Source organism: Pantoea alhagi, from assembly GCF_002101395.1.
Classification (GTDB): Bacteria; Pseudomonadota; Gammaproteobacteria; order Enterobacterales; family Enterobacteriaceae; genus Mixta; species Mixta alhagi.
Window position 1 is genome coordinate 630479 of the sequence record NZ_CP019706.1, and the last position, 115343, is coordinate 745821.

101 protein-coding genes and 1 pseudogene (2 of these 102 running past the window's edge) are annotated in these 115343 nt (G+C 53.7%); 41 read left to right on the top strand and 61 right to left on the bottom strand.

Translation table 11 applies throughout. The features are described 5' to 3' along the window. The 14 genes from lpxB to rpsB all read right to left on the bottom strand — a co-directional run. Window positions 1-314, bottom strand: the 5' end (the start) of a protein-coding gene (lpxB, locus tag B1H58_RS02990; RefSeq protein ID WP_085067909.1) for a lipid-A-disaccharide synthase. Its footprint begins 835 nt before the window's first position; the window shows 314 of its 1149 coding nt (coding positions 1-314); the start codon lies at window positions 312-314; the stop codon falls past the left edge of the window. Between the two features lie 3 nt (window positions 315-317). Beyond that, the gene (gene lpxA, locus B1H58_RS02995; protein ID WP_085067910.1) at window positions 318-1106 is read right to left on the bottom strand and encodes an acyl-ACP--UDP-N-acetylglucosamine O-acyltransferase; all 789 of its coding nucleotides are present in this window, start codon (window positions 1104-1106) and stop codon (window positions 318-320) included. Between the two features lie 3 nt (window positions 1107-1109). Next, window positions 1110-1565, bottom strand: a complete 456-nt coding sequence (fabZ, locus tag B1H58_RS03000; protein ID WP_038628041.1) for a 3-hydroxyacyl-ACP dehydratase FabZ — start codon at window positions 1563-1565, stop codon at window positions 1110-1112. 156 nt (window positions 1566-1721) lie between these two features. Then, on the bottom strand, window positions 1722-2747 hold the full coding sequence (lpxD, locus tag B1H58_RS03005) for a UDP-3-O-(3-hydroxymyristoyl)glucosamine N-acyltransferase (RefSeq protein ID WP_085067911.1): 1026 nt from the start codon (window positions 2745-2747) through the stop codon (window positions 1722-1724). A 3-nt stretch (window positions 2748-2750) separates the two neighbouring features. Further along, entirely contained in the window at window positions 2751-3248 is a 498-nt protein-coding gene (gene skp, locus B1H58_RS03010; RefSeq protein WP_085067912.1) for a molecular chaperone Skp, read from the bottom strand. A 125-nt stretch (window positions 3249-3373) separates the two neighbouring features. Then, the gene (gene bamA, locus B1H58_RS03015; RefSeq protein WP_085067913.1) at window positions 3374-5779 is read right to left on the bottom strand and encodes an outer membrane protein assembly factor BamA; all 2406 of its coding nucleotides are present in this window, start codon (window positions 5777-5779) and stop codon (window positions 3374-3376) included. Between the two features lie 52 nt (window positions 5780-5831). Then, complete coding sequence (rseP, locus tag B1H58_RS03020; RefSeq protein ID WP_085067914.1) at window positions 5832-7172, bottom strand: sigma E protease regulator RseP; 1341 nt, start codon at window positions 7170-7172, stop codon at window positions 5832-5834. Between the two features lie 12 nt (window positions 7173-7184). Beyond that, entirely contained in the window at window positions 7185-8042 is an 858-nt protein-coding gene (gene cdsA / locus B1H58_RS03025) for a phosphatidate cytidylyltransferase (protein WP_085067915.1), read from the bottom strand. Between the two features lie 18 nt (window positions 8043-8060). Next, window positions 8061-8813, bottom strand: coding sequence for a (2E,6E)-farnesyl-diphosphate-specific ditrans,polycis-undecaprenyl-diphosphate synthase (gene ispU, locus B1H58_RS03030; RefSeq protein ID WP_085067916.1), 753 nt, complete (start codon window positions 8811-8813; stop codon window positions 8061-8063). Window positions 8814-9001: 188 nt separating this feature from the next. Continuing rightward, on the bottom strand, window positions 9002-10204 hold the full coding sequence (gene ispC, locus B1H58_RS03035) for a 1-deoxy-D-xylulose-5-phosphate reductoisomerase (protein WP_085067917.1): 1203 nt from the start codon (window positions 10202-10204) through the stop codon (window positions 9002-9004). Window positions 10205-10344: 140 nt separating this feature from the next. Continuing rightward, the gene (gene frr, locus B1H58_RS03040; RefSeq protein ID WP_085067918.1) at window positions 10345-10902 is read right to left on the bottom strand and encodes a ribosome recycling factor; all 558 of its coding nucleotides are present in this window, start codon (window positions 10900-10902) and stop codon (window positions 10345-10347) included. Between the two features lie 140 nt (window positions 10903-11042). Further along, window positions 11043-11768 carry a UMP kinase gene (pyrH, locus tag B1H58_RS03045; RefSeq protein ID WP_085067919.1) on the bottom strand — a complete coding sequence of 242 codons (726 nt, stop codon included), beginning with the start codon at window positions 11766-11768 and terminating at the stop codon, window positions 11043-11045. Between the two features lie 156 nt (window positions 11769-11924). Beyond that, entirely contained in the window at window positions 11925-12776 is an 852-nt protein-coding gene (gene tsf, locus B1H58_RS03050; RefSeq protein WP_085067920.1) for a translation elongation factor Ts, read from the bottom strand. Between the two features lie 246 nt (window positions 12777-13022). After that, complete coding sequence (gene rpsB / locus B1H58_RS03055) at window positions 13023-13748, bottom strand: 30S ribosomal protein S2 (RefSeq protein ID WP_157130142.1); 726 nt, start codon at window positions 13746-13748, stop codon at window positions 13023-13025. Between the two features lie 365 nt (window positions 13749-14113). Here rpsB and map point away from each other — a divergent pair, with 365 nt between their 5' ends. The 4 genes from map to B1H58_RS03075 all read left to right on the top strand — a co-directional run bounded on the left by map (window position 14114) and on the right by B1H58_RS03075 (window position 19295). Next, a complete protein-coding gene (map, locus tag B1H58_RS03060) occupies window positions 14114-14908 on the top strand; it encodes a type I methionyl aminopeptidase (protein ID WP_085067922.1) in 795 nt (264 codons plus the stop codon). 84 nt (window positions 14909-14992) lie between these two features. After that, the gene (gene glnD / locus B1H58_RS03065) at window positions 14993-17647 is read left to right on the top strand and encodes a bifunctional uridylyltransferase/uridylyl-removing protein GlnD (RefSeq protein WP_085067923.1); all 2655 of its coding nucleotides are present in this window, start codon (window positions 14993-14995) and stop codon (window positions 17645-17647) included. Between the two features lie 91 nt (window positions 17648-17738). Beyond that, on the top strand, window positions 17739-18566 hold the full coding sequence (gene dapD / locus B1H58_RS03070) for a 2,3,4,5-tetrahydropyridine-2,6-dicarboxylate N-succinyltransferase (protein WP_085067924.1): 828 nt from the start codon (window positions 17739-17741) through the stop codon (window positions 18564-18566). Between the two features lie 336 nt (window positions 18567-18902). Beyond that, a complete protein-coding gene (locus B1H58_RS03075; RefSeq protein WP_085067925.1) occupies window positions 18903-19295 on the top strand; it encodes a DUF3461 family protein in 393 nt (130 codons plus the stop codon). Between the two features lie 86 nt (window positions 19296-19381). On the opposite strand, the gene B1H58_RS03080 is transcribed toward B1H58_RS03075, so the two are convergent. The 3 genes from B1H58_RS03080 to dgt form a co-directional block, all read right to left on the bottom strand. Further along, window positions 19382-20539, bottom strand: a complete 1158-nt coding sequence (locus B1H58_RS03080; RefSeq protein ID WP_085067926.1) for a CdaR family transcriptional regulator — start codon at window positions 20537-20539, stop codon at window positions 19382-19384. A gap of 190 nt (window positions 20540-20729) precedes the next feature. Continuing rightward, window positions 20730-22154, bottom strand: coding sequence for a serine endoprotease DegP (gene degP, locus B1H58_RS03085; RefSeq protein WP_085067927.1), 1425 nt, complete (start codon window positions 22152-22154; stop codon window positions 20730-20732). A 151-nt stretch (window positions 22155-22305) separates the two neighbouring features. Further along, window positions 22306-23802, bottom strand: coding sequence for a dGTPase (gene dgt, locus B1H58_RS03090; RefSeq protein WP_085067928.1), 1497 nt, complete (start codon window positions 23800-23802; stop codon window positions 22306-22308). A gap of 105 nt (window positions 23803-23907) precedes the next feature. On the opposite strand from dgt, the gene mtnN reads away from it, so the two are divergent. Continuing rightward, window positions 23908-24606, top strand: a complete 699-nt coding sequence (mtnN, locus tag B1H58_RS03095) for a 5'-methylthioadenosine/S-adenosylhomocysteine nucleosidase (protein ID WP_085067929.1) — start codon at window positions 23908-23910, stop codon at window positions 24604-24606. Next, window positions 24599-25390, top strand: a complete 792-nt coding sequence (gene btuF, locus B1H58_RS03100) for a vitamin B12 ABC transporter substrate-binding protein BtuF (RefSeq protein ID WP_085067930.1) — start codon at window positions 24599-24601, stop codon at window positions 25388-25390. The genes mtnN and btuF overlap by 8 nt, the downstream gene beginning before the upstream one ends. Before the next feature lie 91 nt (window positions 25391-25481). Here btuF and erpA read toward each other — a convergent pair whose 3' ends face one another. Further along, window positions 25482-25829 carry an iron-sulfur cluster insertion protein ErpA gene (gene erpA / locus B1H58_RS03105; protein WP_085067931.1) on the bottom strand — a complete coding sequence of 116 codons (348 nt, stop codon included), beginning with the start codon at window positions 25827-25829 and terminating at the stop codon, window positions 25482-25484. 79 nt (window positions 25830-25908) lie between these two features. After that, window positions 25909-27327 carry a H(+)/Cl(-) exchange transporter ClcA gene (gene clcA / locus B1H58_RS03110; RefSeq protein ID WP_085067932.1) on the bottom strand — a complete coding sequence of 473 codons (1419 nt, stop codon included), beginning with the start codon at window positions 27325-27327 and terminating at the stop codon, window positions 25909-25911. A gap of 161 nt (window positions 27328-27488) precedes the next feature. Here clcA and hemL point away from each other — a divergent pair, with 161 nt between their 5' ends. Next, on the top strand, window positions 27489-28769 hold the full coding sequence (gene hemL, locus B1H58_RS03115; RefSeq protein ID WP_085067933.1) for a glutamate-1-semialdehyde 2,1-aminomutase: 1281 nt from the start codon (window positions 27489-27491) through the stop codon (window positions 28767-28769). A gap of 71 nt (window positions 28770-28840) precedes the next feature. Here hemL and fhuB read toward each other — a convergent pair whose 3' ends face one another. The 7 genes from fhuB to hrpB all read right to left on the bottom strand — a co-directional run bounded on the left by fhuB (window position 28841) and on the right by hrpB (window position 42477). Further along, window positions 28841-30823 (bottom strand): Fe(3+)-hydroxamate ABC transporter permease FhuB, encoded by a 1983-nt coding sequence (fhuB, locus tag B1H58_RS03120; protein ID WP_418304146.1) that lies wholly within the window; start codon window positions 30821-30823, stop codon window positions 28841-28843. Next, on the bottom strand, window positions 30823-31698 hold the full coding sequence (gene fhuD / locus B1H58_RS03125; RefSeq protein WP_085067935.1) for a Fe(3+)-hydroxamate ABC transporter substrate-binding protein FhuD: 876 nt from the start codon (window positions 31696-31698) through the stop codon (window positions 30823-30825). Before fhuD ends, fhuB begins: the two co-directional genes overlap by 1 nt. 15 nt (window positions 31699-31713) lie before the next feature. Further along, a complete protein-coding gene (gene fhuC / locus B1H58_RS03130; RefSeq protein ID WP_085067936.1) occupies window positions 31714-32508 on the bottom strand; it encodes a Fe3+-hydroxamate ABC transporter ATP-binding protein FhuC in 795 nt (264 codons plus the stop codon). Window positions 32509-32561: 53 nt separating this feature from the next. Continuing rightward, on the bottom strand, window positions 32562-34763 hold the full coding sequence (fhuA, locus tag B1H58_RS03135) for a ferrichrome porin FhuA (protein ID WP_085067937.1): 2202 nt from the start codon (window positions 34761-34763) through the stop codon (window positions 32562-32564). A gap of 313 nt (window positions 34764-35076) precedes the next feature. Further along, window positions 35077-37014, bottom strand: a complete 1938-nt coding sequence (locus B1H58_RS03140; protein ID WP_085067938.1) for a methyl-accepting chemotaxis protein — start codon at window positions 37012-37014, stop codon at window positions 35077-35079. A 412-nt stretch (window positions 37015-37426) separates the two neighbouring features. Next, on the bottom strand, window positions 37427-39955 hold the full coding sequence (mrcB, locus tag B1H58_RS03145) for a bifunctional glycosyl transferase/transpeptidase (protein WP_085067939.1): 2529 nt from the start codon (window positions 39953-39955) through the stop codon (window positions 37427-37429). A gap of 80 nt (window positions 39956-40035) precedes the next feature. After that, window positions 40036-42477, bottom strand: a complete 2442-nt coding sequence (gene hrpB, locus B1H58_RS03150; RefSeq protein WP_085067940.1) for an ATP-dependent helicase HrpB — start codon at window positions 42475-42477, stop codon at window positions 40036-40038. A 76-nt stretch (window positions 42478-42553) separates the two neighbouring features. Here hrpB and thpR point away from each other — a divergent pair, with 76 nt between their 5' ends. The 9 genes from thpR to panD all read left to right on the top strand — a co-directional run bounded on the left by thpR (window position 42554) and on the right by panD (window position 49552). Next, a complete protein-coding gene (gene thpR / locus B1H58_RS03155; RefSeq protein WP_085067941.1) occupies window positions 42554-43087 on the top strand; it encodes an RNA 2',3'-cyclic phosphodiesterase in 534 nt (177 codons plus the stop codon). Further along, window positions 43084-43788, top strand: coding sequence for a DNA/RNA nuclease SfsA (gene sfsA, locus B1H58_RS03160; protein ID WP_085067942.1), 705 nt, complete (start codon window positions 43084-43086; stop codon window positions 43786-43788). Before thpR ends, sfsA begins: the two co-directional genes overlap by 4 nt. A 176-nt stretch (window positions 43789-43964) precedes the next feature. After that, on the top strand, window positions 43965-44420 hold the full coding sequence (dksA, locus tag B1H58_RS03165; RefSeq protein ID WP_013507920.1) for an RNA polymerase-binding protein DksA: 456 nt from the start codon (window positions 43965-43967) through the stop codon (window positions 44418-44420). 65 nt (window positions 44421-44485) lie between these two features. Further along, window positions 44486-45412 (top strand): tRNA glutamyl-Q(34) synthetase GluQRS, encoded by a 927-nt coding sequence (gene gluQRS / locus B1H58_RS03170; protein ID WP_085067943.1) that lies wholly within the window; start codon window positions 44486-44488, stop codon window positions 45410-45412. A gap of 37 nt (window positions 45413-45449) precedes the next feature. Then, window positions 45450-46856: a polynucleotide adenylyltransferase PcnB gene (pcnB, locus tag B1H58_RS03175; protein ID WP_085067944.1), complete on the top strand. Its 1407-nt coding sequence runs from the start codon at window positions 45450-45452 to the stop codon at window positions 46854-46856. Further along, on the top strand, window positions 46853-47332 hold the full coding sequence (folK, locus tag B1H58_RS03180; protein ID WP_085067945.1) for a 2-amino-4-hydroxy-6-hydroxymethyldihydropteridine diphosphokinase: 480 nt from the start codon (window positions 46853-46855) through the stop codon (window positions 47330-47332). The genes pcnB and folK overlap by 4 nt, the downstream gene beginning before the upstream one ends. 106 nt (window positions 47333-47438) lie before the next feature. Continuing rightward, window positions 47439-48233 carry a 3-methyl-2-oxobutanoate hydroxymethyltransferase gene (panB, locus tag B1H58_RS03185; RefSeq protein WP_085067946.1) on the top strand — a complete coding sequence of 265 codons (795 nt, stop codon included), beginning with the start codon at window positions 47439-47441 and terminating at the stop codon, window positions 48231-48233. A 14-nt stretch (window positions 48234-48247) separates the two neighbouring features. Continuing rightward, complete coding sequence (panC, locus tag B1H58_RS03190) at window positions 48248-49102, top strand: pantoate--beta-alanine ligase (protein WP_085067947.1); 855 nt, start codon at window positions 48248-48250, stop codon at window positions 49100-49102. A 69-nt stretch (window positions 49103-49171) separates the two neighbouring features. Then, window positions 49172-49552 carry an aspartate 1-decarboxylase gene (panD, locus tag B1H58_RS03195; RefSeq protein WP_085067948.1) on the top strand — a complete coding sequence of 127 codons (381 nt, stop codon included), beginning with the start codon at window positions 49172-49174 and terminating at the stop codon, window positions 49550-49552. 305 nt (window positions 49553-49857) lie between these two features. Here panD and B1H58_RS03200 read toward each other — a convergent pair whose 3' ends face one another. From B1H58_RS03200 to B1H58_RS03220, 5 genes are all read right to left on the bottom strand, one after another. Next, window positions 49858-50445 (bottom strand): DUF1349 domain-containing protein, encoded by a 588-nt coding sequence (locus B1H58_RS03200; RefSeq protein WP_418304136.1) that lies wholly within the window; start codon window positions 50443-50445, stop codon window positions 49858-49860. Between the two features lie 5 nt (window positions 50446-50450). Then, on the bottom strand, window positions 50451-51005 hold the full coding sequence (locus B1H58_RS03205) for a sugar O-acetyltransferase (RefSeq protein ID WP_085067950.1): 555 nt from the start codon (window positions 51003-51005) through the stop codon (window positions 50451-50453). Between the two features lie 42 nt (window positions 51006-51047). Beyond that, complete coding sequence (locus B1H58_RS03210; RefSeq protein ID WP_085067951.1) at window positions 51048-51590, bottom strand: TetR/AcrR family transcriptional regulator; 543 nt, start codon at window positions 51588-51590, stop codon at window positions 51048-51050. A 178-nt stretch (window positions 51591-51768) separates the two neighbouring features. Then, on the bottom strand, window positions 51769-52539 hold the full coding sequence (locus tag B1H58_RS03215) for an ABC transporter permease (protein ID WP_085067952.1): 771 nt from the start codon (window positions 52537-52539) through the stop codon (window positions 51769-51771). After that, window positions 52536-53462 (bottom strand): ABC transporter ATP-binding protein, encoded by a 927-nt coding sequence (locus tag B1H58_RS03220; protein WP_085067953.1) that lies wholly within the window; start codon window positions 53460-53462, stop codon window positions 52536-52538. Before B1H58_RS03220 ends, B1H58_RS03215 begins: the two co-directional genes overlap by 4 nt. A gap of 112 nt (window positions 53463-53574) precedes the next feature. Between B1H58_RS03220 and can the strand changes: the two genes are divergently transcribed. Next, window positions 53575-54237: a carbonate dehydratase gene (gene can / locus B1H58_RS03225; RefSeq protein ID WP_208615334.1), complete on the top strand. Its 663-nt coding sequence runs from the start codon at window positions 53575-53577 to the stop codon at window positions 54235-54237. A 79-nt stretch (window positions 54238-54316) separates the two neighbouring features. Here can and hpt read toward each other — a convergent pair whose 3' ends face one another. Continuing rightward, the gene (hpt, locus tag B1H58_RS03230) at window positions 54317-54853 is read right to left on the bottom strand and encodes a hypoxanthine phosphoribosyltransferase (protein ID WP_085067955.1); all 537 of its coding nucleotides are present in this window, start codon (window positions 54851-54853) and stop codon (window positions 54317-54319) included. 248 nt (window positions 54854-55101) lie between these two features. Here hpt and B1H58_RS03235 point away from each other — a divergent pair, with 248 nt between their 5' ends. Next, complete coding sequence (locus B1H58_RS03235; protein WP_085067956.1) at window positions 55102-56385, top strand: cystathionine gamma-synthase family protein; 1284 nt, start codon at window positions 55102-55104, stop codon at window positions 56383-56385. 198 nt (window positions 56386-56583) lie between these two features. On the opposite strand, the gene cueO is transcribed toward B1H58_RS03235, so the two are convergent. Next, window positions 56584-58194, bottom strand: coding sequence for a multicopper oxidase CueO (gene cueO / locus B1H58_RS03240; protein WP_085067957.1), 1611 nt, complete (start codon window positions 58192-58194; stop codon window positions 56584-56586). 461 nt (window positions 58195-58655) lie between these two features. Between cueO and B1H58_RS03245 the strand changes: the two genes are divergently transcribed. The 3 genes from B1H58_RS03245 to speD all read left to right on the top strand — a co-directional run bounded on the left by B1H58_RS03245 (window position 58656) and on the right by speD (window position 60807). After that, window positions 58656-59003 (top strand): YacC family pilotin-like protein, encoded by a 348-nt coding sequence (locus B1H58_RS03245; RefSeq protein ID WP_085067958.1) that lies wholly within the window; start codon window positions 58656-58658, stop codon window positions 59001-59003. A 107-nt stretch (window positions 59004-59110) separates the two neighbouring features. Further along, window positions 59111-59983: a polyamine aminopropyltransferase gene (speE, locus tag B1H58_RS03250; protein ID WP_085067959.1), complete on the top strand. Its 873-nt coding sequence runs from the start codon at window positions 59111-59113 to the stop codon at window positions 59981-59983. Window positions 59984-59997: 14 nt separating this feature from the next. After that, the gene (speD, locus tag B1H58_RS03255) at window positions 59998-60807 is read left to right on the top strand and encodes an adenosylmethionine decarboxylase (protein WP_085067960.1); all 810 of its coding nucleotides are present in this window, start codon (window positions 59998-60000) and stop codon (window positions 60805-60807) included. 41 nt (window positions 60808-60848) lie between these two features. Here speD and B1H58_RS03260 read toward each other — a convergent pair whose 3' ends face one another. Genes B1H58_RS03260 through dtnK form a run of 3 tightly spaced genes read right to left on the bottom strand, consistent with a single transcriptional unit; the run spans window position 60849 to window position 63864 of the window. Further along, the gene (locus B1H58_RS03260; RefSeq protein ID WP_085067961.1) at window positions 60849-61622 is read right to left on the bottom strand and encodes a DeoR/GlpR family DNA-binding transcription regulator; all 774 of its coding nucleotides are present in this window, start codon (window positions 61620-61622) and stop codon (window positions 60849-60851) included. A 6-nt stretch (window positions 61623-61628) separates the two neighbouring features. After that, window positions 61629-62585: a D-threonate 4-phosphate dehydrogenase gene (locus B1H58_RS03265; protein ID WP_237172475.1), complete on the bottom strand. Its 957-nt coding sequence runs from the start codon at window positions 62583-62585 to the stop codon at window positions 61629-61631. Window positions 62586-62601: 16 nt separating this feature from the next. Then, window positions 62602-63864, bottom strand: a complete 1263-nt coding sequence (dtnK, locus tag B1H58_RS03270) for a D-threonate kinase (RefSeq protein ID WP_085067963.1) — start codon at window positions 63862-63864, stop codon at window positions 62602-62604. A 233-nt stretch (window positions 63865-64097) separates the two neighbouring features. On the opposite strand from dtnK, the gene B1H58_RS03275 reads away from it, so the two are divergent. From B1H58_RS03275 to B1H58_RS03310, 8 genes are all read left to right on the top strand, one after another. After that, window positions 64098-65246: an iron-containing alcohol dehydrogenase gene (locus B1H58_RS03275; RefSeq protein WP_085067964.1), complete on the top strand. Its 1149-nt coding sequence runs from the start codon at window positions 64098-64100 to the stop codon at window positions 65244-65246. 14 nt (window positions 65247-65260) lie between these two features. Further along, entirely contained in the window at window positions 65261-66145 is an 885-nt protein-coding gene (locus tag B1H58_RS03280) for a dihydrodipicolinate synthase family protein (RefSeq protein ID WP_085067965.1), read from the top strand. A 49-nt stretch (window positions 66146-66194) separates the two neighbouring features. Beyond that, the gene (locus B1H58_RS03285) at window positions 66195-67145 is read left to right on the top strand and encodes a phosphoglycerate dehydrogenase (protein WP_085067966.1); all 951 of its coding nucleotides are present in this window, start codon (window positions 66195-66197) and stop codon (window positions 67143-67145) included. A gap of 84 nt (window positions 67146-67229) precedes the next feature. Next, complete coding sequence (locus B1H58_RS03290) at window positions 67230-68549, top strand: MFS transporter (RefSeq protein ID WP_085067967.1); 1320 nt, start codon at window positions 67230-67232, stop codon at window positions 68547-68549. Between the two features lie 58 nt (window positions 68550-68607). Further along, window positions 68608-70017 carry a sodium:solute symporter family protein gene (locus tag B1H58_RS03295; protein ID WP_085067968.1) on the top strand — a complete coding sequence of 470 codons (1410 nt, stop codon included), beginning with the start codon at window positions 68608-68610 and terminating at the stop codon, window positions 70015-70017. A 70-nt stretch (window positions 70018-70087) separates the two neighbouring features. Then, window positions 70088-71194 (top strand): sialidase family protein, encoded by a 1107-nt coding sequence (locus tag B1H58_RS03300; RefSeq protein WP_237172476.1) that lies wholly within the window; start codon window positions 70088-70090, stop codon window positions 71192-71194. 24 nt (window positions 71195-71218) lie between these two features. Next, a complete protein-coding gene (locus tag B1H58_RS03305) occupies window positions 71219-71695 on the top strand; it encodes a NanQ anomerase/TabA/YiaL family protein (RefSeq protein WP_085067970.1) in 477 nt (158 codons plus the stop codon). Next, the gene (locus B1H58_RS03310) at window positions 71692-72372 is read left to right on the top strand and encodes an SDR family NAD(P)-dependent oxidoreductase (RefSeq protein WP_085067971.1); all 681 of its coding nucleotides are present in this window, start codon (window positions 71692-71694) and stop codon (window positions 72370-72372) included. Before B1H58_RS03305 ends, B1H58_RS03310 begins: the two co-directional genes overlap by 4 nt. A 31-nt stretch (window positions 72373-72403) precedes the next feature. On the opposite strand, the gene yacL is transcribed toward B1H58_RS03310, so the two are convergent. The 3 genes from yacL to B1H58_RS03325 all read right to left on the bottom strand — a co-directional run bounded on the left by yacL (window position 72404) and on the right by B1H58_RS03325 (window position 76441). Next, on the bottom strand, window positions 72404-72766 hold the full coding sequence (gene yacL / locus B1H58_RS03315) for a protein YacL (protein ID WP_085067972.1): 363 nt from the start codon (window positions 72764-72766) through the stop codon (window positions 72404-72406). A 211-nt stretch (window positions 72767-72977) separates the two neighbouring features. Then, window positions 72978-75575, bottom strand: coding sequence for a bifunctional aconitate hydratase 2/2-methylisocitrate dehydratase (acnB, locus tag B1H58_RS03320; protein ID WP_157130143.1), 2598 nt, complete (start codon window positions 75573-75575; stop codon window positions 72978-72980). A gap of 362 nt (window positions 75576-75937) precedes the next feature. Further along, entirely contained in the window at window positions 75938-76441 is a 504-nt protein-coding gene (locus B1H58_RS03325; protein ID WP_085067973.1) for a phenolic acid decarboxylase, read from the bottom strand. A gap of 1045 nt (window positions 76442-77486) precedes the next feature. Between B1H58_RS03325 and B1H58_RS03330 the strand changes: the two genes are divergently transcribed. Next, window positions 77487-78080, top strand: coding sequence for a serine acetyltransferase (locus tag B1H58_RS03330; RefSeq protein WP_085067974.1), 594 nt, complete (start codon window positions 77487-77489; stop codon window positions 78078-78080). Window positions 78081-78354: 274 nt separating this feature from the next. Here the strand turns inward: B1H58_RS03330 and B1H58_RS20950 are convergent. The 8 genes and pseudogenes from B1H58_RS20950 to pdhR form a co-directional block, all read right to left on the bottom strand. Next, window positions 78355-78471 (bottom strand): annotated as a pseudogene (locus tag B1H58_RS20950) (helix-turn-helix domain-containing protein); the annotation flags it as partial. An 86-nt stretch (window positions 78472-78557) separates the two neighbouring features. After that, window positions 78558-78794, bottom strand: coding sequence for a hypothetical protein (locus B1H58_RS03340; protein ID WP_085067975.1), 237 nt, complete (start codon window positions 78792-78794; stop codon window positions 78558-78560). Window positions 78795-79405: 611 nt separating this feature from the next. Continuing rightward, the gene (locus tag B1H58_RS20955) at window positions 79406-79597 is read right to left on the bottom strand and encodes a helix-turn-helix domain-containing protein (RefSeq protein ID WP_085067976.1); all 192 of its coding nucleotides are present in this window, start codon (window positions 79595-79597) and stop codon (window positions 79406-79408) included. 239 nt (window positions 79598-79836) lie between these two features. Further along, window positions 79837-80985, bottom strand: coding sequence for an acyltransferase family protein (locus tag B1H58_RS03355; RefSeq protein ID WP_085067977.1), 1149 nt, complete (start codon window positions 80983-80985; stop codon window positions 79837-79839). A gap of 504 nt (window positions 80986-81489) precedes the next feature. Further along, window positions 81490-82914 carry a dihydrolipoyl dehydrogenase gene (lpdA, locus tag B1H58_RS03360; RefSeq protein WP_085067978.1) on the bottom strand — a complete coding sequence of 475 codons (1425 nt, stop codon included), beginning with the start codon at window positions 82912-82914 and terminating at the stop codon, window positions 81490-81492. A gap of 219 nt (window positions 82915-83133) precedes the next feature. Next, on the bottom strand, window positions 83134-85029 hold the full coding sequence (gene aceF / locus B1H58_RS03365) for a pyruvate dehydrogenase complex dihydrolipoyllysine-residue acetyltransferase (RefSeq protein WP_085067979.1): 1896 nt from the start codon (window positions 85027-85029) through the stop codon (window positions 83134-83136). Window positions 85030-85042: 13 nt separating this feature from the next. Next, window positions 85043-87706, bottom strand: a complete 2664-nt coding sequence (gene aceE / locus B1H58_RS03370) for a pyruvate dehydrogenase (acetyl-transferring), homodimeric type (RefSeq protein ID WP_085067980.1) — start codon at window positions 87704-87706, stop codon at window positions 85043-85045. A gap of 174 nt (window positions 87707-87880) precedes the next feature. Then, entirely contained in the window at window positions 87881-88645 is a 765-nt protein-coding gene (gene pdhR / locus B1H58_RS03375; RefSeq protein ID WP_085067981.1) for a pyruvate dehydrogenase complex transcriptional repressor PdhR, read from the bottom strand. A 537-nt stretch (window positions 88646-89182) separates the two neighbouring features. Here pdhR and aroP point away from each other — a divergent pair. From aroP to B1H58_RS03390, 3 genes are all read left to right on the top strand, one after another. Continuing rightward, the gene (gene aroP, locus B1H58_RS03380; RefSeq protein ID WP_085067982.1) at window positions 89183-90538 is read left to right on the top strand and encodes an aromatic amino acid transporter AroP; all 1356 of its coding nucleotides are present in this window, start codon (window positions 89183-89185) and stop codon (window positions 90536-90538) included. A 165-nt stretch (window positions 90539-90703) separates the two neighbouring features. Further along, window positions 90704-92119: a glycoside-pentoside-hexuronide (GPH):cation symporter gene (locus B1H58_RS03385; protein ID WP_085072220.1), complete on the top strand. Its 1416-nt coding sequence runs from the start codon at window positions 90704-90706 to the stop codon at window positions 92117-92119. Then, entirely contained in the window at window positions 92116-93090 is a 975-nt protein-coding gene (locus B1H58_RS03390; protein ID WP_085067983.1) for a glycoside hydrolase family 43 protein, read from the top strand. The genes B1H58_RS03385 and B1H58_RS03390 overlap by 4 nt, the downstream gene beginning before the upstream one ends. On the opposite strand, the gene ampE is transcribed toward B1H58_RS03390, so the two are convergent. The 3 genes from ampE to B1H58_RS03405 all read right to left on the bottom strand — a co-directional run bounded on the left by ampE (window position 93061) and on the right by B1H58_RS03405 (window position 95759). Further along, window positions 93061-93915, bottom strand: a complete 855-nt coding sequence (ampE, locus tag B1H58_RS03395) for a beta-lactamase regulator AmpE (protein WP_085067984.1) — start codon at window positions 93913-93915, stop codon at window positions 93061-93063. The two genes, B1H58_RS03390 and ampE, sit on opposite strands and share 30 nt — an antisense overlap. Further along, on the bottom strand, window positions 93912-94487 hold the full coding sequence (gene ampD / locus B1H58_RS03400; protein WP_085067985.1) for a 1,6-anhydro-N-acetylmuramyl-L-alanine amidase AmpD: 576 nt from the start codon (window positions 94485-94487) through the stop codon (window positions 93912-93914). Before ampD ends, ampE begins: the two co-directional genes overlap by 4 nt. Before the next feature lie 75 nt (window positions 94488-94562). After that, window positions 94563-95759 carry an amino acid deaminase gene (locus B1H58_RS03405; protein ID WP_085067986.1) on the bottom strand — a complete coding sequence of 399 codons (1197 nt, stop codon included), beginning with the start codon at window positions 95757-95759 and terminating at the stop codon, window positions 94563-94565. Window positions 95760-95936: 177 nt separating this feature from the next. Here B1H58_RS03405 and nadC point away from each other — a divergent pair, with 177 nt between their 5' ends. The 4 genes from nadC (at window position 95937) to hofC (ending at window position 100028) form a co-directional block, all read left to right on the top strand. Continuing rightward, a complete protein-coding gene (gene nadC / locus B1H58_RS03410) occupies window positions 95937-96827 on the top strand; it encodes a carboxylating nicotinate-nucleotide diphosphorylase (protein WP_085067987.1) in 891 nt (296 codons plus the stop codon). A gap of 192 nt (window positions 96828-97019) precedes the next feature. Next, window positions 97020-97460, top strand: coding sequence for a prepilin peptidase-dependent pilin (gene ppdD, locus B1H58_RS03415; RefSeq protein ID WP_085067988.1), 441 nt, complete (start codon window positions 97020-97022; stop codon window positions 97458-97460). Next, a complete protein-coding gene (gspE, locus tag B1H58_RS03420; protein WP_085067989.1) occupies window positions 97460-98836 on the top strand; it encodes a type II secretion system protein GspE in 1377 nt (458 codons plus the stop codon). The genes ppdD and gspE overlap by 1 nt, the downstream gene beginning before the upstream one ends. Then, entirely contained in the window at window positions 98829-100028 is a 1200-nt protein-coding gene (gene hofC / locus B1H58_RS03425) for a protein transport protein HofC (RefSeq protein ID WP_085067990.1), read from the top strand. The genes gspE and hofC overlap by 8 nt, the downstream gene beginning before the upstream one ends. Here hofC and B1H58_RS03430 read toward each other — a convergent pair. Continuing rightward, window positions 100025-101065, bottom strand: coding sequence for a GMP reductase (locus B1H58_RS03430; protein WP_085067991.1), 1041 nt, complete (start codon window positions 101063-101065; stop codon window positions 100025-100027). The genes hofC and B1H58_RS03430 overlap by 4 nt on opposite strands. A gap of 240 nt (window positions 101066-101305) precedes the next feature. Here B1H58_RS03430 and coaE point away from each other — a divergent pair, with 240 nt between their 5' ends. Genes coaE through yacG form a run of 3 tightly spaced genes read left to right on the top strand, consistent with a single transcriptional unit; the run spans window position 101306 to window position 102882 of the window. After that, window positions 101306-101917 (top strand): dephospho-CoA kinase, encoded by a 612-nt coding sequence (coaE, locus tag B1H58_RS03435; RefSeq protein WP_085067992.1) that lies wholly within the window; start codon window positions 101306-101308, stop codon window positions 101915-101917. Window positions 101918-101921: 4 nt separating this feature from the next. Continuing rightward, on the top strand, window positions 101922-102665 hold the full coding sequence (gene zapD / locus B1H58_RS03440; RefSeq protein WP_085067993.1) for a cell division protein ZapD: 744 nt from the start codon (window positions 101922-101924) through the stop codon (window positions 102663-102665). Window positions 102666-102675: 10 nt separating this feature from the next. Then, window positions 102676-102882 (top strand): DNA gyrase inhibitor YacG, encoded by a 207-nt coding sequence (yacG, locus tag B1H58_RS03445; RefSeq protein WP_085067994.1) that lies wholly within the window; start codon window positions 102676-102678, stop codon window positions 102880-102882. Between the two features lie 25 nt (window positions 102883-102907). Here the strand turns inward: yacG and mutT are convergent, their stop codons facing one another. Beyond that, window positions 102908-103306, bottom strand: coding sequence for an 8-oxo-dGTP diphosphatase MutT (mutT, locus tag B1H58_RS03450; protein WP_085067995.1), 399 nt, complete (start codon window positions 103304-103306; stop codon window positions 102908-102910). A gap of 439 nt (window positions 103307-103745) precedes the next feature. Here mutT and B1H58_RS03455 point away from each other — a divergent pair, with 439 nt between their 5' ends. Further along, window positions 103746-104231 (top strand): hypothetical protein, encoded by a 486-nt coding sequence (locus tag B1H58_RS03455; RefSeq protein WP_085067996.1) that lies wholly within the window; start codon window positions 103746-103748, stop codon window positions 104229-104231. A 296-nt stretch (window positions 104232-104527) separates the two neighbouring features. Here the strand turns inward: B1H58_RS03455 and B1H58_RS03465 are convergent, their stop codons facing one another. From B1H58_RS03465 to murC, 9 genes are all read right to left on the bottom strand, one after another. Then, entirely contained in the window at window positions 104528-104983 is a 456-nt protein-coding gene (locus tag B1H58_RS03465) for an Hcp family type VI secretion system effector (RefSeq protein WP_085067998.1), read from the bottom strand. Window positions 104984-105215: 232 nt separating this feature from the next. Beyond that, window positions 105216-107921, bottom strand: a complete 2706-nt coding sequence (secA, locus tag B1H58_RS03470) for a preprotein translocase subunit SecA (protein ID WP_085072221.1) — start codon at window positions 107919-107921, stop codon at window positions 105216-105218. Between the two features lie 77 nt (window positions 107922-107998). After that, window positions 107999-108508, bottom strand: a complete 510-nt coding sequence (gene secM, locus B1H58_RS03475) for a secA translation cis-regulator SecM (RefSeq protein ID WP_085067999.1) — start codon at window positions 108506-108508, stop codon at window positions 107999-108001. 285 nt (window positions 108509-108793) lie between these two features. Then, window positions 108794-109711 (bottom strand): UDP-3-O-acyl-N-acetylglucosamine deacetylase, encoded by a 918-nt coding sequence (lpxC, locus tag B1H58_RS03480; protein WP_085072222.1) that lies wholly within the window; start codon window positions 109709-109711, stop codon window positions 108794-108796. 100 nt (window positions 109712-109811) lie between these two features. Continuing rightward, window positions 109812-110969 (bottom strand): cell division protein FtsZ, encoded by a 1158-nt coding sequence (gene ftsZ / locus B1H58_RS03485; RefSeq protein ID WP_085068000.1) that lies wholly within the window; start codon window positions 110967-110969, stop codon window positions 109812-109814. Between the two features lie 72 nt (window positions 110970-111041). Next, complete coding sequence (gene ftsA, locus B1H58_RS03490; protein ID WP_038628246.1) at window positions 111042-112298, bottom strand: cell division protein FtsA; 1257 nt, start codon at window positions 112296-112298, stop codon at window positions 111042-111044. Beyond that, a complete protein-coding gene (gene ftsQ / locus B1H58_RS03495; RefSeq protein WP_085068001.1) occupies window positions 112295-113137 on the bottom strand; it encodes a cell division protein FtsQ in 843 nt (280 codons plus the stop codon). Before ftsQ ends, ftsA begins: the two co-directional genes overlap by 4 nt. A 1-nt stretch (window position 113138) precedes the next feature. Then, window positions 113139-114059 (bottom strand): D-alanine--D-alanine ligase, encoded by a 921-nt coding sequence (locus tag B1H58_RS03500; protein ID WP_085068002.1) that lies wholly within the window; start codon window positions 114057-114059, stop codon window positions 113139-113141. After that, window positions 114052-115343: the 3' portion of a UDP-N-acetylmuramate--L-alanine ligase gene (murC, locus tag B1H58_RS03505; RefSeq protein ID WP_085068003.1), read on the bottom strand. The gene runs 184 nt beyond the window's last position; 1292 of the gene's 1476 nt are visible here — the last part of the coding sequence; its start codon lies beyond the right edge, outside the window; it ends in the stop codon at window positions 114052-114054. The genes B1H58_RS03500 and murC overlap by 8 nt, the downstream gene beginning before the upstream one ends.

The following is a 115343-nucleotide window of genomic DNA, read 5'->3' on the forward strand; positions in this document are numbered from 1 at the left end:
AGGGTAATGTTAAAGTCGGGCGCATCGATACCTACAAAGACATCAGGCTTAAGCGCGGTAAAGCGGCGGGTTAAATCACGACGGATTTTTAACAGGCGCGGCAGGCGCTCCAGCACCTCAACGATGCCCATCACCGCCAGCTCCTCCATGTCGTACCAGCTCTCGCAGCCTTCCGCCAGCATGCGCGGACCAGCCACGCCAACAAAGCGGGCGTCAGGATGTTTGGCTTTGAGCGCGCGAATTAAACCGGCACCAAGAATATCGCCGGAGGTTTCTCCGGCGACAAGGGCAATCGTTAAAGGACGAGCAGCCATGGGTTAACGAATCAGACCTCGCGTTGAGCGGGCAAAGAAGTCGTAAAACGGCTTAACCTCAGCGTGCTTCTCAGCCAGCGCTTCGATTTCCGGCTTCACTTCATCCAGCGTCCTGCCGCTGCGATATAACAGCTTGTAGGCGGCACGAATCGCATGCAACGCTTCTTTATCGAAACCACGTCGTTTCAGGCCTTCAATATTGATGCCAAACGGCGTGGCATGGTTGCCCTGCGCGATAACGTAAGGCGGCACGTCCTGCGCTACGCCAGAACAACCACCCACCATAACGTGCGCGCCGATAATACAGAACTGATGCACTGCCGTCATGCCGCCAATAATGGCAAAGTCATCCACCGTAACATGTCCGCCCAGCGTGGCGTTATTGGCGAAAATACAGCGGTTGCCAATAATGCAGTCATGAGCGATATGCGCATTCACCATCAACAGGTTATCGCTGCCGATGCGAGTCACGCCGCCGCCCTGCACCGTGCCACGATGAATGGTCACACTTTCGCGGATGCTGTTACGATCGCCAATTTCAACGCGCGTTGGCTCACCAGCATATTTCAGGTCCTGGTTCACCTCACCAATAGAAGCGAACTGGGTAATAATATTGTCTTTACCGATGCGGGTATGTCCGTTCACCACCACGTGGGATTTCAGGACGGTACCTTCACCAATTTCAACATTTGCACCGATATAGCAAAAGGGGCCAATGTGGACACGGGCACCAATGATGGCACCCTCTTCGACGATAGAACTCGGATGAATTACGGCAGTAGCATCAATCACGTATTATGCCTCCCGGCTACGGGCACACATCATGGTCGCTTCACAGACAATTTTACCGTCCACGGTAGCCACGCCTTTAAAGCGCGTCAGACCACGACGGGTTTTTTCGAAAGTGACTTCCATTATCATCTGATCGCCCGGTACCACCGGACGCTTAAAGCGCGCTTCGTCAATTCCGGCAAAGTAGTACAGTTCGCCCGGCTCAAGTTTACCAACGCTTTTAAACGCCAGAATACCTGTCGCCTGCGCCATCGCCTCAAGAATCAAAACGCCTGGAAAAATCGGTTTACCAGGGAAGTGTCCCTGGAAAAACGGTTCGTTAACCGAGACGTTTTTCACCGCACGCAGATATTTATGCTCTTCGAACTCCAGGACACGATCGACCAGTAAAAACGGATAACGGTGCGGCAGTAGTTCTAAAATCTCTTCAATATTCAGAGTATGAGTTTCAGTAGTCAAAATACTCTTCCTGTCCTAAAAATTCTGATGACATCAATAACACGGCCTGCACCGATCAGACGATCGTCGGCAGGCCGCAAATTAGTTTATGTGGCGCCTGGCTTCCCTGCTTAGCATGTTTTATTTATGAAAGCCGGACAGCGGTGAAGTGTACGTTTAGTCGTCTTTGCCGACTTTGCGCTCGATGGCTTTTAAGCGCTTGCTCATTTCATCGATATTCATCACCAGCGCTGCGGTTTTACGCCAGGTTTTATTAGGTTGCAATGGAATGCCTGAAGAGTATACCCCAGGTTCAGTGATGGGGCGCATCACCATTCCCATGCCGGTTACCGTCACTTTGTCACAAATTTCCATGTGTCCATTAATGACGCTGGCCCCGCCGATCATACAGTAACGACCGATTTTCAGGCTACCCGCCATGATTACACCGCCAGCAACAGCCGTATTGTCGCCAATCACTACGTTATGTGCAATCTGACATTGGTTATCAATGATAACACCATTACCAATCTGAGTGTTATCCAGTGCACCACGATCGATGGTGGTACAGGCACCAATTTCGACGCGATCGCCAATAATCACCGAACCAAGCTGAGGGATTTTCACCCAGTTGCCGCGATCGTTGGCATAGCCGAAGCCGTCAGCGCCGATCACCGTACCCGACTGGATCAGGCACTGCTCACCAATACGGATTTCATGATAAATGGTGACGTTAGCCCACAGGCGCGTACCGGCACCGATATGCGTGTTCTTACCTACAAAGCAGCCTGCGCCGATCACCACGTTATCGCCAAGCACAACGCCTGACTCGATAACGGCATTTGCGCCAATGGAAACGTTGCTGCCCAGCGTAGCGCTGGCGTCGATCACCGCGCTTGCGGCGATATTTTGCGCCGGTTGTGGCGTGGTATCAAGCAGCTGTGCCATGCGCGCGTAGGTCAGATAAGGATTTTTAACCACCAGCGCGGCGCTGCGGCACCAGGAGAGATCTTCCTGGGTCAGTACCACGGCAGATGCCTGACATTCAGCAAGCTGCTCACGGTAACGGCTGTTGGCGAGAAAAGTGATTTGACCATCTTGGGCGGAGTGCATAGAAGCAATGCCGGAGATGACGATATCGCCATCTCCGTGCAATTCTGCATCCAACTGCTGGGCTAAATCAGCCAGTCGAATTGAAGACATTGATTATTTAACCTGTTTCAGAACGTCAGCGGTGATGTCTTTGGCATTCGCCGCATAAGCGACTGCGTTAGCATCGATAACCACATCATAGCCATCATCAGCAGCAACTTTCTTTACAGCGTCCTGAATACGGCTCAACAGCTTGTTACGCTCTTCCATCTGGCGACGGCGATTGTCCTGCTCAAAAGCCTGCGCTTTGGTAGCGAAGGTTTCACGCTGAGACATGATATCTTTTTCCATACGGCTGCGCTCGCTGGCCTTCATGGTTGAAGCATCACGTTGCAGGCGCTGCATTTTTGCCTGTAGATCGCGTTCCTGGCTTTGCAGTTCAGTAGCACGGCCTTTAAATTCGTTTTCCAGCTGCTTCGCAACAGAGGCACGTTGCGGTAACTGTTGGAAAATGCTGGACACGTTTACCACGGCAATTTTATCAGCAGCCTGAGCGCCTGCGGAAACCGCTAAAGCGAGACCCAGACCTGCGGCACACAACAACTTTTTCACTATTAACTCCTTACCATCAACGTTTGTGTCAAAGACACACTTTTGCCTGAGACGCTGGCCCGTGGTCAACCCGCAGGCCAGCGAACAGTGCGATACTTAACAGCTTTACTTCCCTGAAGCGCGCATTACCAGGTTTTACCAATGTTAAACTGGAACTGCTCCGCTTTATCTCCATCATATTTCTTAAGCGGCTGGGCGTAGGAGAACACCAACGGTCCCAGCGGCGACATCCACTGCAGCGCGATACCGCTGGAGATGCGAATATTGGCCGGATCGCTGTAATCCGGAATGCCCGCAGCACGGGTATCAGCGGTATTCTCCCAGTGGGTATCCCAAACGGTACCGGCATCCACAAACAGTGACGTACGTACTGAGTTAGAATACTTCTCGCTGATAAACGGCGTCGGCGTGATCAGCTCAAGGCTGGCCACCGCCATGGCGTTACCACCGACGGCATCATCTGATTTACACAGGTTTTGGCTACCGGAGCAGGTCGATGAGTTGTCGTTCAGGTAAGCCGCTTTCGGACCAATGTTATTGGAGCGGAAGCCGCGAACCGTGCTGGAACCACCTGCATAGAAGTTCTCATAAAACGGCAGCTCTTTATCGCTAAGCCCGTCGCCATAGCCTACGCGGCCACGTCCCAACAGTACCCAGGTATGATCGTTATCGATCGGCATGTACTGCTGCGTATCCAGCGTAACTTTGTAGAAGCTGTTATCGGAACCAGGAATGGTAACTTTACCGTTCAGGTTGGTACGGTTACCGGACGTGGGGAAGAAACCACGGTCGAGGTTGTTGTATGTCCAGCCATAGTTAAAGGTAAAGTCATCAGCAGCATATTCGCTATCGCCTGAAAGCGATGGGTTCTGTCCGACCGACTCCAGATAACGCCACATCGCCACCTGCGGCTGCATATTGGAGAGATCGTTATGCACATAGCCAAGGCCCACGCGCAGCGTGTTGTTTTCATTAACCGGGAAGCCCAGCGTGCCATCCAGACCATAACTTTTGTTGGTATAGTCAGAAAGGTCGGCATCGTCCGCTTTAAAGTCGTTATAGAAGATGCGTCCGCCGAGGCTGACCCCATCCACCGTAAAGTACGGGTCGGTCAGGGAGAATTCCGCGTAGGTCTGATAATCGTTTTTGGTGCCGCTAATGCCAACGGTATTACCGGTGCCCAGCCAGTTATCCTGGGTTACGCCAACCTGGAAGCTTACGCCGCTCTCGGTGCCGTAGCCAATACCAAAGTTAAAGGTACCGGTGTTACGCTCTTTCACCTTATAGACGACATCAACCTGATCCGGCGTGCCCGGTACGCGCTGCGTATCGACATCAACCGTTTCGAAATAGCCGGTACGGTTCAGGCGCTCTTTACCCTGCTCAACCAGGTTGCTGCCCAGCCATGCGCCTTCCATCTGACGCATTTCACGACGCAGCACGGCATCTTTAGAGGTATCGTTGCCCTCAAAGCGCACCTTACGTACGTAGTAACGGTTGCCGGCATCAACATTCACATGCAGTTTTACCGTTTTATCGGCATCGTTGATTTCCGGCTGCGTTACCACGCGTGGATAGGCATAACCATAGCGGCCTAACAGCTGCTTGATGTTGTCTTCCATTTTGGTGACTTTAGTGCCGTTATACAGCTCGCCCGGTACAACTTTCGCCAGACTTTCGATCTCTGCAGAGTGACCTGCCATGCTGCCGTTCACCACCACGCCGGAGAGTTTATACTGCTCGCCTTCGTTGATATTAATGGTGATATAGATGCCTTTTTTATCCGGCGTCAGGCTGACCTGCGTGGAATCGATATTGAAACGTGCATAGCCGCGATCCAGATAGAAGCTGCGCAGGGTTTCTAAATCGCCCGCCAGTTTCTGCTTCTGATATTTACGATCGCCGACCAGGTTCCACCACGGCACCTCATCACGCAGCTGGAAGCGCGAGATCAGCTCATCAGAGCTAAAGGCCTTGTTACCAACAACGTTAATCTGCTGGATTTTCGCCGAAACGCCTTCGGTAAATACCAGTTTGAGATCGACACGGTTACGCGGCAGCGGGGTCACGACAGCTTTTACGCTGGCGCTATATTTACCTACGCTGTAGTAGAAATCTTCCAGCCCCTTCTCGATGCTGGAAATGGTGGTGCGATCCAGCGCCTCGCCGACGCGCACGCCGGAAGCTTCCAGATTCTGTTTGAGCATCTCTTCTTTCACCGCTTTGTTACCGGAGAAAGTGATGCTGGCAATGGTGGGACGCTCTTTCACCTGAACGATCAGCGTGTTGCCGTCGCGCAGAACCTGAACATCTTCGAAATTCCCGGTAGCAAACAGGGCGCGAATGGTATTACTGACATCTTCATCGTCTACCGTATCACCAACACGCACCGGCATGCTGAGCAGAGCCGCACCGACAGCGACTCGCTGCAGTCCTTCGAAATGAATGTCCTTCACCACGAACCCGTCTGCACCGTAAACGGTGGCGCTGCTAAACAGCAGCGACGCTATGAGCAACTTTTTCATCGCCATCGTTGTTATGCGTTCTTCCTAACACGTCCCAGCCTGGATAACGTTCCGGTCATCACAGGCGAGAGAAATCATTGAATAGTGCAAGCCCCATTAACAGCACCAGCAGAATTGAGCCAATGCGATAACTGAAGTCCTGAACTCGCTCAGACACCGGTTTCCCTTTGATTTTTTCAATCGCCAGGAAAAGCAGATGCCCACCATCTAATACCGGTAACGGGAAGAGATTAATAATACCGAGATTCACGCTGATAAGCGCGAGAAACATCAGGTAATAAATTATCCCGTACTCCGCTGACATCCCGGCGCCTTGCGCGATAGAAATCGGCCCGCTCAGGTTGTTCAGCTTAACATCTCCGGTGATCAGTTTGCCAAGCATGCCGACCGTCAGCTTCATTAACTGCCAGGTTTTCTCCCCGGCCTCGCCAATAGCAGCAAACGGGCCATACTGGCGCACCGTTTTATACTCTTCAGGCAACGGTAGCACGCGCGGTACGACACCGGCGAAGCCTTCCGACCCTTTTGCGGCTGGCGTCAACGTAAGGCTGACAACCTCGCCCTGGCGTTCCACATCCAACGCAATCGCTTTATCAGGGCTTTCCCGCACCAGGTTGACAAACTGTCGCCAGTCGGCCAGCGATCGACCATCGACTTTAACGATCCTGTCACCTGCTTGCAAACCTGCCGCACTGGCAGGTGAGTTCGCCTGGACTTCTGCCAGCACCGTTTCAATCTCAGGGCCGCGCGGTGCGATACCTAACGCCACAACCGGGTCCTGCTTATCAGGTTCAAAATGCCAGTTGCGCAGATCGACCTGTTTTTCCACGCGCTGTGATGAGCCAAACGGCGATAACGTTAAGGTAACGTCGGTATCACCGATTTTACCGATCAGCGCCATACGCACAGCATCCCAGTCAGGCGTTTCGATGCCATCAACCGCTTTAAGTTCCATGCCAGGCGAAATTTGCGCCTCAGCCGCCACCGAGCCGTTCAGGATTTCACCGGTAACCGGACGCACACCTGGTACGCCGTGAATAAAGACCAGCCAGTAAGCAAAAATAGCAAACAGGAAGTTAGCCGCAGGACCGGCAGCAATCACTGCGGCGCGCTGCAGCACGGTTTTATTGTTGAAGGACTGATGACGTAGCTCGGGCGGCACGCTTTCTACACGCTCATCCAGCATTTTGACATAGCCGCCAAGCGGAATTAGGGCAATCACATACTCAGTGCCAAGGCGATCACGACGACGCCAGAGCGCTTTACCAAAACCAACAGAAAAGCGCTCTACCCTGATGCCACAGCGACGCGCTACCCAGAAATGACCAAACTCATGAACGGTAATCAGCACGCCCAGCGCAACGATAAAGGCAGCAAGACTCCAGATAAAGCTCAACATAACGTCTTGTCCTTACAGCGCCCTGAATACCAACAGCAGCAAACAGGCAAAAACCGGCACCGCCGCCGTCAGGCTGTCAATGCGATCGAGAATGCCACCGTGTCCGGGGATAAGATGTCCGCTGTCTTTAATGCCCGCTTCGCGTTTAAACATGCTTTCCGTGAGGTCGCCCAACACGGAAGCCAGCGCGGCGATTACAGAGCAGGTTAACAACACGCCCGGCGCCACGTTTAGCGGCGCCCATAAACCAAACAACCACGCAATCAGCGCGGAGGTCAGCAGACCACCAAAAAAGCCTTCCCAGGTTTTACCCGGCGAAACCTTCGGTGCCAGCTTATGTTTGCCGAATAAACGACCAAACATATAGGCTCCAGAATCGGCACCCCAGACCAGAATCAATACGTACAGCAGCCACCAGGCACCGGCAAAATGATCCGCATCATAATGGTACTGACGCAGCGCAACCATGCCGCAGAAGAACGGCACAATGGTGAAAATGCCAAATACCAGACGCAGTACGCGCGAATGCCGCCAGAACCCTGCGGAGGCCGGATAGCGCAGCACCAGCAGCAGCGCACCAATCCACCAGGCCAGCGCAACCCAAAGCGAACCGCCTATTTGCGGCAGTTGAACAGCATGTTGATAAGGGGGAAGCGTAAATAACATCACGGCAAGCAGCAGGCCGCAAAGTACGGCCAGCCAGATACGCTGGAGACGGGTGGTGAAGCCAGCAAACTGGCCCCATTCCCATGCGGCCAGCATGCATACCACCAGAGTGGTGATGGCAAATCCTGATGGCGGTAACCAGAAAAGCGCAGCGATCACCAAAGGGATCAGTATGAACGCTGTAATCAGACGCGACTTCAGCAAAGGTTACCCCCAGGGCGCTCAGGCGCCGCCAGGTGCTGCGCCGCCAAATCGACGCTCACGATGTGAAAAAGCATTCATTGCACCTTCAAAAACTTGTTCGTCAAAATCAGGCCAGAGAACATCGGTAAAGTAAAACTCCGCGTAGGCGATTTGCCACAGCAGGAAGTTACTGATGCGGTGTTCCCCCCCGGTCCTTATTACCAGATCCACCGGTGCCAAATCATGCATACAGAGAAATCCGGACAGCGTAGTTTCTTCGATCTGGTCAGGACGGAGTAATCCTTCCTGCACCTGCTCGGCTATCTTTCTTACGCCGTGAATAATATCCCAACGGCCGCCATAATTCGCGGCAATGTTGAGGGTCAATCCATTATTTTGTTGAGTAAGTTCCTCAGCGCGACGAATGCGCTCCTGTAAGCGTGAATTAAAACGGCTAATATCGCCAATAATTCTTAACCGAACATTGTGCTTGTGCAGGCTTTTTACTTCGCTATCAAGCGCCCAGACAAACAGCTCCATCAGCGCAACCACTTCCTGCGCCGGACGGGACCAGTTTTCGCTACTGAAGGCATAAAGCGTGAGCGCTTCCAGCTTGTTACTGACGGCAAAGCTTACGGCGCGACGCACCGACTTCACGCCCGCTTTATGACCGGAAACGCGGAGTTTACCCTGATTTTTCGCCCAGCGGCCGTTGCCATCCATGATGATGGCCACATGACGCGGGCCTGTCCGCTGCTGGTCATCGGTTGTTATTTGAGTTTCGGACGACATAACGCGTATTCATTTCCTTTCATCAGAAATACAGCGGCTTCTGAATACATTTCCCGTGCGGCTGTAAAAAAGCCGTGACGATCACGGCTCTGTTCACCGCTTTGGCTGTGTGTAAATGCGAAACGGGAGCCGGGGACTATACCAGTTTCATCCCAGGCTCACAAATAGCGACCACGCAAATTGACGAATTACCCGGCCTTAGCGAAACGCGGCAGTAGCGCCTGCGCGGCAAGACGCGACTCGCTGTCAATGGCCAACACCGCCTCCACGCTCTGTGGTTCGCCGTGATGAAGCGCTGCCAATACCGCTGCATTCAGCGCGGCAATATCGGTAAAGCGAAGCTGACCCTTAAGAAACGCGGCGACCGCAATTTCATTAGCTGCATTGAGTGCGGTGGTCGCCGCCTGCCCCTGTTCACATGCATCCATCGCCAGTTTCAGGCAGGGATAGCGATTAAAATCAGGTTCGGCGAAGGTTAGCGCCTTCATGCGTGTAAAATCGAGCGGTGTTACGCCTGCTTCTACACGCTGCGGCCAGGCCATCGTATGGGCAATCGGCGTGCGCATATCTGGAGATCCCAGCTGCGCCAGCACACTGCCATCGCGATAACGCACCATAGAGTGAATCACCGACTGCGGGTGCAGAATAACTTCCATCTGCGCATCGGTTGCATTAAACAGCCAGCGGGCTTCAATGTATTCAAGACCTTTATTCATCATGGTGGCGGAGTCAACAGAGATTTTTCGCCCCATCGACCAGTTCGGATGCGCGCAGGCTTGCTCCGGCGTAACGGTTGCCAGTGCCGACAGCGGCGTGTCACGAAACGGTCCACCCGATCCCGTAAGGATAATCGACTCTATGCCGTTTTCCTGGAGGTTAGCGTATCCTAACTGTTGCTGGATGGAAGCCGGTAAACTCTGAAAAATGGCATTATGCTCGCTGTCGACCGGAAGCAGCCGCGCGCCGCTGGCGCTCACCGCCTCCATAAATAAACGGCCGCACGTGACAAGTGATTCTTTATTCGCCAGCAGTACGGTTTTTCCGGCGCGAATCGCCGCCAGAGTAGGCAGCAGCCCGGCCGCTCCAACAATCGCCGCCATAACCTGATCGACATCGTCCAGCGCCGCCAGCTGACACGCAGCCTCTTCGCCAGCCAGCACCTCTGTATCAACACCCAGCTCGCTTAAACGCTGACGCAGCTGACGCGCTGAGGCCTCGTCCGCCATTGCGGCAAAGGCAGGACGAAAATGCAGGCACTGCTCGGTCATCAGATCGACGTTATAGCCGGCAACCAGCGCTTTAATCGCATAAAGATGAGGATTTGCCTGCACCACCGCCAGCGTATTGGTGCCAATCGATCCGGTGGAGCCGAGAATGGTTAATTGCTTCATGAGGCCGCTCTGTGTAGAAATTCGGACACGGCGCTACAGAGAAATGCGCCAGTGCGCCAATTATGGTGGGACAAAACAAAACGCCGTCAAACAGCGTAATCTGTACGCTGTGGACGGCGTTTTACCGGGGCTGGATGGAATTAGAAATCCATCAGCTCCGTTTCTTTTTCAGCCAGCGCAGCATCAAGTTTCTTGATCCAGGTGTCGGTCATTTTTTGTACTTCATCCTGCGCACGACGCTCTTCGTCTTCGCCGATCGCTTTATCTTTCAACAGCGCTTTGATTTTGTCGTTGGCGTCGCGACGCACGTTACGCACGGATACACGGCCCTGCTCTGCTTCGCCACGTACGACCTTGATCAGATCTTTACGACGCTCTTCCGTCAACGCGGGCAGCGGCACGCGAATATCCGTACCGGCAGAGCTCGGATTAAGACCGAGATCGGACGACATAATCGCTTTCTCAACGGCCTGGCTCAGGGAGCGGTCAAACACGTTGATCTTCAGCGTGCGTGAGTCTTCGACGGTAACGTTGGCCAGCTGGCGCAGCGGAGTCGGCGTACCGTAATACTCAACTACGATACCGTCGAGAAGCGCTGGTGATGCGCGGCCAGTGCGTACTTTGCCGATGTTATTTTTGAACGCCTCAACGCATTTTTCCATGCGCGTGTCGGCATCTTTTTTGATGTCGTTAATCACGTTGTAACCCTTGGATTCTGTTTGACCTGCCACAACAACGTGCCAGGAAACGGTAAAATTCGTCGATAATCCTGAACGGTGCGCGTCGCTTGTTTGCGCCGCGCCGACAGAATATACCTTATTTTACGCCGTGACGGATATTAATGCGTAATCAGGGTGCCTTCTTTTTCACCCATTACCACACGACGCAACGCGCCCGGCTTATTCATATTAAAGACGCGAATCGGCAGCTGATGGTCGCGCGCCAGTGTAAAGGCGGCCAGGTCCATCACTTTCAGCTCACGCTCCAGTACTTCCTGATAGGATAGCTGATCGTAGAGCGTAGCATCGGGCGTTTTTACCGGATCGGCAGAATAGACGCCATCCACTTTCGTGGCTTTCAGGACAACATCGGCTTCAATTTCAATACCACGCAGGCAGGCTGCGGAATCGGTGGTAAAGAAAGGATTGCCGGTGCCGGCAGAGAAAATAACAACGCGATTATTACGCAGCAGGCTAATTGCTTCCGCCCAGCTGTAGTTATCGCACACGCCGTTAAGCGGGATCGCGGACATCAAACGCGCGTTCACATAGGCGCGGTGCAGCGCATCACGCATCGCCAGGCCGTTCATTACGGTAGCCAGCATGCCCATATGATCGCCAACAACGCGGTTCATTCCCGCCTGAGCCAGACCTGCGCCGCGGAACAGGTTACCCCCACCAATAACGACGCCAACCTGAATACCCAGCTCAACCAGCTCTTTAATTTCCTGAGCCATGCGATCGAGCACGCTCGCGTCGATGCCGAAACCTTCGGCGCCCTGCAGCGCTTCGCCACTGAGTTTTAGCAGGATACGTTGATATACAGGTTTTGCATTGGTAGCCATGGTCGTTTTTTTCCTGGAAGCTATCATGAAATAATGAGGAGTTAGATCCGAACTATCATCCGCTTAGCCGGTTGGGATTGCTATTGGGATGAGACTGAAAAATGCTGAAGATCCCAGACAAAAAAGAACCGCCGATTGGCGGTTCTTTTGGGACCATTAAGACTGCTTGGACATGGCCGCAACTTCTGCAGCGAAGTCGCTTTCCACTTTCTCAATGCCCTCACCCACTTCGAAGCGGATGAAGTTAATCACGTCGGCGCCTTTCTCGTTCAGCAGCTGACCAACGGTTTTGCTCGGATCCATAACGAAATGCTGACCGGTCAGGGAAACTTCACCGGTGAACTTGTTCATACGGCCCTGAACCATTTTCTCTGCGATTTCGCGCGGTTTGCCAGACTGCATGGCGATGTCCAGCTGGATCTGATGTTCACGCTCAACCACGTCAGACGGTACGTCTTCCGGTTTAACATATTCCGGCTTGCTTGCTGCAACGTGCATAGCAACGTGTTTAACCAGCTCTTCATCAGCACCGGTCGCAGAAACCAGAACGCCGATACGTGCGCCGTGCAGGTAAGAACCGACCATCTCGCCTTCCAGGATAGCAACGCGACGGATGTTGATGTTTTCACCGATTTTCGCTACCAGCGCAGTGCGCTGATCTTCGAATTTCGCTTTCAGGGCATCGATATCAGCGATGCGCTCAGCGGTAGCAGCAGCGATAACTTCTTTACCGAAAGCCAGGAAGCCTGCATCTTTCGCAACGAAGTCAGTTTCGCAGTTCAGCTCAACGATCACGCCGGTGTTGCCAGAGACTTCAGTCAGGATAACGCCTTCAGCAGCTACGCGACCAGATTTCTTCGCCGCTTTCGCCTGACCTGATTTACGCATGTTGTCAATCGCCAGCTCGATGTCGCCATTGGCTTCAACCAGCGCTTTTTTACATTCCATCATGCCAGCGCCAGTACGCTCGCGCAGTTCTTTTACCAGAGCAGCGGTAATATCAGCCATTCTCTCTTCCTCAGTTGTCTGTTGCCTGCGGTTTATTCCCGCTCACGCGGGAAATGGCCGCCACGGTTTTGCCAGGACGACCAGTCTGCCTGCCCGCTATCTGCTGCGGGCTAACAGCGTCTGTTAGCAGGAGTGCTTCGCAGCCAGGCCATGCGCCGGACCACGGTTAAAAAAAATAAAGGGGCCATAATCGGCCCCTTACAGATCACATCTGAATGATAAGGGCTCTGTACAGAGCAAACCTTATTAAGCGTTCTCTAAAGAAGCTTCTTCTGCCTGCTCAGCCAGATCCTGAGAGCGGCCTTCGCGAACGGTGGTCGCTACTGCAGTCAGGTACAGGCTAACAGCACGGATCGCATCGTCGTTACCCGGGATGATGTAATCAACACCATCCGGATCAGAGTTGGTATCAACGATAGCAAATACCGGGATACCCAGGTTGTTTGCTTCTTTGATTGCGATGTGTTCGTGGTCAGCATCGATCACAAACAGTGCGTCCGGCAGACCGCCCATGTCTTTGATACCGCCCAGGCTGTTTTCCAGCTTGGCCAGTTCACGAGTACGCATCAGCGCTTCTTTTTTGGTCAGTTTATCGAAAGTACCGTCCTGAGACTGAACTTCCAGATCTTTCAGACGTTTGATTGACTGACGCACGGTTTTCCAGTTAGTCAGCATACCACCTAACCAGCGGTGGTTTACGAAGAACTGATCGCAGCTCAGAGCAGATTCTTTGATTGCTTCGCTGGCAGCACGCTTAGTACCAACAAACAGGATCTTGCCTTTACGGGAAGCGATTTTGTTCAGCTCAGCCAGAGCGTCGTTGAACATCGGAACCGTTTTCTCAAGGTTGATGATGTGAACTTTGTTACGCGCACCGAAGATGAACGGCTTCATTTTCGGGTTCCAGTAACGGGTCTGGTGACCGAAGTGAACACCAGCCTTGAGCATGTCGCGCATGGAAACAGTTGCCATGATTACCTCTGTAGTAAGTTTGGGGTTGGGCCTCCACATATCCCATGCAACCGACCCCGAAAGGCACCCCGGCGCATGTGCCGATATGTGTGTGTTATATACACGGGAGATTTATGCGTTTCCAGCAGGGCTTTTCAGCCTTACTTAGAATCGTCGGCGCGCTTTATACCATAAAGCACGATTTGACGCCAATAATTGTTCGTATCCTTTCTGCGCGCATTGAATGACACAACGCATTTTCCTTAATGATTACAATTACCGCCGGCCGTGGTTAAACGCTCAGTGGCAGCCTACTGGCCGACCTGCTAACATGGCACCACTTGCTTTATTATTGTCGAAAATGACGACAACTGCGGATAAAATTAATGGCAATTTCAATTAAAACCCCAGAAGAAATCGAAAAAATGCGCGTGGCGGGACGTCTCGCCGCTGAAGTGCTGGAGATGATCGAGCCTTTTGTAAAGCCGGGCGTTTCCACGGGTGAACTCGACCGCATTTGCAATGATTATATTGTGAATACCCAGCAGGCGGTTTCTGCCAGCCTTGGCTATCACGGCTTCCCGAAATCAGTATGTATCTCGGTTAATGACGTGGTTTGCCACGGCATTCCCAGTGATGACAAGCTGCTGAAAGATGGCGATATCGTTAATATCGACGTGACGGTAATAAAAGACGAATATCACGGCGATACCTCGAAAATGTATCTGGTGGGCAAACCCACCATTCAGGGTGAGCGCCTGTGCCGCATTACGCAGGAAAGCCTCTATCTGGCGCTGCGTCTGGTCAAACCGGGCATCCGTCTGCGCACGCTGGGTCGCGAAATCCAGAAATTCGTCGAAGCGCAGGATTTTTCCGTAGTACGTGAATATTGCGGACACGGGATCGGCAAAGGCTTTCATGAAGAGCCGCAGGTGCTGCATTACGATGCCGACGACGGCGGCGTAGTGCTGCAGCCGGGCATGACCTTTACCATTGAACCGATGGTGAACGCGGGCGATTACCGCATCCGCAGCATGAAAGATGGCTGGACGGTAAAAACCAAAGATCGCAGCTTGTCGGCACAGTATGAGCATACTATTGTGGTGACGGAAAACGGCTGTGAAATTCTTACCTTGCGTAAAGATGACACCATTCCGGCAGTGCTGGTCAACGAAGCCTGAGGGCGCGACACCCGCCTGACCGAAGTTTAACAAGAGCCGACTTAACGTCGGCTTTTTTTATGGCGAAAGCGGAGCAACTCTTCCATGCGCAATAGCGTGACTAATGAAGTAATAAGTAGCCTGGCCGAATCCGCGTCAGGCTGGGACGATACGCAGCTCACGCGTGAACAGCTCAGACAGCATCTTGAAAACTTCCAGCAGCATTTGGCCGCCGCGTTTGACGAAGGAGAAGATGTCGCGGCCCTGATCGACGCCCGCACGCTGTTTATTGATACCTTGCTGCGTCGCCTGTGGCGTTTTTATGGCTTCGAAGCGCGCGATGGCATGTCACTGGTTGCGGTAGGCGGCTATGGTCGCGGCGAGCTGCATCCGCTTTCCGACATTGATCTGCTGATCCTCAGCCGCAGAGCATTGGATGAGCAGACGGCGGCAGCGGCCAGCGATCTGTTGACGCTGCTGTGGGATCTGAAGCTGGAGGTGGGTCACAGCGTGCGCACGCTGGAAGAGTGCCTGCTGGAAGGGCTTTCTGATTTAACCGTTGCCACCAATCTGATTGAATCGCGTATGCTGGTTGGCGACGTGGCGCTGTTTCTGGAACTGCAAAAGCATATTTTCAGCGACGGCTTCTGGCCCTCCTGGCGTTTTTACGCTGCCAAAATCGCCGAACAGCAGGAGCGTCACAAGCGTTATCACGGCACCAGCTACAATCTGGAGCCAGATATAAAAAGCAGCCCCGGCGGCCTGCGCGATATTCATACGCTGTTGTGGGTGGCGCGCCGCCACTTCGGCGCCACCTCACTGGATGAAATGGTGGGTTTCGGCTTTCTTACCGAAGCCGAACGCAATGAGCTGAACGAGTGTCAGGCCTTTCTCTGGCGTATCCGTTTCGCCCTGCATCTTACTCTGCCCCGCTACGATAACCGCCTGCTGTTTGACCGTCAGCTCACCGTCGCGCAACGCCTGGATTACCAGGGCGAAGGTAACGAGCCGGTCGAGCGAATGATGAAAGATTTTTTCCGCGTTACGCGGCGCATCGGCGAACTGAATCAAATGCTGCTCCAGCTGTTTGACGATGCAATTTTAGCGCTGGACGCCACCGACAAACCGCAGCCCATTGATGACGATTTCCAACTGCGCGGCAGCCTGATCGATCTACGCGATGATGCGCTCTTCAGTCGTCAGCCGGAAGCGATCATGCGCATGTTTTGGGTAATGGTGCGCAATGAAAATATCAAAGGCATCTATTCCTCTACGCTGCGTCAGCTACGCTATGCGCGTCGTAATTTGCAGCAGCCGCTCTGTAACCTGCCGGAGGCGCGACGCTATTTTTTCGCTATCCTGCGCCATCCGGGCGCGGTCAGCCGGGCGCTGGTGCCGATGCATCGTCACAGCGTTCTCTCTGCTTATATGCCGCAGTGGAGTAAAATCGTCGGTCAGATGCAGTTCGATCTGTTTCACGCTTACACGGTGGATGAACATACCATTCGTGTGCTGCAAAAGCTGGAAAGCTTCGCCAGCGAAGAGACCCGCTCGCGCCATCCGCTCTGCGTCGAGCTGTGGCCGCGTCTGCCGCAGCCGGAGCTGCTGCTGCTGGCAGCGCTGTTTCACGACATCGCCAAAGGTCGCGGCGGCGACCATTCCATTCTTGGCGCACAGGATGTGCTGGACTTTGCCGAACTGCACGGTCTGAACTCGCGCGAGGCGCAGCTGGTTGCCTGGCTGGTGCGTTATCATCTGCTGATGTCGGTGACCGCTCAGCGGCGCGATATACAGGATCCAACGGTGATCCAGCAGTTCGCAGAGGTAATGCAGAATGAAAATCGTCTGCGCTATCTGGTCTGTTTGACGGTAGCGGATATTTGCGCCACCAACGAAACGCTGTGGAATAGCTGGAAACAGAGCCTGTTGCGCGAGCTGTTTTTTGCCACGGAAAAACAGCTGCGACGCGGAATGGAAAATTCACCCGATCTGCGTGAACGTGTGCGCCATCATCGTCTGCAGGCGCTGGCCCTGCTGCGTATGGACAATATCAATGAAGAGAGGCTGCACCAAATCTGGAGCCGCTGTCGCGCCGACTATTTTCTGCGCCATACGCCTAACCAGCTCGCCTGGCATGCGCGGCATTTAATGAACCATGACCTGCACAAGCCGCTGGTACTGGTCAGTCCGCAGGCGACGCGAGGCGGCACGGAAATCTTTATCTGGAGCCCGGATCGCCCCTATCTGTTTGCCACCGTTGCGGGCGAGCTGGACCGCCGTAATCTCAGCGTGCACGATGCACAGATCTTTACCAGCCGTGACGGTATGGCAATGGATACCTTTATCGTGCTGGAGCCGGACGGCAGCCCGCTGGCGGCGGATCGCCACCAGATGATTATCCAGGCGCTGGATCAGGCGATTACCCAAACCAGCTGGACCCCGCCGCGCACCCGCCGCCAGTCAGCCAAGCTGAAGCACTTTAATGTCGATACCGAAGTGCGTTTTCTGCCCTCTTTTAACGAACGCCGCACCTGGCTGGAGCTGATTGCGCTTGATCGTCCTGGCCTGCTGGCGCAGGTGGGCGAAGTCTTTGCCGATCTGGGCATTTCGCTGCACGGCGCGCGCATCAGCACCATCGGCGAACGGGTCGAGGATCTGTTTATTCTGGCTGATGATGAACGCCGGGCGCTGAGCGCCAATTTGCGACATAAGCTGCAACAACGGTTGACAGAGGCCCTGGATCCAAACGATAAAGTGTGACTCAAATCTTTTTACACGACCGTTCGCCAAACCATCGGAGCAACAGCGATAGTGTGCGATGGTGAATGCAATAACCAGGATGAATATACACATGCAACAGTTACAGAGTGTCATTGAGAGCGCGTTTGAGCGCCGTGCCGATATCACGCCTGCCAGCGTGGATTCCGCCACCCGCGAAGCCGTAGAGCAAGTTATCGCTCTGCTGGACAGCGGCGCCCTGCGCGTAGCCGAAAAGATTGATGGTGAGTGGGTCACGCATCAGTGGCTGAAAAAAGCGGTGCTGCTCTCTTTCCGTATCAATGACAATCAGGTAATCGACGGCGCAGAAAGCCGCTATTACGACAAGGTGCCGATGAAGTTTGCCGCTTATGATGAAGCGCGCTTCAAAAAAGAGGGCTTCCGCGTCGTGCCACCAGCGGCCGTTCGCCAGGGCGCCTTTATTGCCCGTAACACCGTGCTGATGCCTTCCTATGTCAATATTGGCGCATGGGTTGATGAAGGCTCGATGGTTGATACCTGGGCGACCGTGGGTTCCTGTGCTCAGATTGGTAAAAACGTGCATCTTTCCGGCGGCGTCGGCATCGGCGGCGTACTGGAGCCGCTCCAGGCTAACCCGACCATCATTGAAGACAACTGCTTTATCGGCGCCCGTTCTGAAATCGTCGAAGGGGTAATCGTTGAAGAGGGTTCCGTGATTTCCATGGGCGTTTATATTGGTCAAAGCACCAAAATTTACGATCGTGAAACCGGCGAAATCCACTATGGCCGCGTTCCGGCTGGCTCCGTTGTGGTTTCTGGCAACCTGCCGTCAAAAGATGGCTCTTACAGCCTCTATTGCGCGGTCATTGTGAAAAAAGTTGATGCAAAAACCCGCGGCAAAGTTGGCATCAATGAGCTGCTGCGCACCATTGATGAATAACGCATAATTTTCTGCCCTGCCTTAACGGCAGGGCACATTCGCGTCTGCTTTCACCTTTTCCAGCGCCGTTCCGGCCTGCGTTTTCCTTGTTCCCTTACCGTTATTCACGCCGCTTTGCTTTGCCTGTAAATTAAAGGTGCGTTTATTTTTTATGCAGGTGATAATTCATCTCCGCCATTTCTGCGGCGCAATTTCCCGAAAGTCGTCGTTTATGTCTACAGTGATGACAGGCCCTTTGTGCTGTTTCAGCAGGATGCTCGTACAGCGTTAGGGCCGAAATAAGGTGTAACGGAAAAGTTGCGACGCCCTAATTTCACGTTCACAGGAAACATCGCCATGTATGACAATTTAAAAAGCCTGGGCATTTCCAATCCGGAAGATATCGATCGCTATAGCCTGCGTCAGGAAGCGAATAACGACATTCTGAAAATTTACTTCCGTAAAGATAAAGGCGAATTTTTTGCCAAAAGCGTTAAATTTAAATATCCGCGCCAGCGTAAAACCGTCGTGGCGGATGGCATTGGACAAGGTTATAAAGAGGTGCAGGAGATCAGCCCTAACCTGCGCTATGTGATTGATGAGCTGGATCAGATCTGCCAGCGCGACCAGGTAGAAATCGATCTGAAGCGTAAAATCCTTGACGACCTGCGTCATCTGGAAAATGTGGTTTCCAACAAGATTGCTGAAATTGAATCCGATCTGGATAAGCTGACGCGCAACAGCCGCTAATGAAAAAACAGGATAGCCAACACGCCTGGCTTTTCGGGCATGAGGTTATCAACCCGCCTGATACGCCGCGCTGCGGCGTATTCTCTTTAAGGCTGCTCATCCAGCTGTAGCGCCACGTACAGCAGCAGCCGATCGTCAAAATGGCCCAGGTTAAGTCCGGTCAGTTCAGAAATCCGGTTTAGCCGGTACTCCAGCGTATTACGATGAATAAACAGCGCCCGGGCGGTGGCCGAGGGCTGCACGTTATGAGTGAACCAGGCGATTAGCGTACGGCGCAACAGGCCGTTATTATCCATCGCTTTCAGTTTTGCCAGTGGACGTGACAGCTCATTTGCCTGCCAGCCGCCGCGCAGGCTATCAAGCAGCACCGGCAGCACTAAATCCTGATAAAAAAAGCTACGCTGTTCCGGCATACGCTGTTTGCCAACGTTCATGGTGGTTTGCGCCGTGCGGTAAGAGCGGGCAATACTGCCCTCGCCGGTAAAGTAGTTGCCCAGCGCGATGCGAATACGCAGATGCCCACTCTCTTTCATGCGCCCTAACAGTTGATCAACGCGCCGCCGATGCTCATCCTGATCGTAACGGCCATGAGCATTCAGCGCCGGTTTCAGCACCACCATTTCCGTAAGCGAAACGATGGCAATCAGATTATCGCGCTCTGGCATGGTCAACAGCGTTTGCAACTGCTGCAGCTCCGCCATCGCGCTGTCCACGCCCAGTTGACCGCTGTCGACCTCGACCACTGCAACCACACGCGGCTGATTAAGGTCGATACCCAGCCGCTGCGCCCATGCCATCAGCGCCGGAGAAAGGGTTTCACTACGGATAAGATTCAGCACCAGCTCTTCACGCAGACGGCTATCCTGCGCCAGCATATGCAGCAGTCGCGCCTGCTCCAGCATCATCTCCGCCGTCATACAGACCAGCTCGCCATACTGACGTAGCGAAACGGGATCGCCAGTCAGGCCGATTACCCCCACGATTTCACCGGCAATACGCAGCGGTAAATTGATACCGGGCCGTACACCATGCAGATGGCGCGCAACGGCTTCGTCAATATCCACTACACGCGCTTGCGACAGCGCCAGCAGCGCGCCTTCGTGCAATTCACCAATGCGTTCCCGATCGCCGCTGCCGATAATCCGGCCACGGGCATCCATAACATTGACGTTACTGTCGATAATTTTCATGGTGCGCGCAACGATATCCTGGGCCAGACGAGCATCCAGGTAATAATTAGCCATCTTTCACTCCAGCCAGGGCCTGAAGAAGCAGCATACGTTGGCGATCGCAGCAAAGCATTGTGCATTTGCACGAAGCGCCGCTTCGGTTAATGAATTTGCGGGCGATATCACAAACTAAAAACGGCCCGACGAACAAGCCGTCGGGCCGTTGATGACTCTGTTTTGCTGCGGGTTTCCCGGCAGGAACGCGTTATTGCATAAGCAGATAGATATTGCTGTCGCCACGTTTGATATTCAGCGCCAGCACGGAAGGCTTGGTATCAAGGATTTTACGCAGCTCGCCAAGGTTGGTCACCGGTTGCTGGTTAACACCAAGAATAATATCGTCTTTTTTCAGGCCGATACGCGCTGCGGAGCTGCCAGGCTTAACGCTGTCCACCCGCACGCCTTTCTGACCGTTAACTTCCGAGTTGCTCAGGCCCGCGCCTTCAATGCCGGTATAGATGGTTGCGGAATCGACATTACTCTGTGAGCTTTGTTGCAGCTCAACCGTAACCGTCAGCGGTTTACCGTCACGCAACAGGCCCAGCTCCAGCTTAGTGCCAACCGGCAGCGAGCCGACTTCAGCACGCAGCGCGGCAAAGCTGGAGATCTGTTTTTTATTCAGCGAGGTAATCACATCGCCCGCCTTAATGCCCGCTTTAGCGGCGGAAGACTTCGGCATCACCTGGCTGACAAAGGCGCCGCGTTGCGCATCCACTTTCATCGCTTTCGCCAGCTCGGAATTCAGCTCGGTGCCCATGATGCCCAGCTCGCCGCGTTTTACCTGACCATATTCCACCATCTGTGCAGTGAGGTTCTTCACCATATTGCTGGGGATGGCGAAGCCGATACCGATGTTGCCGCCGTCCGGAGCCAGTATCGCGGTATTAATTCCGATGAGTTCACCGTTCAGGTTAACCAACGCGCCGCCGGAGTTACCACGGTTAATGGCCGCATCGGTCTGGATAAAGTTCTCGTAATTTTCCACATTCAGGCCGCTACGACCCAGCGCGGAGACAATACCGGAAGTGACGGTTTCGCCCAGTCCGTACGGGTTACCGATCGCGACCGTATAGTCACCGACGCGCAGAGTGTCAGAGTCAGCCATGGTGATGGCAGTAAGATTTTTAAAATCCTGAAGCTGAATCAGCGCAATATCGGAACGCGGATCTTTGCCGATCACTTTCGCCTCATAACGGCGTCCGTCGCTGAGCTGCACCTGAATTTTGGTGGCATTATCCACGACATGGTTGTTGGTGACGACATACCCTTTCTGCGCATTGATAACCACGCCAGAACCCAGCGCGCGGAATTTTTGCTGAGGCGCATTGCCGCCAGGCGCGGCGCCCTGGCACATCGGCGAGTTCAGGAATGGCGACCCATCCTGACAGAACGGTGAGTCATCGCCAAAGAACTGCTGGAACTGCGGCGGCAGACGCGGCGTTTTCACCGATGTGCTGCCTTCAACGTTGATGCTGACAACCGACGGCATCACTTTTTCCAGCATAGGTGCCAGGCTGGGAAGTTGCTGAGTGGAGGAAGAGGCTGTTTCAGCAGCCATAACGTAAGTCGGGCTCATCGCCATACCCAGGCTGAGAGCTAATGCGCTTAATACAAGAGTTGTTTTTTTCATTCGTCTGTTACTCGTATTGGATCAATGAAGCTGACCATCACTTTGGCCGTGTTGATGAGATTAAATTTTTACCGCAAAGTTCATCAGTAACTTTTTGGCAAAAGTAAAAAAATATTCTGCATCTTTACAAAACTCCTTTTTTATTACTTCACTATTCAACCGCCATTAAACGCCGGTATTCATCCCAGGCATAAAGATCGGTCATCCCACTAATATAGTCCTGAATCAGACGTGCACGATAATAACGTTCCCACAACAGCCGCTGATATTTATGCTCAATTTTTAAGGTACGCATATGTTGTTGATAAGCACGGCGGTGTTTGCCGGAGAGCTTATGAAACAGCCGGGTTTCGATAGGATGTCCGGCCAGGAAATCTTCGGTCATCAGCGTAGTAAAAGCTTCATAATTTAGCTTAAGCAGCGGCTGGTAAATCTCCAGCAGCCCTTTTATTACCCGATAGCCCTGTAATTCCAGCTGTTCAACTTCTGAATGATTAAATACATGGCGGCGCGCGACGGTTTTAAATAACTTCAGCAGCCTGCCCTCTTCGCCCTCGTCTTCCAGCAACGCATGATTAAAGTCGCCGTTAAAAATGGCCGCCAGATTATCCACGAAACGATTAACCGCGTGGGCGACCAACACATTCTGCACGCTCACGCGCAGCGACATAAAAAATTGATCGCTGCGGCCGCGAATTTTCTTTCCATTTGCCTCGCGCCAGGCATAACCAATGGTGCGGCTGAAGGCATCGCCGGGACGCACCGGCCCCCACAGTTTTTCCAGATAGCCATACAGCGTATCAACGTTGAAAATGGCCTTCTCTACCGCATCATCGAGGTCGGCGATACAGTAGGAAATATCATCTGCCGCTTCCATGATCCAGGTTAACGGAAAACGGTGATGCTCCTGCAGCTGCGTGGCCGCGCGTAGTTCAGCGATGTAATGGCGCTCGGAAAGATAAAAGCCCGGCTTTTTCATCAGGGTGCTGAACTGCGCTGGCTTCTCGCCCTGCCACCAGGCGGGCGCGGTATATTTCAAAATACAGGCGACCTGGCAGTAGGTCAGGTTTAGCTGCAGTAGCGTATGTACCAGACGAATCGCCTGCGCGTTGCCTTCGAAATGACAAAGATCCTGGCGGATAATCGCATTCAGGGCGCTGAAATCCGCCTGCTGCTGCGCATCGCCATCGTCTACGCCTGCCACCAACGGATCCACCAGCTCAGCCGGTAAATTGGCGTCAAACCAGTCGTTGATCGCCGCTTCGCCAAAATGACCGAAGGGCGGGTTGCCTACATCGTGCAACAAACAGGCCATCTCCACCAGACTTTCAAACGCGCCGGATAACTCCTGCAGACCATATTTTTCCAGGCCGCCGCGCGTTTTCAGGGTTTCAAGGATTTCTTTTGCGATATAACGTCCGGTCTGCTGCACCTCCAGCGAATGTGTCAGCCGCGAACGCACAGCAGCGTTGCGCTCCAGCGGAAACACCTGGGTTTTCTGCTGCAAACGACGGATGGCTGCAGAATTAATAATACGCCCACGATCGCTTTCAAAATGACGGGTAATGGCATATTCGCCCTGCGGCGCTTCCCGACTGTTCCATGGGCGCTGAAAGCTGATCCGCTGCCGGAAATTAATCTTATCCATTGATTCCCCTTGTTTCTGCATGAAAACATCTTGCCGTGGGCCTGTGGTAGACTATGCAACAGTTCAAACGCTGAATTCCACTTTAATTACTTAGCGAGTAACCCTATGAAAGCAGGCATTATTGGTGCAATGGAGCAGGAAGTCACACTGCTGCGCGATAAAATCGAGAATCGTCAGACTATTTCTGTCGCTGGCTGTGAAATTTATACCGGCACCCTGAACGGTGTGGAGGTGGCGCTGCTGAAATCAGGGATCGGTAAAGTTTCCGCCGCGCTGGGCACGGCCCTGCTGCTGGAACGCTGCCGTCCTGATTTCATTATCAATACCGGATCGGCGGGTGGCCTGGACTCTTCGCTGAAAGTGGGCGATATCGTGGTATCGGACGAGGTGCGTTATCACGATGCGGACGTCACCGCCTTCGGCTATGAGCCAGGCCAGATGGCAGGCTGCCCGGCCGCTTTTCCGGCTGACAGCGCGCTGATTGCCGCCGCAGAAGCGTGCATTAATCAGCTAAATCTGCACGCGGTACGCGGTCTGGTCGTAAGCGGCGATGCCTTTATCAACGGCGCAGAACCGCTGGCGCGTATTCGCACCACCTTCCCGCAGGCGATTGCGGTAGAGATGGAAGCCACGGCGATTGGTCACGTTTGTCATCAGTTCGCCACGCCTTTTGTGGTAATTCGCGCTATCTCTGACGTTGCCGATCAGGAATCTCACCTTAGCTTTGAAGAGTTCCTTAGCGTTGCTGCTAAGCAATCTTCACTGCTGGTGGAAACGCTGCTGGGCAACCTGGCGCGTGGCTAAACGCCTTATCACCTTGCTGGCGCTCTGGCTCTTTTCCAGCCTGGCGCTGGCGGCCAGTGCGCCGCGTGTTATTACGCTGGCACCGCATCTTACTGAACTCGCCTTCGCCGCCGGGATCACGCCGGTGGCGGTTAGCGCCTGGTCCGATTACCCGCCTGAAGCGAAATCGCTGGAGCAGGTCGCTAACTGGCAGGGTATTAAGCTGGAACGCATTCTGGCGCTAAAGCCGGATTTGGTGCTGGCGTGGCGCGGAGGTTCTCCGCAGCGGCAAATCGATCAGCTGCGCGCGCTGGGCGTAAAGGTTATCTGGCTGGATCCCGACTCGATTGAAAGCATTGTCGCCGCGCTACATCAGCTGGCGGCGTGGAGTCCCTCTCCACAGCAGGCTCATGATGCGGCAGATCGCCTTGCGGCGCGCTTTAAAGCATTGCAACAACACAATAAACAACCAAAACATCGGCGCGTATTTTTACAGTTTGGTCAGCAGCCGCTGTTTACTGCCGCACGCGCAACCTTACAAAACCAGCTGTTGACGCTGTGTGGCGGCGAGAATGTGTTTGCGGCCAGCCCGGTGCCCTGGCCGCAGGTCAGCCGCGAACAGGTACTGGCCCGCCATCCCGAGCTGATTATCGTGCCTGGCGACAGCCACGCCGCGACTCAGACGGCCCGATTCTGGCAGCCGCAACTGTCGGTGCCGGTGATAGCGATCCCCGAAGACTGGCTAAGCCGTCCCGGTCCGCGTAGCGTGCTGGCCGCAGAAAAATTGTGTCAGGCGCTGCAATAGCAGGCAAAAGTCAGGCGGGAAGCGTGTTTGACGGGCGATAAAGGGCAGGAATAATGAGCGTGCTTTACAGGAGGTAAAGCACGCGCTTCTGTCAGATGCTAAAGGAAGAACCACAGCCGCAGGTGGTTTTAGCATTGGGATTGGTTACGATAAAACGGGAACCTTCCAGACCTTCGGTATAATCCACCGCGCCACCCACCAGGTATTGCAGACTCATCGGATCCACAACCAGCGACACGCCTGATTTCTCAATGGTCATATCGCCATCGTTGATTTTATCATCGAAGGTGAAGCCGTACTGGAAACCACTGCAACCGCCACCGGTAATATAAACCCGCAGTTTCAGATCAGGATTATCTTCATCAGCAATCAGGGTTTTCACCTTGCTGGCTGCCGCCTCGGTAAATTGCAGCGGCAGTGCTGCTACTTCATCACTCATTGAAACACTCCGCAATTAATCCGGCTCAGGCCAGAAATGGCCGCGCTTGTCAATATTATCTAATAGCCTGGTGCAGCAATCAAGTATCCGCCCTCGCACTCTGTGCCTTTTCCTCATCCTGCTGTGCCTGCTGCTTTGCCAGCGTCCTGGCCAACAGTGAGGAGTAGAGCGGCTTGCCGCCCAGAAACTGCGCCAGCAGCGTTGCGCCGAGACAGGTAATAATCATCGGTAAAATCAGCTGATAATTATCGGTCATCTCCAGCACCAACACGATGCCGGTCAGAGGCGCACGCACCGAGGCGGCAAACAGCGCGCCCATACCGGCAATGGCAAAGGTACCAGGGTCGAGCGTCAACGCCGGTAATAGTGAAGCGCAGGCCATGCCGAAGGCGGTGCCCAACAGCGTGCCCAACGCCAGCATCGGCGCAAAGATGCCGCCCGGCGCGCCCGAACCGAAACAGAGCAGTGTGGTAACCACGCGCGCGATAAAAATAAACAGCAGCATCCCTACGGTATAGTGTCCTGCCGCCGCGATGGGGATCAGGCTAAATCCACCGCCTGCCGCTTCTGGTTTAATCACCGCAAGAACCCCGCACAGCCCACCCAGCAGCGCCCCGATAATCAGCGCTTTTTTCATCACGCCGCCGTGCAGCCGCTGAAAAAAGTCCTGAGTAATAAAAATCAGGCGGTTAAACAGCACGCCGACGATGCCGAACAGCATACCCAGCACCAGATAGAGCCACAGCGTATTAATCGGCGCACTGGCAAGCTTGCCGACGGCAATCACCGCATGTTCGCCGTTGAAATAGCGAAACACGATGCTCGACATAATCACGCCGATAAATACCGCTTTAATGGAGATCAGGCTATAGCGAAACTGCAAACGCATCTCTTCGATAATAAACAGAATGCCGGCCAGCGGCGCATTAAACGCGGCGGAAAGACCGGCGGCGGCCCCGGTAGCCAGCAGCGAATGGCGCGCTTCAGCGCTGCGCATACGGAAAAGATCCAGCACCATGCGCCCAACGTTGCCGCCCAACTGCACCGTTGGCCCTTCCCTTCCCAGTACCATGCCAGCCCCCAGCGTGCCCATACCACCAAGGAATTTAACCGGGATCACGCGCCACCAGCGTACCGGACGCAGCTCTTCCAGCGCGCCTTCGATTTCCGGAATACCAGAGCCGCCCGCTTCAGGCGCAAAGCGTCGCACCAGCCAGTATCCGAAAACGGCCAGCAGCGCAGACAATAAAAAGGCCAGTGGAAAAGCCAGCCACAGATGATCGCCCGTGCTGGCCACCATGCCCAGCCGCCAGGCCTGTACCGCCGTTACCGCTTTCTCAAACGCGACCCCAATCAGCCCGGCCAGCGTGCCGACGATGCCTGCGACAAACAGAATTGCGACGGGGGTTTTATCACGCCGTAGCAGCATCCGCAGAAAATCGGTACGCCGCAGGGGAACCACATGTAACTGCTCGGTGGAAGTGGGTGTTTGGTTCATAACGCTCACATCAGTAAATTAATCAAGTCCGTTATCATACGCCGCACCCCATGCAGGGGCAAAAAATGCCAACCTGCGCAATACTCTTTTGGCCAGCCATTCAACGTGGCCCTAAGTTCCCGTAGAATGGTCGGGTTTTTCTTTCATTCAGGAGCCGATTAATGAGTAAGTCCGAAAACCTGTATCAGCAGGCGCAGCGTTCCATTCCCGGCGGCGTAAATTCGCCGGTACGCGCCTTTACCGGCGTCGGCGGCGTCCCGTTATTTATTGAGCGTGCCGATGGCGCCTGGCTGTACGATGCCGACGGCAAAGCCTATATCGATTATGTTGGATCCTGGGGGCCGATGGTGTTGGGCCATAATCATCCGGCGATCCGCAACGCAGTCATTGAGGCGGCAGAACGCGGTTTAAGCTTTGGCGCGCCGACCGAGATGGAAGTGAAGATGGCGGAACTGGTGTGCGAACTGGTACCGTCAATGGAAATGGTGCGGATGGTTAACTCCGGCACCGAAGCCACCATGAGTGCCATTCGCCTGGCGCGCGGCTTCACCCGACGCGATAAGATCATCAAATTTGAAGGTTGTTATCATGGCCATGCCGACTGCCTGCTGGTGAAAGCGGGTTCCGGCGCTCTGACGCTCGGCCAGCCAAATTCACCTGGCGTTCCGGCGGATTTCGCGAAGCATACCCTGACCTGTACCTACAATGACCTGGCCTCGGTACGCGCCGCGTTCGAACAATATCCGCATGAGATCGCCTGTATTATCGTTGAGCCGGTGGCGGGCAATATGAACTGTATTCCGCCGCAGCCCGATTTTCTACCCGGCCTGCGCGCGCTGTGCGATGAGTTCGGTGCGCTGCTGATTATCGATGAGGTGATGACCGGCTTCCGCGTAGCGCTGGGCGGCGCTCAGGCGCACTATGGCGTAACGCCGGATCTGACCTGCCTGGGCAAAATCATCGGTGGCGGCATGCCGGTAGGCGCATTTGGCGGACGTCGTGACGTGATGGAAGCGCTGGCGCCGACCGGCCCGGTTTACCAGGCGGGTACGCTCTCCGGCAACCCGATCGCGATGGCCGCCGGTTACGCCTGCCTGACGGAAATCTCCCGGCCCGGCACGCACGCCACGCTGACAGAGCTCACGAACCAGCTGGCGCAGGGCCTTCGTGCGGCGGCCCAGGCGGAAAATATTCCGCTGGTGGTGAACCATGTCGGCGGCATGTTCGGCCTGTTCTTCACCGATGCGGCGGAAGTCACCTGTTATGACGATGTGACGCGTTGCGATACCGAACGCTTTAAGCGTTTCTTCCATTTCATGCTGGAGGAAGGGGTTTACCTGGCCCCGTCGGCGTTTGAGGCGGGCTTTATGTCGCTGGTGCACAGCGCTGAAGATATTCAGCGCACGGTTGATGCGGCGCGTCGCAGCTTTGCGCGTTTGTAAGGGTTTACCTGTAGCGGCTTAACTCACGCCGCCATCATTAAACATTAACGGGCGCCCTGCAGCGCCCGTTGTTATTTCACTTTCCGCAGTAGCCAGACAAAATAAGGCGCGCCGATAAAGGTTGCCAGTAGTCCCGCCGGGATCTGATTCGGAAACGCCGCCATTCTGCCGCCCCAGTCGGCCACAATCATCAGACCGCCGCCCATCAGCGCAGCAACCACCATCTGCGGCAGCGCCCGCCGGAATCCCAGCATACGTGCGATATGCGGCGCCATCAGCCCAATAAAACTGAGCGGTCCGATGGTCAGCGTCGCGGCGGCAGTCAACGCAGAAGCCAGCAGCAGCAAACTAAAACGCGCCGGCATCAGCGCGACGCCAATGGAGCGCGCCGTGGCGCTGCCCAGCGGCAAAATGGTTAACCAGCGGCTGGCGAGCGGAGCTATCACCACCAGCACCACGGCTACCAGCGCGGTGCGCAACGCCTGTGCCGCATCCACGCCATAGGTTGAACCTGAGATCCAGCTCAGCAGCTGCGCCATGCGCGGATCGCCGCTGGCCAGCAGCATCGCCAGTAATGTGGTAAAGGCGGTGCTGAAAGCCATCCCCGCCAGCAGCATACGCTCCGGCGAAAAACCGCCGCGCCCGGCCACCAGCATAATCAGCAGCAGCGTAACCGCCGCGCCAAGGCTGCCGGCAGGCAATAGCCAGGCAAAAGCGTCGCCCGGCACCAGAAACAACATCAGCACCACGCCGCAGGCTGCGCCGGAGCTGATGCCCAACACTTCCGGGCTGGCCATGGGGTTACCGGTCAGGCGCTGTATCAGGCTGCCCGCCACGCCCAGCATCACCCCTGCCGCCAGCGCGGCCACCATGCGCGGTGCGCGCCACGGCTGGAGCTGATGCCAGAGTTCGCCGCTCGCCCACAGCCAGCCGTGCGCATCACGCCCCAGCGACAGCGCGCTAACCGCCAGCAGCAGCAGTACGCCAAGCGCCGCCAGCACCCACCACAGCACATGCTGACGCTCCGCAGGCACGCGGTCACCCTGACTCAGCGGCGGCGGCACCGCGCCGGTACGCAGGCGCGGCAACAGCCACAGCAGAACGGGTGCGCCAACCAGCGCCGTTAAGGTGCCGGTTGAAATCTCACGCCAGTTATCGGTCAGCCAAATCACGCACTGGTCCGTCAGCCAAAGCAACAGCGCGCCCAGCAGCGGAGCCAGTAACATACGACTAACCAGACGGCGTGCGCCCAGCAGTTTCGCCATCAGCGGTGAAAACAGCGCGATAAAGGCAATGATACCGACAGCATTCACCAGCATGCCGCTCAGAATGATTGCCAGCCCCAGCGCCGCCAGACGCACCATCGACAGCGCCATACCCAGATTTTTAGCTACGCCATCGTCCAGCCCCAGCACCGTAAGAGGCCGTCGCAACAGCAGCGCCAGCACAAAGCCCAGCAGCAAACGCGGCAGCAAAAAGGTCACGTTGCTCCAGTCCTGTTGGCTTAATGAGCCGGTACTCCACAAGAAAAGGTTTTGTAACTGATCGTGATTGAAGATAGCGAAGATCTGATTAACCGCGCCACAGTAAAGGCTCATTACCAGCCCGGCGAGGATCAGGGTCACCGGCGACAGCCTTTTACCCCAGGCGATGCCAAACACCAGCAGGCCGATGAGTACCGCGCCCGTCATCGCAGCGATCTGCTGCGTGAACATCCCGCCCGGCAGCGCCCACAGGGTTGCAACCGTGATGCCAAGCTGAGCGCCGCTCGCCACGCCAAGCGTAGTCGGCTCCGCCAGCGGGTTGCGCAATACCTGTTGGAAAAGCACACCTACCAGCCCCAACCCTGCCCCGGCCAGCAGCGCCACCGCCAGCCTGGGCAGCAGGCTAAAGTGAAACACCATCTGATCGATATTATTGCGATCCGGCTGCATTAACGCATTTAGCCACTGCTGTGTTGGCAGATGATGAATAAAATTCAGGCCGGTCAATGCCAGCGCGCCCAGAAACAGCGTGCCGATCAGCATCACCGGTAAAGCGAAACGCCCGTGCATCATGCCTCCAGTACCTTATCGAGAGTCTGGCAAAACGCCATCGCTGAAAGCGTCGCGCCATAAAACCAGACGGTCGGCACGCGGGTAAAGCGTCCCTGACGAACAAAAGGCAACGACTGCCAAAGCTCGGTTGCAGCGATCTGCTTCATTAAGGCATCATCACCGTGGCTCAGACAGAGCGCATCCGCATCATGGATGGCCGCCAGGCGCTCAATACCGATCACCGCGCTGCCCCAGAAATTTGTCTCTCCCTGCCAGGCGTTTTGCAGACCAAGATTCTGCATCACTTCTAAAAACAGGCTGCCTTTGCCAAAAACAATCGCATGACGTTTATCAATCAATGACATCAGCAGCAGCGGCTTCGCAGCGCGCGGTGCGAGACGCGTACGCATATCGGCAAAAAATTCATCAAGCATCGTCAGGTGTGTCCGCGCCTGCGGCTCCCGGCCGATACGCTGCGCCAGCTGCATTAGCGACTGACGTGCCGCCGTTAACGGTTTGCCGTCGCCGTTGTTAAAAGCGAACCCCTGGCTGGGAGCGATACGCGATAAGGTCTGCGGTGAAGGGCCATAGCCGCTGGAGTAAAGGATCAGAGAGGGTTTGAGCTGCGTAAGCAGTTCAAGATTGGGTTCGGTGCGCAACCCGACATCTATCACGCTCGCGGGCAGTTCAGGCTTACCGACCCAGTCGCGATAGTTAAAGAGTTCAGCTGCGGCCATCGGCACCACGCCCAGCGCCATCATTAATTCAATTGGCAGCCATTCCAGGGCGACAATGCGCTGCGAATCAATCGTTTCAGCCCGCAGCGTTTGCTGCCAGAGCAGCGGAGAGATCACCATAGCGGTAAGCAAACGACGGCGTGTTATTGGCAACATAACCACATCCTTGTATCAGTAAACAAAGCTGACCGGCGCGCCACCCTGCGGGTGCGGCAGAATGCCCATTGGAATGTTATAGATACGTTCCAGCACTTCGCTGTGCATGATATCCGCCGGCGCGCCCTGAGCGATCATCTCGCCGGCGCGTAGCGCGACCAGCGAATCGCAGTAGCGTGCCGCCATATTGATATCGTGCAGAACGGCAATGACCGTCAGCCCGCGCTGCTGGCTAAGACGCTGGATCAGCGCCAGCACCTCCACCTGGTGCGCAATGTCCAGCGCCGACGTAGGCTCATCCAGCAGCAGGCAGCGGCTGTTCTGCGCCACCAGCATCGCCAGCCAGGCACGTTGCCGTTCGCCGCCGGAGAGGCTATCCACCAGACGCCGGGCAAGCGGCTTCAACCCAACCAGCGTAATCGCTTCCTCCACGCGCTGACGATCCTCTTCACCGTAGCGCCCCAGCGCGCCGTGCCACGGATAGCGGCCTACCGCTACCAGCTCCCGCACCGTCATTCCCTCCGCTGGCGGCAGATGCTGAGGCAAATAGGCAATCTGCCGGGCAAAGGCCTTGCTGTTCCACTGGTCCAGCGGTTTGCCATTTAACAGCACACGCCCTTCGCTGGCAGGCTGATGTCGGCCTAACATTTTTAGCAGGGTCGATTTGCCGGAGCCGTTATGACCGATAAGCCCGGTAACTTTACCGCTGGGAAAGGTAAGCGAGAGAGGATGCAGCAGCGTGCGTCCGGGTACGCGAAAGCTGACTTGATCGAGCGTGAAGGTGGTTTCCTGTGACAGCTGATGTGACATGGTTATCTTCAACGGTGGCGGGCGCGACCAAAGTCGCGCCCGGATGGATGGATTTAGAAACGGAATGTTGCGGTAGCAACCACCTGGCGTTCAGCGCCCCAGTAGCAGGCATACTCGCGATAACAGCTGGCAACGTATTCTCTGTCAAACAGATTATTCACATTTACCCCAACGCTGGATCCTGGCAAGCCAAATCGGGCCAGATCGTATTTTATGGCCGTATCCACCGTGGTATAACCTGCTACATCAAAATTTTCATTGGCATTATCACCCACGCTGTAAAGTCCCTTACTTGCGCCAACATAACGTACACCGGCCCCCAGCGTTAAACCAGACAGCGCCGTTTCGTTAAAGGTGTAGTCACCCCAAAGGGAAGCCATCTGTCGCGGCACCTGCACCGGCGTGCGTCCCTGCAGCTGATTATCGTGCGTATATTCTGCATCAATATAGGTATAGGAGGCGGTCATATTGACGTTGGCATTAAGAGCCGCTTTCGCTTCTAACTCCAGACCACGCGAACGGATTTCCCCCCCCTGAACGCTCCAGCCAACGTTTTGTGGATCGGCGGTCAGGTTTTTGCTCTTCGTTAATTGATAAACAGCAGCCGTTACTACCAGCGGTCGATCTTTCGGTACATATTTTACGCCCGCCTCATACTGCTTCGCGCGTGAAGCATCAAACGGTTGGCCTTCTGCAGTGGTGCCGGACGTTGGCAGAAACGACTCACTGTAACTGAAATAGGGGGCCACACCATTATCAAAGAGGTAATTCAGGCCTCCGCGCCAGGTAAAAGCCTGGTCATGTTTTTCTACTGTTGTATCTGCAAAACGGTTATTAGCTGAGGTTTTAGCAAAATCATAGCGACCGCCAAGGGTGAGCACCCATCGGTTCCACTCCATCTGATCCTGAGCATACAAACCTGTTTGCTCCTGGCGGTTCAAATAGTTATAGGGGGAATCGTAAGGCGTCCAGCTGGCGTTGCCATACTGAGGATTGATTGCGCTAATGGGGCTTGCCGTACCAAACTGTGCATCAATATCATTACGGGTACGCTGATAATCTACGCCAGCTAATATGATATGACTGGCTTCGCCAGTGGCGAATTTCGCTTCGGCCTGGTTATCAACCGTAAAGCTGGTCAAATGCTCTTTGGAGAAAGCCGCTCCCCGGTTGATCTCATTGGTAGCAACATTAAAACTACTGCCGTAAATGCTGCGGTAATCAGTATGCAAATCGGCATAACGCAGGTTCTGACGCACGGTCCAGGTATCGTTAAAATGGTGCTCAAAGTTATAACCAACCATTTTAGTGTTACGCGAAATCTTATTGTTTTTTTCGCCTTCATCAAAATTGGTTGGTAGCTTATGTTCGTTGCCATTTGCATCAATAATCGGCACCACTGTTCCCTGACGCGGCAGCCAGCCGTAATAGCCGGTCTCCGGCTCATTCTGGAAAAGCGTTAGTAAATCGAAGCGAGTATTATCGTCTGGTCGCCAGCTAAAAGAAGGCGCGATAGTGTATCGTTTCTCTTTATTCATCTCTTGCTGCGCATCCTGGCTGCGCGCCAGTCCGGTCAGACGATAGCTGTATACTCCGTTATCATCGAGTGCATCAGAAAAGTCGAAACCAGTCGCAAAGAGGTTATTACTTCCCATTCTGAACTGTACTTCGCGTAGCTGTGTCGTAGTTGGTCGCTTACTGACCAAAGCAACGACGCCGCCCGGGTTGCTCTTACCATAAAGTACGGAAGCCGGGCCGCGTAATAACTCAGCCCGTTCAAGGAAATAAGGATCTATAGCAAACTCGGAGTAATTATCACCTTGCAGCTTCAGCCCATCCAAATACTGGTTGGTATTGGTTTCACTAAACCCACGAATTGACAACGCGTCGATAACCTCAGAGCTGCCACGGTTATTGGTCAGAACGCCAGGTGCATAATTAAAAGCACTTTTAACTGACGTGATGCCGTGCGCTTCCATCTCTTGTTGTGTTACCACCGATACTGACTGCGGGTTCTTTTCGATTGGCGTATCGGTTTTGGTACCGGTCGCGCTGTGCTTAGCGGCGATAGTTGCAGCCGGTCCCCATGCGCTTTCCTGCGGCGCGTCAGCTGTGGCATCAACCACCAGCGTCTCCTCTGCGGCAAAGGCAGAGCCTCCTCCCGCCAGAGTTAGAGCCACCAACACCGCCAGCGGACGTTTCAACAAGCCCGCCGTAGCGGAAGCAGTAAAGATTTTACTACGCGCATTTGCCATTATGTTTTCTCTGAGTGGAAATAGGTCAGGCGATGAAAAACGAAACGCAAACGATAATTATTCGTATGCTTATTGTTGTGGTTGGATAATATGCGAAACAAACTCAGATCTGCAAGCGCTAATGCGGGGATATACGTGCCCTACAGGCCAGCTTTAAAGCGGTGATCGAGGTGCTATGAGTCAGATCAAAAAACGGGCGCATCCCGGTGCGCCCGTACAATCCTTTTCGTTTTGTGGTTTTGCCCCGCCGTCTGTTTTCTCACTCACGGCGGGAAAGCGGTCAATGTTACTGTGGTATCGCCCCGCTTCAGCTCTATTGCGCTTTACTGGTGCGAAACACTGAAATCACCTCACGTAACGTCCTTGCCCGTTCAGCCAGCGATCCGGAGGCCGCTGCCGACTGTTCTACCAGCGCGGCATTCTGTTGGGTCGAGCTGTCCATTTGATTAACAGCGATGCTGATCTGCGAAATCCCGGCGCTTTGCTCTTCAGAAGAGGACGAAATATCTTTAACCAGCCGCGCAGTCTGTTCGATCGAGGTAACGCTTTGGTTCACTTTCTTCCGGGCATCCTGCACCATATTAATGCCCTGCATAGAATGCACCACCGACTGCTCAATCAGCTGTTTAATCTCACGTGCGGCGGTTGCCGAGCGCTGCGCCAGCGCACGCACCTCAGCGGCCACCACGGCAAAACCTTTACCATGCTCGCCCGCGCGTGCCGCCTCAACCGCCGCATTCAACGCCAGAATGTTGGTTTGAAAAGAGATGCCATCAATCACGCCAATGATCTCCTGAATTTGCCCGGCGCTGTTGTTGATCTGCTCCATAGAGGCTTTAACAGACTCCATCGCTTCCCCGCCGCTTAATGCGGCTTCTGTCGCCTCCTGCGCCATTTCGGCTGCGTGACGCGTGTTATCCGCGTTCTGACCGATAATGGAGGTCAGCTGTTCCATGCTGGCCGCCGTTTCAGCAAGCGATGCCGCCTGACTTTCTGTCCGCTCGGAAAGATTCTGGTTGCCGCTGGCAATCTCCTCAGAAGAGCTGGCGATAACATCCGAGCTTTCCTGAATAGAAAAAACCAGACTCGACAAACGATGGTTCATTTCACTGAGTGAACGCAACAGGGAGGCTGTTTCGTTATTGCCGTCCACCTGAATATTATGGGTCAAATCTCCGCTGGCCACCTTTTGGGCAATCATGGTCGCTTCATTAAGCGGTCGGGTCACTGTTTTTACAATAAATATGGTAAAAACAACCATCATTAAAGCTAATACAATCAGCGATCCCAGTAACCATACCTGTGAAAGACGCTTATTGTCGCTCTGATGAGTAAGCAACTGCGTAAGCGTGTCTGCAGCGGTATGACCAAGGTGTTCATATTTATTTAAAACCGTATTAAAACGCAGGGTATAATCGCTTTCACTCAATTTAATCGTTTGCCGATGAGTAAAGATATTATCTGCAACCTGTAACGCCTCCGCCGACGCTTTCCATAGTTGTTCAACCGGCTGAGACAGTTTTATCTTTATTTCATTGTTCAGGGAAAATGCCTTCACAAAGTATTTATGGAATATATCCAGCGATCTCTTTGCCTGTTCTATCTGATAGATAACCCGGACATAGTCCGCCTCTTTTTTCACATTATTGGTCGCTAAAAACTCGGCCCCGCTGCCCCGCACCTGAGCCAGGCCAGCTATCATCTCCGGGATGCGGTTAAAAGTGCTCAGCATCAACTGATAGCTGTCCAAATCTGCGTCCAGCGACAGTTGTGAAAAATCAAGAACGTCCACCATCACATCCAACAGCGAGGAGATCAGTTTTTCATGCATTATATTGTTTTCAGTCAGCGTAAATGCAGGATCGCTTAACTTGCGCTGCAGCTCTGCCCATATATCTATGGTGGTTTGCATTTTTTTCATCGCAAATTTGGCCTGCATCGTGGTCAGGGTTTTAAGCTGAGAGGTTTGTAGCTTTTCTGCCTCGCTTATCGTAGCTGCATAGGCAGGCGAAGTGCCTTTACTCTTAGCAATGATAAGATAGCTTTCATCCCAGTGCCGCTGATAAATACCGAGCAAGGTTAAGAGTTCTTTTTCGGTCAGAATACCCCTAATCTCCTGCTGCTTCACATCAATTCTTTCATTGCCTTGCTTAAGTAATAACGCGGTAGGTAAAACAAAAAGCACCAGAGCGAACAGGCCCAGTATCGCTAATTTAGCAGATAAATTAATATTCTTTAATAAATTGCCCACAATAAATTCCTTTTCATTAAGAAAGATGCCTATATCTTTCGATTCTGATGGCTAAAAACGCAAACCATAATTAGACAGATTCAACATCCCTGGAAAAATCTGATATTTCTTAACAGAATAAAAAGAAGCAATAAATAGCAAACCATTCACCAATTATCACTCTTCAGCGAAAGCGTTATTGCCTGAAAAAAAAATAACACAGCAATTTCTCACAAAGCAATAAAAAACAAGCGTGCTCTTTGTTAAAAGCTAACAGAAAATTTCTTAGATGCGTTTAATGCTTTAAATAAAGCCTAATAACCTGTTTAATACAGGCCGTTTTAACTCATCAACCCCGTCAGAGCAGACAACGCCAAAAAAACGGGCGCTCCTTTCGGATGCGCCCGTTTTATTTATGGCCCAATAACGTGGATTAATTACTGCCAAACATGTCTTTTATCCAGCCGGCAACACCATCGCTATCCTGCTGTTGCGGTTGCTGCTGTTGCTGTTGCTGTTGCTGCTGCTGCTGCATCTGTTGTTGCTGTTGCTGCTGCTGCAACTGTTGCTGCTGCCATTGCTGTTGACAGAGCGCGGTGGCATCCGTGGTCCATACCGGAAGCGTACGCCAGCCGCTGCTGCCGGTATCACAGACAAAATTGCCGGCAGAATCTACGGCCATCGAAGCAATATCCTCCGGCGGCGTCAGCACCAGTGGCATCGGTGCCTGATTATCCAGATAGCGGCGATAGAGCTGCATCGCGCCAGACGAACCATAGAGCTTTGTCGGCTGGTTATTGTCGCGTCCTACCCAGGTAATCGCCACTTCTTTACCATCCACGCCAGCAAACCAGCTGTCGACCTGATTGTTAGTGGTACCGGTTTTCGCAGCCAGATGCGCGTCAGGATAGCGTGCGCCCAGCGTATGCGCAGTCCCTCGAGCCGCCACCTGTTGCATGGCATAAAGCGTCAGATAAGCCGCCTGCGCCGGTTCTACACGCTCCGCCTGTGGGAAGCTCTGATACAGCACGCTGCCATCTTCGGCAATCACTGAGCGCACGGCAGAGAGCGACGCACGGTTACCGCCGCTGGCGATCGACTGAAACGCCTGCGCGACTTCAATCGGCGTCAGGTTAAGCGCACCCAATAGCATTGCCGGTACCGGATGCAGCTGATCTTTTGGCAGCCCCAGTTTGATCCAGGTATTCATTACACTGTCCAGCCCCAGCGTCATTCCCAGATTGACCGTAGGAACGTTCATGGAATTGGTCAGCGCGTCTACCAGCATCACCTTACCGCTGAAGCGACGATTATCATTCTGCGGCTTCCATACCTGACCGTTGGGTTGTTTAAGCGCGATAGGTTCATCGGCGATCCAGGTATTCAGACGATAAGTATCCGGCTGTGACAGCGCGGTGAGATAGGTTGCCGGTTTCGCCAGCGAGCCAATAGAACGGCGCGCCTGCATGGCACGGTTATAGCCAGCAAACTGCGGATCGGCCCCGCCGACCATCGCCCGGACTTCGCCGCTAAAGCGGTCAACAATCACCATCGCGGTTTCCAGGTCTTTCAGGCCGCGCTGTTTTTTCAGCTCCGGGATGCCCTCTTCCACCGCTTTTTCCGCCGCATCCTGTGAAACCGGATCGAGCGTGGTGAAAATTTTCACGCCGGAGAGATCTTTTACCTTATCGCCCAGTTTCGCCTGCAGCTCACCGCGCACCATCTGCATAAAGGCTGGCTGTGGTGTAATAACCCCGCCTTTTGGCTGTACGCCAAGCGGTCGGGCGCTGAGCATGTCATACAGCTCCTGATCGATCACCTTCTGCTGCTGTAACAAACGCAGCACCAGATTGCGGCGCTCCAGCGACAGCTTCGGATTACGCCACGGGTTATACAAGGATGCGCCTTTAACCATACCAACCAGCAGCGCCTGCTGATCGAGGCTCAGCTCATCCACCGGACGGCCAAAATAGTAGAGACTGGCCAGCGGAAAACCCCGGATCTGATCGTTACCGGCCTGACCCAGATAGACCTCGTTCAGATAGAGTTCAAGGATGCGATCTTTGCTGTAGCGCGCATCCATAATCAGCGCCATGTAGGCTTCATTGGCTTTACGCCACAGGGAGCGCTTGTTGGTGAGGAACAGGTTTTTCACCAGTTGCTGCGTCAGCGTACTGCCGCCCTGCACCGCGCGCCCGGCGGTAATATTCGCCAGGAAGGCACGGCCAATTGAGTAAAGGCTAATGCCGTCGTGCTCATAGAAATGACGGTCTTCGGTTGCGATCAGCGTATCAACCAACAGATCGGGGAAACCGGCGCGCGGCACAAACAGGCGCTGCTCACCGTTAGGGGATTGCAGCATGGTAATCAGGCGCGGGTCGAGCCGGAAGAAACCAAAGTCACGTCCGCTATCAAGGTTTTTGATTTCGCTCAGGGTGCTGTTGCTGAACGTCAGACGTGCGCGGATCTGCCCTTCTTTACTGTCGGGGAAATCAAACGGACGGCGGATCATTTCGATGCTGTTCGCCTGCACGGTAAACTCACCGGGCCGCGTCATGCGCGTTACCTGGCGGTACTGTGTGCCTTCCAGCAGCGCAATCATCTCTTTTTTGTTGTAGGCCATGCCTGGCTCAAGGCTGACCATACGACCATACACCGCCGCCGGCAACTGCCAGACTTTGCCATCGATACGGCTGCGAATTTCTGAATCAAGGTAAACGCCATAGGCAGCCATCACTACCACAAAGACGATAAATAGCTTAATCAGCCATCCCAGCCATTTTCTTTTTTTGCTGCGCGGCGGCCGCCCTTTTCCTTTACGTGGCACCGGTCTTTCCTCCTGGTAATCATCATGCTCTTCGTCGTTATACTCTTCCCTGCGGCGCCCCGGTCCACCCGATTGACGTGGCGGTTTGGGCTGTTTCCCTTTGCGCCCGATAGGTTCGCGATCGTTCCCAGACATCTGTTTCGTTTCTCCAGGTAATGGCCGGCTACTCTGTTCTTACTACTTCGTTTCGAAAAGCAGAACCCTCTGAAAGATGGTTACTGCGGCGCCGCATATTTTTTGGTGCGACGCGTAGGCAACGCGCTGGCCGGATCGTCAGGCCAGGCATGTTTGGGATAGCGTCCTTTCATCTCTTTTTGCACCTCCAGATATGCGCCCTGCCAGAAAGCAGCAAGATCGCGGGTAATCTGCAATGGCCGCTGCGCGGGCGATAACAGCTCCAGCACCAGCGCCACGCGCCCTTCCGCAATCGTTGGATTTTGCGCCTCGCCAAACATTTCCTGCAGACGCACCGCCAGCGCAGGCGGCTTTTCACTATCATAGCGAATCGGCAGACGACTGCCGGTCGGCACAGTGTAATGAGTTGGTAACGCACTATCCAGCCGCTGGCGTTGTGACCATGTGAGCAAATGTAATAATGCGCCCGTCAGACTCACCTGACGCAAGCCTTTCATATCACGCACGTTGCTCATCTCCGGCAACAGCCAGCTTTCCAGCGTGGCGAGCAACGACTCATCATCCATCGCTGGCCACTTCTCTTCCGGCAGCCACTGCGCAGCGCATTGCAGCCGCAGCCGCACCTGGCTTGCTTCCGGCGTCCAGTTAAGCACTTCCAGCCCCTTTTCGCGGATCCAGCGCAGCATCGCCGGATGCAGTACCTCCGCATCCGGCTTCGCCAGCGGCTGCGATTTCAGCGCCAGCACGCCAATTTTATCGCGCTGCCAGGCGCGCAGCGTTCCTTTTGCTTCATCCCATTCGATATCGGTTTCGCTACGCACCAGGTCGGGGCAGTCGCGCTGAAGTTTCGTGATCTCTACCGGAAGCGCCAGCAGGATACGTGCTTCAGCCTGCGTATCGCCCTGAAGAAGCTGCGGCGCGATCAACCATTCATGCCGCGTCAGGCCATCCTCATGATCGAGCATTGCGCCTGGGCCGCCCGCCAGCTGATAGCGACCGCTTTCACCCCGTCGGCGTGCCAGACGATCGGGGAACGCCTGTGCCAGCAGCGTTGGTGCCAGCATCGCGTCCGGCTGTCCGCCCGCGCCATTCAATCGCTTTTGTAACTGACGAGCGCGCTGTTGCCAGCCCGCGTGCGGCGTAAACAGATGATCAAGAAGATTACGGCTACCCTGACGCGGCGGTTCTTCAAGGATAGCGGCCAGCCGGGCGGCCGTTGCCTGCGCATCCCGATCGCGGGCGGCGGTTAATAACGCCGCCAGCCGTGGTTCGCTGCCCAGCTTCGCCATTGCGCGTCCCCGTACCGTCAACTGACCGTTTTCACCAAGCGCGCCGAGCATCCTCAGCAGCTTTTGCGCCGCCAGCAGCGCCGACGCGGGCGGCGCATCAATCCAGTTCAGCTGGGCAGCGTCATGGCATCCCCACTGCAGTAAATCGAGCCACAATGCGCTTAAATCGCTTTGTAAGATTTCCGGCTCGCTCTGCGCCGCGGCGCGTTCCGCCTGCTCGCGTGCGATCAGATGTAAACAGATGCCGGGTGATAAACGACCGGCGCGTCCGGCGCGCTGCGTCATGGAAGCCTGACTGATACGCTGGGTTTGCAGGCGCGTAATGCCGCTGCGCGCATCGAAACGCGCCGTGCGTTCCAGCGCGCTATCCACCACCAGACGAATGCCGTCAATGGTTAAGCTGGTTTCGGCGATATTAGTCGCCAGTACCACCTTACGTTTTCCCTGCGGCGCTGGCAGGATCGCCCGCCGCTGCGCCGCCAGCGGCAGCGCGCCATATAACGGACACAGTTCAATATCGCTGCTGACGCGCTGCGCCAGCTGGTTTTTCACCCGCTCGATTTCTCCCACGCCGGGTAAAAACAGCAGCAGTGAACCGCTTTCTTCGCGCAGCAGCTGGGCCACCTCACGCGCGACAGCCTCATCAAAGGGCAGTTGCGTCGGCAGGCTGGCATAGCGCTGCTCTACCGGAAAACTGCGGCCTTCGGAAACAATCAGCGGCGCATCAGGCAGACGTGCGCTTAACCGCGCATTGTCCAGCGTAGCGGACATAATCAACAGGCGCAGATCGTCGCGCAGCCCCTGTTGAACATCGAGCAGCAGCGCCAGAGCCAGATCGGCCTGTAAACTGCGTTCATGAAACTCATCAAGGATAATCAGCCCAACGCCGTCCAGCATCGGATCCTGTTGCAGCATGCGCGTCAGAATGCCTTCGGTGACCACTTCCAGCCGGGTAGCAGGCCCAACGCGACTGTCGGCGCGCATGCGATAACCCACGGTTGCGCCGGGCTCTTCACCCAGTTGTTCCGCCAGACGCTGTGCGACATTACGCGCCGCCAGACGACGCGGCTCCAGCATAATAATGCGTCCGGCAATGTCGCCCTGCTGTAACAGCTGCAGCGGCAGCCAGGTGGATTTACCCGCGCCTGTCGGCGCAGCCAGCAACACCTGCGGCGCCTGTTTTAATGCCGCCAGCACCTTTGGCAGCACGGCGCTTACCGGTAATTCACTCAAACGAAACTCCGTCCAGCATTGGTCTTATGATGGTGCGCATTGTAGCATTCCTCTGTGTTGTTTACCGGAGAGTGTTATGAGCGCACGTCGTCTCTTTTTTGGCATCGGATTACCCAAACCGTTGCAACAGCAGCTGGTTCGCTGGCGCGCCGAACAGTTCCCCGAGGAGGCAGGGCGACCGGTGGTGGCCGCCAGCCTGCATATTACGCTGGCATTCCTTGGCGAGATCAGCGATGAAAAAGCGCAGGGGCTGCAACAGCTGGCTGGTCGCATTCGGCAGCCGCCTTTTACCCTACAGCTGGATGATGCCGGGCACTGGCCGCGTCCCGGCGTGGTCTGGCTCGGCTGTCGTCAGGCGCCGCGCGGCCTGCTGCAGCTGGCGGAGATGCTGCGCGCTCAGGCGGCGCGCAGCGGCTGTTATCAAAGCCCACAGCCGTTTCATCCGCATATCACCCTGCTGCGCAACGCGACGCGCCCGGTTGCCCTGCCGTCGCGTAATTTCCACTGGCAGTTTACGGTGGATCATTTTTCTTTATACCAGTCGGTTTTCGCCCAGGGGCGAACCCGCTATCGCGCGCTACAAAGTTGGCCGCTGCAGGAGTCCGTATGAATTTTGAACCTGCATTGCGCCCGGCGCGTCTGATAAGCCGCTATAAACGCTTTCTTGCGGATGTCGTCACGCCGGAAGGCGAGACATTAACGATACACTGCGCCAATACCGGCGCCATGACTGGCTGCGCAACGCCCGGCGATACCGTTTGGTACTCCACCTCCGCCAGCCTGACGCGTAAATATCCGCACAGCTGGGAACTAACGCAAACGCAAACGGGCCATATTATCTGCGTCAATACGCTGCGCGCTAATCAGCTGGTACGTGAAGCGCTGGCAACAGAGCAAATTGCGGAATTGTCTGGTTACCCGCAGTTGCGGGCTGAAGTCAAATATGGCGCAGAACGCAGCCGAATCGATTTTCTGCTGCAGGCGCACAATAAGCCGGAGTGCTATATTGAAGTGAAATCCGTAACACTGTTACAACAGGGTAAAGGATATTTTCCGGATGCGGTGACCGTGCGAGGCCAAAAGCACCTGCGTGAACTGGCCAGCATTGCCCAAAGGGGCGAGCGCGCGGTTATGTTATTTACTGTTTTGCACTCGGGGATTGAGGACGTAGCCCCCGCGCGTCATATTGACACACGTTATGCAGAACAACTGGCACAGGCACAGCAGAGTGGAGTGGAAGTCCTCTGTTATAAGGCGCAGTTATCACCAGCGGGCATGTGGCTGAATCAGCGGATAAACCTGGCGTTGTAATATTTAGTGCGATTTGTTGTGATAAAAAGTAGCGTTGCGCTAAATACGCTTTTCCTCACAGGCTTGTCAAGACATGTTCAGGAATAATTGCCAACCTTGACTGCTTCTGTTATTTATAGCGGCCTGTTTTTTTCCCCTCTGGGGATCGATAGTGCGTGTTATCCAGGAGAAACAACATGCAAGAAGGGCAAAACCGTAAAACATCGTCCCTGAGTATTCTCGCCATCGCTGGGGTGGAGCCGTACCAGGAGAAACCGGGCGAAGAGTATATGAACGAAGCCCAGCTGTCTCACTTCAGAAAAATTCTTGAAGCATGGCGTAATCAACTCAGGGATGAAGTCGATCGTACGGTATCTCATATGCAGGATGAAGCAGCTAACTTTCCTGATCCGGTCGACCGGGCCGCTCAGGAAGAAGAGTTCAGCCTCGAACTGCGCAACCGCGATCGCGAGCGTAAACTGATCAAAAAGATCGAGAAGACCCTGAAAAAGGTGGAAGACGACGATTTCGGCTACTGTGAATCCTGTGGCGTTGAAATTGGTATTCGTCGCCTTGAAGCGCGTCCGACCGCCGATCTTTGCATCGACTGTAAAACGCTGGCGGAAATCCGCGAAAAACAAATGGCTGGCTAACGGCACGTGAAAAGCGGTGGCGCGGGATATCTGTTCCGCGCCGCCGCTGTTACGTGAAAGCGGTTATGTCTACTCCCTGTACAGGACGTTTTGCTCCTTCCCCTTCTGGTGAACTTCACTTCGGCTCGCTTATTGCCGCGCTTGGCAGCTATCTGCACGCCCGTGCTCAGGGTGGCCGCTGGCTGGTACGCATCGAAGATATCGATCCGCCGCGTGAAGTGCCCGGTGCCGCCAACGCGATTCTGCATCAGCTGGAACATTACGGCCTGCACTGGGACGGTGAAGTGGTATGGCAATCGCAGCGACACCAGGCCTACCGCGATGCGCTGGAGTGGCTGCGTCAGCATCGTCAAAGTTATTACTGCACCTGTACCCGTAGCCGTATTCAGCAGATTGGCGGCTTTTACGATGGCCACTGCCGTGACCTGCATCTTGGCCCGCAGCAGGCGGCATTGCGGCTGCGCCAGCGGCAGCCGGTCAGGCAGTTTCATGATTTACTGCGCGGTGAAGTGCAGGTTGATGCCGCGCTGGCGGAAGAAGATTTTATTATTCATCGCCGTGACGGGCTGTTTGCCTATAACCTTGCGGTAGTGGTGGACGACCATTTTCAGGGCGTGACGGAAATCGTGCGCGGCGCTGATTTGATTTCACCAACGGTACGGCAGATTGCGCTCTGGCGTCAGCTGGGTTGGCAGGAGCCAGCTTACCTGCATCTGCCGCTGGTGCTTAATCATGATGGCAATAAGCTGTCAAAGCAGAACCATGCGCCTGCCCTGCCCAGCGGCGATCCCCGCCCGGTACTGGTCAGGGCGCTGCGCTTTCTGGGACAAGATACGCCGGAAAACTGGCAGGATATAACAACCACGCAGCTGTTAGCGCTGGCTGTTGCACAGTGGGATTTGGCAAAAGTGCCGCGCGATGACGCGCTGGCTGCCATTGAAACGACAACACCATTCTCAAATGGTTCGCAACAGGCTATGATTAGCCGCTGATTTTACCACCGAATTATCGTCATTATCGAGGTGTCCTATTTTTACCCGAGTAGCTAATTTTTGCCGTAAAGTTCTGAGTCGTGAAGAGACGGCACTGGCAGAGGTTGAGGAAGACGAACTGCAGATGACCGTCATCCCTCGAGAAAGTCACAACATCTCGCGCAAAGACATTAGCGAAAACGCCCTGAAAGTCCTTTATCGCCTGAATAAAGCGGGCTATGAGGCCTATCTGGTGGGCGGTGGTGTCCGTGACCTGCTGCTGGGTAAAGCGCCGAAAGATTTTGATGTGACCACCAACGCCACGCCGGAGCAGATGCGTAAGCTGTTCCGCAACTGCCGTCTGGTTGGTCGTCGCTTCCGTCTTGCACATGTGATGTTCGGCCCTGAAGTGATCGAAGTGGCTACATTCCGCGGTCATCATCAGGCTGAAGAAGACAGCAACGCACAGCGCGGCCAAAACGGTATGCTGCTGCGCGACAATATTTTCGGCACCATTGAAGATGACGCCCAGCGTCGCGACTTAACCATCAACAGCCTTTACTACAGCGTGGCTGACTTTAGCGTGCGTGATTACGTCGGCGGCCTGCAGGATTTACAGCAGGGCATTATCCGCCTGATTGGCGATCCTGAGACGCGCTATCGTGAAGATCCGGTCAGGATGCTGCGCGTAGTGCGCTTTGCCGCCAGGCTGGATATGACCATCGCGGAAACCACCGCAGAGCCGATACCGCGTCTTGCCACGCTGCTGAACGATATTCCTCCGGCGCGTTTGTTTGAAGAAGCGCTGAAGCTGCTGCAGGCGGGTTACGGTTACAAAACCTATCTGCTGCTGCGCGAATATCAGCTGTTCCAGCCGCTGTTCCCGATCCTGAGCCGTGGCTTTACCGAACACAGCGACAGCCAGATGGAGCAGATGCTGGCACAGGTATTGAAAAATACCGATACCCGTATTCATAACCAGATGCGCGTTAATCCCGCCTTCCTGTTTGCCGCGATGTTCTGGTATCCGCAGCTGGAAAATGCGCAGCGTATCGCGCAGGAAAGCGGCCTCGCCTATTATGATGCGTTTGCGCTGGCAATGAATGATGTGCTGGATGAAGCGTGCCGCTCGCTGGCGATCCCGAAACGCATTACCACGCTGGTGCGTGATATCTGGCAGCTACAGCTGCGGATGTCTCGTCGCCACGGCAAGCGTGCGATTAAGCTGATGGAGCATCCTAAGTTCCGTGCCGCTTACGATTTGCTGGCGCTGCGCGCTGAAGTGGAAAACAACGCTGAACTGCAGCGTCTGGCGAACTGGTGGGGTGAATTCCAGGCCGCCGCGCCGCCGCAGCAGAATCATATGCTGAAAAACCTCGGCGATGAGCCGGTCGCGCGTCGCCGTCAGCGTCGTCCTCGCAAGCGCCCTGCCGCCCCGCGCCGCGATAACAGCAGCAACGCATGACCCGCGTCTATCTCGCCTTAGGCAGTAATCTGGCCGATCCGCTGCATCAGGTGCGTAACGCACTTGATGCGCTGGATGCCATTCCGCAAACGCAGCGGGTAGCGGTCTCCTCTTTTTATCGCACCCCGCCCTACGGACCGCCCGATCAGCCGGACTATCTTAACGCTGCCGTGGCGCTTGATACGGCGCTGTCGCCGGAGACGCTGCTCGACCATACGCAGCGCATTGAGCTGGAACAAGGGCGGGAACGTAAAGCGGAACGCTGGGGTCCGCGCACGCTGGATCTCGATATTTTGCTGTTCGGCGATCGGGTGCTGCATACGCCGCGCCTGACGGTGCCGCATTATGATATGCATAATCGCGCTTTTATGCTGGTGCCGCTGCTGGAAATCGCGCCGCAGGCCCAACTGCCTGATGGCCGCCCGCTTGCTGCTGTCGCCGCCGGGCTTGACTGCAGCGCCATCCTGCCCTGGTAACAGGCACGCCCGTTTTACCCGGCGTGCCGCCGCGACGATAAGCCATTCCTCTGACCGCGTCGATGATTTACACTTCGCCAACCAGTAAGTTGACGTTGAGAAAGTCATGAAACCTACCACCATTTCGCACCTGCGCCAGTTAAAAGAGGCAGGCAAAAAATTCGCCTCCATTACCGCCTATGACTTCAGCTTTGCCCGACTCTTTGCCGATGAAGGCATGAAGGTGATGCTGGTCGGCGACTCGCTGGGGATGACGGTCATGGGGTATGAGTCTACCCTGCCGGTTACCGTTGAAGATATCGCCTGGCATACGGCTGCGGTACGCCGTGGCGCGCCGCACTGCCTGCTGCTCGCCGATCTGCCGTTTATGAGTTACGCCACGCCGCAGCAGGCCTGCGAAAATGCGGGCCAGCTGATGCGCGCCGGTGCCAATATGGTGAAGCTGGAAGGCGGCGCCTGGTTGACGGAAACCGTGCGTATGCTAACGGATCGCGCCGTACCGGTATGTGGTCATTTGGGCTTAACGCCGCAGTCGGTTAATATCTTTGGCGGTTATAAAGTGCAGGGCCGCGACAGCGAAGCTGCGGATCGGTTGCTTGCCGACGCGCAGGCGCTGGAGGCCGCAGGCGCCCAGCTGATGGTGCTGGAATGCGTTCCGGTGGCGCTGGCGCAGCGCGTCACCGAGGCGCTAACCATTCCGGTGATCGGCATCGGGGCGGGTAACGTCACCGACGGGCAGATCCTTGTAATGCATGACGCCTTTGGTATTACCGGCGGTCATATTCCCAAATTTGCTAAAAATTTCCTTGCCGAAACCGGTGATATTCGCGCTGCCGTGCGCCAGTATATTCAGGAAGTGGAAGAGGCAAGCTATCCCGCCGCTGAGCACAGTTTCCAGTGAACAGGAGAAAGTCCGTGTTGATTATCGAAACGTTGCCGATGCTACGCCGTGAAATCAGGCGCTGGCGTCAGGAAGGCAAACGCATTGCGCTGGTGCCGACCATGGGCAACCTGCATGAAGGCCATATGACGCTGGTGGATGAAGCCCGCGAGCGCGCCGACATTGTGGTGGTAAGTATTTTTGTTAACCCAATGCAGTTTGATCGCGCTGAAGATCTGGCACGCTATCCACGCACGCTGCAGGAAGATTGTGAAAAGCTGAACCGGGCCCGGGTTGATCTGGTGTTTGCTCCGGCTCCTGCCGATGTTTACCCCAAAGGGCTGGATACCCAGACCTTTGTCGAGGTGCCAGGCCTCTCCAGCCTGCTGGAAGGTGCCAGCCGCCCCGGCCATTTCCGTGGTGTTTCCACTATCGTGAGTAAGCTGTTTAATCTGGTGCAGCCGGATCTGGCCTGCTTCGGCGAAAAAGATTATCAACAGCTGGCGCTTATTCGTAAGATGGTGGCCGATATGGGCTACGACATTGATATTATCGGTGTGCCGACGGTACGTGCTAAAGATGGCCTGGCGCTCAGTTCACGCAACGGCTATCTGACCACCGAGGAGCGTAAACTGGCACCCGCGCTGAGCCAGGTAATGAAAACGATGGCGAGTAAGCTGGCCAACGGCGAGCGCCATGTCGAAGAGATTATCGAAAGCGCTGAAGCGGAGCTGCGTGATAAAGGATTAACGCCGGACGGCCTGGCGATTTGTGATGCTGAAACGCTGCTGCCACTTAATGTGGAAAGCAAGCGGGCCGTTATTTTGATGGCCGCATGGCTGGGCAAAGCCCGACTGATCGACAATCAGACGGTTGATCTGACCCAGTAGACAAGCGTCGGTAATCCATGAATACTGTCGCTCATCTTTTGATTTGTTGCAGAACAAGGTAACAGAGATATGGTACGTACCATGCTGCAAGGCAAGCTGCATCGGGTGAAGGTCACTCAGGCTGACTTGCATTACGAAGGTTCCTGCGCCATTGACCAGGATTTTCTCGACGCCTCTGGCATTCTTCAGTACGAGGCGATCGATATTTATAACGTAACCAACGGCCAGCGTTTCTCTACCTACGCAATTGCTGCGGAACGTGGTTCGAAAATTATTTCCGTTAACGGCGCGGCTGCCCGCTGCGCCTGCGAAGGCGATATTTTAATTATCTGTTCTTATGTACAGATGCCGGACGAAGACGCGCGCCAGTGGCAGCCCAAAGTGGCTTATTTCGAAGGTGATAACCAGATGAAGCGCCTGGCGAAAGCGGTGCCGGTGCAGGTTGCCTGATAAAAAAGAGCCAGCATTAGCTGGCTCTTTTATTCCCGGCTAATAAACGTCTCTTTTCCGGATTAATCCGTTCTACTTTTCGCCAGGGCAGCCCATTTATAACGGCTGCTTAAAAAGCTAATCGAATTTTACTGTAACAGCGTCAGAGGACGTTGAATAGAAGAAAGCAAATCCTCAATCGCCTGACGAACTGCAGGTGGAAAGAAATTTACTTTGCCTGGCTGGTTGTATGTTCAGTTAACACTAACCATGAGAGTATAAATACTGCTTAATAAATCACTATAGAAAATATATGATTTAAGGCCTTAGCTTAAATCGTGTAACGCTTTGCCGTTTGGCGGCGTCAGGCTTATTTCACTGAAATTAACGTTTAATCCAGCACGCTCCGGCGTACAGCACATCACGCCTACCTGATAACGCCGGGTTTTAACAATACGGCACAGCCGCAGCAGCGGCCAGATAAGGCCATCAGCAGAATATTGCAGCCGCAGACAGTCATCGCGCAGCGTTAAGCGCATCCAGAAATCACGCGCATCACCGTTGAACGAGCCGGTTGCCCAGTCAGAGCCGCCCTGCGTCAACACGCTGCCTATCGCCGCCTGGCCGTCGTTATATTCAATCCCCGCTTTTAACCAGTGCTGCTCATCAACCATAAACATAATACCTGCCTGATCGTAAAGCGTATGGAAATCGGCACGAATACGCGCCTGAAAAGTAAAATCCTCCTGTACCTCGCAGCCCCAAAAGTGGCCGCTGAAGCGGGTAAAACCGTACCAGGTCTCACGCCAGAAATCGGTTTGACCGTCGGTGACGACGGTTAGCTGATCGTTTTCATTGCGCCAGATGGCTGGCTCATTAATCCAGTGAAACTGCGGCATAACAAACCTCAGCATAGTGATTAAATTGTTTTTAATACCCGGCACGGATTTCCCGCCGCCACCACATTTTCCGGCACGCTTTTCGTTACCACGCTACCGGCGCCGATCACGCTGTTATCGCCAATCGTGACGCCTGGCAATATCTGTACGCCTGCGCCAATCCAGACGTTATTGCCGATAGTAACCGGGCGGGCATACTCCAGCCCCCGATTACGCTGCTCAACGTCCAGCGGATGACCGGCGGTATGAATGCCAACGCAGGGCGCGATAAAAACGTTGTCGCCGATAGTGACCTTCCCGCAGTCAAGGATCACCAGATTGACGTTGGCATAAAAGTTTTCACCGACTGCGATATTGCGCCCGTAGTCGCAGTAAAAAGGCTGTTCAATCAGGATCTGCTCGCCGGTTTTACCCAGCAGCGCCTTAAGTTGTTTCTCCCGCTGCACTAAATCACGTGGATCGGTGGTGTTGTAGATTTGCAGCCGGTACTTCACCTCGCCACGTTCGGCGATGAGCGCCGGATCGTAATTGGCATCGTAAAGCAGCCCCGCCAGCGCTTTTTCTGCTTCTGTCATATTCCCTCCATTAGTCCGGATTACAAAGCCAGAGAGCCTGAGCTACAGGCTGGCCAGCTGTCGGATGGCATTGGCCACCTGTTCAGGTACGACCGGCATTACTGAACGATGGATCATCATGCCCTCAATAAAAGCATCAATGGCGACCGCCGCCGTCGGCGAAAAATGGTGCTCCAGCGCGCTGCGGCTGCGCGTCATCCATTCCAGCATCACCGGTTTTAGCTGCGGATGACGGCTGGCGAAAGCGTACAGTTCATAGCTCAGTAACAGAGTGCGCGATGATGAAGTGGCATCGCCAAAAATAATGGTGACTACCGCGTCTATCGCCTCCTGCTGCGTTCGCGCACGGGTGATAAGCGCCGAGAATTGATCGGAGATATGCCGGGAAAGCTGGTTAAAAGCGGCAAAAAGCAGCGCATTCAGACTGCTGAAATAGTAACTCACCGCGCTAAGCGGCACGGCAGCTTCCGCCGCAACCTTACGATAGGTTGTCCCGGCAACGCCATATTTTACAATCACCTCCAGAGCCGCTTCGGCGATGCGTTCGCGTCGCTGCGGATCCTGACGCCAGCTTCTCTCTGTCATTTATGCCTCTCTGTTTTTGCAGCTGACAGCCTGACACAGGCAATGAAATTGTACAGATGTACTAATTGAAGATGTGAGAGCGATCGCAGCCTTTATGTGAGAACAGCAGAAACGCTGCACAGAGGAGAACGCAGGCAAAAAAAAACGCGCTCCGGGGAGCGCGTTCAGCAAGCGGGTATCAGGTGCGTAAGCCGCGCCCGCGCTGTATCAGCGTCCAGGCGAGAATATAAAACACCACGATAAAGGCGATCAGTACCGAGAGCGTAAACACCAGCGGAACGTCGTTAATACCCAAAAAGCCGTAACGGAAGCCGCTGATCATATAGACCACCGGGTTCAGCTTCGAAACCGCCTGCCAGAATGGCGGCAGCAGCGTCAGCGAATAAAACACCCCGCCCAGATAAGTCAGCGGCGTCAGAACAAAGGTCGGGATCAGACTAATGTCGTCAAAGGTACGGGCAAATACCGCGTTTAGCAGGCCCGCCAGAGAAAACATAATCGCCGTCAGCAGCAGCGTAACCGCCACCATCAGCCAGGAGTGCACGTGGAACGGCACAAAAAAGAGCGATACCGCCGTAACCAGGATCCCCACGCAGATACCGCGCGCCACGCCGCCGCCAACGTAACCGGCGATCACGATATGGGTCGGCACCGGTGCCACCAGCAACTCTTCAATGTTGCGCTGAAACTTGGCGCTAAAGAAGGAGGAAGCCACGTTAGCGTAGGCATTGGTGATCACCGCCATCATAATCAAGCCGGGCACGATAAACTGCATATAGCTAAAGCCGTGCATATCGCCAATGCGCGAGCCGATCAGATTACCGAAAATAATAAAATAGAGCGTCATGGTGATGACCGGCGGCACCAGTGTCTGGATCCAGATACGGGCAAAACGGTTAATCTCTTTGGCCCAGATGCTTTTCAGCGCAACCCAATATAAGTGCATCATGCGTGACCTCCCGTTTTCCCCTGCACCAGACTCACAAACAGCTCTTCCAGACGATTCGCCTTGTTACGCATGCTAAGCACCTGCACGCCCTGCGCGCTAAGCTGGCTGAAAACGCTGTTTAACCCCTGCTCGCGCATCACCTCAACTTCCAGCGTTGAGGTATCCAGCAGGCGGTACTGAAAGCCTTCCAGCTTCGGCAAGGCGCTTTTCGCCGCCAGATCGAGGATAAAGGTTTCCGATTTCAGCTTCGAAAGCAGCCCTTTCATTGAGGTGTTCTCAACCAGTTCACCGCTCTGAATGATGCCGATATTACGGCAGAGCATTTCTGCTTCTTCCAGATAGTGGGTGGTGAGGATAATGGTGGTGCCCTGCGCGTTTAGCTCTTTCAGGAATACCCACATTGAACGACGCAGCTCAATATCGACGCCAGCGGTCGGCTCATCAAGGATCAGCAGCTTGGGCTGATGCATCAGCGCACGCGCGATCATCAGGCGACGCTTCATGCCGCCGGAAAGCATACGCGCCCGCTCGTTGCGTTTGTTCCACAGGTCGAGCTGGGTCAAATATTTTTCTGCTCGCTGCTGCGCCTCGCGTCGTTCAACGCCGTAGTAACCCGCCTGGTTAACCACAATCTGAAAAACGGTTTCAAAAGGATTGAAGTTAAACTCCTGTGGCACCAGCCCCAGCTGACGCTTGGCGTTGACCACATCTTTTTCCAGGTCGTAACCGAAGACACGAACCCGACCGCCGCTTTTGTTAACCAGTGAACTGATGATGCCGATGGTGGTTGATTTACCGGCGCCGTTTGGCCCCAGCAACGCATAAAAGTCGCCCGCCTCAACCGACAAATCGATCCCTTTCAGCGCCTGTACGCCGCCGGGATAAGTTTTGGTGAGCTTTTCAAGTTCCAGTGCATACGTCATAGAAGCGTTATTTACCCTGTTTTGTTAACAATCGTTTTTACCGTTTAAAATTACCAAATGTTGTCCTATAGTACGGAAACGCATTTCTGCTTGTTACAGATCGATAACCATCATGAAAGATATTGATACACTAATCAGCAACAACCGCGAATGGTCCAAATTACTGGTTGAAGAAGATCCCGGCTTCTTTGAACGTCTTGCCCTGGCGCAAAAACCACGCTTTTTGTGGATTGGCTGTTCTGACAGCCGCGTTCCAGCCGAGCGCTTAACCGGCCTTGAGCCAGGTGAACTGTTTGTTCACCGTAACGTAGCCAACCTGGTGATCCATACCGACCTCAACTGCCTCTCCGTGGTGCAATATGCGGTAGAGGTACTGGAGGTGGAACATATCATCATTTGTGGACACTACGGATGCGGCGGCGTGCAGGCGGCGGTAGAAAACCCGGAATTGGGCCTGATCAACAACTGGCTGCTGCATATCCGCGATTTGTGGTACAAGCATAGCTCGTTCCTTGGCGAACTGCCGCCAGAGAAACGCTTTGATAAGCTTTGTGAAATCAACGTTATGGAGCAGGTTTATAACCTGGGCCATTCAACTATTCTGCAATCGGCATGGAAACGTGGGCAGAAAGTCACGATTCACGGCTGGGTTTACGGCATCCATGATGGCTGCCTTCGCGACCTGGAGGTCACCGCCACCAACCGCGAATTGCTTGAACAGCGTTACCATCAAGGTATTGCTAACCTGCTGAATCAACCTGAAAGCCATCGCTAATCAGGGGCAGCATAATAGCCTTTCCGGCAACCGCTATCTTTAATCGATTGTGCTGTCTCTGGCAGCACAATCGCCTGTATTACTCTTCCAGCATGACCACCTTGCCGATGTAAGGCAGATGACGATAGCGCTGCGCGTAGTCAATGCCGTAGCCGACCACAAATTCGTCAGGAATAGAGAAACCGATATATTCGACATTCACCGCTACTTCACGGCGCGAAGGCTTATCCAGCAGGGTACAGATGGCCAGTGACTTCGGCTCGCGCAGGCTGAGAATTTCCCGCACTTTGCTCAGTGTATTACCCGAATCGATAATATCCTCCACGATCAGCACATCTTTTCCACGGATGTCTTCGTCCAGATCTTTCAGGATTTTCACATCACGGCTGCTGGACATGCCGCTGCCGTAGCTGGATGCGGTCATAAAATCGACTTCATGTGGCACTTCAATAGTACGACACAGATCGGCCATAAACATAAAGGAGCCGCGCAGCAGGCCTACCAGCACCATATCGCTTCCGCTGTCACGGTAGTGCCCGGTAATTTGTTGACCCAGTTCGGCGATACGATTGCGAATATCCGCTTCGGAGATCATAACTTCAACGGTGTGTTTCATAGCTTCAGGCTTTGTCATCTGTCGAAAGCAGCGAAGTCTATCATATTTTGTCCGCCAAATACCCCAACGCAGCCAACCTTTGCCCCGGCGAGAAACAGACATACAGACTGCTAAACTTCTAAAAAGCGTTATTTAATTATGCTTTTGGTTTTAAAGTTAGAACGTTAAGTCATTTATCAGCCAATGAACGCCTGTGATAGCGTAAGCTCAATTTATGATGCCAGACGGCTTCATCGCCAGGAGAGAGTATGTGCGCTGCCCAGACTAAAAAAACCCATATCGGTAACCGCCCGCTACAGCCGGAAACGCAAATGCTGAACTACGGTTACGATCCTGCCTTATCAGAAGGCGCGGTTAAGCCGCCGGTGTTTTTAACCTCTACCTTTGTTTTCAAAAGCGCTGAGGATGGTCGCGACTTTTTCGATTATGTCTCAGGCCGACGCGAGCCGCCTGCAGGCCTGTCTGGCGGGCTGGTCTATTCCCGCTTTAATCATCCTAACAGCGAGATTGTCGAGGATCGGCTGGCGGTGTATGAGCGGGCTGAAAGCAGTGTGCTGTTCTCTTCGGGAATGTCAGCTATTTCTACTACCCTGCTCGCTTTTGTGCGGCCTGGCGACGTTATTCTGCATTCACAGCCGCTGTATGGCGGCACTGAAACCCTGCTGAGCAAAACTTTCCATCAGCTTGGCGTGGCGGCAGTAGGCTTCAGCGACGGTCTGGATGAGGAAAAAGTACAGGAGGCAGCCGACCGGGCAACGGCAATTGGCCGCGTGGCGGTTATTTTAATTGAAACGCCCACCAACCCCACCAACAGCCTGGTGGATATCGCCCTGATTCGCCGCGTGGCGGATAAGACTGGCGAACTGCAGGGAAGCCGCCCGATTATTGCCTGCGACAATACGCTGCTTGGCCCGCTGTTTCAGCGCCCGCTGGAGCATGGTGCGGATATTTCGCTCTATTCACTGACAAAATATGTTGGCGGACACTCCGATCTGATTGCCGGCGCGGCGATGGGCAGTAAAGCGCTGATGAATCAGGTTCGCGCCTTGCGCAGCGCCATTGGCACCCAGCTGGATCCGCACTCCAGCTGGATGCTGGGCCGCTCGCTGGAAACGCTGTCGCTGCGCATGGAAAAAGCGAACAGCAATGCCGAAGCGGTAGCACGTTTCTTACGCGATCATCCGAAGGTGGAAAAGCTGCACTATCTGAGTTTTCTGGATAGCGGCTCTGCGGCGGGTAAAACGTTTCAGGCGCAAAGCAGTGGCGCAGGCTCAACCTTTTCCTTTGATGTTCGTGGCGGTCAGCCCGCCGCTTTCCGTTTTCTTAACGCGCTACAGCTGTTTAAGCTGGCGGTAAGCCTCGGCGGTACCGAATCGCTTGCCAGCCATCCGGGCAGCACCACCCATTCCGGCGTGCCTGCTGAAGTACGGCAGCGGATTGGTATTGGCGAAGCGACCATTCGCTTGTCGATTGGCATTGAGAACAGCGACGATTTGATTGAGGATTTACGGCTGGCGCTGGAGCAGGCATAAGCCCGCAGTATGATGAGAAAAGTTAAAGGGCTGCCTGCAAAAGGCGGCCCTTTTATAAAAGGCTGGTTTTTAAAAGCACGATGAATAAAGAGTTATGGGTAACAACATAGACAGCAACTGGCTAACTAATCCAAAAAAATTAAACCATTAACGCCCGATCGCGTTCACCATAATCGGGCATTGGCAAAAGATATGTGGTTATTCGACAGTAAAGCCCAGCATCATGCCGGTATCTTCATGTTCCAGCAGATGGCAGTGCGCCATATACGCCTGTTGAGCGCTGGCCTTATGGTTAAAGCGCACCAGCACCTCGCTACGCCAGCCCTCCACATGCACCGTATCTTTCCATCCCTGACGATGCGGCGCAGGCGGCTTGCCGTTTTCGGAAAGAATGCGAAACTGCGTGCCGTGGATATGGAAAGGATGCAGCATCGCATCGCCTTCGCCGGAAATGGTCCACTTCTCCAGCTGGCCCTGCTTCACGGCAAACATTGGCTTGTTCATATCAAAGGCCTGGCCGTTGATCTTATTACCATTATGGAAGTCATAGCCGGAAGCGGCCTGCTGTGGCATATCCGCCATCGCATGACCGTGGCCCTGATGCGTCATTGCCTGATGATCGTGACCGGCTGAATCCATATCGTGTGCCGTAGAATGTACTGCCCTCTCATGGCCCGCCAACGCCTGCTTGCCGTAACGCTGTTGCAGCGCCTGCATCCCCAGCCGATCCAGCTGAGGATCCATCATCAGCTGTAACCAACGGCCAGGCAGATTATCGCTGGCAGGCAGCGGTGGCAGATTAGCCAACGTATCCGGCAGCGAGCCGCTGGCCATTACCCGCAACGGCAAAATATGCAGCAGCGGCAGCGGCGCATCAAACGGTGCCAGCGTCATTCCCATCTGGTTAACCGGCAGCGTTACCAAATCAAAGGCTTTGCCATCGCTGGTATCTACCAGCACTTCAAACCGCTCGCCCGGCAGCAGCATCAGCGTCTCTGCCTGCACCGGCTCTGCCAGCAGGCCACCATCGCTGGCGATAACGTACAGCGCGCGCTTGTCGCTGGTCGCCAGGTTAAGCGTGCGAGCGTTACAACCGTTCAGCAGACGCAGACGCAGCCAGCCACGCGGCACCGCCTGCTGCGGATAAGGCACGCCGTTGGTCAGCATCAGATTGCCAAACCAGCCCACTGCGGCGCGCATAACGTCCAGCTGATAATCAATGCCGGTACCCTCTGCCGTTAGCTGCTTGTCCTGTAAAATCAGTGGGATGTCATCTACGCCCCACTGCTTCGGCAGCAGCAGCTTTTCTGATTCCTCATCACGCAGCACTACCAGCCCGGCCAGTCCCTGCGCCACCTGATAGCCGGTCTTTCCGTGCTGATGCGGATGAAACCAGCAGGTTGCCGCCGGCTGGTCGGGCGTAATGGAAACCGTGCGCTGACTGCCGGGCGCGATCATGGCCTGCGGGCCGCCATCCACATCCCCCGGCACCTCCAGCCCGTGCCAGTGTACCGTGGTCGCCTGCGGCAGGCGGTTTTCCATCAGCACTTTCAGCGTTTTACCACGCGTCATCTCAATCGCCGGACCCAGCAGCGCGCCGTTATAGCCCCAGGTATTGACCGCTTTGCCGTTCCAGTGGCTGGTGCCGGACTGAGCAATCAGGCGCACCGCACCGTGAATATCGGGCTTCAGCAGATCGGGTATCGGTAGCGTCGGGCGGCCAACGGCCAGCGCACGGCCTTGCCAGAAAGGAAACAGGCCTGCGGCGCTCAGCGCTGCGGTCAGTTTAAGAAAATCTCGGCGTTGCATGATGGCGTCCTTTATCATATTGAGGGCGTTATCCTAAACCTTGCCCTAACGGCAAAGTCAAGCGAACAAGCAAATGAACCTAAGATAGCTAAATCAATAGGGTTATGGCTGGTTTAATACGCATATCAGGCTTCATCTTTGAAAGGGGCTGATTTATTACTCCTTTAACATCGGGTGGCATCAGAGGAAGGGTTCCTGTGCGGCCTGCATCATAAAAGTAATCGGCTTCAATTCGACCGGCTTTTGTTCATCTCTTCTGCCTGCAGACTCTGAGACTTCCCGCAAAGTGAAGTGATGGCGATCAGACATGGTTCAATTAATATATTTCTGACATGAAGAAATAGCGCTTGCCAGACTGAATTGGCGATTTTTAGCACAAACGGCAACAAAGCGTAAAAATGGCCTGAAGACGGTTCATAACTGTGCTAACGTCAGATGATTGCAATTTTTAGAGAATGATTATGACGAAGGGCATCAAAGTCCTGTTGCTGTCGGGGCTTCTTGGCTTCTCATCCACCAGCTTTGCGCTTAGCGAATCAGAAGCGGAAGATCTGGCCGATCTGACCGCGGTATTTGTTTATCTAAAAAATGATTGCGGCTATCAGGATCTGCCCGATGCGCAAATCCGCAAGGCGTTGGTTTTCTTTGCCCAGCAGAACCGTTGGGACCTTACCAACTATGGCAGCTACAACATGAAATTACTGGGAGAAGAGAGCTATCGCGATCTGAGCGGGATTGCTGTCTCTAACGATAAGAAATGTAAGGCGTTAGCACGCGACTCGCTCAGCCTGCTGGCTTACGTTAAGTAATTTGCTGCTCTGTGCTCTCCTGCTGCTAATTTGACCGTGCAACCCTATGCAGAGTTAGCTATGATGTGCCGCCCAATTTTCATGGCTATTCTGAGGAGAGCCCCACCATGGCCCAAAATGAAATTTGGTATGAAACGCTTCATGCCGGCTTTGGTCAATATTTCACGGTAGACAAGGTTCTCTATCGTGAAAAGACCGGGCACCAGGATCTGATCATCTTCGAAAATGCGGCTTTCGGTCGCGTCATGGCGCTGGATGGCGTGGTGCAAACCACCGAGCGCGATGAATTCATCTATCACGAAATGTTAACGCACGTTCCGCTGCTGGCCCACGGCAACGCCAAAAAGGTGTTGATTATCGGCGGCGGTGATGGCGGTATGCTGCGTGAAGTCAGTCGCCACGCCGGGCTGGAACAGATTACGATGGTGGAAATCGACGCGGGTGTGGTCGAGTTTTGCCGCCAGTATCTGCCCAACCATAGCGCTGGCGCTTATGACGATCCGCGCTTCCGTCTGGTGATCGACGATGGGGTGAACTTCGTGACGCAAACCAGCGAAAAGTTCGATGTGATCATCTCAGACTGTACCGATCCGGTCGGTCCGGGCGAAAGCCTGTTTACCTCTGAGTTTTATCAGGGTTGTAAACGTTGCCTTAATGAAAATGGCATCTTTGTCGCGCAGAATGGCGTTAGCTTTCTGCAACAGGATGAAGCCGTGACCAGCCATCGCAAACTGGGCCACTACTTCAGCGATGTCAGTTTTTATCAGGCGGCGATCCCAACCTATTACGGCGGCATTATGACCTTTGCCTGGGCGAGCGATAACCCGGCACAGCGTCAGCTTGATACCGCCACGCTGCAGGCGCGCTTTGCGTCAGCAGGCCTGAACTGCCGTTACTATAATCCGGCAATCCATACGGGCAGTTTTGCTCTGCCGCAATATCTGTTGAATGCACTGTCGGCACCGACCGGGCATTTATAAGGAGGTGAACTAAATTGCAAAAGCTGAAACTACATGGCTTCAACAACCTGACGAAAAGCCTGAGTTTTTGTATCTACGACATTTGCTATGCGAACAGTGAGGCCGAACGCGATGGCTATATTGCTTATATTGATGAGCAGTACAACGCTAACCGCCTGACTGAAATCCTGACCGAAACCTGCTCGATTATCGGCGCTAACGTACTGAATATCGCGCGTCAGGATTATGAACCGCAAGGTGCCAGCGTCACCATTCTGGTTAGCGAAGAGCCGATCGATCCGAAAGATATTGATAATTCGGAGCATCCCGGCCCGCTGCCTGGTTCGGTAGTCGCGCACCTGGATAAAAGTCATATTTGCGTTCACACCTATCCGGAGAGCCATCCTGAAGGCGGATTATGTACGTTCCGTGCTGATATTGAAGTCTCTACCTGCGGCGTTATTTCCCCGCTGAAGGCGCTGAATTACCTTATCCATCAGCTGGAGTCGGACATCGTTACCGTTGATTATCGCGTACGCGGTTTTACCCGTGACGTTAACGGCGTGAAGCACTTTATCGATCATGAGATCAACTCTATACAGAACTTTATGTCAGATGATATGAAGGCGATGTATGATATGGTCGATGTGAATGTTTATCAGGAAAACATCTTTCACACCAAGATGTTGCTGAAAGAATTCGATCTCAAACATTACCTGTTCAACACCAGACCGGAAGACCTGAGTCCGCAGGAACACAAGCGGATTACCGATCTGTTGTGGAAGGAAATGCGTGAGATCTACTATGGCCGTAATATTCCCTCTCTCGGCCTGAAAACGCAGTAAAGCCCCTGCTTTACCGGGGCGGATCTTCCGCCCCGTTTCGTTTACTTCGCCTGCGTATCCACCAGCGTTAAGGCAAAATCTTCTGCGTTAAGCTGCGCCTGCGTCTCTTCACTTAGCCTGCCATCGGTAATGACCTCCGTCAGCGCCTGTAACGGCGTTACGCAAAACAGTGACCAGGAACCATATTTACTGCTGTCCGCCAGCAATATCCGCTGACGCGCATTAAGCAGCAGATCCTGCTTCAGCCCGGCCTTATCCTCCGTAGGCGTGGTAATGCCTTTCTCCAGGCTCCAGGAGTTGCAGCTGACAAAAGCAATATCGGGATGAAGTGTGCGCAACAGGCGGCGTCCGTGTTCACCGATGCATGACTGACTGGAATCATCAATGCGCCCGCCGATAATCGTCACTTCTATTTGCCGGAATCCCGAAAGAAACAGCGCAATATGCAGATCGGCGGTAATGACCCGCAGCGGCAGGTGCGTGAGCTGCCGCGCCAGCTCCAGCATAGTGGTGCCCGCATCCAGCACCACCGCATCGCCCGCTTTTACGCGCGCGGCGGCGGCGCGTGCAATCGCCTGTTTCTCTGCCAGATTGCGCTGGCTTTTCTCTGACGTGGTGGGCTGCTCAGGAATAAAACGGTTTAACGTCACGCCGCCGTGCGTCCTGCTAATAACACCCTCCCGATCCAGCTTAATCAGATCGCGGCGGATAGTGGCGGGCGAGGCGGAAATGGCCGTTACCAGTTGATCAACGGTAACCAGATTATGTCCTTTCAGATAATCCATAATCTGGTCGAGGCGACTTTGTCCTTTCATCTTTCCCTATGCAAGTTGCATCGCAAGTTGAATCGAGATGGCCATGCTCTCAGACTTCGCTTTACCTGTCCAGGCAATATCAAATGCGGTGCCGTGGTCCGCTGAAGTGCGGATAAACGGCAGGCCAGCGGTGATATTTACCCCATCGTAGAAGCCCAGCAGCTTAAGCGGAATATGGCCCTGATCGTGATACATCGCCACCACCATATCGTACTGTCCTTCATAGCACTGAAGATAAACCGTATCCGGCGGACAAGGACCACGGGCATCAATGCCCTTCTCTTTCATCGCCTGGATCGCCGGACCGACAATGTTGATCTCTTCATCGCCAAACAGGCCATTTTCGCCGGCGTGCGGATTCACCCCGGCCACGGCGATGCGCGGATGCATATAGCCGACGCGGCGCAAAAACGTATCAGCCATGCCAATCACCGTTTCCACGCGCGACTGATTCAGCGTATCAAGAAATTTGCGCAGCGCAATATGAGTGGTGACGTGGATCACTTTTAGTCGGTCAGTATAAAGCACCATTGCGTAATCTTTACTTTGGGTCAGCTGCGCCAGCAGTTCGGTATGGCCAGGATAGAGGTGACCAGCTGAATGCAACGCCTCTTTATTTAACGGCGCGGTGGCAATGGCATGCACCTCTCCCGCCAGCGCCAGCGCCGTTGCGCGCTTCACACAGCGGTACGCCAGATCGCCCGCCTGCGCCTGAACCTTACCGGGCACCAGCGCCTGTGGATCGGCCAGCGGTTCATCCAGCACATTAATGGTGCCGGGCGTGAAGTGCGCCTGCGCGACTGAAGTAATCTCTTTCAGTTCCATTTGCGGGAGTTTGCCCTGCGCCATTACGCGCCTTAACGTCTCCAGGCAACCTACCACCACGGCTGGCGCGCCGTTTAACTCCCCTTCAGCAAGCGCTTTAACAATAATCTCCGGGCCGATACCGGCAGGATCGCCCATGGTTACCGCAATGGTTTTAGTGGTCACAGTACATCTCCTCAATAAACGAGAGCGCGTCACAAAGCACACTCTCAGAACCGAAACCGCCGGCTTTGGTAATTACCGGCAAATCATCAAGCTCGCTGTTGATAAAACAGCCGCATGGAACGCAGGGCGCAACCTCCTGCTGGATGCGATAGCCTTCCGCGCCCAGCGCATGAGCAACCGCAATGGCAATGTCGCCGCCCGTCAGAAACAGCCCGCCGATACGCGTCCTGTCGATAATCGCCAGCGTCAGCTCACCCAGCCTCTGGCTGAGACGCTCGCCCAGCGCTGCACGGGTGCAGTCAAGCTGCTGGCATAGCGCATCAATTTTTTGTCGATCTACCGCGCTGCGGCTGGTACGTAAAATCGTGTGCTGACCGGCTGCAAGCAGCGTACTCGTCTGCTGTACCAGCCCGCTAAAATCGGGAACGTCGTGCATAAGCAGCTGCGCTACGTCGATATCGACTACCTGCGCGCGCTGTTGATTGATAGCCAGCGCCACCTGACGACGCGTGGTTTCACTCATTGACCCGGCAATCACCAGCACCGGCAGCGTCTGGCGTTTTGTAATGCAGGCACTGGCTGGCAAGGCCGCCGCCAGCCCTGCCGCACCTACCAGCAACGGTGTTTCGGGCAGCGAAAGGGCCGCTTCGGCAATCAGTGCCAGATCCTGTTCGGTTAGCGCATCCACCACGACCATCACCGGTGCCTGATGTTGATACTGCCGCAGCAGCGCGGCCAGTTCACCGCTGCGCACCGCAGGCAACACAACATCAATCACCTTTAGCTCGCTTTGCTGCTGCAAAATGGTTTTGATGCGTGAGGAACTAATCGGCGTGCGCGGATCGCTGGCAAACTCGGTTTGCGCCAGCGGTACCTGATGCACCAGACACTCTCCGTTAAGGGTAGTGCGGCCTGCGCCAGGGATCGCCGCTGCGATCAGCGCCAGCCCTTTGCCGCTGGCGTGCAATGCGGCTTCAATTTCCGCTCCGGGATTGCCGCGAAAGGTGGAGTCGATTTTTTTGTAGATCAGCAAATCCTGCTGACGCCAGCGGGCCAGCGCCTGCGTTACCGCATCCGCCGCGTCAGAAGCTCCAAGCGCGCGGCTGTCAGTATTGATCACCAGCACATCGGCGCGGCGTGACGGCGACTGCCGGGCAAAGAGCATCACCTCAGTACGCGCGCCCTTCTTCGCCAGCTGAACCCCGGTATCATTAGCGCCGGTAAAATCATCAGCGATGACGATTAATTTCATACATTCCCCTTACTGGCTGCATCACGCTTCGCTCCCCGTCCTGTTTAAGCGTTGTACCCCGCTTACAAAAGAAACTACCCAACCCGTTAATGATTATATTCAATCATGATTGATTAAATGTGAGCAACCTCAAATTAATCACATGCGATTTCCCCTATAAAATTGACCGATAACAATCGCTTTTGAACAAACTAAATCATCGTTCAGCTTTATAGGGAGAAAAGACAGACCTTATGAACATCAATAGCACCCTTATCAGCGGCTTTCAGGCGCTTAATGACATTGGCTACCTGCTACAGAATCGACGCAGCCTGCTGCTGGTGACCGATAAAAATATCAGCGCTATTCCTGCCGTTGCGACGCTGACCGAACAGCTGCGGCGCCAGGCTGATACCCTGATTATTCTGGATAATGTGCCGCCGGAGCCGAGCCAGCATGATGTCGCGGCACAGCTGGAAAGTTTGAATGGACGTCAGGTCGAGACGGTAATTGGCATTGGAGGTGGCAGCGTGCTGGATGTCGCTAAGCTGTTGTCGGTTCTGTGCTTGTCGGGCGCGCCTACGCTTGATCAGCTGCTGGCAGGTGAGAAACCCACGGCGCGCCTGCCTTCTCTGCTAATCCCAACCACGGCCGGAACCGGCTCGGAAGCGACGCCTAATGCAATTCTGGCAATCCCGGAACAGGAGACCAAGGTCGGCATTATTTCACCGGTGATGCTGCCTGATTATGTGGCGCTGGCACCGGAACTGACCACCAGCATGCCGCCGCATATCGCCTCTTCTACCGGCATCGATGCGCTTTGCCACCTGATTGAATGCTTTACTGCCACCGTCGCCAATCCGGTTAGCGATAACTATGCACTGATTGGCCTGAAGAAACTGTTTGCCAGCCTGGAAACCAGCGTGGCCGAACCGCACAACCTGCAGGCACGTCTCGATATGCTATGGGCCTCTTATTACGGCGGCGCGGCTATTGCTCATGCCGGCACGCATCTGGTTCACGCCCTTTCCTATCCACTGGGCGGTAAATATCACCTGCCGCACGGCGTTGCTAACGCCATTCTGCTTGCACCCTGTATGCGCGCTGTCCGTCCGGCTGCAGTGACTAAATTTGCTCAGGCGTATGACCTGTTGCCCAACGCCGATCGCTCCCTGAACGATGAAGAAAAGTCCCATGCGCTGGTGGACTATTTTGCCGCGCTGGTGCGCCGTCTGAAGCTTCCCGCCAGCCTTGATGAGCTGGGAATCAAAGCCGACCAGCTGCCACAGCTGGTGGAGTCGGCGCTGGACGTGCAGCGTTTGATTAAAAATGTGCCCACTCCGGTCAGCGCCAGTATGGTGCGGAATATCTATCTGACGCTGTTCCCGACCCTATCAGCCTGAATAACGAGGTAACAATGAAACAGAAAATTGAAGGCGTGCTGACTGCGATTGTAACCACCTTTGATGCTGAAGGTGCGTTTAAACCAGCGGCACAGCGTAAGCAGGTGCAACGTCAGTTGCAGGCAGGCAACGGCATCTTTTGTGGCGGCACCAACGGCGAATTTTTTGTACTGAATGAACAGGAAAAGCTGGCGGTTATCGAAACCTGCGTTGATGAGACAGCAGGCCAGGCGCCGGTGGTGGCGCATATCGGGGAGATCTCCACGCGGGAAACGATTCGCCTGGGAAAACAGGTGGCGCAGCTTGGCGTTGACGCCGTGTCGGTGATTACGCCCTGGTTTGTCCCCCTCAAACAGCAGGAGCTGATTTGGCACTACCGTACGGTAGCAGACGCGCTGGAAGTGCCGCTGTTTTTGTACAACATTCCGGCGCGCACCGGCAATACGCTGCAGCCGGAAACAGTGCGCATTCTGGCCGCGCATCCCAACATTATCGGCATTAAAGACAGCGCTGGCAGCTATGAGAGCCTGAAAGGTTTTCTTGAGGCGGCGCAGGGTCAGGAAAATTTTTCCGTCCTGAACGGCCCCGATTCGCTGATCCATCGTGGCTTTGTTGAAGGTTGTACCGCCTGTATCTCCGGCCTTGCCAATGTTGCGCCGCAGGAAATCAACGCCATCTGGCGCACTTTTCAGGCAGGCGATCTCACCGCGTCACAACAGGCGCAGGAAAATGTTACCGGCCTGCGCACCGATTTATACAACGTTGGCTTTTCACCCGCGGCAGTGAAAAAAGCGCTGGTGCTTATGGGCCATGACGTCGGCGAAAGTCGCTATGCCGTGCAGTTCAGCGTGGCAGAAGAACAGCAGATTCGTCAGATCGTGAATCAATACATTCACTAATTTTGCGGCAGCGCTGCGCTGCTGCCCTCTTAATAACAGGAGCCGCAAGATGAAAGTGATTTGTACCTCCCCTTCTTTTGCAAAATATGACAATGAGCCCATTGTCACGCTGCATCAGCAGGGCTTTGAAGTAATAAGGCTTCCCGCCGACGCGCCATTAAGCGCACTGGAACCCTATCTGGCAGACACCGTGGCGATGATTGTGGCATTTACTGAGGTAAGCGAGGATTTACTCGCTCGGGCGCCTCAGCTGAAGATTGTCTGCAAGCACGGTGTTGGTGTTGATAACATCGATTTGACTGCCACCCGGGCTCGCGGGATCTATGTGACTAACGTGCCTGATGCGAATAAGCATGCTGTAGCAGATTTCGCTTTTGCGCTGATTCTTTCTGCTGCCCGACAGATTCTCCAGGCCGCAAGCGGAACTCGTAGCGGCCAATGGCCTCGTATTTTTACTACCGATGTTTATGGCAAAACGCTTGGCATTATTGGCCTTGGTAATATTGGCAAGCAGGTTGCTTTGCGTGCCCGTGGCTTCAATATGCGTTTACTGGCCTACGATTTTTACCCCGACGAAAAGTTTGCTGCGGAGCAGGGAATCAGCTTTGTTTCGCTGGATGAGCTAACCCAACAGAGCGACTTTATTACTCTGCATACGCCGCTTACCGATAAAACCAGCAATCTGTTTGACGCCGCCCGGATTGGCAAAATGAAGGCATCCGCTTTCCTGATTAACGTTTCCCGGGGAGGTGTTGTCAATGAAAACGATCTTTACCAGGCGTTAGCTAACAAACGGATCGCCGGTGCTGCGGCAGATGTCTTTACGCAAGAACCGCTGACAGCGCATCCGCTGTTTTCACTGGATAACTTTATTCCTACCTCTCATATCGCTGGCTATACCGAAGGGGCTATCGACGCGATTGGCGCACGCTGCGTACAGCAGATTATACAGTGCGTTAAAGAACGTCAGCCTCCCGTCAACATCATGAATTCAATGTAATAAAGCCTGGGGTGCCGTTGCCCCCCGTCCAATAAAGCAGGCAATAGATCCTGTATATAACATTCTCTGTACCGGGCTAAAACTATGAATACTGTTGCTGGAAACACACGTATACGTTGGTGGATAGCAGGCCTGATGTGGCTGGCTATTGCCATCAACTATATCGATCGCACCGTGCTGTCTGCGGCTGCTCCGCATCTTATCGATGAGTTGAACCTGACGCCTGAACTGATGGGCTTCATCATGGCGGCTTTTTTCTGGTCATATTCGCTGCTGCAAATACCGGCTGGCTGGTTTGCTGACCGCTTCGGCCAAAAAAAGGGGCTGGGTATTGCCGTGGCCTGGTGGTCAATCGCGACTTCCGTAATGGGCCTGGCCACCGGCTTTAAATCACTGCTGGCGTTGCGCCTTGCGCTGGGTGTGGGAGAGGCTGCGGCTTATCCCAGCAATGCCGGGATCGCAGCTCGCTGGTTCCCTGATAAAGAGCGCGCCACCGTATCCGGCCTGTTCGACAGCGCTTCCAAGTTTGGCGGGGCCGTGGCGATGCCGCTGATCGTCTGGATGATCGCTCTGTTTGACTGGCGAATTACCTTTGGGATTATTGGTAGCATCGGACTGTTATGGGTGATTGCCTGGTATTTTATCTATGCCGAGAATCCAGAAGAACATCGGCATATCAGCCGTGAAGAAATCAGCCTGATCCGCAATGGTCAATTACGCAAGCATGGCGATAAAAACATTCGGCCAATGAAGTGGTACAGGCTGCTGCGCTACCGCAATATTTGGGCGATGTGCATTGGCTTCTTCACCATTAACTATACCTCCTACTTCTTTATCACCTGGCTGCCAACCTATCTGGTGAAAGATAAAGGAATGGATTTTATCAAGATGGGGATGATTGCTGCCCTGCCACTGCTGTGCGGCATGATTATCGAAGTGCTGGCAGGTTGGATGTCCGATCGCGTAGTGCACAAAAAGTTATTGTCGTTAACCGCAACACGTAAGCTGTTTCTTTCTATCGGGCTGCTTATGGCGCTCTGTATTGGCTTTGCGCCTTTTACCGACTCGGTATTTATGACCGTCCTCCTGCTCTGCGTAGCAAAATCAGGCACCACCGTAGCTGCCTCTCAGGTCTGGGCGCTGCCGGGAGACGTCGCCCCTAAAAACAGCGTTTCCGTTGTCGCCGGACTACAGAACACCGTCTCAAATATGGGCGGCGCGGTTGGGCCTATCGTCACGGGCGCCATTGTCGCCGCGACAGGATCCTTCACCTGGGCCCTGGTATTTTCAGCACTGCTGGTCGTTATCGGCATCCTTAACTATTTGTTCCTGATGGGTAAAGTCGAACCCATCTCCGATGACGAAAACATTCCGGCCCATCAGGTATCAATGGGACAAGCTTAACTTCCTGAACGACTGCGTTCTGGAAACGGAGCGCGGCGTCTTCTGTTGAGACATCGCTATGAAAGAATTTACCGCTATGGATACGCTGATCATTATCGGGATCGTGGTCGCGTATATTTTATTTACAACCTGGATGACCTGGCGGCTGCGGAGTAAAAGCAGCGGGGACTTTATGGAAGGATCGCGCGCGATGCCGGCCTTTATCGTTGGCGTCATGCTGATGTCGGAATACATTGGCGCGAAGTCCACTATTGGCACCGCACAGGCCGCCTTTGAAAACGGCTTCGCCGCGTCATGGTCGGTCATTGGCGCGGCGATAGGTTTTCCGCTGTTCGGCCTGCTGCTGGTAAAACGGATCTATAACACCGGCAAAATTACCATTTCCGGCGCGATCGCGGAAAAGTACGGCACCTCCACGAAAAATATCATCTCTGTCATTATGATTTATGCCCTGCTACTGGTGAATGTGGGTAACTATGTCAGCGGCGCAGCAGCTATTTCAACCGTACTGAAAGTTAACCTGCCGGTAGCCGCCTTTATTACCGCCATTGTCAGTACCTTCTACTTCGCCTTTGGTGGAATGAAAGGCATGGCCTGGGTTACGTTGCTGCACAGCGGCATAAAGTATTTCGGCATTTTGGTAATTCTGGGTGTAGCGCTGCATATGAGCGGCGGTATTACGCCAATGGTGCAGCAAATGCCGGACTTTTACTGGACCTGGGATGGCCACATTGGTGCCAGTACGATTGTTGCCTGGTTGATCGGCACGATTGGCTCTATTTTCTGCACTCAGTTTGTTATCCAGGCGATCTCTTCCACCAAAGATGCCGCCTCGGCTAAGCGCGCAACCTGGGTTGCGTTCCTGTTCTGCCTGCCGATTGCTATCGCCATTGCGATTATCGGCGTCGCAGCGAAATTTCTGCATCCGAACATCAACAGCCTGTACGCCCTGCCCGTGTTTTTACAGGATATGAATCCCTGGCTGGCAGGCCTGGTAACAACATCACTGGTTGCCTCGATTTTCGTTAGCGTCAGCACCGTAGCGCTGGCTATCGCCTCACTGATTGTCAAAGATTTCTATGTGCCGATGCGCAATCCCACGCCGGAGCGTGAGTTTAAAATGACGCGCTGGCTGTCGCTGGCAATTGGCTTTCTGCCGCTGATATTTGTGCTGTTCGTGCCGGAGGTGCTTAAGCTCTCGTTCTTTACCCGCGCCATTCGCCTGTCGATTTCGGTTGTGGCAATGATGGCCTTTTATCTGCCCTTCTTTAAAAGTACGCGCGGCGCGAATGCCGGGCTGATCGGTGCCTGCGTGGTGACTTCCGTCTGGTATCTGCTGGGCGATCCGTTCGGCATCAACAACATGTATATCGCCCTGATTACCCCGGCGGTGATTATGGTGCTGGATCATCTCATCCCGCAAAAACGTCCGGTAACTAAAACCAATATGCAAAAGAGTGGAGCCTGAAATGACGCAAGCAACCCTTAACCTGCCGACAGAAAGCATAACCGAAATCGTGGACGGCGATCCGGAGCGTATGACGGCAATGTTGCCGTCGCCCTGTCCACAAAACCATGCAGCCAATTTACTGCCGCTACCGAATGGCGATCTGCTTTGCGTCTGGTTTGGCGGAACGCAGGAAGGCATCGCTGATATTTCCATTTACTGCTCGCGACTGGATCACGGCAGCCGTCAATGGTCGACGCCGCAGCGGCTCTCGGAAGACGCCAGCCGCTCGGAGCAAAACCCGGTGCTGTTTCTCGCCCCGGATAAGGTGCTGTGGCTGCTGTGGACCGCGCAGAAGTCGGGTAATCAGGATACAGCGATAGTGCGCTATCGCCAGTCACACGATATGGGCAATAGCTGGGGCGAGATTAACACCTTGCTGGATAAACCTGGTACTTTTATACGCCAGCCGATGGTAGTGATGCCCAACGGCGACTGGCTGCTGCCAGTGTTCTACTGTCAGACCGAGCCGGGTGAAAAATGGGTGGGCAACAACGATATCAGCGCGGTGAAAATCTCACGCGATAACGGCCAGAGCTGGCAGGATGTGCCGGTGCCTGACAGTACCGGCTGCGTGCATATGAATATCACGCTGCTGAAGGATGGTTCGCTGCTGGCGCTCTTCCGCAGCCGCTGGGCGGATTTTATCTGGCAGAGCCGCTCTTACGACGGCGGCCAAAGCTGGAGTGCGCCGCAGCCAACGGAATTGCCCAATAATAATTCCTCTATTCAGGTGACAACGCTGGCAAACGGCGATTTAGCGCTGGTGTTTAATAAGATGAGCGCCGCAGGTGCCAGCGAGCGGCGCGCCTCACTTTATGATGAGATTGAAGATGATGAAGACGATATTGCCGCCCAGCCCATAATGCCTGCAGGCCGTAGCGCATTCTGGGGCGCGCCGCGTGCGCCGATGACGCTGGCGATCTCCAAAGACGGCGGCAGAAGCTGGCCGTGGCAGCGTAATCTGGAAGAAGGCGACGGCTACTGCATGACCAATAATTCGCAGCAGAAGCTGAACCGGGAGCTTTCTTACCCCAGCATTAAACAGGGACCGGACGGCTTGCTGCATATTGCCTATACCTGGCATCGTCAGGCGATTAAATATGTGTGCGTGAATGAAAGCTGGGTCACGAGTTAACCGCTGCGGGATAAGGAGGAAAGGATGATTACAGGCAATTTGCAGGCGCTGCCGCTGGCGACGCTGCCCGACAGGCTTTATGCGTTACTGGCGCGCCCGGAATGCGCTTTAACGGCGCTTCAGGCGATGCCCGACGGCCGCTGGCAGCCGGAGGGCGCTGGCTGGTTTTGCACTATCGGCAGCAGCGAAACCGCCCCGGCCGGGCAGCGGCATACCGAGTACCATCGGCACTGGCTGGATATTCAGGTACTGTTGGCAGGCGAAGAGATTATTCGTTATGACGTGGCGGATGCCCGCGAGATACCTGCCGAGGAGCGTAAGCCCGATCTGTTTATTGTGGAAAATATGCAATTACGCCAGCAGCTTTATTTGCAACCGGGCGATTTCGCTATCTTTGCACCAGGCGAAGCGCATCAGGCGCTGTGTGCGGTTGATAAACCTGCGCGGGTGCGCAAAGCGGTGTTTAAGGTTTCTCCTGAACTGCTGCGAGGAAAACCATGAGCCGTCACGCGTTGGTAACCGGTGCCAGTTCCGGCATTGGACGCGCTATTGTTGAACGGCTACTGCAGGAGGGCTGGCAGGTCAGTGGGCTGAGCCGTTCGGCAAAAGGCAGTGAGCATCCGGCCCTGCGCTCGATCGCCGTCGATCTGTGCGATCGCGCGGCACTGGCGAACGTATTGAGCGAACTGCCGCCGGTCGACGCCTTTATCCACGCCGCCGGCATGATGCAGGCGGCAGAGCTGGGCGCGCTGAACGAGGAGATCAGCCAGCGGCTGTGGTATTTGCATGTGCTGGTGGCAGAAAGCATAGCGAATGCGCTGGTGGATATTTTGCCCGCTGACGGACGCATTATTCTGATCGGCAGCCGTACCTCACGCGGCGCGGCGGGCCGCAGTCAGTACGTCAGCACCAAAGCGGCGATGGCCGGAATGGTGCGCAGCTGGGCGGCTGAGCTGGCCCCACGCGGCATTACCGCAAATGTGGTAGCGCCTGGCGCAACGGCCACGCCGATGCTGAGTCAGCCCGAACGCGCCAGTTCACCGCCAAAGCTGCCACCGATCGGGCGTTATATTCAACCTGATGAGGTTGCCGCGCTGGTCAGCTTTTTGCTCTCTCCCGCCGCTGCGGCGATTACCGGACAGGAACTGGTGATCTGCGGCGGCGCATCGCTCAGTTAATCATTGGGGCAGTCGCTGCTGCCCCGTCATCTCAACGCCCCTGCATAAAGGCGCGATAGGCCGTAATCACCGCCAGAAAATCTTCAATGCCGCAAAACGAGAGACTTTCCTCATCGTAATAGCTCATGCCCTCTTCCAGCTCATCGGTATCAAAGGCGAGCTGGTTGGCACGGATCATCACCTCTTCGCCATTCAGCGAAAGCTGATACTCATGGCCCTGATGCAGCCACTCTCTTTCGCTGCCTTTGACCTGGGCTGCCGCTGCTTCTACTTCATCCAGCAGCGCCATATTGCCTTTTACTTCTTCATTGAACCAGTGGCCGACCGCCTCATGGCCCATGCTCATGCGCACTTTCACCTGATTGGTGACGTCACGTAAAAATTCATATTCCATCTTGCTGCCCTTAGCGCATGCTGCTGCGCTTCAATTCACTCGGTTGCGTGCATTATCGCAGCCTGACGTGTGAAAAGCAGTGCCTGACACACCGCTTTAGCGAGAAAAGCGAGCGGTAAAAGAGGGATAACGGACCGGAGAGTGACGCTGACTTTTTGCAGGCGTAAAAAAGGGCGGAAAATTCCGCCCTTTTGTCATGCTGTTATATCTCTCAGACCGCAGTCTGGAAAATCACATCTTTCGCTTTGTCCGTGTACTGATTCAACTGGTCAAAGTTCAGATAGCGGTAGGTATCCACCGCAGTTTTATCAACCTGAGCCATAAACTGTTGATACTCGTCTGGCGTTGGCAGACGGCCCAGCAGCGAAGAAACGGCAGCCAGCTCGGCAGAAGCCAGATAGACGTTCGCACCGGTACCCAGACGGTTCGGGAAGTTACGCGTTGAGGTAGATACCACCGTTGCGCCATCGGCTACGCGCGCCTGGTTACCCATGCAGAGCGAGCAACCCGGGATCTCAATACGCGCGCCGCTCTTACCGAACACGCTGTAGTAGCCCTCTTCCGTTAGCTGCGCCGCATCCATTTTGGTCGGCGGCGCGACCCACAGGCGGGTCGGCAACTGGCCTTTATGGCTGTCCAGCAGCTTACCTGCCGCGCGGAAGTGACCGATGTTGGTCATACAGGATCCGATAAAGACCTCGTCGATCTTCTCGTTCTGCACTTCAGACAGCAAACGCGCATCGTCCGGATCGTTCGGCGCACACAGGATCGGCTCCTGAATTTCCGCCAGATCGATTTCGATAACCGCTGCGTATTCCGCATCAGCATCGGCTTCCATCAGTTGCGGATCGGCCAGCCATTTCTCCATGCCCTGAATACGACGCTCCAGCGTACGACGATCGCCGTAGCCTTCCGCAATCATCCATTTCAGCAGAACGATATTGGAGTTCAGATACTCGATGATCGGCTCTTTATCCAGCTTAATGGTACAACCGGCGGCAGAACGCTCAGCGGACGCATCAGACAACTCAAACGCCTGCTCTACTTTCAGATCCGGCAGACCTTCGATTTCCAGAATGCGGCCAGAAAAAATGTTCTTCTTGCCTTTCTTCTCAACGGTCAGCAGACCCTGCTTAATGGCGTACAGCGGTATCGCGTGCACCAGATCGCGCAGGGTGATGCCCGGCTGCATTTTGCCTTTAAAGCGCACCAGCACCGATTCCGGCATATCCAGCGGCATAACGCCGGTGGCGGCAGCAAACGCCACCAGGCCTGAGCCCGCCGGGAAAGAGATGCCGATCGGGAAGCGGGTATGCGAGTCGCCGCCGGTGCCCACGGTATCCGGCAGCAGCATACGGTTCAGCCAGCTGTGGATAATGCCGTCGCCCGGACGCAGCGACACGCCGCCACGGTTCATAATAAAGTCAGGCAGCGTATGGTGTGTCTGCACGTCAACCGGCTTAGGATAAGCAGCGGTATGACAGAAAGACTGCATCACCAGATCGGCAGAGAAGCCAAGACAGGCGAGATCTTTCAGCTCATCACGCGTCATCGGCCCGGTGGTATCCTGAGAACCCACTGAGGTCATCTTCGGTTCGCAGTACTGGCCCGGACGAATGCCGTCCACGCCACACGCGCGACCAACCATTTTCTGCGCCAGTGAGAAACCACGCGTGCTCTGCACCACATCTTTCGCCTGACGGAACACATCGCTGACCGGCAGACCCAGCGACTCACGCGCTTTGGTGGTCAGGCCGCGACCGATGATCAGCGGAATACGGCCACCGGCGCGAACTTCATCCAGCAGCACGTCGGTTTTCAGCGCGAACTCAGCCAGCAGCTCGTTGGTTTCGTGATGACGCACTTCACCCTTGTAAGGGTAAATATCGATCACGTCGCCCATATTCAGGTTATTAACGTCCACTTCGATCGGCAGCGCGCCGGCATCTTCCATGGTGTTAAAGAAAATCGGTGCGATTTTACCGCCCAGGACAACGCCGCCGCCTTTTTTGTTCGGCACGTAAGGGATGTCGTCGCCCATAAACCACAGCACCGAGTTGGTAGCAGATTTACGGGAAGAACCGGTACCGACTACATCACCGACATAGGCCAGCGGAAAGCCTTTCGCCTGCAGCGCTTCGATCTGCTTAATCGGCCCTACGTTGCCCGGCTCATCCGGCTCGATGCCTTCGCGGGCGTTTTTCAGCATTGCCAGCGCGTGCAACGGAATATCAGGGCGTGACCATGCATCCGGCGCCGGAGAGAGATCGTCGGTATTGGTTTCACCCGTCACTTTGAATACGGTGACGGTAATTTTTTCAGCCAGCGCCGGACGGTTCAGATACCACTCGGCATTAGCCCATGACTGCATAACCTGCTGCGCATGCGGGTTCCCCGCTTTGGCTTTCTCTTCCACATCGTAGAAGTTATCGAACATCAGCAGCGTATTGGACAGCGCTTTTGCCGCGATGGGCGCCAGCTTCTCATTATCCAGCGCGTCAATCAGCGGATGAATGTTGTAGCCGCCCTGCATAGTACCCAGCAGTTCGATCGCTTTTTCAGGTGTTACCAGAGGAGAGGTCGTTTCGCCTTTGGCGATAGCAGCCAGGAAACCGGCTTTGACATAGGCCGCTTCATCAACACCCGGCGGCACGCGATTAATTAACAGATCGGACAGGAATTCTTCTTCACCCGCAGGAGGGTTCTTCAGCAGTTCAACCAGCGCGGCCATTTGGGATGCATCTAAAGGTTTAGCAACAATTCCCTGGGCAGCACGCTCGGCAACGTGCTTACGGTATTCATCTAGCACGACGTTCTCCTCGCTCTCATTGTATATGGCTTTCCGGCCACCTTTTTTCACGGCGATCTGTAGGATGCTTATGTAGGGTAAGGTGTCCGGTTTCGCGTCGGCCAGCATAGCAGGATTTGCTGCACTTGTTAATGCGTTTACAAAAAAGCAACATCTTTTGTCAAAGCTGTTTTCCAGACAGTGCGCCAGCCGTAGCGCTTTATTCATCTTTTTAATGATAAAAATAATTTATGGCTGAGGCGGTTTTGTTAAGGGAATAAACAGCATTCTTGTTGAGAACATAACGTTGAGGCACAAAGGAACAGGCCATACCCGTAACGAGTGTGGCCTGTTTGATGTCCTGCAAAAAGCGAAAACAGTGCTTAGCGTAGGTTATCGGGAAAATTGGCGGGCAGTTCGCTGGCCGGGCAGTTAATGATGGTATCGTCATTTTCACCCACGTCACGGACAAGGGTCAGCGTGGCGAACTCATCGATAACTTCAGTGGGATAAGCCGGGCCGGCCTCGCGATAGCTGGCCATTTCATCCAGATGTTCGTTCTGGAAACAGACGGTTTTTTCCGGGTTATTCATTACCCAGCGCGGGAAGAAAATGGTGCCATGAAACACCTTATCGGCGAGGTTCACGCTCAGGCTGACATCAGTGCCGGTAGGCTCTGTCCAGGAGATTTTGTAAACATCGCTGGCAAGACGCGCCAGGTAAACGTGCTGATCTTTAACCCAGCGGTTGCCCACCAGGCCGCTATGAATACGATAATCTATTGTCTCACTGTTTTTGATATAGATTTCATAATTCCAGCCGTTGTCATAGGTGTAAACAAGATGTTTGCCAACAAAACCACTTAGATCATGTTTATCAAAGCTCATATATTTTACTCCTTTTGGTTAACAGGTAAATTATAGCTCACATCATCCACTCCTCCCGGATAAATAAAATACATCTTGCTTTATATCAAAAAGATTAATGTGTAGACATAATTGAAAAACAGATGCTTGATATTAATTGCGGAATCAGGCAGTTTTCATTAAAGATTTATGAATAAATCAAGATGGATTTCAATTAGCGACATGCTTTTAAAATAAAGATCAACCTTATGTGGCATTTAATAAAAACAGATAAAATGACACGTTAATTTACACGAAAAAGCTTTTTAAATAATTTATACAGTTAAGTGGCAGAATACTCGGCACACATATTTTAGTGCGTACTTTATCTCATAAGAATAAAACATCTTCTTTCTTTATGCGACATCACAGATATCAATGGGAAAACTGATTTTTCTAAAGACTTTAATTTATTCCGGCCATTCCATGCTGGCATTTTTTCATTAATTTCTCATGAAATTAAATCACCTATCCTTTAGATGTAAATTTAAAATCAATTTTGTTGAGCACTGTTCGGCGTCAGTATCGTCCGTGTGGAAATGTTGCCGAAGCAGGTAGTCGTTAACTTTTCGGCACTCGCGGTTTATCCCCGCTCGCGCAGGGAACACGCTTTAAGACCGTGCAACACGCTCGTAAGCGGCCTTACGGTACGCTAACGCAGAACTGCGGCAAAGCCTTGTCGGGACCACTTCGACAGCACACAAAGCGTATTATTGACAAGGCCATGAAAATTAAAGGTGTTTGTAGTCGGAACACCATTGATTCACTCATGTTGTTACCTTTATATCGTTCAGGGATTTATCTTTCATCGTTATATCATATGATTCCACCGTTTACTAAATAAAGACAATCTGTTTTTTTAGGCAAATTATTATTTTCCTGTGCTTGTCGCTTATATTAAATGCACATAAGTAGTTTTATTTAGCCTGGTTGTTATTTTTGAAATAGCACCTAAAAAGCCGTTTATTTGTTCGATTGGATTTTTATTTTATGTTTATAATCCAAAAAAAGCTTGCAGGGAAATCAAATGACAGATAACACAGCGACTCCTTCTTTAAGTGGGAAATTTGAAAATGTGGATGCCTATGAGCATTTAAAAGAGTGCTTGAGGATTGAAGTTTTAAACAGAGACGGAAAGAAAAAATTTTCCTGGTTTAAGGTTTTGCACCGGGTAGTTTTTGGTTATAAGAAAAATTTCTATTTTTGGTGGCGCCTTGCGAACTACATGCATACCCGGCCTTCACCAGGATTACGGAAATGTGCGCGCAGAATAAACCATAAATTATTACGTAAATACGGGGCTGATATCAGCTTAGAAGCTTTTATCGGACCAGGGATGAAAGTCAATCATTACGTTGGCATTATCATTAGAGCTGAGAGCATCATCGGTAAGAATATTAACTTGCGCCAGAATACGACGATTGGGAGGAAAGATTCTATCGATACGTCTGGAAAAATAATTATTGGGGACAACGTTGATATTGGAGCCCATAGTTGCATTATTGGTGATATTGTTATCGGTGATAATGTAACAATTGGCGCAATGACATTTATAAATAAAGATGTTCCTGCTAATAGCATAGTTTATTCAGAAAAATCAATGTTTATCCGCTCAAAATGAAGGCTACGGCATTATCAGGGGAATGGTGAAGAAAGGAAGCCCGCCCTGATAATGGCGTGGGAACTACTATTACGGAGAGTAGTAATGGGCGGCAGAGCTTAATTTTCAGGTTTTTTATAGAGGAGAGTCTCTGGAGCGTTTCATAAATGGCAGCCAGGTGCTTTTTCAGCGAAGCAGGCAAAGCGGCGGTGGGTATTGGCCAGGCGTACATATGACGGTGTTTTTATCATCGAGCTGGAAAAACCAACCTCACTCTACGAAGAAATAAAAAACCTTCGGCCACCTGTGCGCTGGTATGTCCGGCGTGCTTCCGCCACTCCAGCAAGAGCGCCTGTAAGCGCTCTTTACGGTCTTCGGCTTCATATGCGGCGCGATACTCCGCATCCTGCATCATTTCGCCAGTGCGCGGGTGTAAAACTGTTAGAAGGAGCGCCGGGGCGCGGATATGAAAAAGACCCGCCGAAGCGAGCCTTGAATTTAATAACGGTGATTAAAATCACCCTTATCATTTTTCAGCTTTGAATAAAAAATTGCCGATTTTTTTATAGTCAATGCCACCCCCTGCATGCAAAAGATCATCACAAAAAATTTAGAAAATTTGTATGGCAGTGGATACCAGGTATTTGTAAACATAACATTTGCGCCGCTAAGCAGCGATGCCGAAAGTAACACCCCAGCAGCTAAACAAAGCGCATCGATAATTTTCTTTTTCATTTACCATTTGCTTCCATTGCCACCTCCATTTCCATTCCCTTGCTTGAAACAGCCACCAGTTAACGCCCCGGATACCAGGCCAACAGCCATGCCAACACCCCCCGCAACTGGCCCGCCCAAAAAAACCAGCGCTCCGGTCGACATTCCACCTATAATGCCATTGTTGCAATCTTCAACGCCCTGGCCCTTATAAAACCCACCACTGCTCTTTGAATTGTTGTTTTTGCCATTTCTTGTATGGTCCTAGTAGCCGTCCCGGCTGCCATTGCGGCTGGCACCTGTAACCTGTCTTAATTGCTTTTTATTTAACATTTTCATGATGAACTCCTTCTCTGTTTAACTTTTAACTTCAATCCTTAGATTCAATAAAATAATTAAAGTAAGGAATAGCTCTTGTCAATAAAAACAACTGGAAATATAAAAATAGAAATACCCATATCAAACAGAATGTTATTTCATATAGAATTTAATAATTAACTAAAGTGGAGCAATAAATTTTATTTTCACCAAAAAACATTTACAGGCATCACAAAAAATATTTGCATTAGCGAATGGCTGGTCAGGTGTAAGCACACCCACCAGCCGTCCATTTCACAGCATCTAAACCGCCACTACTGGCGGCGCTTATAACATCCGAATTGATATATTGCTAATCCTGCCATTACCAGCTGCGTTAATATAAACTGGCAACGAGCCTGACTCAGGTGTGCAATTTCCGCAATTTCCCTTGCGGTCGCTGGCGTGTTACTCAGTTCGTTGAAAATCGCTTTCGCTTCAGCAGTCATATATGGCTGTTTTTGCATGTCATTTGTCCTTAAATGTCGGCGTGACATACAGATAACTCTGGTTGCCCTGAGCTGCAAGGGAAAAATATTCAGTACACAAAAAAGGCCCGCTGAAGCGAACTTGGGTAATTTTTGCTGCGGTTTATCCCCGCTGGCGCGGGGAACACGGTGGCCAAATAAGCCAAGGCATAGTGAGCAACGGTTTATCCCCGCTAGCGCGGGGATTTTTTAAACTGAACAAAGCTAACAGGGAGCACTTATCCCGTCACATCTTGTGCAGAGGGACGCGGAGCCAGTACGCGTTTGCCCAGCTGGATACCCGGTTTTTCTACAAAGCGATACAGTAACGTAGCAATACCATAGGTAAGCGGCAGGCAGATGCCGCAGATGATCGCAAACCGCAGCGGCGCACTTAACGCATCCATATTATAGTCCCGCAGCAGCAGAGCGATGGCAGGTACCACAATCAACAGATGCACCAGGTAGACGGAGTAAGAAACATCACCTAACCAGGTACTGACACGATTCGTCAGAATGGCGCGCGGCAGTTTTATCAACTTTTCCATCAGCGATCCTGGACGGTGTTGCCAGAGTACTGCCGTCATGCCAATAATCATGGCCGCCTCAAATACAATCTGTAGTTTACTAACGCCAATGGCGATAATAGCACTGACTACGGGTGCGATTAATGCCAGCAGCAAATAACCCAGCTGTTTTTTACGCACCGCTTCTGCCATCAACATTCCGGCAATAAACACATGCAGTTTAATCAGGATCATAGACGGCATAATAAAGGCTTCATAATAACCTGCCAGCACAAAACGGCCGATGGTACATAACAGCATGATTAGCAACAGGGTTGGTACATAGCCAAGCCGCAGCGTCAGTAGCATAATAAACGGGAACAGCATATAAAACTGCATTTCCAGCCCGATGCTCCAGTCAGGAAGCACGGTATTGAAACCATATTCAGGTAATAAGCCAAAGATAAAACTGATATGCGCAATAATATTGGCAACCGACTGATCGGAATAGCGCGATGTCTCTGTCGCGGTGGTCGGATAAAACTGAGCAATCGTATCGCGCATTTCACCAAACCACGGGCCGTAAGCCACAGCGATAATCAGCAATAAATAGTACAGCGGAGCAATACGGAAAAACCGTCTAATCCAAAATTTCTTAACGGTGTTTGCGCTATTCCACGGCTCTTTTTCCTGGCGCTCGATATAGTTTTTCGCCATCAGATAACCTGAAAGCAAAATAAACAGATCGACGCCAATACTGGGCATCGAAACGATAGGGATCGCGCAATGCACCAGCAGGCTGGCATGCCCCAGCAATACCCAGAGCGAAGCAAACCCGCGCAGGCCCTCTAACTCGGTTGACCACCCTCTTGTCGTTGACATTTTTACCTCTGGTTAAGCCTGGTAACAGATAGAGGAAGGGTAATGAAATAGGATTACTAAACAATGTTAATGTATCCTGAAAGTAAATTATCAGAAAAAACTTAGTGCTCATGTGGTAAAAAAGGCCTTTTAAGCCTGTAATAATGCGGAAGGAGTGCAGTAAAATAAATAATACTATCCTGCAATTACCTGACACTGTTAAATTCTGGCATTATAAAACTTAAGCCAGTGTAATCCATATTATTAAACCCGAAGTTAAACATTGAAAAAAATCGTTAATTTAGTGCATGCGTTATGCTTAAACTGAATTATGCGTTTTAAGTCAAATCCCTGCTGATGGCGGGAAACATCTCCTGATTGTCCATATAGTCATAATCAGAATCGGTTTCACCCGTTAACGAGCAGAACGAAAAAGCTGTGCGGAAGCCGCTGGCGTTTCCTTTTAAAACGCAAAAAAAACGGCCCCTTTCGGAGCCGTTAGCATTTTTCTCACCCGCAGAAGCGTTATTTTTTCTTCGCTTTCGGGTTAGGCAGATCGGTGATGCTGCCTTCGAAAATCTCTGCTGCCAGACCAACCGACTCATGAAGCGTCGGGTGGGCGTGGATGGTCAGCGCGATATCTTCCGCATCACAGCCCATTTCGATCGCCAGGCCGATTTCGCCCAGCAGCTCGCCGCCGTTGGTGCCGACAATGGCGCCACCGATCACACGATGCGTCTCTTTATCGAAAATCAGCTTAGTCATACCGTCTGCACAGTCAGAAGCGATAGCACGGCCAGAAGCAGCCCACGGGAAGGTGGCCGTTTCATAGCTGATGCCTTGCTCTTTCGCTTCTTTCTCAGTCAGACCAACCCATGCGACTTCTGGCTCGGTGTAAGCGATGGACGGAATGACTTTCGGATCGAAGTAGTGCTTCTTACCGGCGATAACTTCTGCCGCAACGTGGCCTTCATGTACGCCTTTGTGCGCCAGCATCGGCTGGCCGACGATATCGCCGATAGCGTAGATATGCGGCACATTGGTGCGCATCTGTTTATCAACGCGGATAAAGCCGCGCTCGTCCACTTCTACGCCCGCTTTACCAGCATCCAGGTTTTTACCGTTCGGCACGCGACCGATAGCAACCAGCACTGCGTCGTAACGCTGCGCTTCAGCAGGCGCTTTTTTGCCTTCCATAGAGACGTAGATGCCGTCTTCTTTGGCTTCAACCGCGGTAACCTTGGTTTCCAGCATCAGGTTGAATTTCTTGCTGATGCGTTTAGTAAAGACCTTAACCACGTCTTTATCGGCAGCCGGGATCACCTGGTCGAACATCTCAACCACGTCAATTTCTGAACCCAGCGCATGATAAACGGTGCCCATTTCCAGGCCGATAATACCGCCGCCCATCACCAGCATACGTTTTGGTACTTCTTTCAGCTCAAGCGCAGCCGTGGAATCCCAAACGCGTGGATCTTCATGAGGAATGAAAGGTAGCTGAATCGGACGTGAACCCGCCGCAATAATGGCATTATCAAAGTTGATGGTGGTCGCGCCGTTTTCACCTTCAACCACCAGCGTATTTGCACCGGTGAATTTACCGAGGCCGTTAACCACTTTGACTTTACGCCCTTTCGCCATGCCAGACAGACCGCCGGTCAGCTGATTGATGACTTTTTCTTTCCAGGTGCGGATCTTGTCAATGTCGGTTTGCGGTTCGCCAAAAACGATGCCGTGTTCCGCCAGCGCTTTCGCTTCTTCGATAACTTTCGCTACGTGCAGCAGCGCTTTAGAAGGGATACAACCCACGTTAAGGCAAACACCGCCAAGGGTGCTGTAACGCTCTACCAGTACGGTCTCCAGACCTAAATCCGCGCAGCGAAAGGCTGCAGAGTAGCCCGCAGGACCTGCCCCAAGCACAACGACCTGGGTTTTAATCTCTGTACTCATCATGACCTCTTAATTGACTATCCGGCGGTCAGACGTCACTTACCTGATTCACAGTACGCCCTTCATCCACCGGGACGCGTTCACCGCAAGAGTTTACAGAATTGTTAACAGACTGCAAACCGCTTCGGCTCAGTAAGATCCCATTTCCCAAATTCTGACAGGCTTAGTATGGAAAACCTGGCCTGTTAAAAGGCCGGCATAAGCCGGCCTTTATTGTTACTACATCACCAGACGGCGGATATCGCTTAAGGTGTTGTTGATGATGGTGATGAAACGCGCACCATCCGCACCATCGATAACACGGTGATCGAAGGAGAGAGAGATCGGCAGCATTAAACGCGGCACAAACTCTTTACCATTCCACACCGGCTCCATTGAGGACTTAGAAACGCCCAGAATAGCCACTTCCGGCGCGTTCACAATCGGCGCGAAGTGGGTGGTGCCCAGGCCGCCGATGCTGGAGATGGTGAAACAGCCGCCCTGCATTTCGCCAGCGGTCAGCTTACCATCACGCGCTTTTTTGGAGATGGTCATCAGCTCGCGGGAAAGTTCAATGATGCCTTTCTTGTTAACATCCTTGAACACCGGAACTACCAGGCCGTTCGGCGTATCAACCGCCACGCCGATGTTAATGTATTTCTTCAGCGTCAGCTTCTGGCCATCTTCAGACAGTGAGCTGTTGAAGCGCGGCATCTGCTCCAGCGCAGCAGCGACAGCTTTCATGATGAAGACTACCGGAGTGATCTTCACATCCAGCTTACGCTTCTCAGCTTCGGCGTTCTGCTGCTTACGGAACGTTTCCAGCTCGGTGATATCGGTTTTGTCGAAGTGCGTAACGTGCGGGATCATCACCCAGTTACGGCTCAGGTTAGCACCAGAAATTTTCTGGATACGTCCCAGCTCAACCTCTTCCACCTCACCGAACTTGCTGAAGTCCACTTTCGGCCACGGCAGCATGCCCGGCAGGCCACCACCGGTTGCGGCAGCAGGCGCGGATTCAGCGCGTTTCACCGCATCTTTCACGTAAGTCTGAACGTCTTCTTTCAGAATACGTCCCTTACGGCCGGTGCCTTTGACTTTCGCCAGGTTAACGCCGAACTCACGTGCCAGACGACGGATAACCGGCGTCGCGTGTACATAGGCGTCATTCTCAGCAAACTCATCTTTACCGGATGCTTTTGCCGGAGCGGATGCAGCCGGAGCCGCCTGCTCAGCTTTTGCTGCTGGCGCGGATGCTTCTTTTTGTGCTGCCGGAGCTGCTGCAGGCGCAGCGCCTTCCACTTCAAACAGCATAATCAGCGAGCCGGTGCTGACTTTGTCGCCGGTGTTGATTTTGATCTCTTTAACCGTACCCGCGAACGGCGCCGGCACTTCCATTGAGGCTTTATCGCCTTCAACGGTGATCAGCGACTGCTCGGCGGTGACTTTATCACCCGCCTTCACCAGGATTTCGGTCACTTCAACTTCATCACCGCCGATATCCGGTACGTTCACTTCTTTGGTAGCCGAACCGCCAGAGGCTGCAGGCGCCGTAGCCGCTTCCTCTTTCACCTGCGGTTTAGCTGCTGCCGCGTTACCGGAAGCTGCGGTTTCAAACACCATAATCAATGAACCGGTGCTGACTTTGTCGCCGGTGTTGATTTTGATCTCTTTAACCGTACCCGCGAACGGTGCCGGTACTTCCATTGAGGCTTTATCGCCTTCAACGGTGATCAGCGACTGCTCGGCTTCAACCTTGTCGCCAACTTTGACCAGGATTTCGGTTACTTCGACTTCGTCGCTGCCGATGTCCGGGACATTCACTTCTTTGCTTTCCGCAGCGGCGGCGGGCTGTGCGTCAGCCTTTTTCTCGGCAGCCGGTGCTGGCTCTGCTTCTGCAGCGCCCTCCGCTTCAAAAATCATAATCAGCGAGCCGGTTTCTACTTTGTCGCCGGTGTTGATTTTAATCTCTTTGACCACGCCCGCCTGCGGCGAAGGCACTTCCATTGAAGCTTTATCGCCTTCAACGGTGATCAGCGACTGCTCGGCTTCAACCTTATCGCCAACCTTTACCAGGATTTCGGTCACTTCAACTTCATCTGCGCCGATGTCCGGGACATTAATTTCGATAGCCATTAATCTTTACCTCTTATGCCAGACGCGGGTTGACTTTATCTGCATCGATATTGAATTTGGTAATGGCGTCTGCCACTACTTTCTTATCGATTTCGCCGCGTTTAGCCAGTTCACCCAGCGCTGCTACTACCACATAGGATGCGTCCACTTCAAAGTGGTGACGCAGGTTTTCACGGCTGTCAGAACGGCCAAAGCCGTCGGTGCCCAGTACGCGATAATCGCTGGCCGGGATATAGCTGCGAACCTGTTCCGCAAACAGTTTCATGTAGTCGGTAGAGGCAACGGCCGGTGCATCGTTCATCACCTGAGCGATATAGGGTACGCGCGCTTGTTCTGTAGGATGCAGCATGTTCCAGCGTTCACAATCCTGGCCGTCGCGTGCCAGTTCAGTGAAGGAAGTCACACTGTAAACGTCAGAGCCGATACCGTAATCTTTCGCCAGGATCTCTGCCGCTTCGCGTACGTGACGCAGGATAGCGCCGGAGCCCAGCAGCTGTACTTTACCTTTGCTACCTTCCAGGGTTTCCAGCTTGTAGATACCCTTACGGATACCCTCTTCTGCGCCCTGCGGCATTGCCGGCATACGGTAGTTTTCGTTCAGCGTGGTGATGTAGTAGTAAATATTTTCCTGCGCTTCGCCATACATACGCGTCAGGCCGTCCTGCATGATCACCGCGACCTCATAGGCATAAGCCGGATCGTAGGAGATACAGTTCGGGATCGTCAGCGCCTGAATGTGGCTGTGACCATCTTCATGCTGCAGACCTTCGCCGTTCAGGGTAGTACGACCGGAGGTACCGCCGATAAGGAAGCCGCGCGCCTGTTGGTCGCCCGCCGCCCAGCAGAGATCGCCGATACGCTGGAAGCCGAACATTGAGTAATAGATGTAGAACGGAATCATCGGCAGGTTGTTGGTGCTGTAAGAGGTCGCAGCAGCCAGCCAGGACGCGCCTGCACCCAGCTCGTTGATCCCTTCCTGCAGAATCTGGCCTTTCTCATCTTCTTTATAGTAAGCAACCTGCTCACGGTCCTGCGGCGTGTACTGCTGGCCGTTCGGGCTGTAAATACCGATCTGACGGAACAGGCCTTCCATACCAAAGGTACGCGCTTCGTCAGCGATGATCGGCACCAGACGATCTTTGATCGACTTGTTCTTCAGCATCACGTTCAGCGCACGCACAAAGGCGATGGTGGTAGAGATTTCTTTGTTCTGCTCTTCCAGCAGCGGCGCGAAATCTTCCAGCGACGGCAGCTCAAGCTTCTCGGTGAAGTTTGGCTGACGGCTTGGCAGATAACCACCCAGCTTCTGACGCTGGCCGTGCAGATAGTTGTACTCTTCAGAACCTTCTTCGAAGGTCACATACGGCAGCGTTTCCAGGTTTTCATCGGTTACCGGAACATTGAAGCGATCGCGAACGTAGCGCACGCCTTCCATGTTCATTTTCTTCACCTGGTGAGCGATGTTTTTACCTTCAGCGGTATCGCCCATACCATAGCCTTTAATGGTATGCGCCAGAATGACCACCGGCTTGCCTTTGGTCTCCTGCGCTTTTTTAAACGCCGCATAGATTTTCTTCGGATCGTGACCGCCACGGTTCAGAGCGAAAATCTCATCGTCGGACATATCTTTAACCAGCGCAGCGGTTTCCGGATATTTACCGAAGAAGTGCTCACGCACATAGGCGCCATTGCGGGATTTAAAGGTCTGATAGTCGCCGTCAACGGTTTCGTTCATCAGCTGGATCAGCTTGCCGCTGGTATCTTTACGCAGCAGTTCGTCCCAACGGCTGCCCCAGATCACCTTGATCACTTCCCAGCCGGCGCCGCCAAAGATGCCTTCCAGTTCGTTGATGATCTTGCCGTTGCCGGTTACCGGACCATCCAGACGCTGCAGGTTACAGTTGATAACGAAAACCAGGTTATCCAGCTTCTCGCGGGTGGCGATAGTGATCGCGCCTTTAGATTCCGGCTCATCCATTTCGCCATCACCAAGGAAAGCGTAAACGGTCTGAGCAGAGGTATCTTTCAGACCACGGTGCTCCAGATATTTCAGGAACTTCGCCTGATAGATCGCCGACAGCGGACCCAGACCCATAGAAACGGTCGGGAACTGCCAGAAGTCCGGCATCAGTTTAGGATGCGGATAGGAAGAGAGACCTTTGCCATGCACTTCCTGACGGAAGTTGTTCATCTGCTCTTCGGTCAGACGACCTTCAAGGAAGGCGCGTGAATAAACGCCTGGAGAGATGTGGCCCTGGAAATAAACCAGATCGCCGCCGTCTTTATCGTTGCGCGCGCGGAAGAAATGGTTGAAACACACTTCATAAATGGTCGCCGACGACTGGAAAGATGAGAGGTGACCGCCCAGCTCCAGATCTTTTTTCGACGCACGCAGTACCGCCATCATGGCGTTCCAGCGAATTGCGGAACGGATACGACGCTCCAGAGAGGTATTGCCCGGATAGTCCGGCTCTTCTTCAACGGCGATAGAGTTAACATAGTTGCTGACAGCAGAGCCTGCAGCGACATTCACGCCGCCTTTACGCGCTTCACTCAGAACCTGATCGATCAGGAACTGCGCACGCTCAACACCTTCTTCACGGATGACCGATTCGATCGCCTGTAGCCAGTCGCGGGTTTCGATCGGATCCACGTCATTATGTAAACGTTCTGACATGGGGGTATTCCTTATCTGTGTCTAATTCGTTGAATTGTCTGGAGCCTGTCTCCCTGCATTCTGATTCAGTCCAAAATGCAAGGAGACAGGCCCGTCGTTAGTTGCCGCGTATCCCTTCGTTTTACAGGCTAATGAGTTAACCCTGCAAAATGTATGGTTATATCAGTTTACGCGTTATTCCTTACGTTGCTGTAAACGACGCAGGGAGCGTTCACGACGCGTCTGCTCCCGACTTCTGTCCAGCAATATCTCCTCGATAAACGCCAGATGGCGGTGTGAAGCCTCGCGCGCCTTTTCCGGCTCGCGGGCTACAATCGCCTCAAAAATACTGGCGCGATGACTGCTTACCTGCGCCAGCATTTCCCGGCGTGAGTAGAGCAATTCAAAGTTTTGACGAACGTTTTTTTCCAGCATCGGGCCCATTGAGCGTAGCAAATGCAGCAGCACCACATTATGCGCCGCCTCTGTTACGGCAATCTGATACTGCATAACCGCATCGGCTTCGGCATCCAGATCGCCGCTCTGTTGGGTATGCTGGATAGCCAGATGGCAATCGCGTATGCGCTGCAAATCTTCTTCGGTTCCCCGCAGCGCAGCGTAATAAGCCGCGATGCCTTCCAGCGCATGGCGGGTTTCCAGCAGGTCGAACTGAGATTCGGGGTGATCGGCGAGTAACGCCACCAGAGGATCGCTCAGGCTTTGCCAAAGATTCTTCTGAACAAAGGTGCCACCGCCCTGTCGACGCAGCAGAAGCCCTTTTGCCTCCAGACGCTGTATCGCTTCACGCAAAGAGGGGCGAGAAACGTCAAACTGCTTAGCCAGCTCCCGCTCAGGGAGAAGCTTTTCACCCGGACGCAGCGTTCCCTCCATGATCAGGGACTCAAGCTGTTGCTCAATTGCATCCGAGAGCTTAGGTTGGCGAATCTTACTGTAGGCCATTGTCCCTTCTTCTGCCAGGCACCGAAGTCAATTGGTAATACCAATTGCAAAAAAGTGAAGCTAAAGTAACAAAGTATTCACCTTCTGTCTATATGGCATCTGCCAGAAGCGGGGTGAAGGTCACGTCCTTAAATGGGCGTAAACAGTAACGAAAATGCGTTATTTCCGGCAGAACGCTAAATATCGCCGTTGATTTTTACCAAACCTTACACGGATTTAGATCCGAATCTCATTTTATGTCATAAGCGAAAGCTATTCGTCTTTATTCGAATTAAATGGCACAAAAAAGAAATTCTGGCGTGACGGCAGCAACGTTTTTTATGGGTCGCTGCGTACCGGCAGAGAAAGCAGGTGCATTCGGGCGCGCTTAACATTATTCTTGGCGTCGGGGTAGCATCGCAGGCAATTTGAATCAACCCAAACTGTAAAATAAACAATACAAAAAGCGTAACGGTATAAATACAAGCGTACCGTCTGTCTGCGGACATTACAGCGCCAACTCTTCAGGGAAGGCGAAGAACTAACACGAGGGTTTTTATGGAACAACAGCAGGGCGATACGCTGAAGCGCGGATTAAAAAACCGTCATATTCAGCTGATTGCATTGGGCGGTGCCGTGGGTACCGGCCTGTTTCTGGGAATCGGGCAAACCATTCAGATGGCCGGGCCATCGGTCTTATTAGGCTATGCCATCGGCGGTTTTATCGCGTTTCTGATTATGCGTCAGCTGGGCGAAATGGTGGTGGAAGAGCCGGTAGCCGGATCCTTTAGCCACTTCGCCTATAAATACTGGGGCAACTTTGCAGGCTTCGCTTCTGGCTGGAACTATTGGGTGCTGTATGTGCTGGTTGCGATGGCTGAACTCACAGCGGTCGGCAAGTATATTCAGGTCTGGTGGCCAGACTTTCCCTCGTGGGCCACTGCCGCCGTGTTCTTCGTCCTGATAAACGCCATCAACATGACCAACGTAAAAGTTTACGGTGAGATGGAGTTTTGGTTCGCCATTATTAAAGTTGTCGCGGTCGTTGGCATGATCCTGTTTGGCGGCTGGCTGCTGCTGAGCGGTCAGGGCGGCCCGCAGGCTTCGGTCAGCAACATCTGGGCGCAGGGCGGCTTTTTCCCGCACGGCATTAGCGGGCTGGTTATGGCGATGGCGGTGATTATGTTCTCGTTCGGCGGTCTGGAGCTGGTTGGCATTACCGCCGCTGAAGCGGATGACCCATCGAAAAGCATTCCGCGTGCCACTAACCAGGTGATCTACCGCATCCTTATTTTCTATATCGGCTCGCTGGCGGTGCTGCTGTCGCTCTATCCGTGGGTCAAGGTGGTTGGCGAAAGCAGCCCGTTCGTGATGATTTTTCACGACCTTGGTGAAACGCTGGTGGCCAACGTGTTGAACGTGGTGTTTCTGACGGCGGCGCTGTCGGTCTATAACAGCTGCGTCTACAGCAACAGCCGTATGCTTTATGGCCTGGCGAAACAGGGCAGCGGCCCGCAGGCGCTGCTGAAGGTTGACCGTCGCGGCGTTCCTTATGTTGCGCTGGGCGTCTCGGCGCTGGCTACGGCGATTTGCGTACTGATTAACTATTTTATGCCGGGCGAAGCCTTCGGCCTGCTGATGGCGCTGGTGGTTTCTGCTCTGGTGATTAACTGGGCGATGATCAGCCTGGCGCATCTGAAATTCCGTAGAGCGAAAGATCGCCAGGGCGTGCAGACCCGTTTCCGCGCCATTCTCTATCCGGCCGGTAACTGGATCTGTTTGGTGTTTCTGGCCGCGATTCTGGTGATTATGTTGATGACGCCGGGCATGGCAATCTCCGTCTGGCTTATTCCGGTCTGGCTGGTAGTGCTGGCGATGGGTTACGCCATCAAAAATCGCTCGCAGCGAAGCTGATGATTTACCGGGCGCATAAGCGCCCGGTTTTGTTTGCGCCAATAGTTACGCTCTTCACACTTTTCTCTTCGCAGTTATTTTGTCCATCTTGATGACCAACCTGTATTAGTGCCCGCAATCGTTAAGCCGCAATAATCATTCCAGTGCTCACAGGAGAATAAAATGATGAAAGGCTCTGCGCTTCCTTTTAGAGAAAAGCTGGGTTATGGCATGGGCGACGCTGGCTGCAATATGATTGGCGGCGCCATTATGCTGTTCCTTAGCTACTTCTATACCGATGTCTTTGGCCTGTCGCCTGCGCTGGTGGGCGTGTTGCTGCTTTCCGTACGCGTATTGGATGCGGTAACCGATCCTCTGATGGGCGCGATTGCCGATCGCACCCAAAGCCGCTGGGGCCGCTTTCGTCCCTGGCTGCTGTGGGTTTCAGTTCCGTATGTTGTATTTAGCGTACTGATGTTTACCACGCCGGACTGGAGTTATGAATATAAGGTGGTCTACGCCTTTGTTACCTACTTCCTGATGTCGCTGGCCTACACGGCAATTAATATTCCCTACTGCTCGCTGGGCGGCGTTATTACTAACGATCCCCATGAACGTGTTTCCTGCCAGTCTTACCGGTTTGTAATGGTTGGCATCGCGACGCTAATTCTGTCGCTTACCCTGTTGCCGATGACCGAGTGGTTCGGCGGCGGCGATCGGGCGCGGGGTTATCAGATGGCGATGGCCGTAATGGCCATTATCGGACTGCTGATGTTCCTTTACTGCTTCGCTACCGTGCGCGAGCGTATCCGCCCTGCTGTGCCGAGCAATGACGACCTGAAAAACGACCTGCGCGATGTCTGGAAAAACGACCAGTGGGTGCGAATTTTGCTGCTAACCTTTTGTAACGTGTGCCCTGGCTTTATTCGCATGGCGGCCACCATGTATTACGTGACCTGGGTGATGGGCCAATCCACCCACTTTGCTACGCTGTTTATCAGTCTTGGCGTGGTTGGCATGATGATCGGCAGCACGCTGGCGAAGGTCATGACCGACCGCTGGTGTAAGCTGAAAGTCTTTTTCTGGACCAACATCGCGCTGGCTATTTTTTCCTGCGGCTTTTATTTCCTTAATCCACAGGCCACGGTGCTGGTTACCCTGATGTATTTTCTGCTCAATATCCTGCACCAAATCCCTTCCCCGCTGCACTGGTCGCTGATGGCGGATGTAGATGACTATGGCGAATGGAAAACCGGCAAGCGTATTACCGGCATCAGCTTCTCCGGGAATCTCTTCTTCCTGAAGGTCGGTCTGGCGGTAGCCGGGGCGATGGTAGGTTTCCTGCTCTCATTTTATGGCTATGATGCAGGCGCTAAGCAGCAGGGCAGCAGCGCGCTGAACGGTATTGTGTTGCTGTTCACCGTGATCCCCGGCATCGGTTATTTAATTACCGCAGGCGTGGTTCGCCTGTTAAAAGTTGATCGTCATTTAATGCAAACCATTCAGCAGGATCTGGCGAAACGGCGTGAAAACTATCGTGAGCTGAGCGCGCTGCGCGAAGGCAATGCTTTTGATATTAAACCAGAAGGAACGGCATCATGACTCAGTGGCCCAACCCGTTAATTGAACAACGCGCGGACCCCTTTATTTTACGCTACGAGGATCGCTACTACTTTATCGCCTCCGTTCCTGAATACGATCGCCTTGAGCTACGCTGCGCCGATACCCTCGTCGATCTTGCCGCAGCGCAGCCGGTGGTGGTGTGGCGTAAGCCTGATGTTGGTCCGATGAGCGCATTAATCTGGGCACCGGAAATTCATTACATCGATGGGCAATGGGTGATCTACTTCGCCGCAGCACCAACGCGCGAGATTAAAGAAGGTCTGTTTCAGCATCGAATGTACGCCCTGACCTGTGATGATGCCGATCCGTTAAGCGGCAACTGGCAGGAGCGTGGTCGTATCCGCACTCCTATCGACAGCTTCTCGCTGGATGCCACCACCTTTCATCATCAGGGCAAACAGTGGTATTTATGGGCGCAAAAGGATCCGGCGATCCCGGGTAACTCAAACCTTTATCTGGCAGAGCTGGAGAATCCCTGGACGCTAAAAGGCAAGCCGGTAATGCTCAGCCGCCCTGAGTATGAATGGGAATGTGCCGGTTTTAGCGTCAACGAAGGGCCAGCGGTAATTCGTCACGGCAACCGGCTGTTTGTAAGCTATTCAGCCAGCGCAACGGATGAAAATTATTGTCTGGGGCTGCTGTGGATCGATGTGGATGACGACCCAATGCAGCCAGCCAACTGGAATAAATCAGCCCGACCGGTCTTTTCCACCAGCTGGGAAAACCGTCAGTATGGACCGGGCCACAACAGCTTTACCGTAGATGAGGCGGGTAACGATCTGCTGGTCTATCACGCACGCAACTATACGGAAATTGAAGGGGATCCGCTGTGGGATCCGAACCGGCATACGCGTATCAAAGATATTCGCTGGGATGCTAACGGCATGCCCGACTTCGGCGTGCCGCCAGCCGATACGCTGCTAAACCAGCGTGCCGTAAATAGTCAATAACGCGACTACGACCACGATCACCAGCGAGACCTTTTTGGCCAGCGCCACGGCTATCCGTGGCGTTTCCACGCTGTCCCACCGCTCGTCGCGCTCCAGCGAATACTGCGCCAGATGAGTTAACACCTGATACTGCGGGCGGCGCAAATCGCTCAACGCTGCAAACCAGGCTGGCAGCGCTCGCTCGCCGTGTCCCAGCAGTGCATAAGCCACGCCAGCCAGCCGAACCGGTATCCAGTCAACCCAGTGCAGAATACGGTCGATCCCGGAGCGGGCACGCTCAAGCGGCGTATAGTGCTTTGCCAGCCAGCTCTGCCATGCACGCAGAAAAGCGTAACCCACCAGCAGCACCGGCCCGTAAGCGCCGCCAACCACAAACCAGAACAGCGGCGCCAGATAAAAACGGTAATTGATCCACAGCAGCGCGTTTTGTAGCTCTTTCAATGTTTCCTGCTGGTTGCACTCCACCGGCATGCCGTGAATCAGCGTCAGCTCTTCCGCCATCGCACTACAGGCATTGGCATCGCCGTGGCTGGCCGCCTTCAGATAAGCGTGATAATGCAGCCGCACCGAGCCCGCGCCGATACACAATATGCCAGTCAGGATCCAGAACAGCAGTTGTACCATGCCAAAAAACAGTCCGCGCAGCGACAGAATCACCACCAAAACCACCAGCATCGCCACCAGCGTCATGGCAGTTGTTTGCCAGAGTGAAAAGTGACGGCGGCGTCGGAAAAAAGGCTCCAGTCGATGGTCAAGCTGCCAGTGTTCGCCCATTTTAAACAGGCGCTCCCAACCTAAAACCAGTAACAAGGAAAAAAGCGTCATGCATTCCGCTCCGGTAAATGTAAGCTGGCGGCTTCCGGCAAGCCGCGCAGAAAGCGAGCCCAGTCAAATGCCGGGCCAGGATCGGTTTTACGCTCCGGTGCAATATCACTGTGCCCGGTAATTTGCGCAGGCGTAATCGGATAATGCTGCATCAGCAGATGCGTCAGGGCCTGTAAAGCGTGATACTGCGCGTCGCTGTAGGCCAGCGTATCGGTGCCTTCGAGTTCAATGCCAATCGAGAAATCATTGCAGTTCTCGCGCCCCTGCCAGCACGATACGCCTGCATGCCAGGCGCGCTTATCGAAAGGAACATACTGCACGATTTCCCCATCGCGTCGAATCAGGCAATGGGCCGCCACGCGCAGATGAGCGATCTCCGCAAAATAAGGATGCGCTGCGGGATCCAACGTGCCGGTAAACAGCGCATCAATCCACGGGCCGCCAAACTCGCCGGGCGGCAGACTGATGTTATGCACCACCAGCAGGCTGGGAACCTCTCCCTGCGGACGAATATTGAAATGCGGTGACGGCACATGGCGAACGCCCATTAGCCAGCCATCTTTTAACTCCATGCCTGGATCTCCTGTTCGTTTTTTTCCACAGCCTAACATGAATTTGTCACTCTCTTTACATTCCTTGTGCCACCGTTAAAAACAGGTCTCCAGCACCTCAGTCACCGCCAGCGTCTCATCAACCAGACAGAAATAACGCCATTTATCAAAGGTCAGGCAGGGATGCGATGCGCCAAAGGCGATGATGTCGCCAGGCTGCAGCGTATGTTCTGTCGGTCCTGCTAGGAACAGATGTTGATCCATCAGCTTAACGGTGCGCCAGCGCTCATCCAGCGTAACCGGCTGCGTGGCCTGGCCGTGCCAGACGCGCAAAGCCACCGGCATATCATCATGAGCAATATCACGCTTGCCCAGCGCAACAATTACCCTGCCCGGCTCCGGCACCGACTGTACGCAGGCGAAGATCTCCATCGCCGGCAATAGCGCCTCCTCCAGTTCTGGCTGACGCGCCAGTACGTTCTGCTGCGCCTGCTGATAAATCCCGTGGTCGTGAACCAGATAACAGCCGGGTCGCATCACGGTAAGAAAAGCATCGCGCGCCTGTTGCTGAGCAAACGCTTGCGCCACGCGATCGTACCAGGCGGAACCGGAAGCGGTAATCAACGGCTGCGTCCGTTTAAAAACGCCTGCGTTTTTTAGCTGTAGCGCAACGGCGACCAGACGCTCGATAAAGTCATCAATCTGCGGCCGCTCGCCGTTGATGACGCCCTCATAGCCTTCCACGCCGCACAGCTCCAGCGCCGGTTCAGCCTTCACGGCGGCGAGCAACGCATTGATTTGCTCATCGCTACGACAGCCGCAGCGCCCGTTGGCGACGCCCAGCTCCAGCAGTACCTGTAATTTTAACTGCTGCCTGGCGAAAAACTCCCCCAGCTGCCTTACGTTCTCTACGCTATCCACCAGACAGTAAAAATCCACCTGATGTTGCTGCAGCATATCCGCAACGATCTGCATATTGGCGCGTCCGATCAACTGGTTAGCCATCAGGATGCGCTTGATCCCCTCTTTCGCCGCGACCGCGCTTTGCACAGCGGTAGCCAGCGTGATCCCCCACGCTCCGGCGGCTATCTGGCGGCGAAAAAGGCCAGGAGCCATGGTAGTTTTGCCATGTGGAGCCAGCAGAGCGCCGTGCCGATTGGCTAAGGCCTGCATCCAGTGCAGGTTATGCTCCAGCGCATTTTGATGCACCACCAGCGCCGGCAGGGAGACATCAGTTAAAAGGTGCCGTCCGGTAACCGGCAGGCCTTTTTGTGGGCAGGTTAAAGAGAACATTTACCGTTTCCTTTGCGACTCAATTTATTCACCAATACCCTGGCGATAACAAAAGCGCCACCATAAAAACTTTTGTAGCAAAATTGTTTAGTTCACTAAACTTTTTCGCACTCTACTGGTGCCTGTCAGCCGTCCAGGCTACATTAAGCCCACGCTAAAAACCATTACGGGAACCCTATGACACAGCGACGTTATAATCCAGAGAGCCGACGGGCGGCGCTGCTTTCACGTATCGAAGATGATATTCCAGGTAGCGTGGAGCAGGCATTACGCGAAGATCTCGGCGGCGAAATTAATGCGGATAATGATATTACCGCCAGTCTGCTGCCTGCCGATAAACAGGCACAGGCCACCGTTATCACGCGGGAAGGCGGTGTTTTCTGTGGTAAACGCTGGGTAGAAGAAGTGTTTATTCAGTTGGGCAATCAGGCGCAGCTAACCTGGCATGTTGCTGACGGTGATATCATTGAGCCGGAACAGAAACTTTTTGACGTTGCCGGTCCGGCGCGCCTGTTGCTTACCGCTGAGCGCACCGCACTTAATTTCGTACAAACGCTTTCCGGTACCGCCAGCGAAGTAAAGCGCTATGTCACGCTGCTGGAAGGCACACAAACCCGGCTGTTAGATACGCGCAAAACCCTGCCAGGCCTGCGTACTGCCCTAAAGTATGCGGTTTTATGCGGCGGCGGCGAGAACCATCGCCTGGGCTTATCCGACGCCTTTCTGATCAAAGAGAACCATATTATCGCCAGCGGCTCGATTCGTCAGGCAGTTGAAAAAGCGCTCTGGCTACACCCGGATGTGCCAGTTGAGGTAGAAGTGGAAACGCTGGATGAGCTGGAGCAGGCGCTGGCCGCCGGGGCCGATATTGTGATGCTGGATAATTTTACCGTTGAGCAAATGCGCGAAGCGGTAAATATCAACCAGCGCCGCGCGCTGCTGGAGGTTTCCGGCAATGTTACCGACCAGACGTTACGCCTGTTTGCGGAAACCGGCGTTGATTATATTTCGGTTGGTGCCCTGACCAAACATGTCCGCGCGCTGGACCTGTCAATGCGTTTTCATTAATTCCGCCTGTGGCGCCAGGTTTGCGCGCCACTTTTCTCAGCCAGAAATGAGATCCCGCTTCCATCCTGCGAGCCATCCAGAGTAACAACCTCATCTTTTTTCCAGCCCTGCTTCCTGTTTGTTTACCCCATCCTCGCCCCGCCTTGCTCTGTAGATTAACGTCTGCCGGGTTATCAACATGGAGGGTTACAAATGCAACAACAGGGTTTTACGCTAATTGAGCTGATGATTGTTATTGGGATCGTCGCCATACTCAGCGCCATCGGCATGCCGGCTTACCAGAGCTATCTGCAAAAGGCAGCCCTTACCGATATGCTGCAAACCATGCTGCCTTATAAAACGGCGGTTGAGCTTTGCGCCGTTGAGCATGGCGCAACGTCTGGCTGTAGCGCGGGCAGCAATGGCGTTCCCGCCGCGAAGGGCTCGCGCTATGTCTCAGCGGTAAGCGTGGCATCTGGCACCATTAAGCTGACCGGACAAGAGAGCCTGAATGGCCTGACCGTGACGCTGACGCCGCAGTGGCAAAGCAATGAGGGCCAGATGAACTGGCAACGCAGCTGTGACAGCAGTAACAGCAGCCTGAAAGATAACTGCCGCGCTGTTTTCCGCTTTGATGATATTGAGAATCCATGATGAAAGAGCCGGAAAGGAATCTGCGCGAGCTATGTCGTCAATATCAGGCGGTGCTGCTCAATGAAGACCAGAAAACCATTACCGTTGCGCTGGCTGGAGTGCCCTCTGCCGGGATGCTGGAAGCGCTGCATTTCACCAGCCAGCGTCGCGTGCAAACCGAACGCTGGCCGCAGGCGCGGCTGGAGCAATATCTTCAGTCAGAGGGCGACGACGCAGAAAAAGCGCAGGAGCCGATCACGCTGCTGGTCAATCATCTCCTGTTGCAGGCTTTTCAACGCCGCGCGTCAGATATTCATATTGAACCCTGCGCTACAGGAATGCGGGTTCGGCTGCGTATTGATGGAGTGCTGCAGCCGCTGCAAAACATTAGCGAAACCCAGCAGGCGGCGCTGATCGCTCGCCTTAAAATTCTTGGCAACCTTGATATTGCCGAACGACGACTGCCGCAGGATGGACAATTTACCCTGCAGCTGCAGGGCCTACAGGCAGCTTTTCGGCTTTCGACCCTGCCCCTGCGTACAGGAGAAAAAGCGGTGATCCGCCTGCTGCAAAGCGAAGCGCAGGATCTGGCGCTGGACAAGCTGGGTATGCCGCCAGATGTCCTCGCCCAGTTTCGCCGCGCGCTGGCCCAGCCGCAGGGCTTGATTCTGGTTACTGGCCCTACCGGCAGCGGCAAAACCTTTACGCTCTACAGCGGGTTGCACACGCTGAATCAGCCGGGAAGAAACGTGTGCAGCGTTGAGGATCCGGTGGAGATTCCCCTGCCGGGCGTTAACCAGACGCAAATTAACCCGCGTGCCGGACTCGATTTTCAATGCGTATTGCGCGCCCTGCTGCGCCAGGATCCTGACATTATTATGCTGGGTGAAATCCGTGATGCGGAAAGCGCCGGAATTGCGGTTAAGGCGGCGCAAACCGGTCATCTGGTGCTATCCACTTTGCACACTAACTCCACGACAGAAACGCTGACCCGACTGGGGCAAATGGGCATTCCAGGCTATCTGCTGGCCTCAGCGCTACGCCTGGTCATTGCACAGCGTCTGGTGCGCCGCCTTTGCCCGCACTGCCGCGCTCCGGCAGAAACCCTTCACGATTTGCCTGAACAGAACAGGACTGGCCCGCTGCAGACCTGGCAGGCGGTGGGCTGCGATCACTGCTTCTCTGGCTATTATGGCCGGCTGCCGCTGTTTGAAATGCTTCCCATAAACAGTGAGTTGCAAACGGCTATTGCCGGAAACGCCAGTAGCGAAACCTTAAGCCTGCTGGCTCAGCGACAGCAGCTTAACAGTCTGTTTATTGAAGGGCTGAACGCAGTCAATCGGGGAGACACCTCACTGGCGGAGGTTTATCGGGTAATAGGTGTCGGCCATGGCTAACTGTCGTCTCTGGCACTGGCAGGCAATGAATCAGCAAGGCGAAATCGTTGCGGGAAGCTGGCTGCTGTCGGAAGAGCAGCAAATTATGACCATTATGGCGCAGCAGCATCTCCTGCCGCTTTCCTGTAAACGCGGCAGGTATTACCGCTCACGAGACTGGAAAACGCCGCAAAAAATTGCGTTGATGCATCAGTTGGCAACGCTGTTAAAAGCGGGCTTAACGCTTTCCGTCGGGCTGCACCTGTTAAGCGAAGGCGAGACGCATGCCGGCTGGCGCACCCTGCTGCTGGCATTGCGGGAAGAAGTGGCGCAGGGAACGCCTTTTTCTGCCGCGCTGGCGAAGTGGCCGATGATCTTCCCGCCGCTCTATGCGGCCCTGATGCAGGTTGGCGAGCTGACTGGTCAGCTGGATCGCTGCTGTTTACAGTTAGCGAGCCAACAGGAGCGGCAGTTGCGTTTACATAAAAAGGTCGTGACCGCATTGCGTTATCCAGGATTTATTTTACTGGTTGCCCTGACGGTGGCGCTTGGCATGCTGTTACTGGTGCTGCCGGAATTCGTTTCTATTTATCATGCGCTTAACGCACCACTGCCCGCTTTTACCGCCGCCGTGCTGGCTCTCTCCGCCGCGCTGCAACGGCTGTTTGTTCCGCTGGCGCTCGCTATAGCGTGCCTGTTTGCCGCATGGCGCTATCTGCGTAAACATCGGCCCGGCTGGCAACGTCGTGAACAGCGCTGCCTGTTGCGTACGCCTCTGCTGGCAACCTTGTGGCGCGGTAGCCTGCTTAGCCAGATCTTTACTACCCTCACTTTAACGCAGCAGGCAGGACTGCCCTTGCTGCAAGGGCTTCAGGCGGTTGAACATACCCTCACGCCGCTACTGTGGCGCGAAACAATGCAGCAGCTACAGAGGAAGATTGCTGACGGTACTCAGCTACATCAGGCAATTGCGGACAGCACGCTTTTTACGCCGCTTTGTCGTCAACTGATAAAGGTAGGTGAGGAAGCCGGAGCGCTGGATAACCTGCTGGCACGCCTGGCGCAGTGGCATGAAAACCAGACGCATGAACGGGCGGATACGCTGGCAGCGACGCTGGAACCGGTAATGATGATCATTACCGGTGCCATTGTCGGAACGCTGGTGGTCGCAATGTACCTGCCCATCTTTAACCTGGGCGAGGTTATTGGTTAGCGGTTAAAAACGCGGTTTTCCTGCTCCGCTACGCGAATAAAAGTAGTGCGTTTCGTCAGCTCTTTTAGCCGCTCCGCGCCAACGTAAGTACAAGCGGAACGCAGGCCGCCCAGGATATCGCGCGCCGTTGCCTCTACCGGGCCGCGCAACGGCAGCTTAACCGTCTTGCCTTCGGCGGCACGATACTCCGCTACGCCGCCAACGTGGCGCTTCATAGCGGATTCTGAACTCATGCCATAAAACAGCATGAATTTTTCACCGTTTTCTTCCACTACGCGCCCTTCGCATTCATCATGCGCGGCCAGCATACCGCCGAGCATCACGAAATCTGCACCGCCGCCGAAAGCTTTCGCTACATCGCCCGGCACTGAACAGCCGCCATCGCTGACAATTTGCCCGCCCAGGCCGTGAGCGGCATCGGCGCATTCAATCACCGCCGACAGCTGCGGATACCCTACGCCGGTTTTTACCCGCGTGGTGCATACCGAGCCGGGGCCAATCCCTACTTTTACGATATCCGCACCCGATAGAATCAACTCTTCGACCATTTCACCGGTAACCACATTACCGGCGCAGATGGTTTTATCCGGGCAGGCTTCGCGTGCGCGCTGCAGGAATTGTACGAAATGTTCGGAATAGCCGTTGGCCACATCAATACAGATAAATTTGAGCGCGGGAGAAAGCGCCAGGATCGCCTGCAGTTTAGTGAAGTCGGCATCCGAGGTTCCGGTGGATACCATGACATGTTGCAGCACCTGTTCAGGCACGCGTTGAACAAACGCGCGCCACTCATCAACGCTGTAGTGTTTATGCACCGCAGTCAGGATATCAAAACTGGCCAGCACTTCCGCCATGCGAAAGGTGCCCACGGTATCCATATTGGCGGCAATAATGGGGACGCCAGACCAGGCGATACCGGAATGTTTAAAAGTAAACTGACGGCTCAGATCCACCTGCGAGCGGCTTTTCAGAGTAGAACGCTTGGGACGAATCAGCACATCTTTAAAACCAAGCTTTAGATCTTCTTCAATACGCATAACATCATTCCTGGGTTTTTGGCGACGATCTGACGATCGGGTGCTGCTGCCAGCTCCAGTGACGTTATCATACGCGCTAAAAACGCGCGTACAAGACTGCGAAAATAGCTTTAATTACGCTACAATCCCGTAAATTTACCTGAAGATAGTTAATGTGATCGCCACGGCAAAATTTATTGCTGTCGCTAGCGATTAATCGCAGGCAACCTGGCGTTTACAGGCGAAGCAGGAACTGAACAGATGTCTTATACAGTCGCGCTGACCGGTGGAATCGGCAGTGGAAAAAGTACCGTTGCTGCTGCCTTTGCCGGGTATGGCGTGGAAATTATTGATGCGGACATCATTGCCCGTCAGGTAGTAGAGCCAGGCCAGCCCGCGCTGCAGGAAATTGCGACGCGCTTTGGTTCAACGATTCTTCATGCGGACGGTACGCTAAATCGCGCCGCACTGCGTCAGACTATCTTTAACTCCCCGGCTGAGAAAGCCTGGTTAAATCAGTTATTACATCCACTGATCCATGCCGAGACGCGCCGACAGCTGGCTGCGGTCCGCTCGCCCTGGTGCTTATGGGTAGTGCCGCTGCTGGTGGAAAACCGGTTGGAAAAACTGGCCGATCGTGTACTGGTGATTGACGTTGAGCCTGAGGTTCAGATTCAACGAACCATGGCTCGCGATCGGATCACGCGCGAACAGGCTGAAAAAATCATTGCGGCCCAGGCCACGCGTACGGCGCGCCTGGCCGTAGCGGATGACATCATTGAAAACAGCGGGCAACCTCACGAAGTGTTGCCGCTGGTCGCCGAACTGAATCAGCGCTATCTGGCGCTGGCCGGAGCGATAAAACAGGATTAACAGCATGAGCAAAATCGTTCTTTTCGAACACCCGTTAAATGAGAAAATGCGTACCTGGCTAAGAATTGAGTTTTTGCTCCAGCAACTGCAGGCCAGTATCAATATCACCAGTCACCTCACCGCTCTGACATTTTTTCGCAACATCAGTGAGCTGTTGGATGTTTTTGAACGTGGAGAGCTGCGTACCGAGATCCTTAAAGAGCTGGAGCGCCAGCAACAAAAACTGCTGGCCTGGAGCGATGTTCCGGGCGTGGATATCCAGCGTGTAGAAGCGCTGCGTCAGCAGCTAAAATCACGCGCCAGCGAGCTAATGGCTGCGCCGCGTATTGGTCAGGCCTTACGAGAAGATCGCCTTATTGCGCTGGTACGTCAGCGTTTAAGCATTCCCGGCGGCTGCTGCAGTTTTGATTTGCCAACGCTACATGTCTGGCTGCATCTTGATCAGTCGTTGCGGGATACGCAGGTTGCCAGCTGGATGGATACGTTGGATCCGCTACGCCAGTCATTGCTTATGATTCTGGAGCTGATCCGCCAGTCCGGCGTTTTCCGTCATCAGACCAGCCTGAACGGCTTTTATCAGGATAACGCTGAAGGTGCCGATTTGCTGCGCCTGCAGCTACCGCTGGAAGCCAGTCTGTACCCGCAGGTTTCGGGCCATAAAACCCGTTATGCGATTCGTTTTTTACCGCTCGACAGCGAACGTGGCGAAATTCCGGCACGTCTCGATTTCGAGCTGGCCTGTTGTTAGAGGTGTTATGATGAACAATGATGTGACTACCGTCGCCTGCCCAACCTGCGGCAAGGCGGTTATCTGGGGTGAACAGAGCCCGTTTCGGCCTTTTTGCTGTAAACGCTGTCAGCTTATCGATTTAGGCGAATGGGCTGCTGAAGAGAAACGCATCGCCAGCAGTAACGATCTGTCAGACAGCGATGACTGGAGCGAAGAGGATATTCCCCGTCATTAGCCAGAGGCAGCTTTGCTGCCTCTGATTACGGGCGCGCCTCGGCCAGCAGGCGCGCAACCAGCTTGTGATTCGCTGGCGGAAATTCGTCAGCAATCAGCTCACGCTGCGGCACCCAACGCTGTGGCTGCCCTTCTCGCCCCCACGGCTCGCCTTGCCACTGTTCAACCATAAAGAAGTGCAGCGTGACGCGCACATCCTGGTAGGTATGATCGGCATTGCCAAATGCGGTAGCCGCGATGACGGCAATGCCGGTTTCTTCCAGCAGCTCACGCTTCAGCGCCTGCTCAGGCGTTTCGCCTGGCTCGATTTTGCCGCCCGGAAACTCCCACATATTCGCCATATGGGAATTGGCCGGACGACGCGTCAGAAAGATTTCCTGCTGCGCATTACGGATGATGCCAACAGCCACCTGAAGATGTTTCATTTTCGCATCCTTGTTAATGGAATGAAGGGCAGTATAGCTTGATTTTGTTACGCTTTATACCGTTCCGGCTGCGGATACGAGCGGCTCATCTCGCCTCTCCACCGCCCTGTTCGTTGCGCTTTCTGTTATTTAACGCCACGCCAGAACAGGCCTCGTTAACAGGTCAATTAATGCGCAACCGTTTTTAAGCGATTATAATGCCAGCGTTTGTTTTATTATGAATGATAAACAATTAATGCTTCGCTTTATTTAAAACGGCAATGCTCGCCGGGAGGAAAATAGCGCAATCGCTGGGAAAAGGGATGCGAGCATCCTTTATTTGGGCGGAGAAAACACTGGATAATATTCATCATGGCGCGGAGCGTATCTCCTGGTAATCAAGCTGCTTTATCGATAAACATCATGATGTTTGCCAGCAGCTAAAACGGAAGATGTGAGGATGATAAAAGCCCTGAAAGAGTTATACAAAAGGAAAGATGTCATCCTTGATATTTTCATTTACTATATCGATTATCTTTTTCAACAAGTTAGTCATTATTTATTACAAGAATCCGTCATAAAAACATCAGGACTTATTTCTGACACAGTCAATGATAAAGCAACAAAATACGCCCTGTCATATACGCTGGCGAAAATTTTAATCGGATCTTCAGATGTTTACCTCACGAAAAGAATCAGATTAAACAATAACTTGTATACTGGCTTCAGTGTATTCCAATTTTATGGAAAGGTCCAAAAGGCAGCCATGGCCACCCGTCGCCTGAAAGAAATAGACTATTGTTTCTACAAAATCCTTTATAGCCAAAATATTGAAATGCTTTATATCTATGTTGAGCCGGTTATGAGAAAAATTATCGATCGGGTACAAGAAGGTTCCCCTGTAACAGCGGAAGATTTAATAAAAATAGTTAAGGATTATAAATAATGCCAATGGCCATTTTAAGGTTCTTTAAAGTTACTTTTTTTAAATACTTCATAGAAGACTGCCTTCCCGTTTTATTATTGATTTTCCTGGGCGCTATTTATTGCGCTTATTTTATGGAATACTGGGGAACGCTAATGTTGCTATCACTATTTTTAGCCATCCATTTATGTGTGAAAATAGTTAAATGGATAGAGAAATAGCCAGCCGGAGAGATTTAACAATAGTAACTATCCCAGCACTTTGTTGGCACTGGGCTAAATTAGATATAAAGCTCATTAACTAAGGGCAAGCGCTAGTCAAAAAACCGAGCGGTGGTTTTTTATATCCCAGCCGTAGCGGGTTTCCGCGCCCTTCCCGCCTCTGGCCGTTTGCTCCCAGTACTGCATTTTCACCCTGTCCGCCTCAAATTCATATTCAACGCTGGGCAGCTCACCGCTGTCATTTAATACCATCTGCGCTACAAAAACATTCTCCAGCGTAATGCGGTAATATTCGATGGCACCAAAGCCCGCCTTACAGGCTGACAGTTCGACTTTACGGATGCGATTGCCGTTAGAAGCGTAGAGCAGCATTACCGGCGTGGCTTTATCAATCTGCGTATGAACCGTTAAATTTTGATAGTTGACCAAAGCATTGCTTGCCGCGCCGCGCCTGTTTCCCCAGCTATAAGAAAGTACATCGATCCAACCCGTATGATGCGCGTCCTGAGATTCCCCGGTGACATGATCCACATTGAGATAAAGGCTACTCATACTATTGCCATCCTTAGTTATCTGTTTCCATTTAGCCGAGTATATCTTGCCAGCCGGCTAAAAACTTTAACGGTTCCTTTAATTAGCCTGCTGATTTACAAAGAAAATTATCTGAATAACGGATGGATCAGTAACAGAGGCTGAATAAGTAAGAAAGCGCCATTACCCGCGTTGCGTGTTGCACCCCAATAAAAAAGGGAGCCTTTTGGCTCCCTTTTCACTGTTAACTTAATCAGGCCAGGCGGCCGTGACACTGCTTGTATTTTTTACCAGAGCCACACGGGCAAGGATCGTTACGTCCAACCTTACGCTCGCCGGTTTCAGCAGCCAGCGCGGCGGCCGCTTCTGTAGCATCATCAACGTGGCTTAACCGCTGCTGCTGTGCCAGACGCTCTGCATCTTCACGGCGCTGCGCTTCCATCGCCTCGACTTCTTCTGGCATACGCACCTGGACTTTGCTCAGAGTGCTGATCACTTCATATTTCAGTGATTCCAGCATTGCGGCAAACATAGCGAAAGATTCACGCTTATATTCCTGCTTCGGATCCTTCTGTGCGTAGCCGCGCAGATGAATACCCTGACGTAAATAGTCCATCGCCGCCAGATGCTCTTTCCACAGCGAATCCAGCGTTTGCAGCATGACGCCTTTTTCAAAGCTGCGCATCATCTCGGCGCCGACCACTTCTTCTTTACGCTGATATTCTTCTTTCGCCTGCGTCATAATACGCTCGCGCAGCGTTTCCTCATGCAGTTCCGGCTCTTTATCCAGCCACTGGCGAATCGGCATATCCAGATCGAAGTCGTTTTTCAGGCGCTCTTCCAGCCCGGCAACATCCCACATCTCTTCCAGCGACTGCGGCGGGATATAGCTGTCGATCGTGGACTTAAATACGTCCTCGCGAATGCTGTTAATGGTTTCGCTAACGTCAGCCACGTCCAGCAGTTCATTACGCTGTGAGTAAATAGCACGACGCTGATCGTTGGCCACATCATCATATTCCAGCAGCTGCTTACGAATATCAAAGTTGCGGCTTTCCACTTTACGTTGCGCGTTGGCAATGGCCTTGGTAACCCAGGGGTGCTCAATGGCTTCGCCCGGCTTCATCCCCAGCTTACGCATCATATTCGATACGCGATCGGAGGCGAAAATACGCATCAGCGCATCTTCCATCGACAGATAGAAACGGGATGAACCCTGGTCGCCCTGACGACCTGAACGACCGCGCAGCTGGTTATCGATACGACGCGACTCATGGCGCTCAGTACCGATAATATGCAGACCGCCCGATGCCAGGACCGCATCATGACGCTCTTTCCAGGCCGCTTTAATGGCAGCAATCTGCTCTTCGGTCGGGTTTTCCAGCGCAGCAACTTCTGCCTGCCAGCTACCGCCCAGCATAATGTCAGTACCACGACCCGCCATGTTGGTGGCGATGGTTACTGCGCCCGGCTGACCAGCCTGCGCCACGATATCGGCCTCACGCGCGTGGAACTTCGCGTTCAGTACATTGTGCTTGATACCGGCACGCGTCAGCTCGTTAGATACCACTTCCGATTTTTCGATCGAAATCGTACCAACAAGGATCGGCTGACCGTTGGCGGTACGCTCACGAATATCCTCAATGATCGCATCGATCTTCTCTTTCTCGGTCATGTAGACCAGATCGGGCAGATCCTTACGCACCATCGGGCGGTTGGTGGGGATAACAATCGTATCCAGTTTGTAGATAGAGCTAAATTCAAACGCTTCGGTATCCGCTGTACCGGTCATCCCGGCCAGCTTCTCATACAAGCGGAAGTAGTTCTGGAAGGTGATCGAGGCCAGCGTCTGGTTTTCATTCTGAATCTCAACGCCTTCTTTTGCTTCAATCGCCTGATGCAAGCCATCTGACCAGCGGCGGCCCTGCATAGTACGGCCGGTATGCTCATCGACGATAACCACTTCGCCGTCTTTAACGATGTAGTCGACGTCACGCGTGAACAGCACGTGCGCACGCAGGGCAGCAGTAACGTGGTGCATCAGCATGATATTGGTCGGCGAGTAGAGTGATTCGCCTTCAGCCATAATGCCTTCCTGCACCATCAGTTCTTCAATAGCGACCAGACCACGTTCGGTCAGGTGTACCTGACGGGCTTTTTCATCTACCGAGAAATGGCCTTCGCCCTGGAAAGTGTCAGAATCTTCTTTCTCCTGACGGATCAGGTTCGGGATGATTTTGTTTACTTTGATATAGAGTTCAGAGCTGTCTTCTGCCGGGCCGGAGATAATCAGCGGCGTACGCGCCTCATCGATAAGAATGGAGTCGACCTCATCCACCAGCGCATAGTGCAGTTTACGCTGAACGCGCTCTTCCGGGCTGAACGCCATGTTATCGCGCAGATAGTCAAAGCCATATTCGTTATTGGTGCCGTAAGTAATATCGGCAGCGTAGGCTTCTCGCTTGGCGGGCGCGGGCATGCCCGGCAGGTTGATCCCCACTGACAGGCCAAGGAACTCAAACAGCGGACGGTTGTTTTCTGCATCGCGCTGGGCCAGATAATCGTTGACGGTCACCACGTGTACGCCTTTACCGCTCAGCGCATTCAGATAAGCGGGCAGCGTCGCGGTCAGGGTTTTACCTTCACCGGTGCGCATTTCAGCGATACAACGATCGTTCAGTACCATGCCGCCAATCAGCTGCACGTCAAAGTGACGCATGCCGAATACGCGCTTGCTCGCCTCACGAACGGTGGCAAAGGCTTCGGGGAGCAGGCTGTCCAGCTCTTCGCCTTTTTCCAGACGGGCGCGAAACGCCTGGGTTTTCGCTTTCAGTTCATCATCAGAGAGCTTTTCGAAATCCGGCTCCATTTTGTTGATGATTTCTACCGTTTTACGCATGCGGCGCAGCGTACGGTCGTTACGACTGCCAAATACCTTGGTTAACAACTTAGTTAGCATAATAAATACATTCTCATCTTTACCGCCGTGTTTGCGGTTCATTTTTTATAGTATATGGATTAAGGACTGCTCAGGCTTCAGCTGAGAATGTAAGGTCCGGCGCGGATACCCTGTACCTGGGCCAGCCAGATACCGATATGATAATCCGGCGTAACAGAAACGGCAGGTTGTTGCGTATGGCGGATAATTACCGGCTGACGCGGCTCATGCGTAAGCAGTGCGTTAAGCGTATCTAACAGCGCCATTTTCTGCACGGCAAGCGGCAGGGTTTCTTCCGCATCGGGCAGATTTTGTGGCGTAAGCGCAAAGGAGAGGTGGCGAATGACGGTGCGGATCGCATGCTGATGCCAGTAATCCACGCTGAAGTTGGCACGACGGACATTCCCCTGCAGCAGCACGAGATTATCAACCCGTACAGCGCTACCGGTAATCAGTTTTTTCGCTGTGGCTTCTGGGCGACTATTTTGTTCAGCACTCTGGGCGTGCGCAGCAGGCAGGCCAAGGCTTGCCGCCACCATGCCAAATAACAGATGCGGCCAAAAGTAACGCCTGCCTAATTGTCGCCAACGGTGAAAAATAGCGATCACAACGGTTTCCGTCTGGCAGGTAGCGACCTGCCCTTCTTCAATGAATAATTAGCGGCTTTGTTCCATCTGGCGTATCAGGCCGGTTGCCACCTTTAGCAAGGGCAAATCTTATCATCATTGCGTACGTTAAACATCAGATCGTAGCGGGAGGAGGAGAAAAGAGCGACAGTCTGAACGACAACGGCGCAAATAATGCGCACCGCAATGCAGAAACAAAAACGACTGGCTTTGCTGGCCGGAGAGAGTGAGCCAACGCTACCAGTCATTTTAAAAAGTTATAGCCTGTTAAGCCAGAACCAGATTTGTTGCCTTGAACGCCACCGGCAGTTCAGCTTCGTCTTCAAAGGTCGCCCATTCCCAGGCTTCCTGTTTCGCCAGCACCGCCTGCAGCAGTTTATTGTTCAGCGCATGGCCTGATTTGTAAGCGGAAAACGCACCTACAATATTATGGCCGCACATAAACAGGTCACCGATAGCATCCAGCATTTTGTGGCGAACAAATTCATCTTCGAAGCGTAAACCTTCTTCGTTCAGTACGCGGAAATCGTCTAAGCCTATCGCGCAATCTAAACTACCGCCCAGGCACAGGCCTTTGGACTGCAGGTATTCGATTTCACGCATAAAGCCGAAGGTTCGCGCACGGCTGATCTGACGCATGAACGCTTCCGTAGAGAAATTCAGCTGATAACGCTGTGAGCTGGAATCAATCGCCGGGTGTTTAAAATCAATGGTGAAATCGAGTGAGAAACCGTTATAAGGTTTGATCTCAGCCCATTTGTCGCCATCTTCAACACGCACAGCCTGTTTAACACGCACGAATTTCTTCGCGCTATTCAGCTCTTCAACGCCCGCGTCAACCAGCAGGTAGACGAAAGGGGCGGCACTGCCGTCCATAATCGGCACTTCAGGCGCATTCACTTCGACAATGATATTGTCGATGCCAAGGCCAGCCAGCGCGGCGTTCAGGTGCTCTACGGTGGAAATACGTACGCCTTCATCATTCACCAGGCAGGTACTTAGCATGGTGTCGCGCACGAATTTTGCATCAGCCGGGAAATCAACCGGTGGATTCAAGTCAGTGCGACGATAGATGACCCCGGTATTAGCCGGCGCAGGGCGTAACGTCAGAGAGACTTTCTTGCCGGTATGCAAACCGACGCCAGTCGCCTGAACAATACGTTTTAATGTCCGTTGTTTGATCATCGTATTATCTCGCAAAATCATCATCCGACCGTCAGTCTATATCACTGACGGGCGAACATTTTAGCACAAAGAGCGGAGAATCCCAATTCTCGGGTTATTCCTAATCAGCCTGCTTGCGCAGGAAGGCAGGAATATCCAGGTAGTCAGGCTCTTTGCCTGGCTGCGAGCTTTGATCGTTGACCACTTTCGCAGCGGGCTTTTGCTCCTGCGGCAGCGGAGACATACCGTGCTGCTGATAGCGATGATCCATTACCGGCTGGCTGCTCGCCTGCTTGTTGGTTACCAAGGTGATTTCCGGACGTTTGTCCATGCCAATCCCGGTAGCCACCACGGTAACACGCAGTTCATCGTTCATTTCCGGATCCAGAGAAGTACCGATAACCACGGTAGCATTATCAGATGCGAAAGCACGAATCGTGTTACCTACGGTCTCGAACTCATCCAGACGCAGGTCAAAACCAGCGGTAATGTTTACCAGCACGCCGCGAGCACCGGAAAGATCGATATCTTCCAGCAGCGGGCTGGAAATAGCCATTTCTGCCGCTTCTTCAGCGCGATCTTCACCACAGGCCACGCCGGAACCCATCATGGCATAACCCATTTCGGACATTACGGTACGCACGTCGGCGAAGTCGACGTTCATCAGACCCGGACGGGTGATCAGCTCGGCAATACCCTGTACCGCGCCTTTCAGTACGTCGTTAGCCGCACCAAACGCATCCAGCAGTGAAATCCCACGGCCCAACACTTTTAACAGCTTATCGTTGGGGATGGTGATCAGTGAATCAACGTGCTTGGAAAGCTCGGCGATGCCCTGCTCGGCAAACGCCATACGCTTTTTGCCTTCAAAGTTAAACGGCTTGGTCACCACCGCAACGGTCAGGATGCCTAACTCTTTCGCGACTTCAGCCACGACCGGCGCAGCACCAGTACCAGTACCGCCGCCCATGCCGGCTGCGATAAAGACCATGTCCGCGCCGTCGAGCGCAGAACGCAGCGCTTCACGATCTTCTTCTGCAGAAGTACGCCCTACTTCAGGGTTCGCGCCTGCACCCAGACCTTTAGTAATGTTGGTACCGATTTGGATAGTCTGGCCAACTGCAGTTTTGCGCAACGCCTGCGCGTCCGTATTCACCGCGAAGAACTCAACGCCTTCGATACGCTCGCGGACCATATGCTCGACGGCGTTGCCACCGCCCCCGCCGACGCCGATGACTTTAATCACCGCGTCGTTGGTTAATTCCATAGGTTCAAACATAATTTCTCTCCGTTATGTGCCTGTCGCCTGGAGATCATAAAATAGTGCTAGCATGATCCCCTTTTAGAAAAATTAAAACTCTTTTTTCAGCCAGCTGTTGATACGTTTAAACCAGTTGCCAACTGAAGCACGTTTTTCAACATCCGCCTCACCGCTCAGGTGAGACTCTTTTCCATAGTGCAGAAGACCTACAGCCGTTGAGTAGTAAGGCTCCTGCGCATAATCCGTTAATCCGGTAATGTTCAGCGGCTGACCGATGCGCACCTGCGTATGAAACACACGTTGCGCGCAGGCGGCTAACCCTTCAATCTGCGCCGCGCCGCCGGTAAGCACAATCCCTGCTGCCAGATGATGCTTAACGCCCTGCTGGCGTAACTGTTCCTGCAACTGCAAAATTTCGTCGTTAACCAGGTTCAGCAGCTCGGTATAACGCGGCTCAATCACCTCGGCTAATGTCTGACGCTGTAGACTGCGCGGCGGGCGTCCGCCCACGCTTGGCACCTCAACGTTCTCATCCTTGCCAACGATCGAGCCCAGTGCGCAGCCATGACGAACCTTGATTGCTTCCGCATCGGTCGGCGGCGTGCCGAAGGCATAGGCGATATCGCTGGTTACCACGTTCCCTGCATAGGGAATGACTTTGGTATGGCGCAGCGCGCCGCCGGTATATACGGCGATATCCATCGTACCGCCGCCGATATCAACCACACAGACGCCCAGTTCACGTTCATCTTCGGTCAGCACAGCAAAGCTGGATGCCAGACCGGCAAAAATCAGTTGGTCCACTTTCAGGCCGCAACGTTCAACAGCCTTAACGATATTTTTCGCCATATCGTTGTGACAGGTGATCAAATGCACTTTTGCCTGCATGCGCACGCCCGACAGCCCAACCGGGTTTTTAATCCCTTCCTGGTAATCGATCGCGTACTCCTGTGGAATCACATGCAGGATGCGATGCTCATCACGCACGCGTACCGACTTAGCGGTATGCACAACGTTTTCAACATCTTCCTGTGTCACTTCCTCTTCAGAAATCGGAACCATCCCGATTTCGTTCTGGCAACTAATATGTTTACCGGATAAAGCAAGGTAAACGGACGAAATCTGACAATCCGCCATCAGCTCCGCCTGATCGATAGCGCGCTGTACGCATTTCACCACCGATTCCAGATCGTTTACGCCACCTTTATCCATACCGCGGGACGGACAACTGCCGACCCCAATAATATTGACCATGCCATCGGGCAGAATTTCCCCTACTAAAGCGGCGACCTTGGCGGTGCCTATCTCAAGTCCTACTACCAGTTTTCTGTCCGTCGCCTTGATCATTGTTGTTTAGCCTGTGCCTGATTCTGTTGCTGATTACTGTCCTGAGGCTCAATAAATGCCGGAGCCCAGCCAACGGCAGCGCCGGAGTCATAGCGCAAATCGACATAACTGACGCGCTTGTTTTCCGCGGTGGCCTGCTGCTGGAGCATCGGCCAGAGTTCAATAAACCGCTTAAGACGCTTCATGTTATCGCTACGGCCCAGCTCAATACGTACATCGTCGCCCGTGACCAACTGCCAGGAGTGGCGAGCAGTCATTGATGCTGCTTTTACGCTAAACTTGCTGGCCGCCAAAATTTCACTCATTTGACGATAGCCAGCCAGTACATCCTGCTCGTTTCCTTCAGGGCCATACAGCAACGGTAGCGTTTCTTTGCCGATATGGTTAGCTGGCACGCTAAAAGATTTGCCTTCCGCATCAACCATATGTAAATCATTCCACCGTGCTACCGGCACATACTCAACCAGATGAATCTTTAATTCGTCCGGCCATTGCTTGCGTACGCTGACCTGTTTAATCCACGGCAGACGTTCAATCTGCTGCTGTATCACATTTACATCTTGTGACATAAAAGTGCCGGGCGCGCCCAACGACAGGATGGCCTGACGGATATCGTCATTGGTGGTGTAATGCGTTTTTCCCGTCACCACCAGTTTTGAAAGCGGCAGGCGCGAAGCGTCATTCATCCACTTCAGCACCACGAAACCGCCCGCCAGCATCGTGCCGATCACCAACAGCAGAAACAACATTCCTGCTAACCGAGAGCCATTGCTGCGGCCGGTGCGCGCTTTCGCTTTCTCCTGCGCGTCCCGACGTACGTTCAGAGCCGCCTGCGACATCTTAGTCGGCCAGCTCCAGAATACGCGCCACCAGCTGGGAGAAGCTCATCCCTGCCTGCTTTGCTGCCATTGGCACCAGGCTGTGGCTGGTCATGCCAGGAGAGGTATTCACCTCCAGCAGATAGAAGGTGCCGTCACCGTCCATCATTACATCCACGCGTCCCCAGCCGCTGCAGCCCAGAGTACGCCAGGCGTTCAACACCAGCGCCTGCAGCTCCGCCTCTTTTTCCACGCTCAGTCCGGCCGGGCAGAAGTACTGTGTATCGTCAGAAATGTATTTTGCTTCATAGTCATAGAAGTCGCTGGCTGGCTGAATACGGATCGAAGGCAAAATTTGATCGCCAAGAATGCCCACCGTGTATTCAGGGCCGCTAATAAACTTTTCAATCAGCACATCATCATCATGACGAAACGCTTCTTCCAGCGCCGCGGGCAGCTCTGCGGGCTGATTAACGCGTGAAATACCCACGCTGGAGCCTTCGCTGCTGGGTTTAACAAACAGCGGCATACCCAGCTGGGCGATACGCTGCACCAGCGTCTTATCCATTCCAGCTTCCATCTGCTGGCGGTTGATCCAGACATAGGGCGCAACCGGTAGGTTAGCCCCCTGCCAGAGCAGCTTAGAGCGCCATTTATCCATGGTGATCGCCGAAGCCATCACGCTGCTGCCGGTATAGGGGATCTGCAGGAAATCCAGAACGCCCTGTAAAGTACCATCTTCACCACCACGACCGTGCAGGGCGATGAACACTTTTGTGTAGCCTTCTTCTTTCAACCGCATAACGGGGAAATCGCGCGGATCGACGCCATGCGCGTCAATACCCGCCTCTTTCAGACCCGCAATCACCGCCTCGCCAGACATTAACGAGACGTCGCGTTCAGCGGAGGTACCACCCAGCAGTACCGCTACTTTATCAGCCATGATGTTCCTCTTCATTGGTCTGCGGTTTCAGTTTTTGGTCAGCCAGTCGACGAGCAATCTTACCAATGTTACCCGCGCCCTGAACCAGGATAAGATCGTTGCCGCTTAATGTCGGGGCAAGGAAATCGAGGATCGCATCATGATCCGGCACCAGGATAGGATCCACCTTGCCACGCCCCCGGATCGTCCGGCACAGCGATCGGCTGTCTGCGCCAGGGATCGGCGTTTCACCGGCGGAATAGACATCCAGCATCAGCAATACATCTACCTGCGACAGCACATTGGCGAAATCATCATAAAGATCGCGTGTGCGCGTATAGCGATGCGGCTGGAAAATCATTACCAGCTTTTTATCCGGCCAGCCTGCTCGCGCCGCCTTAATGGTGGCGTCCACTTCGGTCGGATGATGGCCATAATCATCGACCAGCATGGCGGAACCAACGGTGCCGTTTACCTGCTGCAGCGGGAACTCGCCGAGGAAATCGAAGCGACGTCCGGTGCCCTGGAAGCTTTCCAGCGCGCTGAGGATCTCTTCATCATCAATGCCCTCTTCCGTGGCAACGGCAACCGCCGCCGCCGCGTTTAAGGCGTTATGACGACCCGGTGCGTTAAGCGTTACGCGCATCAGCGGCTTGTCATGGCGCACCAGCGTAAAGTGCCCTTGCGCGCCGTGCTGCTCGTAATCTTCGATGCGCACGTCAGCATCTTCGCTAAAGCCGTAGGTGGTGATCTGACGTCCCACTCGCGGGATCAAATCGCGGATCACCGCATCATCCACGCAGAGTATGGCCCGGCCATAAAACGGCAGATTGTGCAGAAAGTTAATAAAGGTCTGCTTCAGATTTTCGAAGTCGCCCTGGTAGGTATCCATATGGTCAGCTTCGATATTGGTTACAATCGCCACCATCGGTTGCAGATGCAGGAAGGAAGCATCGCTCTCATCCGCTTCCGCAATCAGGTAACGGCTGCTGCCCAGACGCGCATGCGTTCCCGCCGCTTTAACCAAACCACCGTTAACAAAGGTGGGATCGAGTCCGCCTTCGGCATAGATGCTGGTCACCATCGCCGTGGTGGTGGTTTTACCGTGCGTACCGGCCACCGCAATCCCGTGACGGAAACGCATCAGCTCAGCCAGCATTTCAGCCCGGCGGATCACCGGAATACGTGCTTCACGCGCGGCGATAATCTCCGGGTTATCCTGCGTAATCGCACTGGAGACTACCACGACGCTGGCATCACTGACGTTTTCCGGGCGATGGTGAAAATAGATGGTGGCGCCCAGCG

Excerpts from the sequence above, each read along its gene's own strand:
- fhuA (WP_085067937.1), bottom strand. The coding sequence starts at position 34,763 with ATGGCAAATGCGCGTAGTAAAATCTTTACTGCTTCCGCTACGGCGGGC.
- zapD (WP_085067993.1), top strand. The coding sequence starts at position 101,922 with ATGAGCAAAATCGTTCTTTTCGAACACCCGTTAAATGAGAAAATGCGT.
- B1H58_RS03285 (WP_085067966.1), top strand. The coding sequence starts at position 66,195 with ATGAAAGTGATTTGTACCTCCCCTTCTTTTGCAAAATATGACAATGAG.
- B1H58_RS03205 (WP_085067950.1), bottom strand. The coding sequence starts at position 51,005 with ATGACAGAAGCAGAAAAAGCGCTGGCGGGGCTGCTTTACGATGCCAAT.
- dtnK (WP_085067963.1), bottom strand. The coding sequence starts at position 63,864 with ATGAAATTAATCGTCATCGCTGATGATTTTACCGGCGCTAATGATACC.
- lpxD (WP_085067911.1), bottom strand. The coding sequence starts at position 2,747 with ATGTCTTCAATTCGACTGGCTGATTTAGCCCAGCAGTTGGATGCAGAA.
- panD (WP_085067948.1), top strand. The coding sequence starts at position 49,172 with ATGGTACGTACCATGCTGCAAGGCAAGCTGCATCGGGTGAAGGTCACT.
- aroP (WP_085067982.1), top strand. The coding sequence starts at position 89,183 with ATGGAACAACAGCAGGGCGATACGCTGAAGCGCGGATTAAAAAACCGT.
- gspE (WP_085067989.1), top strand. The coding sequence starts at position 97,460 with ATGAAAGAGCCGGAAAGGAATCTGCGCGAGCTATGTCGTCAATATCAG.
- B1H58_RS03210 (WP_085067951.1), bottom strand. The coding sequence starts at position 51,590 with ATGACAGAGAGAAGCTGGCGTCAGGATCCGCAGCGACGCGAACGCATC.
- rseP (WP_085067914.1), bottom strand. The coding sequence starts at position 7,172 with ATGTTGAGCTTTATCTGGAGTCTTGCTGCCTTTATCGTTGCGCTGGGC.
- ftsZ (WP_085068000.1), bottom strand. The coding sequence starts at position 110,969 with ATGTTTGAACCTATGGAATTAACCAACGACGCGGTGATTAAAGTCATC.
- thpR (WP_085067941.1), top strand. The coding sequence starts at position 42,554 with ATGAGCGCACGTCGTCTCTTTTTTGGCATCGGATTACCCAAACCGTTG.
- pyrH (WP_085067919.1), bottom strand. The coding sequence starts at position 11,768 with ATGGCTACCAATGCAAAACCTGTATATCAACGTATCCTGCTAAAACTC.
- B1H58_RS03245 (WP_085067958.1), top strand. The coding sequence starts at position 58,656 with ATGACGAAGGGCATCAAAGTCCTGTTGCTGTCGGGGCTTCTTGGCTTC.
- fhuB (WP_418304146.1), bottom strand. The coding sequence starts at position 30,823 with ATGCACGGGCGTTTCGCTTTACCGGTGATGCTGATCGGCACGCTGTTT.
- B1H58_RS03215 (WP_085067952.1), bottom strand. The coding sequence starts at position 52,539 with ATGATGCACTTATATTGGGTTGCGCTGAAAAGCATCTGGGCCAAAGAG.
- B1H58_RS03430 (WP_085067991.1), bottom strand. The coding sequence starts at position 101,065 with ATGCGTATTGAAGAAGATCTAAAGCTTGGTTTTAAAGATGTGCTGATT.
- bamA (WP_085067913.1), bottom strand. The coding sequence starts at position 5,779 with ATGGCGATGAAAAAGTTGCTCATAGCGTCGCTGCTGTTTAGCAGCGCC.
- lpxC (WP_085072222.1), bottom strand. The coding sequence starts at position 109,711 with ATGATCAAACAACGGACATTAAAACGTATTGTTCAGGCGACTGGCGTC.
- mutT (WP_085067995.1), bottom strand. The coding sequence starts at position 103,306 with ATGAAACATCTTCAGGTGGCTGTTGGCATCATCCGTAATGCGCAGCAG.
- ispC (WP_085067917.1), bottom strand. The coding sequence starts at position 10,204 with ATGAAGCAATTAACCATTCTCGGCTCCACCGGATCGATTGGCACCAAT.
- hemL (WP_085067933.1), top strand. The coding sequence starts at position 27,489 with ATGAGTAAGTCCGAAAACCTGTATCAGCAGGCGCAGCGTTCCATTCCC.
- B1H58_RS03385 (WP_085072220.1), top strand. The coding sequence starts at position 90,704 with ATGAAAGGCTCTGCGCTTCCTTTTAGAGAAAAGCTGGGTTATGGCATG.
- B1H58_RS03310 (WP_085067971.1), top strand. The coding sequence starts at position 71,692 with ATGAGCCGTCACGCGTTGGTAACCGGTGCCAGTTCCGGCATTGGACGC.
- speE (WP_085067959.1), top strand. The coding sequence starts at position 59,111 with ATGGCCCAAAATGAAATTTGGTATGAAACGCTTCATGCCGGCTTTGGT.
- fhuC (WP_085067936.1), bottom strand. The coding sequence starts at position 32,508 with ATGTCACATCAGCTGTCACAGGAAACCACCTTCACGCTCGATCAAGTC.
- B1H58_RS03355 (WP_085067977.1), bottom strand. The coding sequence starts at position 80,985 with ATGTCAACGACAAGAGGGTGGTCAACCGAGTTAGAGGGCCTGCGCGGG.
- cueO (WP_085067957.1), bottom strand. The coding sequence starts at position 58,194 with ATGCAACGCCGAGATTTTCTTAAACTGACCGCAGCGCTGAGCGCCGCA.
- B1H58_RS03465 (WP_085067998.1), bottom strand. The coding sequence starts at position 104,983 with ATGAGTAGCCTTTATCTCAATGTGGATCATGTCACCGGGGAATCTCAG.
- glnD (WP_085067923.1), top strand. The coding sequence starts at position 14,993 with ATGCGCAATAGCGTGACTAATGAAGTAATAAGTAGCCTGGCCGAATCC.
- hpt (WP_085067955.1), bottom strand. The coding sequence starts at position 54,853 with ATGAAACACACCGTTGAAGTTATGATCTCCGAAGCGGATATTCGCAAT.
- clcA (WP_085067932.1), bottom strand. The coding sequence starts at position 27,327 with ATGAACCAAACACCCACTTCCACCGAGCAGTTACATGTGGTTCCCCTG.
- B1H58_RS03200 (WP_418304136.1), bottom strand. The coding sequence starts at position 50,445 with ATGCTGAGGTTTGTTATGCCGCAGTTTCACTGGATTAATGAGCCAGCC.
- ampD (WP_085067985.1), bottom strand. The coding sequence starts at position 94,487 with ATGGAGTTAAAAGATGGCTGGCTAATGGGCGTTCGCCATGTGCCGTCA.
- nadC (WP_085067987.1), top strand. The coding sequence starts at position 95,937 with ATGACACAGCGACGTTATAATCCAGAGAGCCGACGGGCGGCGCTGCTT.
- tsf (WP_085067920.1), bottom strand. The coding sequence starts at position 12,776 with ATGGCTGATATTACCGCTGCTCTGGTAAAAGAACTGCGCGAGCGTACT.
- B1H58_RS03075 (WP_085067925.1), top strand. The coding sequence starts at position 18,903 with ATGTATGACAATTTAAAAAGCCTGGGCATTTCCAATCCGGAAGATATC.
- B1H58_RS03265 (WP_237172475.1), bottom strand. The coding sequence starts at position 62,585 with ATGGGCGATCCTGCCGGTATCGGCCCGGAGATTATTGTTAAAGCGCTT.
- B1H58_RS03455 (WP_085067996.1), top strand. The coding sequence starts at position 103,746 with ATGATAAAAGCCCTGAAAGAGTTATACAAAAGGAAAGATGTCATCCTT.
- B1H58_RS03390 (WP_085067983.1), top strand. The coding sequence starts at position 92,116 with ATGACTCAGTGGCCCAACCCGTTAATTGAACAACGCGCGGACCCCTTT.
- yacG (WP_085067994.1), top strand. The coding sequence starts at position 102,676 with ATGAACAATGATGTGACTACCGTCGCCTGCCCAACCTGCGGCAAGGCG.
- B1H58_RS03235 (WP_085067956.1), top strand. The coding sequence starts at position 55,102 with ATGTGCGCTGCCCAGACTAAAAAAACCCATATCGGTAACCGCCCGCTA.
- secA (WP_085072221.1), bottom strand. The coding sequence starts at position 107,921 with ATGCTAACTAAGTTGTTAACCAAGGTATTTGGCAGTCGTAACGACCGT.
- yacL (WP_085067972.1), bottom strand. The coding sequence starts at position 72,766 with ATGGAATATGAATTTTTACGTGACGTCACCAATCAGGTGAAAGTGCGC.
- mrcB (WP_085067939.1), bottom strand. The coding sequence starts at position 39,955 with ATGTCTGGGAACGATCGCGAACCTATCGGGCGCAAAGGGAAACAGCCC.
- ispU (WP_085067916.1), bottom strand. The coding sequence starts at position 8,813 with ATGTCGTCCGAAACTCAAATAACAACCGATGACCAGCAGCGGACAGGC.
- degP (WP_085067927.1), bottom strand. The coding sequence starts at position 22,154 with ATGAAAAAAACAACTCTTGTATTAAGCGCATTAGCTCTCAGCCTGGGT.
- B1H58_RS03290 (WP_085067967.1), top strand. The coding sequence starts at position 67,230 with ATGAATACTGTTGCTGGAAACACACGTATACGTTGGTGGATAGCAGGC.
- B1H58_RS03340 (WP_085067975.1), bottom strand. The coding sequence starts at position 78,794 with ATGAAAAAGAAAATTATCGATGCGCTTTGTTTAGCTGCTGGGGTGTTA.
- hofC (WP_085067990.1), top strand. The coding sequence starts at position 98,829 with ATGGCTAACTGTCGTCTCTGGCACTGGCAGGCAATGAATCAGCAAGGC.
- B1H58_RS03080 (WP_085067926.1), bottom strand. The coding sequence starts at position 20,539 with ATGGCTAATTATTACCTGGATGCTCGTCTGGCCCAGGATATCGTTGCG.
- dgt (WP_085067928.1), bottom strand. The coding sequence starts at position 23,802 with ATGGATAAGATTAATTTCCGGCAGCGGATCAGCTTTCAGCGCCCATGG.
- B1H58_RS03220 (WP_085067953.1), bottom strand. The coding sequence starts at position 53,462 with ATGACGTATGCACTGGAACTTGAAAAGCTCACCAAAACTTATCCCGGC.
- B1H58_RS03300 (WP_237172476.1), top strand. The coding sequence starts at position 70,088 with ATGACGGCAATGTTGCCGTCGCCCTGTCCACAAAACCATGCAGCCAAT.
- ampE (WP_085067984.1), bottom strand. The coding sequence starts at position 93,915 with ATGACGCTTTTTTCCTTGTTACTGGTTTTAGGTTGGGAGCGCCTGTTT.
- dapD (WP_085067924.1), top strand. The coding sequence starts at position 17,739 with ATGCAACAGTTACAGAGTGTCATTGAGAGCGCGTTTGAGCGCCGTGCC.
- B1H58_RS03295 (WP_085067968.1), top strand. The coding sequence starts at position 68,608 with ATGAAAGAATTTACCGCTATGGATACGCTGATCATTATCGGGATCGTG.
- B1H58_RS03330 (WP_085067974.1), top strand. The coding sequence starts at position 77,487 with ATGACAGATAACACAGCGACTCCTTCTTTAAGTGGGAAATTTGAAAAT.
- rpsB (WP_157130142.1), bottom strand. The coding sequence starts at position 13,748 with ATGGCAACTGTTTCCATGCGCGACATGCTCAAGGCTGGTGTTCACTTC.
- ppdD (WP_085067988.1), top strand. The coding sequence starts at position 97,020 with ATGCAACAACAGGGTTTTACGCTAATTGAGCTGATGATTGTTATTGGG.
- B1H58_RS20955 (WP_085067976.1), bottom strand. The coding sequence starts at position 79,597 with ATGCAAAAACAGCCATATATGACTGCTGAAGCGAAAGCGATTTTCAAC.
- sfsA (WP_085067942.1), top strand. The coding sequence starts at position 43,084 with ATGAATTTTGAACCTGCATTGCGCCCGGCGCGTCTGATAAGCCGCTAT.
- erpA (WP_085067931.1), bottom strand. The coding sequence starts at position 25,829 with ATGAGTGATGAAGTAGCAGCACTGCCGCTGCAATTTACCGAGGCGGCA.
- B1H58_RS03405 (WP_085067986.1), bottom strand. The coding sequence starts at position 95,759 with ATGTTCTCTTTAACCTGCCCACAAAAAGGCCTGCCGGTTACCGGACGG.
- coaE (WP_085067992.1), top strand. The coding sequence starts at position 101,306 with ATGTCTTATACAGTCGCGCTGACCGGTGGAATCGGCAGTGGAAAAAGT.
- aceE (WP_085067980.1), bottom strand. The coding sequence starts at position 87,706 with ATGTCAGAACGTTTACATAATGACGTGGATCCGATCGAAACCCGCGAC.
- lpdA (WP_085067978.1), bottom strand. The coding sequence starts at position 82,914 with ATGAGTACAGAGATTAAAACCCAGGTCGTTGTGCTTGGGGCAGGTCCT.
- gluQRS (WP_085067943.1), top strand. The coding sequence starts at position 44,486 with ATGTCTACTCCCTGTACAGGACGTTTTGCTCCTTCCCCTTCTGGTGAA.
- panB (WP_085067946.1), top strand. The coding sequence starts at position 47,439 with ATGAAACCTACCACCATTTCGCACCTGCGCCAGTTAAAAGAGGCAGGC.
- B1H58_RS03280 (WP_085067965.1), top strand. The coding sequence starts at position 65,261 with ATGAAACAGAAAATTGAAGGCGTGCTGACTGCGATTGTAACCACCTTT.
- B1H58_RS03325 (WP_085067973.1), bottom strand. The coding sequence starts at position 76,441 with ATGAGCTTTGATAAACATGATCTAAGTGGTTTTGTTGGCAAACATCTT.
- B1H58_RS03305 (WP_085067970.1), top strand. The coding sequence starts at position 71,219 with ATGATTACAGGCAATTTGCAGGCGCTGCCGCTGGCGACGCTGCCCGAC.
- ftsA (WP_038628246.1), bottom strand. The coding sequence starts at position 112,298 with ATGATCAAGGCGACGGACAGAAAACTGGTAGTAGGACTTGAGATAGGC.
- pdhR (WP_085067981.1), bottom strand. The coding sequence starts at position 88,645 with ATGGCCTACAGTAAGATTCGCCAACCTAAGCTCTCGGATGCAATTGAG.
- folK (WP_085067945.1), top strand. The coding sequence starts at position 46,853 with ATGACCCGCGTCTATCTCGCCTTAGGCAGTAATCTGGCCGATCCGCTG.
- can (WP_208615334.1), top strand. The coding sequence starts at position 53,575 with ATGAAAGATATTGATACACTAATCAGCAACAACCGCGAATGGTCCAAA.
- aceF (WP_085067979.1), bottom strand. The coding sequence starts at position 85,029 with ATGGCTATCGAAATTAATGTCCCGGACATCGGCGCAGATGAAGTTGAA.
- B1H58_RS03500 (WP_085068002.1), bottom strand. The coding sequence starts at position 114,059 with ATGGCTGATAAAGTAGCGGTACTGCTGGGTGGTACCTCCGCTGAACGC.
- fhuD (WP_085067935.1), bottom strand. The coding sequence starts at position 31,698 with ATGTTGCCAATAACACGCCGTCGTTTGCTTACCGCTATGGTGATCTCT.
- B1H58_RS03275 (WP_085067964.1), top strand. The coding sequence starts at position 64,098 with ATGAACATCAATAGCACCCTTATCAGCGGCTTTCAGGCGCTTAATGAC.
- mtnN (WP_085067929.1), top strand. The coding sequence starts at position 23,908 with ATGAAAGCAGGCATTATTGGTGCAATGGAGCAGGAAGTCACACTGCTG.
- map (WP_085067922.1), top strand. The coding sequence starts at position 14,114 with ATGGCAATTTCAATTAAAACCCCAGAAGAAATCGAAAAAATGCGCGTG.
- dksA (WP_013507920.1), top strand. The coding sequence starts at position 43,965 with ATGCAAGAAGGGCAAAACCGTAAAACATCGTCCCTGAGTATTCTCGCC.
- B1H58_RS03260 (WP_085067961.1), bottom strand. The coding sequence starts at position 61,622 with ATGAAAGGACAAAGTCGCCTCGACCAGATTATGGATTATCTGAAAGGA.
- ftsQ (WP_085068001.1), bottom strand. The coding sequence starts at position 113,137 with ATGTCGCAGGCGGCTCTGAACGTACGTCGGGACGCGCAGGAGAAAGCG.